At 70.6% G+C, this 110519-nt stretch carries 114 protein-coding genes and 1 riboswitch (1 of these 115 running past the window's edge); of the genes, 48 read left to right on the top strand and 66 right to left on the bottom strand.

The window, feature by feature from the left end; all coding sequences use genetic code 11:
- The first annotated feature begins 8 nt into the window (after positions 1-8).
- The 3 genes from FHX82_RS09850 to FHX82_RS09860 are packed head-to-tail and all read left to right on the top strand — an operon-like array spanning position 9 to position 2997.
- On the top strand, positions 9-785 hold the full coding sequence (locus tag FHX82_RS09850; RefSeq protein WP_145939194.1) for a glutaminyl-peptide cyclotransferase: 777 nt from the start codon (positions 9-11) through the stop codon (positions 783-785).
- A 41-nt stretch (positions 786-826) separates the two neighbouring features.
- On the top strand, positions 827-2485 hold the full coding sequence (locus FHX82_RS09855; RefSeq protein WP_145939193.1) for an MFS transporter: 1659 nt from the start codon (positions 827-829) through the stop codon (positions 2483-2485).
- A gap of 14 nt (positions 2486-2499) precedes the next feature.
- Entirely contained in the window at positions 2500-2997 is a 498-nt protein-coding gene (locus FHX82_RS09860) for a DUF2771 family protein (protein ID WP_145939192.1), read from the top strand.
- A 197-nt stretch (positions 2998-3194) separates the two neighbouring features.
- Here the strand turns inward: FHX82_RS09860 and FHX82_RS09865 are convergent, their stop codons facing one another.
- Positions 3195-3581, bottom strand: coding sequence for a cold-shock protein (locus FHX82_RS09865; protein ID WP_145939197.1), 387 nt, complete (start codon positions 3579-3581; stop codon positions 3195-3197).
- 150 nt (positions 3582-3731) lie between these two features.
- Here FHX82_RS09865 and FHX82_RS09870 point away from each other — a divergent pair, with 150 nt between their 5' ends.
- Entirely contained in the window at positions 3732-3953 is a 222-nt protein-coding gene (locus tag FHX82_RS09870; protein ID WP_145939191.1) for a hypothetical protein, read from the top strand.
- On the opposite strand, the gene FHX82_RS09875 is transcribed toward FHX82_RS09870, so the two are convergent.
- Complete coding sequence (locus FHX82_RS09875) at positions 3919-4542, bottom strand: HAD family hydrolase (RefSeq protein WP_145939190.1); 624 nt, start codon at positions 4540-4542, stop codon at positions 3919-3921. The genes FHX82_RS09870 and FHX82_RS09875 overlap by 35 nt on opposite strands.
- 80 nt (positions 4543-4622) lie before the next feature.
- Between FHX82_RS09875 and FHX82_RS09880 the strand changes: the two genes are divergently transcribed.
- Together FHX82_RS09880 and FHX82_RS09885 are read left to right on the top strand one after the other, a co-directional pair.
- Positions 4623-5225 (top strand): TetR/AcrR family transcriptional regulator, encoded by a 603-nt coding sequence (locus FHX82_RS09880; protein WP_145939189.1) that lies wholly within the window; start codon positions 4623-4625, stop codon positions 5223-5225.
- Positions 5222-6184, top strand: coding sequence for a R2-like ligand-binding oxidase (locus FHX82_RS09885; RefSeq protein ID WP_145939188.1), 963 nt, complete (start codon positions 5222-5224; stop codon positions 6182-6184). The genes FHX82_RS09880 and FHX82_RS09885 overlap by 4 nt, the downstream gene beginning before the upstream one ends.
- A 42-nt stretch (positions 6185-6226) precedes the next feature.
- Here the strand turns inward: FHX82_RS09885 and FHX82_RS09890 are convergent, their stop codons facing one another.
- Both FHX82_RS09890 and FHX82_RS09895 read right to left on the bottom strand, forming a co-directional pair.
- On the bottom strand, positions 6227-6637 hold the full coding sequence (locus FHX82_RS09890; RefSeq protein ID WP_145939187.1) for a VOC family protein: 411 nt from the start codon (positions 6635-6637) through the stop codon (positions 6227-6229).
- A gap of 57 nt (positions 6638-6694) precedes the next feature.
- On the bottom strand, positions 6695-8338 hold the full coding sequence (locus tag FHX82_RS09895) for an AMP-binding protein (protein ID WP_145939186.1): 1644 nt from the start codon (positions 8336-8338) through the stop codon (positions 6695-6697).
- Positions 8339-8396: 58 nt separating this feature from the next.
- On the opposite strand from FHX82_RS09895, the gene FHX82_RS09900 reads away from it, so the two are divergent.
- Both FHX82_RS09900 and FHX82_RS09905 read left to right on the top strand, forming a co-directional pair.
- Complete coding sequence (locus FHX82_RS09900; RefSeq protein WP_145939185.1) at positions 8397-9158, top strand: PhzF family protein; 762 nt, start codon at positions 8397-8399, stop codon at positions 9156-9158.
- Entirely contained in the window at positions 9158-9526 is a 369-nt protein-coding gene (locus FHX82_RS09905) for a YccF domain-containing protein (protein WP_145939184.1), read from the top strand. The genes FHX82_RS09900 and FHX82_RS09905 overlap by 1 nt, the downstream gene beginning before the upstream one ends.
- 599 nt (positions 9527-10125) lie before the next feature.
- Here FHX82_RS09905 and FHX82_RS09910 read toward each other — a convergent pair.
- Genes FHX82_RS09910 through FHX82_RS09940 form a run of 7 tightly spaced genes read right to left on the bottom strand, consistent with a single transcriptional unit; the run spans position 10126 to position 15352 of the window.
- The gene (locus FHX82_RS09910) at positions 10126-10926 is read right to left on the bottom strand and encodes a metallophosphoesterase (RefSeq protein WP_145937791.1); all 801 of its coding nucleotides are present in this window, start codon (positions 10924-10926) and stop codon (positions 10126-10128) included.
- A gap of 29 nt (positions 10927-10955) precedes the next feature.
- Positions 10956-11753, bottom strand: a complete 798-nt coding sequence (locus tag FHX82_RS09915) for an HAD-IIA family hydrolase (RefSeq protein ID WP_145937790.1) — start codon at positions 11751-11753, stop codon at positions 10956-10958.
- Between the two features lie 9 nt (positions 11754-11762).
- On the bottom strand, positions 11763-12863 hold the full coding sequence (locus FHX82_RS09920) for a sulfate/molybdate ABC transporter ATP-binding protein (RefSeq protein WP_145937789.1): 1101 nt from the start codon (positions 12861-12863) through the stop codon (positions 11763-11765).
- Positions 12863-13624, bottom strand: a complete 762-nt coding sequence (locus FHX82_RS09925) for an ABC transporter permease (protein ID WP_183176595.1) — start codon at positions 13622-13624, stop codon at positions 12863-12865. Before FHX82_RS09925 ends, FHX82_RS09920 begins: the two co-directional genes overlap by 1 nt.
- Before the next feature lie 25 nt (positions 13625-13649).
- Complete coding sequence (modA, locus tag FHX82_RS09930) at positions 13650-14435, bottom strand: molybdate ABC transporter substrate-binding protein (protein ID WP_145937787.1); 786 nt, start codon at positions 14433-14435, stop codon at positions 13650-13652.
- Positions 14432-14836, bottom strand: a complete 405-nt coding sequence (locus tag FHX82_RS09935; RefSeq protein ID WP_145937786.1) for a TOBE domain-containing protein — start codon at positions 14834-14836, stop codon at positions 14432-14434. The genes modA and FHX82_RS09935 overlap by 4 nt, the downstream gene beginning before the upstream one ends.
- Before the next feature lie 33 nt (positions 14837-14869).
- Positions 14870-15352, bottom strand: a complete 483-nt coding sequence (locus FHX82_RS09940; protein WP_183176536.1) for a MarR family winged helix-turn-helix transcriptional regulator — start codon at positions 15350-15352, stop codon at positions 14870-14872.
- A gap of 89 nt (positions 15353-15441) precedes the next feature.
- Between FHX82_RS09940 and moaA the strand changes: the two genes are divergently transcribed.
- The 3 genes from moaA (at position 15442) to FHX82_RS09955 (ending at position 17890) form a co-directional block, all read left to right on the top strand.
- Positions 15442-16503, top strand: a complete 1062-nt coding sequence (gene moaA / locus FHX82_RS09945; protein ID WP_145937785.1) for a GTP 3',8-cyclase MoaA — start codon at positions 15442-15444, stop codon at positions 16501-16503.
- 6 nt (positions 16504-16509) lie between these two features.
- Entirely contained in the window at positions 16510-16764 is a 255-nt protein-coding gene (locus FHX82_RS09950) for a MoaD/ThiS family protein (RefSeq protein WP_145937784.1), read from the top strand.
- Positions 16765-17242: 478 nt separating this feature from the next.
- Complete coding sequence (locus FHX82_RS09955; RefSeq protein ID WP_145937783.1) at positions 17243-17890, top strand: LysM peptidoglycan-binding domain-containing protein; 648 nt, start codon at positions 17243-17245, stop codon at positions 17888-17890.
- Positions 17891-18189: 299 nt separating this feature from the next.
- Here the strand turns inward: FHX82_RS09955 and FHX82_RS09960 are convergent, their stop codons facing one another.
- The 4 genes from FHX82_RS09960 to FHX82_RS09975 are packed head-to-tail and all read right to left on the bottom strand — an operon-like array spanning position 18190 to position 21344.
- On the bottom strand, positions 18190-19227 hold the full coding sequence (locus FHX82_RS09960) for a molybdenum cofactor biosynthesis protein MoaE (RefSeq protein WP_145937782.1): 1038 nt from the start codon (positions 19225-19227) through the stop codon (positions 18190-18192).
- Positions 19224-19694 (bottom strand): cyclic pyranopterin monophosphate synthase MoaC, encoded by a 471-nt coding sequence (gene moaC, locus FHX82_RS09965; RefSeq protein ID WP_145937781.1) that lies wholly within the window; start codon positions 19692-19694, stop codon positions 19224-19226. Before moaC ends, FHX82_RS09960 begins: the two co-directional genes overlap by 4 nt.
- Positions 19695-19751: 57 nt before the next feature.
- The gene (locus tag FHX82_RS09970; RefSeq protein WP_145937780.1) at positions 19752-21143 is read right to left on the bottom strand and encodes an NAD-dependent malic enzyme; all 1392 of its coding nucleotides are present in this window, start codon (positions 21141-21143) and stop codon (positions 19752-19754) included.
- 12 nt (positions 21144-21155) lie between these two features.
- Complete coding sequence (locus FHX82_RS09975; RefSeq protein WP_145937779.1) at positions 21156-21344, bottom strand: hypothetical protein; 189 nt, start codon at positions 21342-21344, stop codon at positions 21156-21158.
- 88 nt (positions 21345-21432) lie between these two features.
- Between FHX82_RS09975 and FHX82_RS09980 the strand changes: the two genes are divergently transcribed.
- Entirely contained in the window at positions 21433-23664 is a 2232-nt protein-coding gene (locus FHX82_RS09980) for a helicase-associated domain-containing protein (RefSeq protein WP_145937778.1), read from the top strand.
- 120 nt (positions 23665-23784) lie between these two features.
- Here the strand turns inward: FHX82_RS09980 and FHX82_RS36890 are convergent, their stop codons facing one another.
- The 6 genes from FHX82_RS36890 to FHX82_RS10010 all read right to left on the bottom strand — a co-directional run bounded on the left by FHX82_RS36890 (position 23785) and on the right by FHX82_RS10010 (position 30298).
- Positions 23785-25044 (bottom strand): DUF742 domain-containing protein, encoded by a 1260-nt coding sequence (locus FHX82_RS36890; RefSeq protein WP_229880409.1) that lies wholly within the window; start codon positions 25042-25044, stop codon positions 23785-23787.
- Positions 25045-25046: 2 nt separating this feature from the next.
- On the bottom strand, positions 25047-25469 hold the full coding sequence (locus FHX82_RS09990; RefSeq protein ID WP_145937777.1) for a roadblock/LC7 domain-containing protein: 423 nt from the start codon (positions 25467-25469) through the stop codon (positions 25047-25049).
- Positions 25470-25610: 141 nt separating this feature from the next.
- Complete coding sequence (locus tag FHX82_RS09995) at positions 25611-26219, bottom strand: GTP-binding protein (protein WP_145937776.1); 609 nt, start codon at positions 26217-26219, stop codon at positions 25611-25613.
- Positions 26200-26961 (bottom strand): DUF742 domain-containing protein, encoded by a 762-nt coding sequence (locus FHX82_RS10000; RefSeq protein ID WP_373308579.1) that lies wholly within the window; start codon positions 26959-26961, stop codon positions 26200-26202. Before FHX82_RS10000 ends, FHX82_RS09995 begins: the two co-directional genes overlap by 20 nt.
- Before the next feature lie 23 nt (positions 26962-26984).
- Complete coding sequence (locus tag FHX82_RS10005) at positions 26985-27437, bottom strand: roadblock/LC7 domain-containing protein (RefSeq protein WP_145937774.1); 453 nt, start codon at positions 27435-27437, stop codon at positions 26985-26987.
- Between the two features lie 2 nt (positions 27438-27439).
- Positions 27440-30298 (bottom strand): nitrate- and nitrite sensing domain-containing protein, encoded by a 2859-nt coding sequence (locus tag FHX82_RS10010; RefSeq protein WP_229880408.1) that lies wholly within the window; start codon positions 30296-30298, stop codon positions 27440-27442.
- Positions 30299-30563: 265 nt separating this feature from the next.
- Between FHX82_RS10010 and FHX82_RS10015 the strand changes: the two genes are divergently transcribed.
- Entirely contained in the window at positions 30564-31355 is a 792-nt protein-coding gene (locus tag FHX82_RS10015) for an ABC transporter ATP-binding protein (RefSeq protein WP_222425989.1), read from the top strand.
- Entirely contained in the window at positions 31356-32945 is a 1590-nt protein-coding gene (mdlC, locus tag FHX82_RS10020; RefSeq protein ID WP_145937771.1) for a benzoylformate decarboxylase, read from the top strand. It abuts the gene before it with no gap.
- A gap of 57 nt (positions 32946-33002) precedes the next feature.
- On the opposite strand, the gene FHX82_RS10025 is transcribed toward mdlC, so the two are convergent.
- The 4 genes from FHX82_RS10025 to FHX82_RS10040 all read right to left on the bottom strand — a co-directional run bounded on the left by FHX82_RS10025 (position 33003) and on the right by FHX82_RS10040 (position 38726).
- A complete protein-coding gene (locus FHX82_RS10025; RefSeq protein ID WP_145937770.1) occupies positions 33003-33779 on the bottom strand; it encodes an ABC transporter permease in 777 nt (258 codons plus the stop codon).
- Positions 33776-34540 (bottom strand): ABC transporter permease, encoded by a 765-nt coding sequence (locus tag FHX82_RS10030; RefSeq protein WP_145937769.1) that lies wholly within the window; start codon positions 34538-34540, stop codon positions 33776-33778. The genes FHX82_RS10025 and FHX82_RS10030 overlap by 4 nt, the downstream gene beginning before the upstream one ends.
- 15 nt (positions 34541-34555) lie before the next feature.
- Complete coding sequence (locus FHX82_RS10035) at positions 34556-35572, bottom strand: ABC transporter substrate-binding protein (RefSeq protein ID WP_183176537.1); 1017 nt, start codon at positions 35570-35572, stop codon at positions 34556-34558.
- Between the two features lie 685 nt (positions 35573-36257).
- Positions 36258-38726 (bottom strand): sensor histidine kinase, encoded by a 2469-nt coding sequence (locus tag FHX82_RS10040; RefSeq protein ID WP_145937767.1) that lies wholly within the window; start codon positions 38724-38726, stop codon positions 36258-36260.
- 197 nt (positions 38727-38923) lie between these two features.
- On the opposite strand from FHX82_RS10040, the gene FHX82_RS10045 reads away from it, so the two are divergent.
- Entirely contained in the window at positions 38924-39889 is a 966-nt protein-coding gene (locus FHX82_RS10045; RefSeq protein WP_145937766.1) for an ABC transporter substrate-binding protein, read from the top strand.
- Here FHX82_RS10045 and FHX82_RS10050 read toward each other — a convergent pair whose 3' ends face one another.
- On the bottom strand, positions 39890-40510 hold the full coding sequence (locus tag FHX82_RS10050) for a TetR/AcrR family transcriptional regulator (RefSeq protein ID WP_145937765.1): 621 nt from the start codon (positions 40508-40510) through the stop codon (positions 39890-39892). It abuts the gene before it with no gap.
- 65 nt (positions 40511-40575) lie between these two features.
- On the opposite strand from FHX82_RS10050, the gene FHX82_RS10055 reads away from it, so the two are divergent.
- Both FHX82_RS10055 and FHX82_RS10060 read left to right on the top strand, forming a co-directional pair.
- Positions 40576-41955 (top strand): FAD-dependent monooxygenase, encoded by a 1380-nt coding sequence (locus FHX82_RS10055; protein ID WP_145937764.1) that lies wholly within the window; start codon positions 40576-40578, stop codon positions 41953-41955.
- 8 nt (positions 41956-41963) lie between these two features.
- Positions 41964-43616 carry a DNA repair helicase XPB gene (locus FHX82_RS10060; protein ID WP_145937763.1) on the top strand — a complete coding sequence of 551 codons (1653 nt, stop codon included), beginning with the start codon at positions 41964-41966 and terminating at the stop codon, positions 43614-43616.
- On the opposite strand, the gene FHX82_RS10065 is transcribed toward FHX82_RS10060, so the two are convergent.
- The gene (locus tag FHX82_RS10065; protein WP_145937762.1) at positions 43607-44347 is read right to left on the bottom strand and encodes an alpha/beta fold hydrolase; all 741 of its coding nucleotides are present in this window, start codon (positions 44345-44347) and stop codon (positions 43607-43609) included. The genes FHX82_RS10060 and FHX82_RS10065 overlap by 10 nt on opposite strands.
- A gap of 56 nt (positions 44348-44403) precedes the next feature.
- Here FHX82_RS10065 and FHX82_RS10070 point away from each other — a divergent pair, with 56 nt between their 5' ends.
- On the top strand, positions 44404-44823 hold the full coding sequence (locus FHX82_RS10070; protein ID WP_145937761.1) for a MarR family winged helix-turn-helix transcriptional regulator: 420 nt from the start codon (positions 44404-44406) through the stop codon (positions 44821-44823).
- Here FHX82_RS10070 and FHX82_RS10075 read toward each other — a convergent pair.
- Positions 44808-45527, bottom strand: coding sequence for an arginase family protein (locus tag FHX82_RS10075; RefSeq protein ID WP_145937760.1), 720 nt, complete (start codon positions 45525-45527; stop codon positions 44808-44810). The two genes, FHX82_RS10070 and FHX82_RS10075, sit on opposite strands and share 16 nt — an antisense overlap.
- A 69-nt stretch (positions 45528-45596) precedes the next feature.
- Here FHX82_RS10075 and FHX82_RS10080 point away from each other — a divergent pair, with 69 nt between their 5' ends.
- The 3 genes from FHX82_RS10080 to FHX82_RS10090 all read left to right on the top strand — a co-directional run bounded on the left by FHX82_RS10080 (position 45597) and on the right by FHX82_RS10090 (position 47800).
- Positions 45597-46181 (top strand): hypothetical protein, encoded by a 585-nt coding sequence (locus tag FHX82_RS10080; protein WP_145937759.1) that lies wholly within the window; start codon positions 45597-45599, stop codon positions 46179-46181.
- 40 nt (positions 46182-46221) lie between these two features.
- Positions 46222-46980, top strand: coding sequence for a DUF4253 domain-containing protein (locus tag FHX82_RS10085; RefSeq protein WP_145937758.1), 759 nt, complete (start codon positions 46222-46224; stop codon positions 46978-46980).
- 61 nt (positions 46981-47041) lie between these two features.
- On the top strand, positions 47042-47800 hold the full coding sequence (locus tag FHX82_RS10090; RefSeq protein WP_373308591.1) for a DUF72 domain-containing protein: 759 nt from the start codon (positions 47042-47044) through the stop codon (positions 47798-47800).
- Between the two features lie 176 nt (positions 47801-47976).
- Here FHX82_RS10090 and FHX82_RS10095 read toward each other — a convergent pair whose 3' ends face one another.
- Positions 47977-48549 carry a type 1 glutamine amidotransferase domain-containing protein gene (locus FHX82_RS10095; protein ID WP_145937756.1) on the bottom strand — a complete coding sequence of 191 codons (573 nt, stop codon included), beginning with the start codon at positions 48547-48549 and terminating at the stop codon, positions 47977-47979.
- A gap of 168 nt (positions 48550-48717) precedes the next feature.
- Between FHX82_RS10095 and FHX82_RS10100 the strand changes: the two genes are divergently transcribed.
- From FHX82_RS10100 to FHX82_RS10110, 3 genes are read left to right on the top strand one after another with little or no spacing between them, the layout of a single operon-like run.
- Positions 48718-49530: a MurR/RpiR family transcriptional regulator gene (locus FHX82_RS10100; protein ID WP_183176538.1), complete on the top strand. Its 813-nt coding sequence runs from the start codon at positions 48718-48720 to the stop codon at positions 49528-49530.
- Between the two features lie 10 nt (positions 49531-49540).
- A complete protein-coding gene (locus tag FHX82_RS10105; RefSeq protein WP_145937754.1) occupies positions 49541-50833 on the top strand; it encodes an MFS transporter in 1293 nt (430 codons plus the stop codon).
- Positions 50830-51975: a M20 family metallopeptidase gene (locus FHX82_RS10110; RefSeq protein ID WP_229880407.1), complete on the top strand. Its 1146-nt coding sequence runs from the start codon at positions 50830-50832 to the stop codon at positions 51973-51975. The genes FHX82_RS10105 and FHX82_RS10110 overlap by 4 nt, the downstream gene beginning before the upstream one ends.
- Here FHX82_RS10110 and FHX82_RS10115 read toward each other — a convergent pair.
- Entirely contained in the window at positions 51972-52931 is a 960-nt protein-coding gene (locus FHX82_RS10115; RefSeq protein WP_145937753.1) for a zinc-dependent alcohol dehydrogenase, read from the bottom strand. The two genes, FHX82_RS10110 and FHX82_RS10115, sit on opposite strands and share 4 nt — an antisense overlap.
- 74 nt (positions 52932-53005) lie before the next feature.
- Here FHX82_RS10115 and FHX82_RS10120 point away from each other — a divergent pair, with 74 nt between their 5' ends.
- Positions 53006-53944 (top strand): o-succinylbenzoate synthase, encoded by a 939-nt coding sequence (locus FHX82_RS10120; RefSeq protein ID WP_145937752.1) that lies wholly within the window; start codon positions 53006-53008, stop codon positions 53942-53944.
- A gap of 132 nt (positions 53945-54076) precedes the next feature.
- On the opposite strand, the gene FHX82_RS10125 is transcribed toward FHX82_RS10120, so the two are convergent.
- Positions 54077-55105 (bottom strand): IS110 family RNA-guided transposase, encoded by a 1029-nt coding sequence (locus tag FHX82_RS10125; RefSeq protein ID WP_145939377.1) that lies wholly within the window; start codon positions 55103-55105, stop codon positions 54077-54079.
- A 672-nt stretch (positions 55106-55777) separates the two neighbouring features.
- Entirely contained in the window at positions 55778-58144 is a 2367-nt protein-coding gene (locus FHX82_RS10130; RefSeq protein WP_145938265.1) for a xanthine dehydrogenase family protein molybdopterin-binding subunit, read from the bottom strand.
- Between the two features lie 127 nt (positions 58145-58271).
- Between FHX82_RS10130 and FHX82_RS10135 the strand changes: the two genes are divergently transcribed.
- Positions 58272-58484 (top strand): PspC domain-containing protein, encoded by a 213-nt coding sequence (locus FHX82_RS10135; RefSeq protein WP_145938264.1) that lies wholly within the window; start codon positions 58272-58274, stop codon positions 58482-58484.
- 156 nt (positions 58485-58640) lie between these two features.
- Here the strand turns inward: FHX82_RS10135 and groL are convergent, their stop codons facing one another.
- From groL to FHX82_RS10155, 4 genes are all read right to left on the bottom strand, one after another.
- The gene (gene groL / locus FHX82_RS10140; RefSeq protein ID WP_145938263.1) at positions 58641-60272 is read right to left on the bottom strand and encodes a chaperonin GroEL; all 1632 of its coding nucleotides are present in this window, start codon (positions 60270-60272) and stop codon (positions 58641-58643) included.
- Between the two features lie 219 nt (positions 60273-60491).
- The gene (locus tag FHX82_RS10145; protein WP_145938262.1) at positions 60492-61886 is read right to left on the bottom strand and encodes a serine/threonine-protein kinase; all 1395 of its coding nucleotides are present in this window, start codon (positions 61884-61886) and stop codon (positions 60492-60494) included.
- A gap of 23 nt (positions 61887-61909) precedes the next feature.
- Complete coding sequence (locus FHX82_RS10150) at positions 61910-62116, bottom strand: cold-shock protein (protein WP_144642812.1); 207 nt, start codon at positions 62114-62116, stop codon at positions 61910-61912.
- Positions 62117-62216: 100 nt separating this feature from the next.
- The gene (locus tag FHX82_RS10155; RefSeq protein WP_145938261.1) at positions 62217-62831 is read right to left on the bottom strand and encodes an AIM24 family protein; all 615 of its coding nucleotides are present in this window, start codon (positions 62829-62831) and stop codon (positions 62217-62219) included.
- A gap of 63 nt (positions 62832-62894) precedes the next feature.
- Here FHX82_RS10155 and moeA point away from each other — a divergent pair, with 63 nt between their 5' ends.
- Positions 62895-64106: a molybdopterin molybdotransferase MoeA gene (gene moeA, locus FHX82_RS10160; RefSeq protein ID WP_145938260.1), complete on the top strand. Its 1212-nt coding sequence runs from the start codon at positions 62895-62897 to the stop codon at positions 64104-64106.
- A gap of 11 nt (positions 64107-64117) precedes the next feature.
- Positions 64118-64393 carry a GlsB/YeaQ/YmgE family stress response membrane protein gene (locus FHX82_RS10165; RefSeq protein WP_145938259.1) on the top strand — a complete coding sequence of 92 codons (276 nt, stop codon included), beginning with the start codon at positions 64118-64120 and terminating at the stop codon, positions 64391-64393.
- A gap of 12 nt (positions 64394-64405) precedes the next feature.
- Here FHX82_RS10165 and FHX82_RS10170 read toward each other — a convergent pair whose 3' ends face one another.
- On the bottom strand, positions 64406-64576 hold the full coding sequence (locus tag FHX82_RS10170; protein WP_183176539.1) for a hypothetical protein: 171 nt from the start codon (positions 64574-64576) through the stop codon (positions 64406-64408).
- Positions 64577-64779: 203 nt separating this feature from the next.
- Between FHX82_RS10170 and FHX82_RS10175 the strand changes: the two genes are divergently transcribed.
- The 3 genes from FHX82_RS10175 to FHX82_RS10185 are packed head-to-tail and all read left to right on the top strand — an operon-like array spanning position 64780 to position 68676.
- On the top strand, positions 64780-65499 hold the full coding sequence (locus FHX82_RS10175; protein ID WP_145938258.1) for a phosphatidylserine decarboxylase: 720 nt from the start codon (positions 64780-64782) through the stop codon (positions 65497-65499).
- Between the two features lie 4 nt (positions 65500-65503).
- Positions 65504-66454 carry a CDP-diacylglycerol--serine O-phosphatidyltransferase gene (gene pssA, locus FHX82_RS10180; RefSeq protein WP_145938257.1) on the top strand — a complete coding sequence of 317 codons (951 nt, stop codon included), beginning with the start codon at positions 65504-65506 and terminating at the stop codon, positions 66452-66454.
- 26 nt (positions 66455-66480) lie between these two features.
- Positions 66481-68676 (top strand): AAA family ATPase, encoded by a 2196-nt coding sequence (locus tag FHX82_RS10185; RefSeq protein WP_145938256.1) that lies wholly within the window; start codon positions 66481-66483, stop codon positions 68674-68676.
- A 37-nt stretch (positions 68677-68713) separates the two neighbouring features.
- Here the strand turns inward: FHX82_RS10185 and FHX82_RS10190 are convergent, their stop codons facing one another.
- Positions 68714-69373 (bottom strand): LytR C-terminal domain-containing protein, encoded by a 660-nt coding sequence (locus FHX82_RS10190; RefSeq protein ID WP_145938255.1) that lies wholly within the window; start codon positions 69371-69373, stop codon positions 68714-68716.
- On the bottom strand, positions 69370-69678 hold the full coding sequence (locus FHX82_RS10195; RefSeq protein ID WP_145938254.1) for a DUF3263 domain-containing protein: 309 nt from the start codon (positions 69676-69678) through the stop codon (positions 69370-69372). Before FHX82_RS10195 ends, FHX82_RS10190 begins: the two co-directional genes overlap by 4 nt.
- A 128-nt stretch (positions 69679-69806) precedes the next feature.
- Here FHX82_RS10195 and FHX82_RS10200 point away from each other — a divergent pair, with 128 nt between their 5' ends.
- Positions 69807-70364 (top strand): peptide deformylase, encoded by a 558-nt coding sequence (locus tag FHX82_RS10200; protein WP_145938253.1) that lies wholly within the window; start codon positions 69807-69809, stop codon positions 70362-70364.
- Positions 70365-70415: 51 nt separating this feature from the next.
- On the opposite strand, the gene FHX82_RS10205 is transcribed toward FHX82_RS10200, so the two are convergent.
- Entirely contained in the window at positions 70416-71030 is a 615-nt protein-coding gene (locus FHX82_RS10205) for an excalibur calcium-binding domain-containing protein (RefSeq protein ID WP_229881231.1), read from the bottom strand.
- A gap of 315 nt (positions 71031-71345) precedes the next feature.
- On the opposite strand from FHX82_RS10205, the gene FHX82_RS10210 reads away from it, so the two are divergent.
- Both FHX82_RS10210 and FHX82_RS10215 read left to right on the top strand, forming a co-directional pair.
- Positions 71346-72836, top strand: coding sequence for an exonuclease domain-containing protein (locus tag FHX82_RS10210; RefSeq protein ID WP_229881234.1), 1491 nt, complete (start codon positions 71346-71348; stop codon positions 72834-72836).
- Between the two features lie 71 nt (positions 72837-72907).
- Positions 72908-73822: a S1C family serine protease gene (locus tag FHX82_RS10215; RefSeq protein WP_145938251.1), complete on the top strand. Its 915-nt coding sequence runs from the start codon at positions 72908-72910 to the stop codon at positions 73820-73822.
- Here the strand turns inward: FHX82_RS10215 and FHX82_RS10220 are convergent.
- Positions 73819-74739 (bottom strand): NADP-dependent oxidoreductase, encoded by a 921-nt coding sequence (locus tag FHX82_RS10220; protein ID WP_145938250.1) that lies wholly within the window; start codon positions 74737-74739, stop codon positions 73819-73821. The genes FHX82_RS10215 and FHX82_RS10220 overlap by 4 nt on opposite strands.
- 206 nt (positions 74740-74945) lie before the next feature.
- Between FHX82_RS10220 and thiC the strand changes: the two genes are divergently transcribed.
- The 3 genes from thiC to thiD (FHX82_RS10235) are packed head-to-tail and all read left to right on the top strand — an operon-like array spanning position 74946 to position 78219.
- Positions 74946-76577 (top strand): phosphomethylpyrimidine synthase ThiC, encoded by a 1632-nt coding sequence (gene thiC, locus FHX82_RS10225; RefSeq protein ID WP_183176540.1) that lies wholly within the window; start codon positions 74946-74948, stop codon positions 76575-76577.
- Positions 76574-77392, top strand: a complete 819-nt coding sequence (thiD, locus tag FHX82_RS10230) for a bifunctional hydroxymethylpyrimidine kinase/phosphomethylpyrimidine kinase (protein ID WP_145938249.1) — start codon at positions 76574-76576, stop codon at positions 77390-77392. Before thiC ends, thiD (FHX82_RS10230) begins: the two co-directional genes overlap by 4 nt.
- Positions 77393-77397: 5 nt before the next feature.
- The gene (gene thiD, locus FHX82_RS10235; protein ID WP_145938248.1) at positions 77398-78219 is read left to right on the top strand and encodes a bifunctional hydroxymethylpyrimidine kinase/phosphomethylpyrimidine kinase; all 822 of its coding nucleotides are present in this window, start codon (positions 77398-77400) and stop codon (positions 78217-78219) included.
- Between the two features lie 120 nt (positions 78220-78339).
- Here the strand turns inward: thiD (FHX82_RS10235) and FHX82_RS10240 are convergent, their stop codons facing one another.
- The 4 genes from FHX82_RS10240 to thiO form a co-directional block, all read right to left on the bottom strand.
- Positions 78340-78771 carry a MarR family winged helix-turn-helix transcriptional regulator gene (locus FHX82_RS10240; RefSeq protein ID WP_145938270.1) on the bottom strand — a complete coding sequence of 144 codons (432 nt, stop codon included), beginning with the start codon at positions 78769-78771 and terminating at the stop codon, positions 78340-78342.
- A 99-nt stretch (positions 78772-78870) separates the two neighbouring features.
- Positions 78871-79632 (bottom strand): thiazole synthase, encoded by a 762-nt coding sequence (locus tag FHX82_RS10245; RefSeq protein ID WP_308431602.1) that lies wholly within the window; start codon positions 79630-79632, stop codon positions 78871-78873.
- 4 nt (positions 79633-79636) lie between these two features.
- Positions 79637-79837 carry a sulfur carrier protein ThiS gene (thiS, locus tag FHX82_RS10250; RefSeq protein ID WP_145938247.1) on the bottom strand — a complete coding sequence of 67 codons (201 nt, stop codon included), beginning with the start codon at positions 79835-79837 and terminating at the stop codon, positions 79637-79639.
- Positions 79838-80929: a glycine oxidase ThiO gene (gene thiO, locus FHX82_RS10255; protein ID WP_145938268.1), complete on the bottom strand. Its 1092-nt coding sequence runs from the start codon at positions 80927-80929 to the stop codon at positions 79838-79840.
- Positions 80918-81025: riboswitch (TPP riboswitch) on the bottom strand. (Overlaps the previous gene by 12 nt.)
- A gap of 30 nt (positions 81026-81055) precedes the next feature.
- Between thiO and thiE the strand changes: the two genes are divergently transcribed.
- A complete protein-coding gene (gene thiE / locus FHX82_RS10260) occupies positions 81056-81715 on the top strand; it encodes a thiamine phosphate synthase (protein WP_145938246.1) in 660 nt (219 codons plus the stop codon).
- 4 nt (positions 81716-81719) lie between these two features.
- Here thiE and FHX82_RS10265 read toward each other — a convergent pair whose 3' ends face one another.
- The 3 genes from FHX82_RS10265 to FHX82_RS10275 form a co-directional block, all read right to left on the bottom strand.
- Positions 81720-82568, bottom strand: a complete 849-nt coding sequence (locus tag FHX82_RS10265) for a hypothetical protein (protein ID WP_183176541.1) — start codon at positions 82566-82568, stop codon at positions 81720-81722.
- 167 nt (positions 82569-82735) lie between these two features.
- Entirely contained in the window at positions 82736-84145 is a 1410-nt protein-coding gene (locus FHX82_RS10270; protein WP_145938267.1) for an MFS transporter, read from the bottom strand.
- A gap of 62 nt (positions 84146-84207) precedes the next feature.
- Positions 84208-84936: a GntR family transcriptional regulator gene (locus tag FHX82_RS10275; RefSeq protein ID WP_145938245.1), complete on the bottom strand. Its 729-nt coding sequence runs from the start codon at positions 84934-84936 to the stop codon at positions 84208-84210.
- Between the two features lie 200 nt (positions 84937-85136).
- Here FHX82_RS10275 and FHX82_RS10280 point away from each other — a divergent pair, with 200 nt between their 5' ends.
- A complete protein-coding gene (locus FHX82_RS10280) occupies positions 85137-86171 on the top strand; it encodes an SIS domain-containing protein (RefSeq protein WP_145938244.1) in 1035 nt (344 codons plus the stop codon).
- Positions 86168-87091 carry an N-acetylglucosamine kinase gene (locus FHX82_RS10285; RefSeq protein ID WP_145938243.1) on the top strand — a complete coding sequence of 308 codons (924 nt, stop codon included), beginning with the start codon at positions 86168-86170 and terminating at the stop codon, positions 87089-87091. The genes FHX82_RS10280 and FHX82_RS10285 overlap by 4 nt, the downstream gene beginning before the upstream one ends.
- Here the strand turns inward: FHX82_RS10285 and FHX82_RS10290 are convergent.
- A complete protein-coding gene (locus FHX82_RS10290) occupies positions 87069-87719 on the bottom strand; it encodes a DUF3159 domain-containing protein (protein ID WP_145938242.1) in 651 nt (216 codons plus the stop codon). The genes FHX82_RS10285 and FHX82_RS10290 overlap by 23 nt on opposite strands.
- 224 nt (positions 87720-87943) lie before the next feature.
- Here FHX82_RS10290 and FHX82_RS10295 point away from each other — a divergent pair, with 224 nt between their 5' ends.
- The 3 genes from FHX82_RS10295 (at position 87944) to FHX82_RS10305 (ending at position 90192) form a co-directional block, all read left to right on the top strand.
- Positions 87944-88750, top strand: a complete 807-nt coding sequence (locus tag FHX82_RS10295; protein ID WP_145938241.1) for an SGNH/GDSL hydrolase family protein — start codon at positions 87944-87946, stop codon at positions 88748-88750.
- 84 nt (positions 88751-88834) lie between these two features.
- A complete protein-coding gene (locus tag FHX82_RS10300; RefSeq protein WP_145938240.1) occupies positions 88835-89314 on the top strand; it encodes a DUF6932 family protein in 480 nt (159 codons plus the stop codon).
- Positions 89308-90192 carry a hypothetical protein gene (locus FHX82_RS10305; RefSeq protein ID WP_145938266.1) on the top strand — a complete coding sequence of 295 codons (885 nt, stop codon included), beginning with the start codon at positions 89308-89310 and terminating at the stop codon, positions 90190-90192. Before FHX82_RS10300 ends, FHX82_RS10305 begins: the two co-directional genes overlap by 7 nt.
- A 459-nt stretch (positions 90193-90651) precedes the next feature.
- Here FHX82_RS10305 and thpD read toward each other — a convergent pair whose 3' ends face one another.
- The 9 genes from thpD to FHX82_RS10350 all read right to left on the bottom strand — a co-directional run bounded on the left by thpD (position 90652) and on the right by FHX82_RS10350 (position 97594).
- The gene (gene thpD / locus FHX82_RS10310) at positions 90652-91545 is read right to left on the bottom strand and encodes an ectoine hydroxylase (protein WP_145939353.1); all 894 of its coding nucleotides are present in this window, start codon (positions 91543-91545) and stop codon (positions 90652-90654) included.
- A 56-nt stretch (positions 91546-91601) separates the two neighbouring features.
- Positions 91602-91994 carry an ectoine synthase gene (locus tag FHX82_RS10315; protein WP_145939351.1) on the bottom strand — a complete coding sequence of 131 codons (393 nt, stop codon included), beginning with the start codon at positions 91992-91994 and terminating at the stop codon, positions 91602-91604.
- Between the two features lie 14 nt (positions 91995-92008).
- Entirely contained in the window at positions 92009-93262 is a 1254-nt protein-coding gene (gene ectB / locus FHX82_RS10320) for a diaminobutyrate--2-oxoglutarate transaminase (RefSeq protein ID WP_145939350.1), read from the bottom strand.
- A 51-nt stretch (positions 93263-93313) separates the two neighbouring features.
- On the bottom strand, positions 93314-93814 hold the full coding sequence (gene ectA / locus FHX82_RS10325; protein ID WP_145939349.1) for a diaminobutyrate acetyltransferase: 501 nt from the start codon (positions 93812-93814) through the stop codon (positions 93314-93316).
- A gap of 227 nt (positions 93815-94041) precedes the next feature.
- Positions 94042-94785 (bottom strand): Abi-alpha family protein, encoded by a 744-nt coding sequence (locus FHX82_RS10330; protein ID WP_222426013.1) that lies wholly within the window; start codon positions 94783-94785, stop codon positions 94042-94044.
- 23 nt (positions 94786-94808) lie between these two features.
- Positions 94809-95216 (bottom strand): LapA family protein, encoded by a 408-nt coding sequence (locus FHX82_RS10335; protein ID WP_183176542.1) that lies wholly within the window; start codon positions 95214-95216, stop codon positions 94809-94811.
- 7 nt (positions 95217-95223) lie between these two features.
- The gene (locus FHX82_RS10340) at positions 95224-96030 is read right to left on the bottom strand and encodes a class I SAM-dependent methyltransferase (protein ID WP_145937525.1); all 807 of its coding nucleotides are present in this window, start codon (positions 96028-96030) and stop codon (positions 95224-95226) included.
- On the bottom strand, positions 96027-96635 hold the full coding sequence (locus FHX82_RS10345) for an alpha/beta hydrolase (protein ID WP_145937526.1): 609 nt from the start codon (positions 96633-96635) through the stop codon (positions 96027-96029). The genes FHX82_RS10340 and FHX82_RS10345 overlap by 4 nt, the downstream gene beginning before the upstream one ends.
- Positions 96632-97594, bottom strand: coding sequence for a ring-cleaving dioxygenase (locus FHX82_RS10350; protein WP_145937527.1), 963 nt, complete (start codon positions 97592-97594; stop codon positions 96632-96634). The genes FHX82_RS10345 and FHX82_RS10350 overlap by 4 nt, the downstream gene beginning before the upstream one ends.
- Before the next feature lie 94 nt (positions 97595-97688).
- Here FHX82_RS10350 and FHX82_RS10355 point away from each other — a divergent pair, with 94 nt between their 5' ends.
- Positions 97689-98132 carry a MarR family winged helix-turn-helix transcriptional regulator gene (locus FHX82_RS10355; RefSeq protein WP_229881236.1) on the top strand — a complete coding sequence of 148 codons (444 nt, stop codon included), beginning with the start codon at positions 97689-97691 and terminating at the stop codon, positions 98130-98132.
- Here the strand turns inward: FHX82_RS10355 and FHX82_RS10360 are convergent.
- Genes FHX82_RS10360 through boxC form a run of 5 tightly spaced genes read right to left on the bottom strand, consistent with a single transcriptional unit; the run spans position 98109 to position 103985 of the window.
- The gene (locus tag FHX82_RS10360) at positions 98109-98519 is read right to left on the bottom strand and encodes a RidA family protein (RefSeq protein ID WP_145937529.1); all 411 of its coding nucleotides are present in this window, start codon (positions 98517-98519) and stop codon (positions 98109-98111) included. The two genes, FHX82_RS10355 and FHX82_RS10360, sit on opposite strands and share 24 nt — an antisense overlap.
- 18 nt (positions 98520-98537) lie before the next feature.
- Positions 98538-99395 (bottom strand): amidohydrolase family protein, encoded by an 858-nt coding sequence (locus tag FHX82_RS10365; protein WP_145937530.1) that lies wholly within the window; start codon positions 99393-99395, stop codon positions 98538-98540.
- Entirely contained in the window at positions 99392-100954 is a 1563-nt protein-coding gene (locus FHX82_RS10370) for a benzoate-CoA ligase family protein (RefSeq protein ID WP_145937531.1), read from the bottom strand. The genes FHX82_RS10365 and FHX82_RS10370 overlap by 4 nt, the downstream gene beginning before the upstream one ends.
- Before the next feature lie 10 nt (positions 100955-100964).
- A complete protein-coding gene (gene boxB / locus FHX82_RS10375; protein WP_145937532.1) occupies positions 100965-102383 on the bottom strand; it encodes a benzoyl-CoA 2,3-epoxidase subunit BoxB in 1419 nt (472 codons plus the stop codon).
- Between the two features lie 3 nt (positions 102384-102386).
- Positions 102387-103985: a 2,3-epoxybenzoyl-CoA dihydrolase gene (gene boxC, locus FHX82_RS10380; RefSeq protein WP_145937533.1), complete on the bottom strand. Its 1599-nt coding sequence runs from the start codon at positions 103983-103985 to the stop codon at positions 102387-102389.
- Positions 103986-104059: 74 nt separating this feature from the next.
- Between boxC and ilvD the strand changes: the two genes are divergently transcribed.
- Positions 104060-105727, top strand: a complete 1668-nt coding sequence (gene ilvD / locus FHX82_RS10385; RefSeq protein ID WP_145937534.1) for a dihydroxy-acid dehydratase — start codon at positions 104060-104062, stop codon at positions 105725-105727.
- 242 nt (positions 105728-105969) lie between these two features.
- Here ilvD and FHX82_RS10390 read toward each other — a convergent pair whose 3' ends face one another.
- Complete coding sequence (locus tag FHX82_RS10390; RefSeq protein ID WP_145937535.1) at positions 105970-106458, bottom strand: hypothetical protein; 489 nt, start codon at positions 106456-106458, stop codon at positions 105970-105972.
- A gap of 93 nt (positions 106459-106551) precedes the next feature.
- On the opposite strand from FHX82_RS10390, the gene FHX82_RS10395 reads away from it, so the two are divergent.
- From FHX82_RS10395 to FHX82_RS10400, 3 genes are all read left to right on the top strand, one after another.
- Positions 106552-106959 (top strand): CoA-binding protein, encoded by a 408-nt coding sequence (locus tag FHX82_RS10395; RefSeq protein WP_145937536.1) that lies wholly within the window; start codon positions 106552-106554, stop codon positions 106957-106959.
- A gap of 113 nt (positions 106960-107072) precedes the next feature.
- Positions 107073-107606, top strand: coding sequence for a hypothetical protein (locus tag FHX82_RS36895; protein ID WP_229881239.1), 534 nt, complete (start codon positions 107073-107075; stop codon positions 107604-107606).
- Positions 107603-109468 carry an arabinofuranosyltransferase gene (locus FHX82_RS10400; protein ID WP_260172073.1) on the top strand — a complete coding sequence of 622 codons (1866 nt, stop codon included), beginning with the start codon at positions 107603-107605 and terminating at the stop codon, positions 109466-109468. The genes FHX82_RS36895 and FHX82_RS10400 overlap by 4 nt, the downstream gene beginning before the upstream one ends.
- A 9-nt stretch (positions 109469-109477) precedes the next feature.
- Here FHX82_RS10400 and FHX82_RS10405 read toward each other — a convergent pair whose 3' ends face one another.
- On the bottom strand, positions 109478-110452 hold the full coding sequence (locus FHX82_RS10405) for a glycoside hydrolase family 25 protein (RefSeq protein WP_145937538.1): 975 nt from the start codon (positions 110450-110452) through the stop codon (positions 109478-109480).
- 24 nt (positions 110453-110476) lie between these two features.
- On the bottom strand, positions 110477-110519 hold the final stretch of the coding sequence (locus FHX82_RS10410) for a TlpA family protein disulfide reductase (RefSeq protein WP_229881242.1). The gene runs 521 nt beyond the window's last position; only the last 43 of its 564 coding nucleotides appear in the window; its start codon lies off the right edge, out of view; the stop codon is at positions 110477-110479.

Consider the following 110519-nt stretch of genomic DNA (forward strand, 5'->3'; position numbering starts at 1 on the left):
GGTAAGGCGTGCGCATCCTGGTCTCGTTCTCACTGGCGCTGGTCGCCTCGCTGGCGGCGTGCGCGGCGAGCGCTCCGCACGCGAACGACTCCGTTCCGCGACTGCGGGTGCAGGTCCTCTCGACGCTGCCGCACGACACGACCGCGTTCACCGAGGGGCTGGAACTCGACGGCAGCACGCTGTACGAGGGCACGGGCCTGGTCGGCCGGTCCGAGGTGCGGGCCGGTCAGCCCGGTGCCGCGCCGACCGTGCGGGCCGACCTGCCGTCCCCGTTCTTCGGTGAGGGCGTCACGGTCGTCGGCTCGACACTGTGGCAGCTGACCTGGCAGAACGGGGTCGCGATCGAGCGGGACGCGCGCACCCTCGCCGAGCTGCGCCAGGTGCCGTACCAGGGCGAGGGCTGGGGGCTGTGCCACCAGCAGGACCGGCTGGTGATGAGCAACGGCTCGGACCAGCTGACCTTCCGCGATCCGGCGAGCTTCGCCGTACTCGGCGCCGTCACCGTGCACTCGGGGAACCAGACGTTCGACCAGCTCAACGAGCTCGAATGCGTGGGCGGCACGGTGTACGCCAACGTCTGGCAGACCGACACGATCCTGCGGATCGACCCCGCGGACGGCGCCGTCACGGGCATGATCGACGCGTCCGGCCTGCTCACGGACGCGCAGCGGCAGAACGCCGACGTGCTCAACGGCATCGCCGCGGTGCCGGGCACCGACGAGTTCCTGGTCACGGGCAAGCTGTGGCCGACGCTGTTCCGGGTGAAATTCGTCGGAACCTCCTGATCGACGGGCCTTCCGGCCTGGTCATGAGGCAAGATTGACCCGTGGGGCGCAAACGGAAGTGGACGCCGGACCCGGGTTCCGGCCAGAGCTGGCGCCCGTCCACGTACACCCGTCCCACGCCGACGGAGGAAGTGCCTCCCAGCTCCTTCCGCACGTCGCCGATCCCGCCCCGCGGCGCGCGGCCGTACCCGCCGCGCCCGAGCGAACCGCCACGGCGCGAGCCGCCGCCGCGACGCACGGAACCGCTGTACGAGCACTACGACACCGACGGCTATCCGCCCCGCGGCGCCAAGCCCGAGGAGCCGGCGCAGGCCAACCGCAGCGAGGCCGCGGCCGGTACGTTGCCCCGGATTCCGAAGAAGATCACCGTGACGCGGGTCGCGGCCCTGCGCAGCCGCGAGCTCGGCGGACGCGCGGTCGGCGCCTTCCAACGCGCGGCGAAGGCCGACGGCGCGGACAAGTCCGGGCTCACGGCGCTGATGTACGCGGTGATGCTCAACTACGCCAGCGACGCCGCGATGGCGGTCGCGCTGGCCAACACGTTGTTCTTCGCCGCCACCAGCGGCGAGAGCAAGGGCAAGGTCGCGCTGTACCTGCTCATCACCATCGCCCCGTTCGCGCTGGTCGCCCCGGTGATCGGGCCCGCGCTGGACCGCATCCAGCGCGGGCGCAGGCTCGCGATGTGCGTGTCCTCGCTGGGCCAGGGCCTGATGGCCGCGATCATGGCGCTGCACTTCGACGACTGGGGCCTGTACCCGGCGGCGCTCGGGATGATGGTGCTGTCGAAGTCGTTCACGGTGCTCAAGTCCGCGGTCACGCCCCGGGTCGTGCCGCGCGGGGTGACGCTGTCGAAGACCAACGCCCGGCTCACCGTGTTCGGCCTCGCCGCGGGCGGCGTGTTCGGCGCGGTCGCGAGCGGCGTCAACTCGATGCTCGGCTCGGCGGGCGCGCTGTGGTTCACCGCGCTGATCTGCGTCGCGGCGGCGGTGCAGTCGATGCGGATCCCGTCGTGGGTCGAGGCGACCGCGGGCGAGGTGCCCACGTCCCTCACCGCGCGGCCGGGCAGGAAGAAGCGGCAGCCGCTCGGCCAGGACGTCGTGGTGGCGTTGTGGGGCAACGGCACCGTGCGCGTGCTCACCGGGTTCCTGATGATGTTCGCGGCGTTCGCGGTGAAGGCGCACGCCGAGGCCGGCGGGCAGAGCCCGTTCACCCAGCTGCTGCTGCTCGGGATCATCGGCGCGGCCGCCGGGGTCGGTGGTTTCGTCGGCAACGCGCTCGGCTCGCGGCTGCAGTTCGGGCATCCGACGCAGGTGGTGCTGGGCAGCGTGGCGGCCACGCTCGCGTCGACCGTGCTCGCCGCCGTGTTCGCCGGGATCGCGACGGCCGCGGTGGTCGGCCTGGTCGGCTCCACCGCCAGCGCGCTGGCCAAGATCAGCCTCGACGCGGCGATCCAGGCCGACCTGCCGGAGGAGTCGCGCGCGTCGGCGTTCGGCCGCTCGGAGACGGTGCTGCAGCTGGCGTGGTGCTTCGGCGGCGCGGTCGGCCTGCTGCTGCCGCCCACGTACTGGGTCGGTTTCCTGGTGGTGTCGGCGTTGCTCGCGATCGGCGGGACGCAGACGTTCCTGGTGCGCCGGGGCTCGACGCTCCTGCCGTTCCTCGGCGGGAAACGGCCCCAGCGACCGGCCCGCACGCCCGCCTAATTAGGGTTTCACCCATGCGGCGTAGTCGGATTCTCGGTCTCCTGGCGGCTGGTGCCCTGGCACTCACGGGATGCTCGGCCACGGTCGGCCCGCCGGAGGTCACGTTCTACGGCGACGGCCACACGGTCAACACCGGCCCCGCGGTCCACTGCGACACGCTCGTGCGCAACTGTGACAAGCACCCCGAGGACATCGCCACGCTCAAGGTGCGCAAGGGCATGCCGGTGCAGATCTCGGTGCCGTCGGAGCTTTCCGACACCCCGTGGCTGGTCAACGTCCAGTACGCCGACGCGAGCGGGAACCTGCAGGTCAAGCAGCAGTTCTTCGCGCCGGGCAGCACGCTCGCCTACACGGCCACGCCGGGCGGCGCGGGCAACCAGCTCGTGGTGGTGGAAGTCCAGCAGATCGGCGCGGCGTACGCGGCCGACGAGGCGGGGAACCCGATCCTCGACGAGAACGGGAATCCCCAGCTCGTCGCCCGCGCCTACTGGTCGCTCCAGATCAAACCGTAATGACACAGACCCCGGCCTGCGTAGCGGTGCCGGTAGCGGAACCTGAGGCGGCCCCTCGCTCCGGGATCGCCTCCTCATGACCGCCAGGTCACCACGGAGGCGCTGTCCTCGCGAGGAACCACCTCAGAACCCGCGGCGGTGCGAGTTGCTTGCCCACAGCAAGCGGCTCCGCCACTTCCAAAAGCCAGATCGAATCCTTACGGGTCCAGGTCCCGGGCCACGGCGCGCATGACCTCCGCGATCCGCTTGATGTTCTTGCGGTCCGGGTAGCGGCCGCGGCGCAGGTCGGGCTGCACCTTCATCTCGATGAGCTTGATCATGTCCTCGACCAGGCCGTGCAGCTCCTCCGCGGGGCGGCGCCGCGCCTCGGCCACCGACGGCAGCGAGTCGATCAGCCGCACCGACAGCGCCTGCGGGCCGCGCCGGCCCTCGGCGACCCCGAACTCGAGTCGCTGGCCGGCCTTGAGTGCCTCCACCCCCGCAGGTAGCGCGGCCTTGCGGATGTAGACGTCCTCGCCACCGTCCTGGGTGACGAAACCGAAGCCCTTCTCCGCGTCGTACCACTTGACCTTGCCGGTCGGCACTGCTCTCACCCGTTCCTTCGCTCTGCCAAGTCAAGATCGTCTGCCCCCGCACGACGAACGCGCCCCGGGGCGTACCCAGGACGCGTGCCGTCCAGCCTATCCCGCTGGGCGCCGTGGGGAGAAGTAGATAGCTCGTTCTAACCTCTACCCATGAACGACGTGGCGAACAGCCAGCAGCGCAAACCGTGGCTCATGCGTGTGGGAATCGGGGTGTTCGCCCTGGGCGTACTGGCCGTGCTGGTGGTGTTCGTGCTGTTCGCCGCCGGGCTCAAGGACCTGCCCCTGTGGCTGAGCCTCGTCGCCGGCGTCGCGACCCCGCTCGGGATCGTGCTCGGGCTCATCGCGCTGGTTCGGGAACACCGAAAGAGCTGAACCACGCCGGGAACTCCGCCAGCGAGTCGAAGATGACCTCGGCGCCCGCGGCGGCCAGTTCCTCCCGGCTGCACGGGCCCGTGGTGACGGCGATCGGCACCACCCCGGCGGCGAGCGCGCCCCGCACGTCGCCGAGGTGATCACCGGCGTACGCCTTCGCCCCGTGTTCGCGCAGCGCCACGGCCTTGCCCGCCGCCCACAGCTCGCCGACCAGGACGTCGACCTCGAAGCCGAGCGCCTTGATGTGCTTGTCGGCGTTGGGCCCGTACTTGCCGGTGACCACGATGGTTCGGCCACCGGCGCGGCGCACCGCTTCGAGCGCGGCGTGGGCTCCCGGCAGCGCGACGGTCTCGGGGATGACGATCTCCGGGTACAGCTCGCGGAAGCGCGCGACCAGCTCCGGAATCCGCTCCGGGGGCGCGCCGAAGTCGCGCAGCACCATGTCCAGCGGCGGGCCGAGGTGGCTCGCGAAGTGCTCACCGTCGAGCGGTAGCCCCGCCTCCTCGCCGAGCGCGTTCATCACCGAGACCATGCCCGGCCTCGGGTCGATGAGTGTCATGTCCAGGTCGAAGCCGACGGTGATTCCCACACCTTCACCGTACGGGTTTACACGTCGGCCGTTCGGGTCAAGTTGATTGACATTTTTGGTGGCTGTGTCAAGCTGCTGACGTGTCGGACATCACCTCCTCCTTCGCCGAACGCACGAGGGCCTCACTCCGGGAGACCCTCCTCGACGCCGCGACCGCCCTGCTCGCCGAACACGGCCACGCCGGGCTGCGCATGGCGGACGTGGCCGCGGTCGCGGGGGTGAGCCGGCAGACCGTCTACAACGAGTTCGGCAACAAGACGGCGCTGGTCGAGGCCGTCGCGTTGCGCACCACCGCCGAGTTCCTGGAGGGCATCCGCCACCGGTTCGACACCGCGCCGGACCTGCTCACCGGGGTGCACCGCGCGGTTGTGTACACGATCGAGCACGGCCGCGAGAACAAGCTGGTCGCCGCCGCACTGGGCACGCAGACCGGTGAGGACCTGCTGCCACTGCTCACCACGAAGGGCGAGCCGGTGCTGTCCGCCGCGACGGAACTGGCCGCCACCCGCTACCTGGAGTTCCTGCCCCAGCTCGGCGAGCCGACCGCACGGCTGCTCGCCGAGACCGTCACGCGGCTGGCGCTGAGCCACCTCGTGCTGCCCACGCACCCCGCCGCCGAGGCAGCGGACATGGTGTGCGCCGCGCTCGCCCCGCATTTGTCCACAATGGAGTGTGAGAAATGACCGATACGCTGTCCCCGAACCGCACCGGATTCGCCTCGCTGCGTCGTGGCGGGCTGAACTGGGACTCGTTCCCGCTGCGGCTGTTCGTCAAGGGCAACAAGAAGTTCTGGAACCCGGCCGACATCGACTTCTCGCAGGACCGCGCCGACTGGGAGGCACTGACCGACGAAGAGCGCCGCTCCGCGACGTACCTGTGCGCGCAGTTCGTCGCCGGCGAGGAGGCGGTGACCGAGGACATCCAGCCGTTCATGAAGGCCATGGCCACCGAGGGCCGGTTCGGCGACGAGATGTACCTGAGCCAGTTCTGCTTCGAGGAGGCCAAGCACACCGAGGTCTTCCGCCGGTGGATGGACGCGGTGGGGCTCACCGACGACCTGACGCCGTTCGTGTCGGAGAACCCGCACTACCGCAAGCTCTTCTACGAGGAGCTGCCCGAGTCGCTCGGCCTGCTGGCCAGCGATCCCAGCCCGCTCAACCAGATCCGTGCGAGCGTCACCTACAACCACGTGGTCGAGGGCAGTCTCGCGCTCACCGGGTACTACGCGTGGCAGAAGATGTGCGCGACCCGCGGCATCCTGCCGGGCATGCAGCGGCTGGTGAAGCACATCGGGGACGACGAGCGCAGGCACATGGCGTGGGGCACGTTCACGTGCCGCCGTCACATCGCCGCCGACGACTCGCTGTGGGACGCGGTGCAGCAGCGCATGGGCGAGCTGCTGCCGCACGCGCTGGGCATGATCCAGTGGGTCAACGAGCAGTTCGAGGAGCCGCGGCCGTTCGACAACGACCCGCAGGAGTTCATCGAGTACGCCGCCGACCGCGCGCAGCGGCGGCTCGGGGCGATCGAGTCCGCGCGGGGCGTTCCGGTCGCGCAGATCGACCTGGACTACTCGCCGGAGCAGCTGGAGGAGACGTTCGGCGAGGAGGACGCCAAGGCGTTCGCCGAGGCGGTCGGCTGAGTCCCCGGGGCGCCCGCAACGGCGCGGGCGCCCCGGTCCCGGCTACGCCTGCTGGCCGATGTCCACCAGCCACTGGACGCCGAAGCGGTCGATGCAGGCGCCGAACTCGTCGCCCCACATCTGCTTCTCCAGCTTGGTGAGTACCGTCGCGCCATCGGACAGCTTCGCCCAGTAACCGCGGAGCTTGTCCGCCTCGTCACCACTGAGCGACACCGTCATCGTGTTGCCGCGCTGGTACTCGACGTTCGGCGGCAGGTCCCCGGCCATGAGGGTGAGCCCGCCGTCGGTCTCCAGCTGGCCGTGCATGATCTTGTCGGCCAGCGCCGCGTCCGGGGCGCCGAACTCCCCGAAGGTGTTCAGCTTCAAGGTGCCGCCGAGCACCTCGTGGTAGAACTCCATCGCCTCCCGCGCGTTGCCGTCGAAGTTCAGGTACGGGTTGAGTCGGACTGTCATCGGAACCTCCTGGGTCGTTGCTCCGGCAGACCCGCGGCGAGCCGGAAACTCATCGCTTCACGCGTGCCGCGCCGCGGCGGCCTTCTCCAGGCCCAGCAGGTGCACCGCCTGCTCGCGCATCTCGACCTTGCGGATCTTCCCGGTGACGGTCATCGGGAACTCGTCGACGACGTGCACGTAACGCGGAATCTTGTAGTGGGCCAGCTTTCCGCTGCAGAACTCGCGCACCGACTCCGCGGTCAGCGGCGTGGCGCCCTCGCGCATCCGGATCCACGCCATCAGCTCCTCGCCGTAGCGCTCGTCCGGCACGCCGATCACCTGCGCGTCGAGGACGTCCGGGTGCGTGTAGAGGAACTCCTCGATCTCACGCGGGTACACGTTCTCGCCGCCGCGGATCACCATGTCCTTGATGCGGCCGGTGATGTTGAGGTAGCCCTCGTCGTCCATCACCGCGAGGTCACCGGTGTGCATCCAGCGCGCCCTGTCGATCGCTTCGGCCGTCTTGTCCGGCTGCTCCCAGTACCCGAGCATCACCGAGTACCCCCGCGTGCACAGCTCGCCGGGCTCGCCGCGCGGCACGGTCAGGCCCGTCTCCGGGTCGACGACCTTGACCTCCAGGTGCGGCCCCACGCGCCCGACCGTCGAGACGCGGCGCTCGATGGAGTCGTCCGCGCGGGTCTGCGTGGACACCGGGGACGTCTCGGTCATGCCGTAGCAGATCGAGACCTCCGCCATGCCCATCCGATCGATGACCTGCTTCATCACCTCGACCGGGCAGGGCGAGCCCGCCATGATCCCGGTGCGCAGGCTGGACAGGTCGTAGGACTCGAAGTCCGGCTGGGCCAGCTCGGCGATGAACATCGTCGGCACGCCGTACAGCGACGTGCACCGCTCCGCCTGCACCGCCTCCAGCGTGGCCTTCGGGTCGAACGCCGGCGCGGGGATCACCATGCACGCACCGTGGCTCGTCGCCGCGAGGTTGCCCATCACCATGCCGAAGCAGTGGTAGAAGGGGACGGGGAGGCAGATGCGGTCGGCCTCGGTGTAGTTGCACAGCTCGCCGACGAAGAAGCCGTTGTTGAGGATGTTGTGGTGACTCAACGTGGCTCCCTTGGGGAAGCCCGTGGTGCCCGAGGTGTACTGGATGTTGATCGGGTCGTCGGCGGCCAGCGGGATGTTCTCCAGCGCGGCGCGGTCGGCGTGCTTTCCGTTGTCCAGCAAGGAGTTCCACAGGTCACCGCCGATGAGGGCGACGTGCTCCAGCCGTCCGCAGCGGGGCCGGACCTCCTCGATCATGCCCGCGTAGTCGGAGGTCTTGAACTTCTCGGCGGCGACGAGCAGGCGGATCCCGGCCTGGTTGAGCACGAACTCCAGTTCGTGCGAGCGGTAGGCGGGGTTGATGTTGACGAGGATCGCGCCGACCTTCGCGGTGGCGTACTGCGTGATCGTCCACTCCGCACAGTTCGGCGACCAGATGCCGACACGGTCTCCCTTGCCGATGCCCAGCTCCAGCAGCCCCAGCGCGAGCGCGTCGACCTCGGCGGCCAGTTCGGCGTACGTCCAGCGGCGGCCGGTGGCGGCGTCGACGAGCGCGTCCCGTTCACCGAAAGCCTGCACTGTGCGGTCGAAGTTGTCACCGATGGTGTCGCCCAGCAGCGGGACGTCGGACGTACCCGAGGAGTAGCTCGGCACGGCAGGCATGGTTCGCCTCCTGGCATTTTCGTCAACGTTGACTCCGGCCCGAGTCTAAGGTGGGAACATGCGCCTGTACATCGTCGACGCGTTCACCGATCGTGCGTTCTCCGGCAACCCCGCGGGGGTCGTGTTGCTGGACGAACCGGCCGAACCCGGCTGGATGCAGTCCGTGGCCGCGGAGCTGAAGCACGCGGAGACAGCGTTCGTGGAAGTCTCGGGTGAGGGGCCGAAGACGTTGCGCTGGTTCACGCCGACGGTCGAGGTCGACCTGTGCGGGCACGCGACTCTCGCGACCGGTCACGTGCTGGGCGGGTCGCAGGTGTTCTCCACCCGCAGCGGTGAGCTGCGCACGACGGCCGAGGACGGCTGGGTGCGCATGGACTTCCCCGCGGACCCGCCGCACGCCACGGCGGACGAGGTCGTGCCCGCGCTGCCCGGTGTGACGGTTCGCGAGGTCCTGCGCGGTAAGTGGGACATCCTGGTGCTGGTGAACGACGCGGCGGAGGTGCGTTCGCTGGAGCCGGACCTGGACGTGATCGCGGGCTGGGACGCCCGGTGCGTCGTGGTCACCGCGCCCGGCGACAGGCCCGGGGTCGACTTCGTGAGCCGCGTGTTCGGCCCGGCGGTGGGCGTGCCGGAAGACCCGGTGACGGGCTCGGCGCACTGCGCGCTGGCGCCGTACTGGGCGGAGCGCCTCGGCAGGGACCAGCTGGTCGGCGAACAGGCCTCCGCCCGCGGCGGCTTGGTGCGGGTGGCGTTGCAGGGCGAGCGGGTGCAGCTGGCGGGCCAGGCGGTCACCACGGTCCGAGGGGAGCTGCTCGTCTGATGAGGTTGCTGCTGAACATCATCTGGCTGGTGTTGGCCGGTTTCTGGATGGCGCTGGCATATGTTCTGGCGGGGATCATCTGTTGTGTGTTGATCGTGACCATCCCGTTCGGCATAGCGTCATTTCGCATCGCGAACTACGCGCTGTGGCCCTTCGGAAGGACGATCGTCGACCACTCCGGAACAGCATCGGTGGTGGGAAACGTGGTGTGGCTCGTGTTCGCGGGATGGTGGCTGGCACTGGGGCATCTCGTCACCGGAATCGCCCTGTGCGTGACGATCATCGGAATCCCGTTGGGGCTGGCGAACTTCAAGCTGATCCCGGTTTCGCTGGTGCCACTGGGGAAGGAAATCGTCCCAGCGCCGTAAGGCGGTTTGAAGAAACCCCGAGAGTTGGGTGATCATCCCGTCGCCTGAACTCGCGGCATCACTTTGAGCCAGGCCCGCAACGTGCGCCGGAACCGGCGGCCGAAAGACCAAAGCTTGCGGGTCTGGCTCAAAGTGATATGCACAAACCGCAGGCGACGGGGTGATCACTCAACTCGACCACCCACCCGAGGTGAGATCCCTTTGGGCCCCATCATCCTGGAGCCTGCCCGCCGGCGAGGCATTCTTTTGTCTTTCGTCCCGCAGTCCCAGCGTGGTCACCAGCTGTGGGCCGGGCGTGGCCGCCCTCCAATGCCCGGCCCACCCCCGCCCCTCGCCTTTGAGGGTTCGACGGTCGACTCGCCGCCTCAAGGGCGCCTTCGGCGTCGCTGCGCGATCGCTGCGCGACCCTTGACCCGGCGAGCCAACCGCCAAGTGCAGCTGGGGACGAGGGGCGGGGGAGATCCGGGCGGTGGTCCTTGCCGCTCGCGTTCGCGTCGCGGGGTCGCCATCGGGGATCAGGGACGGGGGAGGCCGGGCGTGTGCCGGGCGGGTTTCGTCGGCGGGTGACTGTGGCGAAGGTGGGCGGGGTAAAAGCCCTGTCAGTCTTCTGGTTCCCACGGTAGGGGGACTACCAGGCAGGGGCCGCCTGCGAACAGGCCGCCGTCGATGCCCAAGGCTTTTCCGCCTGCGTACAGGAACGGGGCCTCGATCTGCGTCGGGTGGATGCCCAGCTGGTCGGCGATCACGCTGTGGCCGTGCACGATGCGCTCGCCGCCCAGTTGGGTCAGCAGCTGCTGTGCCACCTCGGCGCCGTTCGGGCCCCGGAAGGCGTAGCGCGTCGTCATCCGGCGCCACACGTCCCACCAGGCAGCCAGGTCGTTGCCCGCCAGGATTTCCTGCACGCTCTCGTTGATCTCGTCCTCGGTGTCGCCCCAGTCGAGGTACTCCAGGGTGTCCGAGTGCATCAGCAGGTGCACCCCGGCGTGCGCGACGACCGGGCGCGTCGAGAGCCACTCGATGTGGTCGTCCGTGAGCGCGTCCTGGTCCGAGAGCATCCCGCCATTGATCTGCCAGCTGCGGGCGAAGCTACGCGGACCGAAGTCGGACGGGACCTCCGTGTCGCCGAAGTGGTACATCCCCAGCAGCAGGATCTCGTGGTTCCCCAGCAGCGCCTGCACCGAACCACCGGCCTCCGCCGCCTGCTCCTGCAACCTCATGACCAGGTCGATCGCCCCGATGCCGTCCGGCCCTCTGTCCACGAAGTCGCCCAGGAACCACAGGTGCGCGTCCCCGCCACACCAGTCGTCGTGCTCGTCGACCAGCTTGTTGTCGCGCAGGGCGTCGGCCAGTTCGTCCCGGTGCCCGTGCACGTCACCTACGGCATAAGTCGGGACATCCACCCTTCGACCATAAGCCCTGTTCAGTCCCGCTACCCGCCCAGCCCACCGCTGAACGGGTCCTGGGTGCGCCCGACCAGGGCGGCGATGGAATCGACGACCATCGTCGGCCGGTACGGGTAGCGCTCCGCCGACTCCTTCGTCGAAATGCCGGTAAGCACCAGCACCGTCTGCAACCCGGCCTCGATGCCCGAGTGCACGTCGGTGTCCATCCGGTCCCCGATCATGATCGTGCTCTCCGAGTGCGCCCCCAGCGAACGCAGCGCCGAACGCATCATCAGCGGGTTCGGCTTGCCCACGTAGTACGGCGAACGCCCGGTCGCCTTCTCGATCAGCGCCGCGATGGAACCCGTCGCGGGCAGCAGGCCCTCCAGGCTCGGGCCGGTCGCGTCCGGGTTCGTCGCGATGAACTTCGCGCCGCCCTCGATCAGGCGGATCGCCTTGGTGATCGCCGTGAAGCTGTACGTGCGCGTCTCCCCGAGCACGACGTAGTCCGGGTCGCGGTCGGTCAGCACGTAGCCCGCTTCGTGCAGCGCCGTGGTCAGGCCCGCTTCGCCGATCACGAACGCCGAGCCGTTCGGGCGCTGGCTGTCGAGGAACTTCGCCGTCGCCAGCGCGGACGTCCAGATGCGGTCCTCCGGCACGTCGAGACCGGTGTTCAGCAGTCGCGCCCGCAGGTCACGCGGGGTGTAGATGGAGTTGTTCGTGAGCACCAGGAAGGGCGTGTCGTGAGCGCGCAGCTCCGCGAGGAACTCGTCGGCGCCCGGGACGAGGTGCTCCTCGTGCACCAGCACGCCGTCCATGTCCGTCAGATACGTCCACTGGGTCATATCCCGAGATTAGCCGTGACGCGAAGCGTCTCCGTTGAGGGCGGTGGTGGGCGAGGGGCTGGCGTTAGCGGGATAGACGGTCACGGTCGTGGCTTTGATCGACAGGCGCACGGCCACCCCGGGTTCGAGCGCCAGGTCCGCCACGGCAGCCGGAGTGAGGTCCGCCGCCAATCCCCCATCCGTGCGCAACCGGATCACCGGACCGTGTGGTTCGAGTGCGGTCACGGTGGCCGCGATCGTGTTCCGCGGGCTGCCCGGATGCCCGTCGTCAGGTGGGTACACCGCGACGGCGCTCGGCTCGAACACCGCCACCGCGGGCTCGCCCAAGGCGGCATCCTCGGCGAGCATCCCCGCGACGAACCGCCCGTCGTCCGCCCGCAGCCCGCCCTCGGCCGCACGCCCCGGAATCAGGTTCAGCCCCGCGATCCGCGCCGTGAACGCCGTGCGCGGAGCCGCCAGCACCTCACGCGTCGGCCCCCGCTCGACGACCTGCCCCCGCGACAGCACCAGCACGTGGTCGGACAACGCGAGGGCGTCGAGCGGGTCGTGGGTGACCAGGACCGTCGCCCCGATCCGGTGCTCGCCGAGCACGCGCCGCAGCAGCCCGCGGATCGCGGGCGCGGCGTCGACGTCCAGCGCGGCGAGCGGCTCGTCGAGCAGCAGGAGGTCCGGGTTCCCGGCGAGCGCCCGCGCCACGGCGACCCGCTGCGCCTGCCCGCCGGACAGTTGCGCGGGCTTGCGCCGCGCGAACTCCGTCGCGTCGACCTCGGCCAGCCAGCGGCGCGCGATCTCCCGCGACTCCGCCCGCCCGGCGCCCTTCGAACGCGGCGAGAAAGCCACGTTGTCCAGCACGGACAGGTGCGGGAACAGCAGCGGATCCTGGGACAACAGACCCACCGAGCGCAGATAGGGCGGCACGCCGTGCAGCTCACGCTCGCCGAGCCGGATCGACGCCCGGTCCGGCCGCAACAGCCCGGACAGGCTGCCGAGCAGGCTCGACTTGCCGGACCCGTTCGGCCCGAGGATCGCCAGCACCGTCCCGTCCGGCACCTCGAAGTCCACCGCGAGCCGGAAGTCCCCGCGGCTCAGCTCGATCTCCGCCCGCAGCACTACGCCCGGCCCTCCAGCGCCCGCGGCCGGGCCACGACGATCACGACCAGCGCCACCACCACCAGCAGCAACGCCACCGCGACGGCACTGTCTATATCGGACTCCGCCTGCGTGTAGACCTCCAGCGGCAGCGTCCGGGTCACGCCCTGGAGGCTGCCCGCGAAGGTGATCGTCGCCCCGAACTCCCCCAGCGCGCGGGCGAAGCTGAGCACCGCACCCGAACCGAGCGCGGGCAGCAGCAGCGGCAGGGTGACCCGCCGGAACACCGTCCACGGCTTGGCGCCCAGCGTCGCGCCGATCTGCTCGTACGAATCGCCCGCGTTGCGCAGCGCGCCCTCCAGGCTCACCACGAGGAACGGCATCGCCACGAAGATCTGCGCGATCACCACCGCGGTGGTGGTGAACGGCACGGTCACGCCGAGGGTGACGTCGAGCAGGTACCCGAGGAAGCCCTTCCGCCCGAGCAGGTACAGCAGCGCGAGGCCGCCGACCACCGGCGGCAGCACCAGCGGCAGCAGCACCACGGCCCGCAGCACCCGGATGCCGGGCACCCGCGTCCGCGCGAGCACCACCGCCAGCGGCACCCCGAGCAACACGCAACCCACGGTGGACAGCGCGGCGGTCTCGACCGACAACCGCAACGCCGCGAGCGCGGACTCGGAGACGATCAGCGACGGCAGCCGGGTCAGGTCCGACCGGACCAGCAGCCCGACCACCGGCAGGACGACCAGCGCCAGAGCCAGTCCCGCGGGCACCCACAGAGCCCGCGGAACCGGCGCCCTGGTGCTACTTGGCCGGCGTGCCAAAGCCGACCTTGGTCAGCTCCTGCTGACCCTGCGCCCCCAGCACGAACTGCTCGAACTCCTGCGCGAGCTGAGCCTGGGGTGCGTTCTTGACCACCGCGATCGGGTAGTTGTTGACCGCCTGCGCCGACTCGGGGAAGTCGACCTGCGCGACCTTGCCGTTCGCCGTGTTCGCATCGGTCACGTAGACCAGCCCGGCGTCGGCGTCGCCGGACTCGACCTTCGTCAGCACCTGCTTGACGTCCTGCTCCTCGCTGACCGGCTTGAGCGTGACGCCGGTGCTCTTCTCCACCTTCTGCGTTGCCGAGCCGCACGGCACCTGCGTCGCGCACACGACGACCTTCAGCCCGCCCTGCGTCAGGTCGCCGAACGCCTTGAGCCCCTTCGGGTTCCCCGGCGCCACGGCGATGGTCAGCTTGTTGGTGGCGAAGACCGTCGGGGAGCCGTCGATCACGCCGCCCTGCACGGCCTTGTCCATGTTGGCCTGGTCGGCGGAGGCGAACACGTCCGCCTTGGCGCCGTTGTCCAGCTGCTGCACCAGTGACGACGAGCCGGCGAAGTTGTACGTCACCGTCACGCCGGGGTGCGCCGCCTCGAACTCGGTCTTGAGGGCGTTGAAGGACTCGGTCAGCGAGGCGGCCGCGAACACCGTCAGCGTCCTCGGTCCGGGGGCACTGCTACTACTGCCGCCGCTGCCGCTGTCCGATCCCGAGCCGCAGCCCGTGATCACCAGCGCGACACCGGCCAAAGTGGCCAATACCTTCTTCACCGCTCTCCTCCAGGAGTCTCCACGACGACCGTTGTCGCCTTGACCACCGCCACCGCGAGGACCCCGGGCCGCAACCCGAGCTCGCGCACCGCTTCGGCGCTCATCAGCGAAACCACCCGGTGCGGTCCGCACTGGAGCTCGACCTGCGCCATCACCTTGTCGACGGTGACCTCGGTGACGAGCCCGACGAACCGGTTGCGGGCCGAGCGGCCCACGTCGGACGGGTCCACCGGGCCGTTCGCCTGCTCGCGGGCGAACGCGGCGAGCTCCGCGCCGTCGACGACCTTCCGGCCGACCGCGTCCACACTGGAACCGAGCTGCCCGGCGCGTACCCAGCGGCGAATCGTGTCGTCGCTCACACCCAGCAGTGCGGCAGCCTCAGAAAACCGAAAATGCGGCATGCCCGCGACATTATCCCCGGGGTTGCGGAAAAGCTATGCGCTTTCGTCCTCACCGAGCACATCGGCGCGGATCAACCGCAACATCTCACGTTCGTAACGTTCCACGACCTCCCGCTCGGCCGGGGAGAACTTCTCCAGCACCTCGCGGGTGACGTCCAGGGCGGAATCGAACAGCGGCCGCAGCTTGTCCTCGTCGAGGGGCAGGATCTCGACGAGGACCTTGCGCCGGTCCTGGGTGTCGCGCACGCGGCGGACGAACCCGGCCCGCTCCAGCCTGTCGATCACACCGGTGACCGCACCCGTCGAAAGGCCGGTGAGCTGCGCTATCCGCCCCGCGGTCAGCGGACCGTCCGCGCGCGAAGCGAGGTCGAGCGCCTTGTGATCGGTGCCCGACAGGCCCAGCCGCTCGGCGATCTGGGCGTGCCGCAGGACCGCGAGGGTGCTGCTCTCCCGGCCGATTTCGCCGAACCGCGCGAGGACCTCCGGGGGCACCGGGTACCGCCGCTCGGCTGCCATCGCCGCTTCCTCCCGGCCGTGAAAATCCTGGTTGTCCCCCATATTCTAGTGATCCTCCTGCTACGGCTGATCGGGTTAGGCTGGGTGCGATGAGTGCGGTGAATCTCGGTCTACCCCGACTGCGGGGCCCACACGGCGTGTCTCGGCCAAGGCCGGACAACCCAGCCCTCGTCGACACTTTCGGCCGGGTGGCCACCGACCTGCGGGTGTCGCTGACCGACCGCTGCAACCTGCGCTGTACTTACTGCATGCCCGCCGAGGGCCTGCCCTGGCTGCCCGGCGAGGACGTCCTGACGGACGAAGAACTGTTGCGGCTGCTGCGAATCGCGGTCGAACGCCTGGGTGTCACCGACATCCGCCTCACCGGTGGCGAGCCGATGCTGCGCCCGGGGCTGGAGGACCTCGTCGCGCAGGTCGCCGCGCTGCGGCCGCGGCCCCGGCTTTCCATGACCACCAACGGAATCGGCCTCGCGAAGCGCGCGGAGAAGCTCGTCGCGGCGGGGCTGGACCGGATCAACGTCTCCCTCGACACGGTCGACCCGGAGACGTTCCGCGCAATCACCCGGCGCGACAGGCTGTCGCACGTCCTGGACGGCCTCGAAGCGGCGCGCGCCGCCGGGCTCGACCCGGTGAAGGTCAACGCGGTGCTGCTGCGCGGGGTCAACGAGCACGAAGCGGTGCCCCTGCTGCGGTTCTGCCTCGAACACGGCTACCACCTGCGGTTCATCGAGCAGATGCCGCTGGACGCCCAGCACGGCTGGAACCGCGCCGACATGGTGACCGCGGAGGAGATCCTCGGCCTGCTGCGGGCGGAGTTCTCCCTCACGCCGAGCCCCGGTGAGCGCGGCGGCGCCCCGGCGGAGCGGTGGCTGGTCGACGGCGGGCCCGGCGACGTGGGCGTGATCGCGTCGGTGACCAGGCCGTTCTGCGCCGCGTGCGAGCGCACCCGGCTGACCGCGGACGGCGCGGTGCGCTCGTGCCTGTTCAGCAACGACGAGACGGACCTGCGGGGCCTGCTGCGGGCGGGGCTCGACGACGAAGCGGTGGCCGACGCGTGGCGCCTGACCATGTGGGGCAAGCTGGCGGGCCACGAGATCAACGACGCCGGGTTCGCGCAGCCGATCCGGCCGATGAGCGCGATCGGGGGCTGAGACCTCTTGACGAAGGTGCTGGTGCGGTACTTCGCGTCCGCACGGGCGGCCTCGGGCGTGGAGCAGGAGACGCTCCAGCTGCCCGTGGGCGCGTCCGTGTCCGAGGCGCTGGGGGTCCTGCGCGAGAGGCATCCGGAGAAGCTGCCGCGCGTCCTGGAGGCCGCCAGCTTCCTGCTCGACGGGATCGCCGTCCGGGACCGCTCCCGGCCGCTGCCCGATGGGGCGGAGCTCGACGTCCTCCCGCCCTTCGCCGGGGGTTGACCGCAGCTTTGCCGGCCGTTTTCCGAAGCCCACGAACGGCCCAGTCGTGCCCAAACGACGTGATGCAGACCTCACGATCAGTGAAATATCTCGGGCAGGAAACGAGACGGTAACGGCTCGCTGAGCAGGAGAAACACTAGGATCGCGGTAGGTTGCGTGCCGTTACTGTGATGTAGGTCACGTACCGAATAATTTCCGATCACGCTCGCCGTTACGTACCGTCGCTTTTCGGCTGGCCCCGACCGGCCAAGCAAGACCGGGATTCCGAAGCGCCAAACCCTGTCCGGCGGAATCCCGGAACAACAAACCCCGAGCGAAAGAAGCTTCCGGACAGGGACGGAGGGAGCCTGGACCACGCGACGCGTGGGCCGGGCCGGCTGACCGGATCCCGCCGGAAAGCCACGGGCCCGCGAGGGTCCGCCCCGCAAGACGGCCCGCGAGGGCCGCCTCGACGGCGCGGAAGCCCGAGATAGATCGAATGTCCTACCGAGGCAAGCACCGCAAGATGTCCCCCGCCGCTCGCAACATCGCCCGCGTCGCTGTCGCGGGTATCGCGGTTGGCACCCCGTTGGCGATCGCCGCGACCCCCGCGCAGGCCGCCAGCGTGAACTGGGACGCCATCGCGCAGTGCGAGAGCGGTGGCAACTGGAACACCAACACCGGCAACGGCTTCTACGGCGGTCTGCAGTTCACGCAGAGCACCTGGAAGGCCTACGGCGGCACCGGCAGCCCGCAGAACGCGTCGCGTGAGCAGCAGATCGCGGTCGCGGAGCGGGTCCTTCAGGGCCAGGGCATCGGCGCGTGGCCGGTGTGCGGCAAGAAGGCCGGCTCCACGGCGAGCTACAAGTCGAAGAGCAGCAGCACGTCGACCCAGCAGAAGAAGAGCACCACGTCGACCACCAAGAAGGCCGCCCCGGCGCCCAAGCAGGTGGAGACGCAGGCCGCGACCGCGGTGCCGTCGTCCAACCCGAACGGTGACTACACCGTGGTGGCCGGCGACACGCTCTCGAAGATCGCCCAGCAGTTCAACGTCCAGGGTGGCTACGAGAAGCTCCAGGAGCTGAACAAGCAGTACATCCCGAACCCGAACCTGATCCTGGTCGGCCAGAAGATCGCCACCAAGTGACCTGCTAGAAGGCCACTCACGGCGCGATCGGTCGTCGGACTTCGTGCTGAGGTCCCGATGAGCAACCGAGGGCCCCACCGCTATCCCCCGTGCGGTGGGGCCCTCGGGCATTTCTGAGGTACTTCTCCGGGGCCTGCGTTGGCCGGTGGTCGACGAGCGGCTCCTGCCAGACGGCCTCTCAGGGGCTCGGCGGCGGCACGACCGTCACGGCGGATCCGCGAATTGCGGCCTGAGAGGCGCTCTCGCTGGAGAACTCGCCCCCGGAGTCACGGAACCGCCACCGCGACGTCTGGAAGGCGCTACGGGGAATTCACCCACTCGTCGGTTCCGTCGGCGAAGTGCTGGTGCTTCCAGACCGGCAGCTGGGCCTTCACCTCGTCGACCAGCTCGGCACACGTCACGAAAGCCTCGGCCCGGTGTTCGGCTGCCACGGCGCACGCCAGGGCGACGTCACCGATGGCGAGAGCACCCAAACGGTGACTCACAGCTACCGCCCGGACTCCGGGGCGCCTGGCCGACACCTCGGCCACCACCCGCGCGAGCACGTCCCCGGCGCTCGGGTGCCCCTCGTAGAACAACGTCTCCACCGACTTGCCGCCGTCGTGGTTGCGGACCACCCCGCCGAAGGTCACGACCGCCCCCGCCGCGGGGTCGTCCACCAGCTCGGCGTGGGCCTCCACCGAAAGCGGCTGCTCTGTCACCTGTGCGAGCGCGATCCGCGGGTGGGCCACGTGACTCTCCGCCACCTGCCCGGTTGCGGCCGCATCCGCAGCCACCTGCCCGGTCGCCACGCCCCCAGCCGCCCTCGCCGCCAGCGCACCCGCTGCCGATCGGGGTGCCTCCTCGACCTGGGCGGGCGGCCGTGGATGGTCGCCACCGGCGAGTTGGTCCAGTGCGTGGTCCAGCACGCCCTCCAGGACGCCGAGGCCGTCCTTCACCCCACCGCGTGAACCGGGCAGGTTGACCACCAGCGTGCGGCCCGCGACACCTGCCACGCCGCGCGACAGGACCGCCGTCGGGACCTTCGGCAGGCCCGCGTTCCGGACCGCGTCCGCCAGGCCCGGCAGCTCGTGGTCCAGCACGGCGAGCGTCTCGTCCGGCGTGCGGTCCGTCGGCGAGATACCCGTGCCACCCGTCGTGACCACGAGATCCACGCCGTCCCGCAGACTCTCCCGCAACGCCTGCCCGACGGGCTCACCATCGGGCACGACGACCGGCGAAGGCACGGCGAACGACCGAGCCGTCAGCCATTCGACGAGCACCGGGCCCGTCTTGTCCTCGTAGACCCCCGAAGCCGCGCGGTTCGACGCGACGATCACCCGTGCCGTGCGTTTCATGGCCGCTCCCAGGTCCCGGTCTTGCCGCCGTCCTTGCGCTCCAGCCGCACTGCGTCCAGCACGGCGGCGGGATCCACGGCCTTGATCATGTCGTGCACCGTGAGCCCGGCGACCGCGACCGCGGTGAGGGCCTCCATCTCGACGCCCGTCCGATCGGTGGTCTTCGCCGTCGCCTGGATACCGATCTCGGCCGCACCCAGCGTGAACTCGACCTTCACCCCGGACAGCGCGATCTGGTGGCACAACGGAATCAGCTCGGGCACCTTCTTCGCGGCCATGATCCCCGCGATCCGGGCCGTCGCCAGCGCATCACCCTTGGGCAGGCCGTTCGAGGACAGCAGCTGCACCACCTCGGCGGTGGTCCGCACCACGCCGGTGGCGATCGCCGTCCGGAACGTGGCCTCCTTGCCGGAAACGTCGACCATCCGCGCCGCACCGGAGGAGTCCACGTGGCTCAGTTCACTCACGTGCCCAAGGCTAGTCCGGAGGGCCCGCCACGACGGCCGACCCTCCGGACTCGCGAACTACGCGATCGGGCTGCGGCGCGCGGCGTTCTTCACGGCCTCCGCCACAGCGGGCGCGACGGCCGAGTCGAACACGCTCGGCACGATGAACGACGCGTTCAGCCGGTCGTCCACCACGTCCGCGATCGCGTTCGCCGCCGCGATCAGCATGTCGTCGTCGATGTCACGCGCCTGGGCGTCGAGCAGACCGCGGAAGACACCGGGGAACGCCAGCACGTTGTTGATCTGGTTCGGGTAGTCGCTGCGGCCCGTCGCCACCACGGCGGCGTGCTTCTGCGCCTCGAGCGGGTCGATCTCCGGATCCGGGTTCGCCAGCGCGAACACCACCGGGTCCTTCGCCATCGTGGCGACCTGCTCCGCCCCGAACAGGTTCGGCGCCGACACCCCGATGAACACGTCCGCGCCGACGAGCGCGTCGTGCAGGCTGCCGGAGACGTTGTCCTTGTTGGTGGTCTCCGCCAGGTGCCGCAGGTTGTCGTCGAGGTTCGCGCGGCCCGAGTGGACGATGCCGTCGATGTCGGCGGCGATGATGTCGGCCGGCTTCTTGTGCTGCAGCAGGCGGATGATCGCCGAACCCGCGGCGCCCGCGCCGCTGACGACGATCTTGCAGTCCTGGATGTCCTTGTCCACCACGCGCAACGCGTTGCGCAGCGCGGCGACCACCACGATCGCGGTGCCGTGCTGGTCGTCGTGGAACACCGGGATGTCCAGCTGCTCGCGCAGGCGCTTCTCGATCTCGAAACAGCGCGGCGCGGCGATGTCTTCGAGGTTGATCCCCGCGTACACCGGCGCCAGCGCCTTCACGATCTTGATGATCTCCTCGGTGTCCTGGGTGTCCAGGCACACCGGCCACGCGTCGACGTCGGCGAACTTCTTGAACAGCGCCGCCTTGCCCTCCATCACCGGCAGCGCGGCCTCCGGGCCGATGTTGCCGAGGCCCAGCACGGCCGAGCCGTCGGTGACCACGGCGACGGTGTTCCGCTTGATCGTCAGCCGCCGGGCGTCGGCGGGGTTCGCGGCGATCGCCTGGCAGACGCGCGCGACGCCGGGGGTGTAGGCGCGGGACAGGTCGTCACGGTTGCGCAGCTGCACCTTGGGACTGACCGAAAGCTTGCCACCGAGGTGCATCAGGAAGGTGCGGTCGGAAACCTTGCGCACCCGCACGCCCTCGATGGAGTCGAGCTCCTTGGTGACGTCCTCCACGTGGTCGGCGTTGGAGACGTTCGCGGTGATGTCGACCACGATCGCGTCCGAGCGCGACTCGACGACGTCGAACGCGGTGAGCACGCCGCCCACCCGGCCGACGGCGGTCGTGAGGTCGCCCGCGGCGCTCGCCGACGGCGGAGCCTCGACGCGGACGGTGATCGAATAACCGGGGCCGGGAACCGGCACTGTCGTTACCCCTTACTTGTTGATCTCGGTCTCCGGGTGCACGTAGGGCACCGTGTCCAGCGGGAACGTCACGTCACCGTAGGGCGAAAGCGCGCCCTGGCGGTCCGACGCGAGCTCGGACACCGGGTGCTCACCCTCGGGCACCTGGGGCCAGCTCGGGTCGATCCGGCCGGCCTTCTTGTTGTTGTCACCTTTGGCCACGTCGTCCTCCCGTTGCCTCGCCTGTGAGGTCTTCAGTTTGCCTCAACACGGGCGGTACCCGGTGGCCAGGGCGGTATCCTGACCTGTGATGCCCGCGACCTCTCTGGCGGACTGGCTGCGTTCCGCGTCCGACGACGAGCTGGCCGCTCTCCTGCAGGCCAGACGCGACCTGGCCACGCCTCCGCCCTCCGACAGCACCGTCCTCGCCACCCGTGCGGGTACGGCCGGTTCCACCGCTCGGGCGATAGAGGACCTCGACACGTTCACCCTCGCGGTGCTCGACGCGCTGCTCGTCGCGGACGCCGACACCGAGGCCGTTCCCGTGGCCCGGATCGAGGCGCTGCTCGGCGCCGATCCCGGCCCGGCGCTGCGGCGGTTGCGCGAGCGCGCGGTCGTGTGGGGCGACGACGACGCCCTGCGGGTGGTGCCCGTGGTCCGCGAGATCGTCGGGCCGTTCCCGGCCGGGCTCGGCGCTTCGGTGCCGGAACTGGCCGATGTGGACCTCGCCGACCTGGCGGAGGACGAACGCAGCGTGCTCGCCGCCCTCGCGGCCGGCCCGCCGATCGGGCGAAGCCGCGACGCCCGTACGGAGGTTCCGCTCGACGAGGCGAAGACGCCCGTCCAACGGCTGCTCGCGCGTGGTCTGCTCCTGCGGCGGGACGCGGAGACCGTCGAGCTGCCCCGCGAGGTCGCTCTGGCGTTGCGCGGCGGGCATTCGTGCTCGCCCGGCGCGTTGCACGAGCCCGAGCTGCCGACGAACCCGCACCAGCAGTCCACAGTGGACGAGGTGGCGGCCGGTGAGGCCGCGGAGTTCCTGCGGCACATGGAATCCCTGCTCAACGCCTGGTCCGAGCAGCCGCCGCCGGTGCTCAAGTCCGGCGGGCTCGGCGTTCGCGAGCTACGCAAGGCGGCGCGTGAGCTGGAGGTCGACGACGCGCGGGTGACGCTGCTCGCCGAGCTGGCCGTCGGCGCCGGGCTCGTCGCCGACAGTGGCAGCGCGGCACCTGAATGGGTACCGACGACGCTCACCGATTCGTGGCTCGCGTCCGCTCCCGCGCAGCGGTGGCTCATCCTCGCCCAGGCATGGCTGGAGCTGCCGCGGCTGCCCGGCCTCGCCGGTCAGCGCGACGCCAGGGACAAGGCGATGGCGCCGCTGTCGGACGACCTGCGGCGCCCGTTGGCGCCGGTCACGCGGCGGCGGGTGTTGCAGGCGCTGGCGGAACTGCCGTCGGGCGCGGGGGTGAAGAGCGCCGAGGAGCTGGTCGCGGTGCTGGCGTGGCGCGCGCCCCGGCGGGGCGGGCGGCTGCGGGACGAGACGGTGCGCTGGACCATGGCGGAGGCGGCGACGCTGGGGGTGATCGCGCTCGGTGCGCTGACCACGGCGACGGCCGCACTGCTGGACGACGACCGGGCGGCCGCGCTGTCCGCGATGGACCGCGCGATGCCCGAGCCGGTCGCTCAAGTGCTGGTACAGGCCGACCTCACGGTCGTCGCGCCGGGGCCGCTGGAGCCCGAGCTGGCGGCGGAGATCAAGACGGTCGCGGACGTCGAGTCGGCCGGGCACGCCACGGTGTACCGGATCACGGAGCAGACCGTGCGGCGGGCGCTCGACGCGGGCAAGACGGCGGACGAGCTGCACGCGCTGTTCCGCGAGCGGTCCGCGACGCCGGTGCCGCAGTCGCTGACCTACCTGATCGACGACGTGGCGCGGCGGCACGGCCGGTTGCGCGGCGGTGCGGCGGCGGCGTTCCTGCGGTGCGACGACGAGGTGCTGATCGCCGAGGTGCTCGGCAACCCGGTCGCGGAGGAGTACGAGCTGCGCCGCATCGCGCCGACGGTGCTGGTCAGCCCGGTCCCGCTGGCGGAGCTGCTGGACGGCCTGCGGGCGGCGGGTTTCGCGCCGGCGGCGGAGGGGCCGGACGGGCGGGTGCTGGACCTGCGGCCGAGCGGGCGGCGGATCCCGCCGCGCAACCGCAACGCGCGGCGCGTGCTGCCGGAGCCGGGCGGGGTGAGCCCGGAGCAGGTGGCGCAGGTGATCGCACACCTGAGGGCGGGCGACCGGGCGGCCACCAGGCGGCGCGGAGCGGAGGTGCGGCTCCCCGGTGGAGGCGGCGGCTCGGACACCTCGGCGACGATGGCGTTGCTGGCGCGCGCAACCCGCGAGCGGCGCGAGGTGTGGATCGGTTTCGTGGACTCCCACGGAACGGCGAGCCAGCGGATCGTGACCCCGGCACACGTCGGCGGCGGGATCCTGCACAGCACCGATGACGAGCGGTATCCGTTGCACCGCATCACTTCCGCCGCGCTGGTGGAGGATTGACGGGGGGCCGGAAAGCGCTTTCTGGAGGTTTCGCGGACCGGGAAGATCGGACTCGACGGCCGCCGGGGTCAGCCTGGCTGCGGGGCCCGGACGCGCGGTAACGAGCGGAGTCCGCGGGGCTCAGAGTGAGCGGAGTCCTTCGAGGACGCGGGCCATGAACTCGCGCGACGAGCGGTCCCCGAAGGACAGGCCCGGCTGGTGCAGTACCACCAGTTCGAGGTTGTCCATGTCGCTGACCAGCACCTTCACCACGTTCAGGGGCAGGTACAGGAACGCGGCGATCTCCGCGATCGAGCGGGGTTCCACGCACAGGTCGCAGATCCGGCGGTGCTGCACGGAGGTCGCGCCCTGGTGGCGGAGGCCGCGGTCGCTCGTGGAGACCAGAGTTTCCAGCGCCAGTTCGTAGTCGGGACGGGTGCGGCCCCTGGTGTGCGCGTACGGGCGCATCATCGTGCGGGGGCGGACGGCCGTCGGGGCCGCGCCGACGCCCACGGGTACCGGGGTCCATTCGGGTTCGCCCGGCCATTCGCGTTCCGGTTCCGGCTGCCACGGCCCGGCGGCGCCGTTTTCGGCCGGCCAGTCGTGCTCGGCCTCGGTCGGCCACGCGTTTTCCTCGGGCTCGGCGGGCCAGGCGCCTTCGGGGCTGCGCTCACCCGGCCAGGCCTCGACTCCCTGCGGCTCCACCGGCTGGGCCACGCGGCGCCGACGACGGGGTTGCGCCGGCAGGACCGCCGGGGCACCCGACTCGGCGGGCGAGAACGCGCCATGCCGCCGACCCGCAGGCTCGTCCAACTCCGCCGCGGGGAACTCGGCCTGCACCGGCAGCGCATGCTCACCGGGCGGAAAGCCGCGGCGACGACGCACGTAAGCAGGCTCATCCGAAACCGGAACCTCACCCTGCACCGGCAGCGCGTGCTCACCGGACCCGGCGGCCGGGAACTCGGCCTGCACCGGCAACGCGTGCTCGCCCGACGGACGCCCTCGGCGCCGACGTACGTAAGCGGGCTCCACTGGCAACCCGGGCGAAACCTCCCGGCGTCGCTGGCGGCCGGGCTCCGGCACGGCGTGCTCACCGCCGCCGTACTCCTCCGGCGGCGGAACCTCCCGGCGCCGCCGGCGGCCCGGCACCGGCGCGACCGCCTCGCGGCCCTCCGGGGGCACCGCCGGGATCAGGGTCGTCGCCTGGTCCGCGTCCACCTGCGCCTGCGGCGGACGGGCCCGCCGCGACCGGCTCTTCGCCTGCACCGAACGCACCCGCATCAGTACCGTCGCCCTGTCCAGGGTGAACCTGGCGGGCGAGTCGAGCTCCTCGCGGTCGACACCCTGGTGCAGGGCGTCCCACGCGTCGGAACCTTCGGGGGGTTTCGGGAGGTCTTTCATCGCTACCCGCGCACACCACCCTGGAGCTGCATCCGCAGCTCGGGCGTCATCTGCTGCCCGACCCGGTCGACCAGCAGCGTCATCTCGTACGCGACCGTGCCGATGTCGCAGTTCGGCGAGGCGAGCACGGCCAGGCTGGACCCGTCGCTGATGGACATCAGGAACAGGTACCCGCGCTCCATCTCGACCACCGTCTGGTTGACGTTGCCCGCCTCGAAGCACCGTGCGGCACCGAAAGTGAGACTGACGAGACCGGAGGCGACGGCGGACAGCTGGTCGGCTCTGTCCTTCGGCAGACCGTCCGAAGCGGACAGCAGCAACCCGTCCGCCGAGACGACGACAGCGTGCGCCGCGCCGGGGACTCTGCGCACGAAGTCCGTGATCAGCCAGCCGAAGCTGCCGGTCTGAAAAGCCGGGGCGCTCACTGCTACCTCCTCGCCGTCCCCTCCAGGTCACGAATGAATCCCTGCCAGGGTATTCCCCCCGGGCCCCTTGTCGACCCGTGAGGACGGGTGGTTCCCATCTTCACCCCAACGGCCGTACCCGGAACGTGACCGGGCAAACACTCAGCCGGGCTGGAGCGCGCTGTCCCTCGCGATCGCGTGCTCGACCACCGAGATCAGAACCTGCTTCGCCGACTCGCGCTCCCGCGCGTCGCACACGATGATCGGCACGTGGTCGCCGATCGTGAGCGCGTGCCGGACGTCCTCGATCTGGTGGTGCAGCAGCCGGTCGAAGCAGTTGATCGCCACGACGTAGGGCAGGTTCCGGTTCTCGAAGAAGTCGATCGACGGGAACGCGTCGGCCAGCCGCCGCGTGTCGACCAGCACGACGGCGCCGATCGCGCCCAGCGCCAGGTCGTCCCACATGAACCAGAACCGGTGCTGCCCCGGCGTGCCGAACACGTACAGGACCAGGTCGGAGTCCAGCGACAGCCGGCCGAAGTCCATCGCGACGGTGGTGGTGACCTTGTTCGGGGTCGCCGACACGTCGTCGACCGAGAGGCTCGCCTCCGTCATCTGCGCCTCGGTGGTGAGCGGGTCGATCTCGGACACCGCACCGACCAGGGTGGTCTTGCCCGCGCCGAAGCCGCCGGCCACCACGATCTTGGCCGACTGCGTCGGCCCGTTGGCCGCCGACGTGTTCGCGTCGGAGTCAAATTCTCCGAAGCCCACTGAGCACCCTCTCCATGAATTCGATACTGGGACGATCGCCGACCGCGGCGGTCGCGGTGTGCACCAGGACGAGACCGAGTCCGGCCACGTCGCCGATGAGGACCCGTACGACGCCGAGCGGCAATCGTAGGTAGGCGGCCACCTCGGCCACCGACCGAGTGTCCAGGCACAGCCCGCAGATGGACCGGTGCTCGGGAACCCGGACCCGGTCGAGTGAACGGCCGCGCTCGCTGGTGGACACCAGGGCCTCGATGGCGAGGTCGTAGGTCGGCCTGGTCCGGCCACCGGTCCGGAAGTACGGCCGGACCAGGCCGGACGTCTCGGACGGGGTGGCCGCCGGGCCGGGGGGCACCGCCGGCATCGACGGCAGGCTGGGGTGGCTGGACGGGCCGGGGTAGCTCGCCGGCCCCGGGCCGGGGGCGACGGGCGGGTAGGCACTGAACTCCCCGCTCGGCGGCCCGCCGTCGGGCCTGCCGCCGAACAGTTCCGCACCAGGACCGGACAGCAGCCGGTCGCCGAAGTCCGTCATCCTTGGATCACCACCGTAGCCGGGGTACGAGGGCGGGCCGCCGGGGTCGTCCTCCCCGGCACCCGTCCGGCGCTGCTGCCAGGCTCGGTCCACCCGGGCCCGGAACCGCGTCCAGTCGTCATCGGGCGCGCTCCGTGGTTCCTCGGGGTCCGAGCCGGAGTCCATTCTGCCCATCCGGTTCCCGTCCAAGTCCGTCGATCGACCCGCGTCCACTGCCGTTCCTCAATGCCCGCGCGTCACCCGCGCACGGCGCCCTGCAGCTGTGCCCGCAGTTCCGGCGTCAGCTGCTGTCCCACCCGGTCGACCAGGAGGGTCATTTCATACACCACCAGCCCGATGTCGCTGTCCGGGGAGCCCAGCACCGCCAGGCAAGAACCGTCCGACACCGACATCAGGAAGAGGAAGCCGTTGGCCATCTCGACCACGGTCTGCGCGACCGGGCCGCCCTCGAACACCTTCGCCGCGCCGCGGGCGAGGCTGGTCAGCCCGGAGGCGACCGCCGCCAGCTGGTCGGCCCTGTCCTTGGGCAGGCCGCGCGAAGCGGCCAGCATGAGCCCGTCCGCGGAAACCACCACGGCGTGCGCGGCCCCGGGCACGCGGTGCACGAAGTCCGTGATGAGCCAGGCGAAACCGTTAGGCCCGCTCTGCGGCTTGGCGCCTCCCGGTTGCAGCGAACCCGCGCGTGTCACTGTCACTCCTCACTGCCGTACTGGGGCGGGGTTGCGTCCCCGCCGGTCACCGAAACGCTCTCGCCGGGCCGCTCCCGGAGGGCGTGCCGGCCAGACCGGTAACCCTGCTGGAAGCTCACCATACGGTCCCGTGCGGCGGTGGCGGAGCGCGTGATCGCGCTCGCGCCGGGCCTGCCGGACGTGGTGTCGGTGAAGGCGGCACCGCTCGGTTCACTCCCGGTCACCGAGCCTGGCATCAGGTACGCGTTGGGCACCCGCTTGGGCAGCCCCGCGGTGGTCACTTCCTCACCCTTGGGCTCCAGCAGCGACTGCGCGCGCTGCCAGCCCTCGTCGGCCGCGCTGCGCCAGTCGTGCTCGGGTTCGGCCGCCACTTCGGCCGGAGCCGGTTCCTGCGCGGCCGGCTCCTCGAGATTCCCCGTCATCGGCTGCTCGGACGCCTCCTCCCCGCGGGTGTCCTGGTTCTCTTCGCCTTCCTGCGTGAACCACCGGGACACCACGGACTGGTAGATCGGCAGCCGCTTGGTCGGCACGTCGTCTTCGAGCACGCCGCTCTGCTGGGTGGGCGGGTCGGCGGGCGCCGGTGGCTCGGGTTCGGCCACCGGGACGTACTGCGGCTGCCGCTTCGGCAGCTCCAGCGGAGTGAACCTGTTGCCGTTGACGCGGTTGGCGGGCGCCGGGCCCGCCGTGCCGCCCCGGCTCATGAACGCCGCGCTGGACGAGCCCGCGACGAGGTCGTCGAGGCTGATCGGCTGCGCGAGCGGGGTGAGCCCGGCGGAGGTCTGCTCGGTGGGCGCCGACTCCGGGCGCGGGCGCTGCGCGGGCACCGACGGGATGTCCGGCAGCGACGTCTCCAGCTGCGACGGCGGCGGGGCCGGCGCTTCGGCGACGATCGGGCCGAGCAGCTCGGGAGGCACCACGACGCGGGCGATGACGCCGCCCTCGATGTCCTCGTTCTCCCGCACCCGGACCTCGATGCCGTGCCGCTGCGCCAGCCGCGCCACCACGTAGAGGCCCATTCGGCGGGTCACCGACACGTCCAGGTCCGGCGGGTCGGCCAGGCGCTGGTTCGCCTCGTTGATCTGCTCGTCCGACATCCCGACACCGCGGTCGGTGATCTGGATGGCGAGCGCCTTGCGCCGCGTGACGACCGCCCGCACGCTCACCTTCGTCTCCGGCTCGGAGAAGTAGGTCGCGTTGTCGAGCAGCTCGGCGAGCAGGTGCACGAGGTCGTGCACGCTCAGCCCGCGCACCGCGACCTCGGGGATGATGCCGACCTCGACGCGGGCGTACTGCTCGATCTCGGACACGGCGGCGCCGATGACGTCGGCGGCCGGCACCGGCTTGGGCACCGACTTCGCCAGGCCCGCGCCGGAGAGCACCAGGAGGCTTTCACCGTTGCGGCGCAACCGGGTGGCGAGGTGGTCGAGCTCGAACAGGCTCGCGAGGTGGTCCGGGTCCTGCTCGTCGGCCTCCAGCCGGTCGATCACCCCGAGCTGGCGTTCCACCAGCCGCTGCGAACGCCGGGACAGGTTCACGAAGATGCCGTTGACGTTCTCACGCAACAGCGCCTGCTCGGCGGCCATCTTGACGGCCTGCTCGTGCACCTCGTCGAACGAGCGGGCGAGCTCGCCGATCTCCTCGCGGGTGGTGATGGGCACCGGTTCGACGGCCTTCGCCGCCGCCGCCATCGGTTCCGGGTCCTCGAGGATCCGGGTCACCGTCTGCGGCAGCTTGCTGTAGGCGATCTCCAGCGCGCTGGTCCGCAGGACGCGGATCGGCTTGAGCATCACGCGGGCGACGAGGAAGGTCAGCAGCAGCGCGGCGGCCAGTGCGGCGAGCACGATCGCGATGTCCCGCCACGCGGCCGCGTTCGCGGAGCTGGCGAGCGAAGCGGACTGGGCGCGGAAATCGTTCAGCAGATCGGTTTCCAGCGTCCGCATCTTGTTCAGCGTCGCGGTGCTGTCCGTCGCGAGCGTGTTCCGGTCGATGCCCGGCGGCGCGTCCGCGGCGGCCCTGGTGAGGGCGACCGAGGCGAGCTGCTGCCTGCCGTCGACGTCGGGACCGCTGACCACGTCGTTGAACAGCTGCAGCTGCGCGGGCGTCGCGTCGGCGCGGAACAGCGCCAGCGACGCGTCCGCGCTCGCCTGCGCCGCTCTGGTCTGGTCCAGTAGGACCGTGTTGAACCCGTTGCGCAGCACGGCCATTTCGAGCGCGGCGTCCTGGCGCGCGGAGGACTCCTTGGCCTCGCTGATCGCCTGGACCGTGTTGCCCTGCCGCAGCAGGTCGCGGTCGTTCACCGTCGCGGTGACCTCGCGGCCCAGCTGCACGAGCGAGTCGAGGATCGAGGTGTAGGTCTCGAACGCGGCCTGCTCGGAGTAGGGCGGCGTGTTCACCGTCGTACGCAGCGCGGGCAGCGTGTCCAGCCGCTGCAACCCTTGGTCGTAGCGCTGGCGGCTGTTCGCGTCGTCGATCTCGACGTTCGACGCCTCGTCGCGCAGGTCCGACACCGTGGAGTCGACCTGGCGGATCTGGGCGTTGAGCGCGGTCTGCAGGTCGACGTCACCGGGGGTGACGATCTTCGCGACCGCGAGCATCCGCTCCGCCTGCAGCTGGTGCACGACCTCGGTCAGCTTTCCGGCCAGCTCCACCTGGGCAGTGGTCTGGTCCAGCAGGTTCGCCTGCTGCAGTTCGTCGTAGGCGCGCAGACCACCCAGCGCGAGCGCGGTCACCGTCGGAATCGCGAGGACCAGCGCCAGCTTGGAGCGCAGTTTCCAGTTCCGAAGGCTCAGGCGTGACCCGCTCTGGCGCGCAGTCTGCTGCGCAGGAGTCCCGGTTACGACCGGGGCGTCTTCTTTTGGCACCGCTGTACCACCGTCAATTCCCGCCAGCTGTGGGCCCGTAGCTCTAGTGCAGGTGCAGAGGGTAGCGGTAAGCGGATGAAGATGTAACCCTTCCTGAGCAAAGGCAAACAAGCACATCTCGGCGAGCGGCGCTGACCTGATACAACTTCCCCGAGTTGTACGGGGTTAAACCACTCTCCGTATACGTACCAGTACTTAATTCCCGAATCGGGTGATCTACCTCACCGGTGCGGCCAGGTACCCCAGAACACGAGGAGACAGTCCAGTGCCCACGATGCTCGAGGTTCGCGGTCTCAGTCACCGCTACGACGGGCGTGAGGCCCACCTGGCGGTGAACGACCTGTCGTTCACCGTCGAAGCCGGCGAGCTGGCCTGCATCGTCGGCCCGTCCGGCTGCGGCAAGTCCACCCTGCTGCGTTGCATCGCGGGCCTCGTCAAGGCGTCCGAGGGCACCGTGCGGCTGCACGGCGACGAGGTCGTGGGCGTGCCCGCGGACCTCGCCGTGGTGTTCCAGGACTACAGCCGCTCGCTGTTCCCGTGGCTCAGCGTCGCGGGGAACGTCGAATTTCCCTTGAAGTCAACGAAGATTGCCCGTGATGACAGGCGCCGCCGGGTCGAGGAGGCGCTGGAGTGGGTCGGGCTCTCCGGGGCCCGCCGCAAGTACCCGTGGCAGCTGTCCGGCGGAATGCAGCAGCGGGTTTCCATCGCACGGGCGCTCGCGAGCCGCCCCGCGCTGCTCCTGATGGACGAGCCGTTCGCCTCCGTCGACGCGCAGACCCGCTTCGAGCTGGAGGACCTGACGCGCCGCGTGCAGCGCGAGCACGGCAGCACCGTGCTGCTGGTGACCCACGACATCGACGAGAGCGTGTACCTCGGGGACCGCGTGCTCGTCCTGTCGAAGTCCCCCGCGTCGATCGTCGCCGACCTGCCCGTCTCGCTGCCCGCCGAGCGGGACCAGATCACCACCCGTGAGTCCGGCGAGTTCGTGAAGCTGCGCGGTGAGGTCGCGCGGCTGCTGCAGAACCCGCGGGAGCTCGCGCACGAAAGGAACGCGTAAATGGCCGAGCAGACAGTCCGTGACGTCGTCCGGAACCTCATGCGGGAGTGGGAGATCACCACGGTCTTCGGCAACCCGGGCACCACCGAGGTGCCGTTCCTTGCCGACTGGCCCGACGACTTCCGCTACGTGCTGGGGCTGCACGAGACAGCGGTGCTCGCGATGGCCGACGCCTACGCGCAGTTCACCGAGCGGCCCGCGATCGTCAGCCTGCACTCGGCCGGCGGGCTCGGGCACGCGCTGGGCAGCCTGGTCACCGCGTACCAGAACCGCGCGCCGCTCATCGTCATCGCGGGCCAGCAGGAGCGGTCGATGCTGCCGTACGACCCGTTCCTGAGCGCGGTCGACGCGGCCCAGTTCCCGAAGCCGTGGGTGAAGTGGAGCCTGGAACCCACCGAGGCCGCCGCCGTGCCCGCCGCGTTCGCGCGGGCCTACCAGGTGGCCACCCAGCCGCCGTACGGCCCGGTGTTCCTGTCCATCCCGGCCGACGACTGGCTGCAGCCCGCGGAACCGCTGCCCGCCATGCCGCGCGTGCGTGGCTACGGGCCGGACCCGGACGCGATCGCCGAGGTGGCCGCGGCGCTCAACGCCGCGAGCCGTCCCGCCCTCGTGCTCGGCGCCGCGGTCGACATCGACAACGCCGTGCCCGACGCGATCGCGCTCGCCGAGGCGACCCGTGCCGCGGTGTACACCGCCCCGTTCGCCGCGCGCAGCCCGTTCCCCGAGGACCACCCGCAGTTCGCCGGCCACCTCAAGCCCGCCAAGCGGAAGGTGCACGAGGCGCTGGCCGCGTACGACCTGGTCGTGGTGATCGGCGCGCCCGCGTTCACCTACCACGTGCCGAGTAAAGGCGAGATGCCCGCGCTGCCGCCGTTGTTCCTGCTGAACGACGACCCGCAGGTGCTCGCCCGCACGCCGCACGCCACGGCGGTCATGGCGACGCCCAGGGCGGCCATCAGGTCCCTCACGGCGCGGGTCGAGACTCCTGAGACGCGCGAGGCGCCCGCGCCGCGGCAGCGGCGCGCCAAGCCCGCGGAACCGGCGGCCGGTGAGCTGATGACCGCCGCGTACGTCTACGACGCGCTGACCGGCATCCTGCCGTCCGGGGTGCTCGTGGTCGAGGAGGCGCCGAGCCTGCGCCCGGACATCCAGGAGCACCTGCCGATCACCGCGCGCGGCGGCGGTTTCCTCACCATGGCCAGCGGCGTGCTCGGCTACGGCCTGCCCGCCGCGGTCGGCGCCAAGATGGCGCAGCCCGGCAGGCCCGTGGTCGCGGTGCTCGGTGACGGCTCCAGCATGTACGGCATCCAGGCACTGTGGACGGCCGCGCAGGAGCACGTCGCCGCGGTGTTCGTCATCCTCGACAACCGCGAGTACGGCGCCGTGCGGGAGCACGCCGAAAGCAGCGTCGGCGGCAAGGTGCCCGGGCAGGACCTCGGCGGCCTCGACTTCTGCGGTCTCGCGCGCAGCATGGGCTGCGACGCGGTGCTGGTCGAGCGCCCGGACGAGCTCGAACCCGCCGTCACCGGCGCGCTCGCGTCAGGCGCGCCGACGCTGGTGCACGTGCGCATCCAATCCGGCGCGCAGTAGGCACAGATATATAAGGAGAAGGCCGGCGGCCCCCAGCGCGGGGTCACCGGCCTTTTCTCACGCTCCTTCCGGCTGGAACCCCGGGTGCCAGGCCAGCGCCCGCCGCTCCAGAGTGGACAGCAGCAGGTTCGCCACGTAACCGAGGACGCTCACCAGCACGATCCACGCCCACATCACGGGCAGCACGAAGTTGCCCTGCGACGTGATCAGCTGGTAGCCGATGCCGTTGGTGCTGCCACCCATCAGCTCGGACACGACCATCAGGATGATCGACAGCGACAGCGCCAGCCGCAGCCCGGCGAACACCTTGGGCAACGCCGTCGGCAGCACCACGCCGAAGACCCAGTTCCGCCGCGAGATGTTGAACGCCCGCGCCGTCTCCGTCTTCACCTCGTCCACGGCCCGCGCGCCGTCGATCGTGTTCAGCAGGATCGGCCAGACCGCGCCGAAGATCACGGTGATGATCTCCATCTTGGGCCCGATCCCGAACGCGACCAGGAAGACCGGCACCAGCAGCGTGGCGGGCACCGACCGGGCGAAGAAGAACACCGGCGACACGTAGTCCGTGGCCTTCTCCGAACGGCCGAGCGCTATCCCGACGGGGATCCCGACGGCGACCGCGATCGCGAAGCCGGCGAGCAGCCTGCCGAGGCTGGGCAGGATGTCGTCGGTGAACGAACCGGAGAACCAGGTGTCCCCCGCCGCGGACACGATGTCCGACGGCGGGGGGAAGTACGGGTTGCCGGCCGCGCTCGCGATGAGCTGCCACACCGCGACGAACGCCAGGAACACGACCCAGCGCCTGCCGAAGTCGAACCACCGCCTGCGCTTCACACCGCACCTCCCGCCTCGGCCCAGCCGATCCAGCGCCGCTGACCGCTCAGCAGCGCCTGGTTGACCAGGTAGCCGACCAGCCCGAGGAACACGACGCCCGCCAGGACCATGTCCATCCGGCCCGCGTTGGTGCCCCAGAGGTAGACGAACTGCCCGACGCCGACCGTGCCGCCCGCGAGGTACTCGGTGCTGACCAGCACCACCAGCGAGATCGACGCCGAAAGGCGCACGCCGGTCAGCGTGAACGGCGCGATGCTGGGCAGCAGCACGGCGAACAGCCTGCGGACCGGCGGGGTCCGCAGCGCCCTCGTGGTCTCCAGCAGCTGCCGGTCGATCTCGCCCATGGCGTAGATCGTGTTGAACAGCACCGGCCACACCGACGCGAACGCGGCCAGCGCGATCTTCGTCTGCGCACCGCTGCCGAGCAGCATGATCACCAGCGGGATCAACGCGACCGCGGGCAGCGGCCGCAGGAACTCCACCACCGGGCTGAGACTCAGCCGCAGCCACCGGATGCTGCCGAGCAGCACGCCCAGCGGCACCGCGATCACCACGGCGATCCCCAGCGCGATGAACCACGACAACACGGTGGAGACCGCGTCGGGAAGGAAGCGGGCGTCGGTGAACAACCCGAAGAAACGGGCCAGCACGGTCGACGGCGGTGGGACCACGTCCGCCGGCAGCAGGCCGATCCGGACGATCACCTCCCACAGCACGAGGAAACCGACCAGGCCGACCAGCCTGCGCAACGCGGTCCGCACGTTCGTCCTCTCTGCTCAGACCTGCGGGGTGGGCACCATCAGGGTGCTCGCGTCCAGCTGCGCCGTCAGCCCACCGTAGTTCTGCATGAGCGTCACGACCCGCTGCAGCTGGCTCGCGCTCACCGAGGTCGGGAAGGTGTCGATGTTCAGCAGCGACGCGGTGTCCTTGTCGACGCCGGTCAGGTCGGGCAGCACCTCCAGCAGCTTCGACCGGTCCGCCGCGGCGGTCTGCGCGGGCACCATGGCCTTCTGGAACGCGGCCACGGTCTTCGGGTTCTTCTGGATGAACGAATCGAGCGCGACGAAGCCGGCGGAGGTGATGTTGGCGGTCGAACCGGTGACGATCTTCAGCACCGGCTGCACGCCGTGCTGCCGCTCGGCCTGCGTGATGTAGGGCTCGAGCTCGACACCCGCGTCGATCTGGCCGCTGGCCAGTGCCGCCGGGATGTCCGGGAACTTCACCGTCTGGAACTTGACCTGGTTCGGGTCGACGTCGTGGTCCTTCAGCGTCGCGCGCAGCAGCACCTCGGCGATCGAGCCGGACTGGTGGATCGAGACCTTCTTGCCGATCAGGTCCTTGGGCTCCTTGATGCCGGTCTCCGGCTTCGCGATCACCACCAGGCTGTTCTCACCCAGCTGGTCGACGTCGACCACGACCTTCGCCTGCAGCGTCTTCTGCGCGATGGCCTGGTAGAAGGAGACGTAGTTGGTGACGGCGAAGTCCAGTTCCCCGTTGAGCAGCGCCGGGTAGGCGGCGGGACCGGAGGCGAACATCTTGGCCGTCACCTCGAGGCCCTGCTGCTTGAAGTAGCCGTACTTCTCGGCCAGCTTCTCGGAGACACCCTGCTGGCCGGTGAGGATGCCGACGGTCAGCTTGGTCTTCTCCAGCCCACCGGAGTTGCTCCCCGAGGACGAGTCGCTGGATCCGCTCGATCCGTTCAGCGCGCTGCAGCCCGCGGAGGCGGCCAGCGGCGCGGCGACGGTGGCGCCGAGAGCGAACCGGAGGAACCGGCGGCGAGTGGCGTTACTCACGTTCAAAGTCATTTACGACGCTCCTGACGCGGCGTATCGATAAGCGAGATTTTGACTACCGCCCGTGATTTGGGCGGCAGCCATCCTTCAAACCAATGGGTGATACCCCCGACGAGATCGAACCCGCGCGCAACCTATCGCAAGAATGGTTACTGCAACAGTGCGGTTTGATCATGATCCGGTATACCGGAGAGGTACGGGTGAGTAAGTTCCGGGAAGCGACCGAAGTCCGTTGCCATCGGACAGCTGTCCGTTCACGTGCTGCTCACCGCGACGAGTCGTCGTGAGGTCCAGACCACACCGGTCGCCACGGCGTCATCTTCGCCGCCTGATCGTTCGGAGGCAAAAGCACTCACCCAAATGGGGGGCTACCTTCGACCCAAATTCGGCGAACGGCCCGGAATCGGTACGGCGTTCGGCCTATTAGCCGTTGTGCAGATCACACTCGCCCTCCACCCACACATCCGGCGAGCACGTATTTGCAAAAGGCAAAAAGGCGACTAACGCTGCGGAAATGGTCTCACAGCCCCACCGGTGACGCTTCTCGGAAGTGACAGTATCTGAGGCACTGTCACACCGGGGCGGGAAGCCTGTGAATCGGAATCGTGACCGGCGCTGTGACCGGACGACCGCCACTGCGCCGGGCTGCCGCCCGGCGCACGGAGAGCACCGGTCGGCGCAGCCGCTACTCGGCCGGCTCGTCCTCGCCGTGCCGGACGCTCGCGCGGGCTTCACGGGCCCGGTTGAAGCCGTCCTGCAGACGCGCCATCCGGCCCCGCACCGCCTCCGGGTCGAGGCGCAGCGTCGGCGGGTCGACGTCGGGCCGGGCGTGCCGCGCGCCGTTCAACCGCTCCGCGATCGGGCCGCCGGACTCCTCCTCCGGCCACTCGGGCTCGCCTGCCGGGGCGACCGGCGGGTGCTCCCCCGTGTAGAACCACTGCGAGAGCACCGCCTGATAGGCGGGCAACCGCTCGGTCGGCTCGTCGTCCTCCAGGTAGTAGCGCTCGCGCTGGTCGTCGTCCTCCGACGGCCAGTCCGGACCGCCCTGCTCGCCCTCCACGGGCACGCGCGGCGCGGGCTCGGGGATCGCCGGCAACGCCAGCAACTCCTCCACCGGCTCGGGTTCGGCCACCGGCTCCGGCGCCTCCACGGCGGCCCGCGGCGCGAGCGGCCGCGGCTGCGCCACCACGAGCGCCGCGGGCACCACGACCGTCGCCACCAGGCCACCGCCGTCGGCCGAGCGCAGGCGCACCCGGATGTCGTGGCGCGCCGCCAGCGAGGCGACCACGTACAGCCCCATCCGCCGCGACACCTCGACGTCCACGTCCGGCGGGTTCGCCAGCCGCGCGTTGGCGCGCTGGATCTCCGGCTCCGGCATGCCCGCGCCGGAGTCGGTTATGTGCACCTGCCACGCCCCGTCGTCGCCGACCTCGCTCACCACGGTGACCGTCGTGTCCGGCGGCGAGTACAGCGTCGCGTTCTCCAGCAGCTCCGAGATCACGTGCACCAGGTCGCTGCACGCCTCGCCGCGCACGGCGAGGTCCGGCGCCGCCGTCAGCTCGATGCGCTGGTAGTGCTCCACTTCGGACAGTGCGGCGCCGATGATCTCCTCCGCCATCACCGGCTCGGTGCGGTCGTCGCCGAGGTCGTGCCCGGACAGCACCAGCAGGTTCTCGCTGTTGCGGCGCATCCGGGTGGCGAGGTGGTCCAGTTCGAACAGCCCCCCGAGGGTCTCCGGGTCCTGCTCGTGGGCCTCCATCCGGTCGAGCACGGCGAGCTGCCGCTCGACGAGGTCCTGCGAGCGCCGCGAGAGGTTGACGAACATCGCGTTCACGTTCTCCCGCAGCAGCGCCTGCTCACCGGCGAGCCGCACCGCCTCGCCGTGCACCGCGTCGAACGCGCGCGCCACCTGGCCGAGCTCCTCGCGGCTGAACACCGGCACCGGGTCGACGCCGCGGCGGCGCACCGCGCCCTCCGGATGCGGGTCGGCGAGGATGTTCTCCACCGCCTCGGGCAGCCGGTGCTCGGCGACCTCCAGCGCGGTGCGGCGCAGCGCGCGCAGCGGTCGCAGCAGCGAGCGGGCGATGACCACCGCGAGCACCACGCACAGCAGCAGCACGCCCAGCACGACACCGGCGTTGGTGATCGCGGAGCGGCGGGCGTCCGCGGCCAGCGAGTCGATCTTGGACTGCGTCTCGGCCTGTAGCGCCTGCTGTACCTGGTAGGCGAGGTTGATCGTGTAGGTGGCCGAGGTGTCCCACTGCTGCGGGTCGAGCCCGGACAGGTTCTGCCCGGCCTCGGCGCGGGTGATGGCGGACTCGACCATGTCGTTGCCGGTGTCGACGATCAGTCCGATCACCGTGTCGTCGTACATGCGCTGCTCGGCCGGGTCGGCGAACTTCCGGAAGTCGCTGCGGGCCGCGTTCAGCTCCGCGTCCGCCCCGAGCAGGGCCCGCAGTTCGTCGGTGGACAGCCGGTTCTCCTGCAGCGCCTCCGCGAGCAGCGCGCGCTTGACCGACATCTGGTCCTTGACCCGGGCCAGTGCGCTGGCCGCGAGCCGCAGCCGTGACAGTTCCGGATCGCTGATGTCGGCCACTGCCTGGTCGGACAGGTCGAGGATGCCGGAGACCAGCTCGCTGTAGGAGCGGAGCGTGGCGTCGGCGGGCAGGTTCGAGTGCTCGGTGGCGAACCGCAGCCCGGTGAGCACGTTCAGCCGCGCGATCGTGGCCTGCAGCTCGGTGGCGCCCGAGTCGGAGAGCTTGTCCCGGTCGGCGTCGAACTGCTTGCTGACCGTGCCCACCGCGGTGTCCACCTTCGCGCGCTGGTCCCGCAGGTCGGTCAGGTCGCCCCGGCGGCCGGTGGCGACGAACCGGACGCTCAGGTCCCGCTCGCGCTGCAGCTGGTGGACGACGTCGTTGAGGCCGGAGTCGACGCGCCCGTGCGCGGACAGCTCCGCGAGCTCCTCGGCGTGCACCAGATCCTGGCGAACGTTCAGCCCGACCAGCGCCAGCACGGTGATCGCCGGGATGGTGAGCACGGCGATCAGCTTCGTGCGCAGCTTCCAGTTGCGCAGCCGCCACCGGCCGCCGGCCCGGATCTCCGGCCGCCGCTCCGGCGCGCCGCCGCTACCGGGGCGCTTGCGCGGACGGGCCATCGACTTCCTTCGTTAGCTGCCTGGTCGAATACACACCGTTACCGGCACTGGGCCGCTAACCTACTAGAGAGGAACTGGTTCGGAGGACGAACTCAGCGGCTCTCTACTGTCGGTGCGATCCGTCGGCGATGGTATTGGGCCTGCATCCTAAGCTCCACTCCCGACCGAAAAATTCCTTCGCCCGGCAGGGGGGTCGAATGCGGGGAGTAGCGATCTTGCTGGTCGCCGTCCTCGGGCTGCTCGCCGGGTGTGACGGAACCGGAGGTGGCGGCCAGGCGGCGCAGGGCGCCGGGCTGGAGCGCTCGGAACTGCGCGTGGCCGTGGGCAACCCCATCGACACGGCGCCGCTGCGCATGGCCGTCGCGGACGGCTCCTTCACCCGCGCCGGGCTGCACGTGGACCTCGTCGAGGAGACCGACCAGCTGGCCGGCATCACCGAACTGATGTCCGGAAAGGTCGATGTGGCGTTCGCCACGGACGTCGCCCTGTTCACCGCCGCCGCGCACGGCACCCCCCTCCAGCTCCAGGGTGAGGCGTACACCTCCGCGCCCTACACGATGGCGCTGGTGACGCTGCCCGGCTCGACCTACACCGACCTGGCGAGCCGGAAGTCCCCGAAGATCGCCGTCAACCAGGACAACGACCTGGGCGCGCTGGCGGCACGCTCGATGTTCGCGACGGCGGGCGGCGACCCGGCGAAGATCAAGTTCGTCCAGCGGTCCTATGCGGACATGCCGGCCGCACTGCGGGACGGCTCGGCCGACGCGGCGCTGATGATCGAGCCGTACCTCACGAAGGCCCAGCAGGACCTGGGCGCGCGTGTGCTGGCGGACTCGTCACGGGGCGCGACGAAGGACTTCCCCGTCTCGGCCTACGCGGCCGCGGGCCTCTTCGCCCAGGCGAACGTCCACACGCTCGCCGCGTTCCGGCGAGTGCTGGCCGACGCGCAACAGCGCGCGGCGGACCAGTCCGTGGTGCGCGAGGCGCTGCCCCGGCTCGCCGGGATCGACGACACGACGGCCGCACTCATCTCGCTCGGGCAGTACCCGACGTCGCTGAGCGGCGTCCGGCTGCAGCGCGTGGCCGACCTGATGCACAGCAGCGGCATGCTGGCCGACCGGCTGGACGTGCCTTCGCTGCTGCCGCCGGACGACAGCCGGTAGCTACCGCATGCCGGCGCTGCCCAGCCCGTCCACCAGCAGCCCGAACGCCTGCTCGGCGGCCTCGACCGCGGCCGGATAGGCGTCGTCCGCGCTCGTGCCGCCGGCGATCCGGGCGTTGTTGCCCAGCGCGAGCCACCAGCGCACGTTCGTGAGCTGATCGGCCGCGAGCGACGCGACGAGCGGCGAGACGGCGGCCTTCTCCAGCAGTGCGTCCGCCAGCGCCCGGTTGCCCGCGCGGTGGAACTCGATCATGCGGTTCATCAACGCGGGCGTGTCCTGGATCAGGCGGTAGAGCGCGAGCACCGCGGGCAGCTCGCAGAGGCCGGTGATCGGGTCGCGTTCACGCAACCGTTCCAGGAAGTGCGCCCGCAGCGCGCTCACCGGCGGCTCGGGCCGCTCCCGCACCACTCGCGCGGCCTCGGTCTCGTGGTCGGCGAGGCGCTGGATGACCAGGTCCTCCTTCGCCGGGAAGTACGCGAACAGCGTGCGCCGCGACACTTCCGCCGCCTCGGCGACCTGCGTGATCGAGACCTGGTCGAACCCGTGCTCCAGGAACAGCGCGATCGCCGCGTCCGAGATCGCTTTGCGCGTCCGCAGCTTCTTGCGCTCCCGAAGGTTCATGGACACAGGTTAGCACTCGGTGCTACTTTGCACTTAGTCTACTTTTGCACTCAGAGGAGCGAACGATGGACGTACTGATCGCGGGGGCCGGGCCTACTGGGCTGACGCTCGCCCACGAGCTGGCGCGGGCGGGGGTGGACGTGACCGTTGTCGAGCGGCTGACCACACGGCTGGAGCAGATGAAGGGCGGCACGATCCAGCCCCGCACGGCCGAGCTGCTGGACCAGCGCGGCCTGCTGGACCCGATGCTGGCCCGCGCGCTGCCGCGCAACGTCGAAGGCGGCCACTTCGGGCTGCTGCCGGTGCCGCTGGACGCGAGACCTTGGCACACCAGGTATCCGGTGCCGATCTCCGTTCCACAGTGGATGGTCGAGGAGGAGCTGGAGCGCGCGGCGGGCGTGCCGGTCCTGCGCGGGCACGAGGTCACTGCCGTGGAGCAGGACGAGGACGGCGTCACGGTGACGGCGAACGGGCGGCGTCTGCGCGCCCGGTACCTCGTGGCCTGCGACGGCGCGCACAGCACCGTCCGCAAGCTGCTCGGCGTGCCGTTCCCCGGCCGCCCCGGCACGTACCGGGCGGTGCTCACGGACATCCGGCTCGCCTCGGCGTCCGACCTCGTGCCGAAGGAAGCGGGACACATCAGCAAGCTCACCCGCGAAGGCGGCGGGTACTGGGGCATGCTCGTGCCGATCGGGGAGCTGAAGTACCGGTTCACGTTCGGCCGCAAGGGCGACACGGCGGAGGACGAGGTCCAGCAGGCCCTCACCGCGATCTACGGCGACCAGACGCGGCTCGCCGAGGTGCTCACCAGCTCGCGGTTCAGCGACTCCACGCGCCAGCTGGAGCAGTACCGCCACGGCCGCGTGCTGTTCGCCGGGGACGCCGCACACATCCACCCGCCGCTCGGCGGGCAGGGCCTCAACCTGGGGGTGCAGGACGCGCTGAACCTGGGCTGGAAGCTGGCCGCGAAGCTCGCCGGTCGCGTCGACCTGCTGGACACCTACCAGGACGAACGGCACCCACCCGCCGCCAGGGTGCTGCACCACACCGCGGCCCAGCGCGTGCTCGCCAACCCGAACCCGGACCCCGACGTGCTGGCGCTGCGCGAGATCTTCACCGACCTGCTGCGCCTGCCGGACACCAACCGCCACCTCGCCGGGATGATGTCCGGGCTGGACGCGCCCGGCCGCGTGCCGGACCTCGACCTCGTCACCGCCGACGGCCCGGTCCGGCTCGCCGAACTGCTGCGCTCGGGCCGCGGTCTCCTGCTCGACTTCGGCGAGCACGACTGGCCCGAAGGCTGGGCGGACCGGGTCGACGTGGTGCGCGTCAAGGGCGAGTCGGACGCCGACGCGATGCTGCTGCGACCCGACGGAGTGGTGTGCTGGTCGGGTGACGGAGCGGTCACCGACGCGCTGACCCGGTGGTTCGGGCACGCCGTATAAAGGAAGGCGTGACAGATGGCCCGCTGATCGTTCAGTCCGACAAGACCGTGCTGCTCGAGGTCGACCACGGGCAGGCCGACGACGCCCGGATCGCGATCGCGCCGTTCGCGGAGCTGGAGCGGGCGCCGGAGCACGTGCACACCTACCGCATCACGCCGCTCGCGCTGTGGAACGCGCGCGCCGCCGGGCACGACGCCGAGCAGGTGGTGCACGCACTCACCACCTACTCGCGCTTCCCGGTGCCGCAGCCGCTGCTGATCGACATCGTCGACACGATGGGCCGCTTCGGCAGGCTGCAGATCACCAACCACCCCGCGCACGGGCTCGTGATGAGCACGACCGACCGCGCGGTGCTGGAAGAGGTGCTGCGCAACAAGAAGATCAGCCCGATGCTCGGCGCGCGCGTCGACGACGACACGGTGCTGGTGCACCCGTCCGAGCGCGGGCGGCTCAAGCAGGCGCTGCTGAAGGTCGGCTGGCCCGCCGAGGACCTCGCGGGTTACGTCGACGGCGAGGCGCACCCGATCTCCCTGGCGGAGGAGGGCTGGCACCTGCGCGACTACCAGCGCGGCGCCGCCGAGGCGTTCTGGGCGGGCGGGTCCGGCGTGGTGGTCCTGCCGTGTGGCGCGGGCAAGACGCTGGTGGGCGCGGCGGCGATGGCGAAGGCCGAGGCCACCACGCTCATCCTGGTCACCAACACCGTCGCGGGGAGGCAGTGGAAGCGCGAACTGGTGGCGCGCACGTCGCTCACCGAGGACGAGATCGGCGAGTACTCCGGGGAGAAGAAGGAGATCCGGCCGGTCACGATCGCCACGTACCAGGTGGTCACCCGCAAGACCAAGGGCGAGTACCGCCACCTGGAGCTGTTCGACACGCGTGACTGGGGCCTGGTGATCTACGACGAGGTGCACCTGCTGCCCGCGCCGGTGTTCCGGATGACGGCCGACCTGCAGTCCCGCCGCCGCCTCGGGCTCACCGCGACGCTGGTGCGCGAGGACGGCCGCGAGGGCGACGTGTTCTCGCTGATCGGCCCGAAGCGCTACGACGTGCCGTGGCGGGACATCGAGGCGCAGGGCTGGATCGCGCCGGCGGAGTGCACCGAGGTGCGCGTGACGCTGACGGACAACGAGCGGCTGGTGTACGCGACGGCCGAGCCGGAGGAGAAGTACAAGCTCGCCTCCACCGCGCACACCAAGACCGCCGTCATCAAGTCCATTTTGGACAAGCATCCCGGTGAGCCGACGCTGGTGATCGGCGCCTATCTCGACCAGCTGGAGGAGCTGGGCGCCGAGCTGAGCGCGCCGGTGATCCAGGGCTCCACGCGCAACAAGGAGCGCGAGGAGCTGTTCGACAAGTTCCGCCGCGGCGAGCTGAACCGGCTCGTGGTGTCGAAGGTCGCGAACTTCTCGATCGACCTGCCGGAGGCGTCGGTCGCGATCCAGGTCTCGGGCACGTTCGGCTCGCGGCAGGAGGAGGCGCAGCGGCTGGGCCGCCTGCTCCGCCCCAAGGGGGACGGGCGGCAGGCGCACTTCTACTCGGTGGTCGCCCGCGACACGCTCGACGCCGAGTACGCCGCGCACCGGCAGCGCTTCCTCGCCGAGCAGGGCTACGCGTACACGATCCGCGACGCGGACGCGTACCTCTCCGACGACTACAGCTGAGCCGCGAACTCCCAGACAGCGTCCAGCGCGAGGTCGGGGGTTTCCAGCTGCGGCAGGTGACCGGTGCCTTCGAGGGGCCGGTAGGTCGCCGTCGGGATGGCTTCCGCGAAGGCGCGCCCGTAGTCGGGGTCGACCATCCGGTCGCTCTGGCCCCACAGCACGAGCGTGGGCACCGTGACGGCGGCGAGCCGGCCGGCGAGCGTCGGGTCTTCCATGCCCTTCCCGGCGTACACCGCGAGCGTCTCGCGGTTGGCGGCCATGGCGGCCTTCTGCGCGTCGGTGAACGTCGACGGATCGATCCGGAAGCGGTCCGGTTCGTGGTACGACAGCTCCGCGACCTCGGGGAGGGTGAGCGAGAAGAAGTCCGCGATCGGATGCCCCGGCACGGTGATGCCCACGCCGTTCATGATCACGACGCCCGCGACGCGCGGGCTGTTCAGCAGGGCCATCTCGGCGGCGATCCAACCGCCGAGCGAGTTGCCGACGACCGTGACGTCGGTCAGGTCCTGCTCTTCCAGCAGGTCGGCGTACAGCTGGGCGAGCGCCTGTGCGTCAGCGATGTCGTCCGGCCGCGGCGTGCCGTTGAACCCGGGGTGCGTGGGCACGAGGACGCGAGCGGGGCGCCGCTCGGCGAGGTGGGCGCCGAAGGACGCGACCGACACCGGGCCGGCGCCGCCGTGCAGGAGGAGGAAGGGCCGTCCGGAACCGAAGTCTTCGAAGTGAGGAGTCATATCAGGAACCTTATCTAAGGATACTTAGATAAGCAACATGAGTTAAGGTGCTCCACATGGCTCGTTCGCTCTCGGAAGTCGGCCTGCTGGTCAAGCGGGTCCAGCACCGGCATCACCGCGCGTTCACCGCCGCGCTCGCCGACCTCGGGGTCTCGCTGGTGCAGTGGGACACGCTGCGCCATCTGCACCGGCATCCCGACGCGTCGCTGCACGACCTGGCCCAGCTGACGTTCCAGACCGACCAGGCGTTCGGCACGCTCGCCACCCGGATGGTCGCCCGCGGGCTGATCGAGCGCGTGCCCGGACCGGGCCGCGCCGTGCGCCACCGCATCACGGAGAAGGGCCAGACGGTGCGCGCCGAAGGGCAGAAACGCGCGAACGCCGTGCTGAAGCGGTCCTTCGCCGGGCTGAACCCGGAGCAGGTCGACCAGCTGGGCGAGTTGCTGGAGCTTGTCCTCTCTCAGCCGGTGGACTGAGTCAGCTCGGCCAGCAACCGCGAGCGGTTCTCCTCGTCCTGCCCCGGTTCCCACGGGCACGCGATGTGCAGGGCCACCACCTGACCGCTGTCGAGCACGCGCCGGACGGCGGCCACCACTTCGGCCCGGCTCGGGCCGTCCGGCGCCGGGTACCACAGGCCAGGCAGCTCGGCGCCGTCGATCACGTCGAGGTCCACGTGCAGCACGACCGGCTCGTCCGGCGGCCCGACCTCCGTGACCGGCACCCGGCGGATGGCGGCGGTCGACAGGTACTCGGCCTCGGCCGGGTCGAGGTCCCGCGCGTCCACCAGCGTCACGCGTTCCTCGGCGAGCGGCGGGTCGAGCGCCAGCGGCCCGGCGCCCAGCGCGAACCGCAACGCCATGCCGCCCACGTAACCCGAGGTGGAGCTGGCCAGGGTGTGCACGTCGCCGTGCGCGTCGAACCACACGAGCCCCGGGTCGTGGCCCGCCTGCCGCGCGCCACGCAGGACCGCGAGCGCCACCAGGCAGTCCCCGGAGACCAGCGCGGGCCGCTCGCCCTCGCGGATCCGCAGCCACGTCTCGGTCGCGACGCCGTCGTGCAGCGCGGCGACCCGCTCCCAGAAAGCGCCTTCCGGCAGCGACGGCAGGATCGCCGACGCGCGTAACGGGAGGGCGTCGTCCGGGAGTCGCTGGTCCTGGTGGAACGGCACGAGCACCGCCATCCCCGCAGGCTAGACCCGCGACCGCGAATCCGACGCATGATTTTCGGCCCGGGGTGGAATTCCCAAGCCGTGACCGAACACCTGCGGCACCGGTTCCCGACGTCGGCCCTGCTGCCGCGGTACGTGACCGCGTTGGTCGCCGCGTGCGTCGCCGCGGTGATCAGCGGGCTGGGCAGCGCCCATTTCGTCGACGCGGACGGCCTGCAGCGCGCCATCCCCGCGCTGCTGGTCGCCGCCGTCGTCGCACTGGCGGTGCTCGCGGCCGGCGCGGGACTCGTGGCCCGGCGCTCGGACCGCGAGACGGTCGAACGGATGGCGAAGCACCTCCTCTGGGTGATCTTCGCGCTCGCCGCACTGCCCGGGCTGGCGTGGTTCGCGCTCTGGCTCTCCGACGGCAGCGCGCAGGCACTGTACGGCCTGGCGGCCGTCGTGCTCGGCGGGCTGCCCCTGCTCGCCGCCTTCCGCAAACCCGCCGCCGTGCCCCTGACCACGGGTTTCTGCGCGCTCGTCGGTCTCGCGGCGATCCTGTCGTGGCACTGGCTGTTCCTGCTGCTGCCGATCTCGGCGGCCGTCACGGGCGGCTGGCTGCTGGTCCTCGCGCTCCTCGGGTACGCCCGTCGGCGAGCGCCCGAAAATGTCGTACCCTCGAACTAGTGTTCGACGCGTTGGTGAAACCTGACCGCGAGGGGTACTGATGACCACCGCCGCTTCCTTCGAGACGCTGCCGGGGCTGGAGCTGCCGCCGGGCCGCTGGCACGGCCCGATCTGGCTGTCCGACCAGCCGCTGACCGAGCCCGGCCGCTTCCGCGACTGCATCGGCGCGTTCGAGCGCACCGGGCTGTGGCCCGTGCTCGTGCCGCACGACGAGCGGTTCGCGGCCAACGGCGAGGACTGGGTCGACGACCGGGGCCGGCTGGCGCCCGCGACTCACCGCATCGACGCGGTGGACGTGGCCGAGACGTTGTCGCGCTGGTGGGATCCGTTCTGCTGCGCCGCCGGCACGGGGTGCCTGCGCCCGTTCGGCGCCGAATTCCCCGGTCTGGCACGGAAGTCGCAGCTGCGCGTGGACCCGTACGCCGAGGCGGGCAACACGGGCTCGATCCTCGCGCGCCGCGGCACGTACCGGCTCGGGCTGGTGGCCGTCGAGCGGCCCGCGGACGTGCCCGCCGCGCTGGGCTGGACGGGCATGATCAAGTCGACCGACCAGGTGGCGGCCGTGTCGGCGGTACTGCGCAGCTGGGAGGACCGCTTCGGGGCGACGTTGATCGTGCTGGGCTTCGACGAGCTGGAGCTGTCGGTGGCGGCCCCGCCGCGGCTGCAGAGCCGGGCGGTCGTGGTGGCGGCCGAGCACCGCGCGTTCTCGGTGCGGAGCTTCTCCGGGCAGCCGGGCAACCTGCGCGAGTACGCGGCGGGTCTCGTGCACCGGCGGCACTGGCGGTTCTCGTGGGACTGAGGAGGCAGCGATCGAGCTGAGGATCGGGACGTCGGGCTGGCGGTATCCGCCGTGGCGGGGCATCTTCTACCCGAAGGGCCTCGTGCAGCGGCGCGAGCTGGAGTACCTCTCGCGACAGATGAACTCGGCCGAGATCAACGGGTCGTTCTACTCGCTGCAGCGGCCGGAGCGGTACCGCGCGTGGGTCGAGCAGACGCCGGACGGTTTCGTGTTCGCCGTGAAGGGTGGCCGCTACATCACGCACATGAAACAGCTGCGCGACGTGGAGGTGCCGCTCGCCAACTTCTTCGCCTCGGGCGTGCTGGCGCTGGGGGAAAAGCTCGGCCCGATCCTGTGGCAGCTGCCGCCCCGGCTGGTCTTCGACGCCGAGCGGTTGAGGGCGTTCTTCGACCTGCTCCCGCGCACCACACAGGCCGCGGCCGAGCTGGCGAAGAAGCACGACGACAAGCTGAAGGGGGAGCCGCACACCGATTCCGGTCCGGAGCGGCCGCTGAGGTACGCGCTGGAGGTCCGGCATCCGAGCTTCCGGTCGCCGGAGTTCTTCGATCTGTTGCGCGGCAACGGAATCGCGTCGGTCGTGGCCGACTCGGCGGGCACGTGGATCACCCTGGAGGAGGTGACGGCGGACTTCGTGTACGTCCGTCTGCACGGCGACGAGGAGCTGTACGCGAGCGGCTACAGCGAGCAGGCGTTGCAGCGGTGGGCGGAGAAGATCCGCAAGTGGCAGGACGGAAAACGCGACGCCTACGTCTACTTCGACAACGACATCAAGGTGAAGGCCCCCGGCGACGCGATCAGGCTGGCCGAGATCCTGAGCTGAAGACGGTACGGCCACCGCGACTTCCCGAGGTCACGGTGGCCGTACCGGCAGACAGCCCGAGGCGAAACCGCCACCCGCCCCCGTCCACCCGGCGACAGGGCACCCGAGGACAGACCCCGAGCCTGCTGTGCTGAGGCGCCCTGGCGGCCGGATGGTGCGAGCGGCGGCTTCTCGTCTCAGGCGCTCTTGGCCTGGGCGCGGTGCTTGCCCTCGGCGATCTCCTCGACGAGCTTGCCGCAGAAGGCGGGCAGGTCGTCCGGCTTGCGGCTGGTCACGAAGCCACTGTCCACCACGACCTCTTCGTCAACCCAGTTCGCACCCGCGTTGCGCAGGTCGGTCTGCAGGCTGGGCCACGACGTCATCCGCCGCCCGCGCACCACGTCGGCCTCGATGAGGGTCCACGGCGCGTGGCAGATCGCGGCGACCGGCTTCTGCTTCTGGAAGAACCCGGCCACGAACCGCACGGCGTTCTCGTCCGTGCGCAGGAAGTCGGGGTTCGCCACGCCGCCCGGCAGCACCAGGCCGTCGTAGTCGTCGGGTGACACGTCGGTCACCACCTTGTCCACCGGGAAGGTGTCGGCCTTGTCGAGGTGGTTGAAGGCCTGGATCTGGCCGCTGCTGATCGACACCAGCTCCGGCTGCCCGCCGGCCTGCTGCACGGCCTTCCACGGCTCGGTCAGCTCGACCTGCTCGGTGCCTTCGGGCGCCACCAAGAACGCGACGCGCTTACCGGCGAGTTCGTTCGCCACCGCCGTACTCCTTCCGTCGTCGAGTCCCTGTACGCGGATCGCATACCCGCTGCTCCGGAAGCGCGAAACATGGGCTCGGCTTTACCAGTCCGAAACGAACCACCCCTTGCCATTTGGAAGTTTGATTGCAAACATCACGGTCATTGCAATCGATCTTACGGAGCTGGCATGCTGGCCGAGCTGATCCGCGAGCACGCGGCGAACCTGTCGAGGACCGACCGCGTCATCGCCGAACACCTCCTGGAGCACCAGGACGAGCTGCCGTTCCTGCGCGCCGCCGAGATCGCCGAACGGCTCGGCGTCAGCGCCGCCAGCATCACGCGCTTCGCGCAGCGGCTGGGCTTCGACGGCTATCCGCGCCTGCAGGACTCGGTGCGCCTCGAACTGCGGACCGCGCTCACCCCGCCCACGCTGCCTGACCAGGGCGAAGGCCGTTTCGGCCCGCTGTGGGACCGGGAGCTGAAGAACCTCGAAGAGCTGCGGCGCCTGCCCGAGGACCTGCTCGACGGCGCCGCCCGCATGATCGCCGACGCGCGGAACGTCTGGGTCGTCGGCGGTCGCGCGTCGCAGGCGCCGGCGGAGATGCTCGCCTACTCCCTCGGCCGCGTCCGCGACCGCGTCCGTTCGCTGCGTTCCGACACGTTGCACGAGCCGGAAGCCCTGCTCGACCTCGGTCCCGGTGACCTGCTCGTCGCGCTCAGCTTCCGCCGTTACAGCTCCAGCACCGCGCGGATCGGACGGCTGTTCGCCGACCGGGACGTGCCGATCCTGCTGGTCACCGACGACGGCCACCCCTCGCTCGCGAGCCTCGCGAAGCTCGTCCTGCGCGTGTCGGGCAAGTCGCTCGCCGCGCTGCCGTCGATGACCGCCGTCACCAGCCTCTCCCTCGCGCTGACGCTCGGCGTCGTCGCGTACTGCGGGACCGACCGCCTCGAAGCCGGCGAACGGCTCGGCCGCGAGCTGCACGCCTTCGAAGACTGAAAGGGACGCCATGACCGAGATCCGGGAAGCACCGCCGGGTGCGCACCGCATGACGCAGGCGCAGCGGCGGGCGGTGTTCGCCGGTGCCATCGGCAACGCCGTCGAGTGGGTCGACTGGGCCGTGTACTCGACCTTCGCGTCGGTGTTCGGCAGCCAGTTCTTCCCCTCCGGCAACGAAACCGCCGCGCTGCTGTCGACGCTCGTGGTGTTCGCGGTCGGGTTCCTCATGCGCCCGCTCGGCGCCGCCGTGCTCGGCAGCTACGGCGACCGACACGGCCGCAAGAAGGCCATGACGCTGACGATCGGCCTCATGGCGGGCGCGGCGCTGGTCATCGCGGTCTGCCCGAGTTACTCGAAGATCGGCATCACCGCGCCGCTCGTGCTGCTGCTGGCCCGGCTCGTGCAGGGCTTCTCCGCGGGTGGCGAGTTCGGTACCTCGTCGGCGTTCCTGGTCGAGTCTGCGGCGCCCGGCAGGCGGGCGTTCGCCGGTTCGTGGCAACAGGTTTCGGTCGGCGCGGGCACGCTCATCGCGTCACTGCTGGGCACGATCCTGACGTCCACACTGGACAGTGTGGCGCTCCAGACCTGGGGCTGGCGCATCGCCTTCGCGGTCGGCGGGCTGCTCGGCCTGGTCGGGTTGTGGCTGCGGGTGTCGGTGCACGAGACCGAGTCGTTCACGAACGTCGCGCCCGAGCGCAGGCGCAACCCGCTGAAGAGCATGCTGCGTGACCACCCCCGCGCCGCGCTGCGGGTCGCGGGCATCACGATCGCGGGCACGCTCACCTACTACCTGTGGGTGAGCTACCTGCCGTCGTACGCCCACGTCACCACGGGCATCCCGCTGAAGACCGCCCTGCTGGCCAACACCATCGGGCTCGCGGTGTTCCTCGTGCTGCTGCCGTTCGGCGGCCTGCTGTCGGACCGGATCGGCCGCAAGCCGACGCTGCTGGCGTTCGCGATCGGGTTCGCCGTGCTGGGCTGGCCGCTGCTGACCCTGCTGAGCAACGGGTTCTGGAGCGTGTTCTTCGTCGAACTGGTCGGGCTCGTGCTCATCGTCGGCTACTCCGCGAACTGCGCGGTGGTCATGGCCGAGCAGTTCCCGCCCGAGGTGCGCACCACCGGCATCGCCCTGCCCTACGCGCTGGCCGTCGCGATCTTCGGCGGCACCGCGCCCTACGTCACCACCTGGATGAGCACCTCCGGCCACCGCGACCTGGTCTGGGTCTACGTGGTCGCCGCCGCGCTGATCGGCGTGCTCGTGTACGCCACGATGCCGGAAACGAAGGGAAAGGAACTGCAGTGACCGACCCGAAAGCGTTGCTGGACTGGGTGACCGAGCACCGCGAGGACCTGCTGTCCGACCTGCGGACGTACGTGGAGCTCGAATCTCCCAGCGGCGACAAGGAGTCTCTGAACACCACGTTGGCGTGGCTGGGTTCCTGGCTCGAAGAGCGCCTCGGCGAGCCGGAGCGGGTCTCACGCGTCGACGGCGGCGTGCACGGCGACATCGAGGTGCGCGACTACCCCGGCACCGGCGACCGGCCCGTGCTGCTGCTGTGCCACTACGACACCGTCTGGCCACTGGGCACGCTCGCCGAGATCCCGTTCCGGATCGACGGCGACCGCGGCACCGGGCCCGGGATCTTCGACATGAAGTCCGGCCTGGTGCACGCGGTGTGGGCGCTCAAGGCGCTTGACGCCGCCGGGCTGCCGCGGCCGCGGATCCGCTTGCTGCTCAACGGAGACGAGGAGATCGGCAGCCTCGCCTCGCGGCCCGTCATAGAGGCGGAGGCGCGGGACGCGGCCGCCGCGCTGGTGTTCGAGGCCAGCGCGGACGGTGCGATCAAGACCGCCCGCAAGGGGGTCGGCATCTTCCGCGTGGACGCCACGGGCGTCGAGGCGCATGCGGGGCTGGACCCGGAGAAGGGCTGCAGCGCGATCGACGAGATCGCCCGCGTCGTGCTGACCCTGCACGGGCTGACCGACCTTTCGCGTGGCACGTCGGTCAACGTCGGGATCATCGAAGGCGGCACCGGCACGAACGTCGCCGCCGGTCGCGCGAGCGCGCGGATCGACGTGCGGGTGGCGAGCCAGGAGGAGGTCGGGCGCATCGACCGCGCGTTCGCGGAGCTGCGGCCGCACGACCCGCGCGCGACGCTCACCGTGTCCGGCGGCTGGAACCGGCCGGTCATGGAGCGCACGCCCACCACGGTCGCCCTGTACGAGCGGGCGCGGGACATCGCGGCCGAACTCGGCATCCAGCTCGACGAAATCTCCGTCGGCGGCGCCAGCGACGGGAACTTCGTTGCGGCGCTGGGCATTCCGGTGCTGGACGGCTTCGGCGCCGTCGGCGACGGCGCGCACGCCCGGCACGAGCACATCAGCGTGCGGGGCATGCTGGAACGCACGGCGCTCGCCGCGGCGACGCTGACCGCGTTGGCCTAGAAGGAGATCCAGGACTTTCCCGCGACCGTCCTCACGGAGGCGAACGCCTCGGCGGCCTCCGTGAGGTCGAAGCGCGCTTGGAGCACCTTGCCGGGCGAGATCGTGCCGCGGCCGAGGGCGTCGATGGTGTCGGCGAAGTCGTTCGGGTGGTCGTAGATCAGCGAGCCGCGCAGGGTGAGCTGCCGGTAGACGAGGTCCGCGCTGGACAGTTCCAGCGGCCGCTCGCTGATGCCGACGAGCAGCACCGTGCCGCCGGGCGCCACCCGGTCCAGTCCGGTGCGCAGGGCCTGCGGGACCCCGGAGGTCTCGAACAGGAAGTCGTAGCCGTCGCCGTCGCCGGCCTCGGCGCCGAGCGAGCGCGCCAGCTCGACGCGGCCCTCGTGCGGCTCCTGCACCACGGCGTGCGCGCCCAGCTCGTGCAGCGCCAGGCACAGCAGCAGCCCCTGGGAACCGGCGCCCACGACCAGGCAGCGGTCGCCCGGCGCCACCCCGGACCGGCGGATGGCGGAGCGCGCGACCGTCAGCGCCTCCGTGCACACCAGGTCTTCGAGGGCGACGGTCTCGGCCGCCGGCCAGGCGAACTCGGCCGGCACGGCGACGTATTCGGCGAGCAGCCCGGGGTGGTTCATGCCCACGATCACCCGGTTGGGGCAGGCGGAGGTGAACCCGGCGCGGCACTGGGCGCACCGGCCGCAGCAGTAGTTGGGCTCGATGGCCACGGGCTGCCCGACCTGCCGGTTCTCGACCTCGGCACCGACCGCGACGATCTCCCCGGCGCCCTCGTGCCCCATCAGCCAAGGCGCTGTCACGGGCCGGCTGCCGGTGTAGACCGCTACGTCCGACCCGCAGAGCCCGAGCCCGCGCATCCGCACGAGCACCTCGCGCGGTCCGCAGTCCGGCTCGGGAACGTCCACCACCCGCAACCGCTCGGGCTCGGTGAGCACGACGGCCCTCATCCGATCACCTCCACCACTCCATCGTAGAGCTAATTAACCAAAAGGTCCATTAGGAGGGCTGGGATGATGGGAGCATGAGCTTTGTCTACGCCATTCCCCTGCACAACCGCTTCCGCGGCATCACGGTCCGGGAGGGCGTGTTGTTGCGAGGAGCGGCGGGCTGGGGCGAGTTCTGCCCGTTCGCGGACTATTCGGACACGGAGAGCGCGCCCTGGCTGGCGTCGGCGTTGGAGGCGAGCGAGGTCGGCTGGCCGGAGCCGGTGCGGGACCGGATCGAGGTGAACACCACGGTGCCGGTCGTCTCCCCGGAGCGGGCGTACGAGCTGGTGACGGCGTCCGGTTGCCGCACGGCGAAGGTCAAGGTGGCAGACCCCCGTTCGTCCCTTGTGGACGATTGCGACCGGGTCGCGGCGGTCCGTGACGCCCTGGGTCCGGCAGGCGCGATCCGGGTGGATGCGAACACGGCGTGGGACGTGGACACGGCGGTGAAGTCGATCCGTGAGCTGAACCGCGCCGCGGGCGGTCTGGAGTACGTGGAGCAACCGTGTCCGTCCATTGAGGACCTGGCGGCGGTACGCCTCTGCGTAGACGTGCGGATCGCGGCGGACGAGTCGATCCGCAGGGCAGAGGACCCACTGAAGGTGGCAGTAGCCGAAGCAGCCGACGTGGCAGTGATCAAGGTAGCCCCGCTAGGCGGCGTACGTCGGGCATTGGAAGTCGCCGAAGCGTGCGGCCTACCATGCGTGGTTTCGTCAGCGGTGGAAACCAGCGTAGGCCTAGCCGCCGGACTGGCCTTGGCCGGGGCATTGCCGACCTTGGACTTCGCCTGCGGCCTGGGCACAAGATCCCTACTAACCGGCGACGTGACAACGGACGAACTGTCCCCAAAGGACGGTTACCTCCCAGTCCCAAGAACAGCACCGGAACCAAACACCGCAGAAAAATTCGCAGCAAGCCAAGAAACAACGGAACACTGGCAAGCACGCCTCACACGCGTCCAACACCACCTATAAAACAGAAGACAGCAACAAACGACGCCCGGCACACGCCCGGACCTCCCCCGTCCCCGATCCCCAGCTGCCTTAGCGGTTGGCTCGCCGTGTCAAGGGTCGCGCAGCGATCGCGAAGCGACGCCGAAGAAGCTTCTATGTCAAGTGGTGGTGGTCGGTTTGTAGTGCGTGGTAGATGACGTTGGTGAGGTGGCGTTTGAGGGCGCGGATGGCGGCTTTTTTGGTGGCGTGGGGGTGTTGCTGGGTCCAGCGGTCTCGGAATTGCTGGGCGGGTGGGTGGTGGATGAGCTGGATGAGGGCGATGCGGTGCAGGCAGGTGTTGAGTTGCCGGTTCCCGCCGCGGTTGAGCCGGTATTGGGGTGTGTTGGAGGACCAGACCGGGATGGGTGCGGTGCCGGTGTGCATGGCGAACGCGGCGGGGCTGCGGAAACGGGTGATGTCGGCGACTTCCCCGATCAGTTTGGCCGCGGCGAGGACGTTGATTCCCACGATCGCCATCAGGGTGGGTGCGATCGGGGTGACCAGCTCGCTCAGGCGTCGCTCGAGTATCAGGATCTGCTCGGTCAGCCGGGTGATGTCGGCCAGCAGGTCCAAGGCGATGTCGCGGCGGACACTGGCGGGCAGGGCCGCAACCATCCCGGTGAGGGCGTGCTGGCGGCGGCGCCCGGTCAGTGTCCGCGTCCCCTCGTCCAGCCCGGGTGCCAGGTCATGCAGGTGCCAGCGCAGCCGGCAGATCGCGGCGGTGCGGGCCGCCACCACCGTCTCCCGCCGGTCGATCAGCAACCGCAGGTCCAACGCGACCTGATCCAACCTCGCCGCAGGCAAACGCGGTTCACGCAGCGCGGCCCGGGCGATCGCGAGCGCGTCGATCGGGTCGGACTTGCCCCGGGTGCGGGCACTGGCCCGGCACGCGACCATCAGCTTGGGCGGTACCCACACCACCGCCGACCCCATCCCGATCAGCGTGCGCACCAGACGACCCGCCACCGCACGCCCGTCTTCCACCGCCCACCGCCGCTGCCCGAACCGCCCGGCCCACACCCACAACCGCAACACCCCGGCCTCGTCAGCCGCCACCGTCACCTGACCGAGCTTGCGACCCACCTCGTCCACCGCGACCGCGGTATGGGTGTGCTTGTGCGGATCAATCCCAATGACCACCATGGTTCTCGCGTGTCCTTCCACTCCAGGGCAGGCATGCACCCCGGGCCAGGCTGGACGGACACACCTCAGTCGAGTTGATGGATGGCGTCTCGTCCACGCTTCTATCAAGTCACGCCCAGCCGGCCCGGGACCCCGGCCACGCTGGACAATTCTTCGCCAAGCCAACCACCAACACGCAGGTGACAGCGCCCTTGAGAGTCACCACGCAACCGAGGACCAGACCCTAACCGCCACACGACGGCACCAACACCCCACCACTGAGGCGCCCTTGACGCGGTGAGCCAACCGTTAAACGATCAGGGGGATGGGGCGGGGGTGGCCGGGCGGAACGAGGGCGCCCAGCGCCCGGTCAAGTTCCTGCTCTACCGGACCACGGCGGGCTTTTCGCGCGACAGCGCGGCTTTAAAGATGAAAAGAATGCCTCGCCGGCGGGCAGGCTCCAGGATGATGGGCCCCAAGGGATCTCACCTTGGCGAGGTGGTCGAGTTGAGTGATCATCCCGTCGCCTGCGGTTTGTGCATATCACTTTGAGCCAGACCCGCAAGCTTTGGTCTTTCGGCCGCCGGTTCCGGCGCATGTTGCGGGCCTGGCTCAAAGTGATCCCCCGCTTTCAGGCGACGGGATGATCACCCAACTCTCGGGGTTCCTGTGCAAAACCCTTGGCTCACGCCATTACGCCACCGCTTCGTCCGCGTCCTCCGACTTCGCGCTCTCCCTCACCGGCAGCCCCTCGAACGCCGCCGGTGGCTCGCGCCATGGGTCCTCCGGGCTTCCTGCCTTCGCGGCCTGGATCGCCCGCCACACCCGTTGCGGGGTGGCCGGGATGTCGATGTGCCGCACGCCCAGGTGCTTCACCGCGTCGATCACCGCGTTCTGGACCGCCGGGGTGGAGCCGACCGTGGCGGACTCGCCGATTCCCTTGGCGCCCATCAGGTTCCTGGGCGTGGTGGTCTCCGTGTTGGCCACTTCCAGGTCCGGGACGTCCGCGGCGGACGGAACCAGATACTCGGCGAACGAGGCCGTCACCGGGTTGCCGTCCTCGTCGAACGAGATCTGCTCCCACAGCGCCTGCGAGATGCCCTGCACCGCCCCACCATGCTGTTGCCCGCGAACCAGCAGTGGGTTCAGCACGCGCCCGCAGTCGTCGACTGCTACGTGGCGCAACGGTTTCACGTAGCCGGTCTCGGTGTCGACCTCGACGACGGACACGTGCGCACCGAACGGGAACGTCGCGCCGTCAGGCTTGAAGTCCGTTTCCTCCACTAAGGGACGGCCGTCGTCATGCGCGGCGGTTGCCACGTCGGCCCACGTGATCGTCGCGGTCGGGACGCCGCGCACGCCGAGGGTGCCGTCGTCGGTCAGCACCACGTCCTCGACCGCCGCTTCGAGCTTCGTCGCCGCCAGCTCCTTCGCCCGCCGCAGCACGAGGTCCGACGCCTGGCGCACCGCGCTTCCGCCCAGCTGCAACGAACGTGAGCCACCCGTGCCACCACCACGCGGCACGGTCGCGGTGTCCGACTGGACGAACTTGACCCGCTCCAACGGCAACCCGAGCGCGTCCGCGACGATCATCGAGAACGCCGTCGGGTGGCCCTGCCCGTGCCCGGACGTGCCGACCTTGATCGTCGCCCCGCCCTCGGTGTCGATCTCGACCGACGCGAACTCGCCCGCGCCGCCACCGGTGATCTCGACGTACGCCGCCACACCGATGCCCAGCAGCACCGTCTCCCCGGCCTCGATCCGCCGCGCCTGCTCGGCCCGCAGGTCCTCGTACCCGGCCAGCCGCAACGCCTCCCGCAGCGGCAGGTCGTAGTCACCGCTGTCGTAGCTCGCGCCGGTCAACGTGGTGTACGGGAACTGTTCGGGCTTCAGGAAGTTCCGGCGCCGCAGCTCCGCTGGGTCGAGGTCCAGCTCGGCGGCGGCGAGGTCCATCAACCGCTCCAGCATGGCCGCCGCCTCGGGCCTGCCCGCCCCGCGGAACGCACCCACCGGCGTGGTGTTGGTGAGCGCCGCGATGCCGGCGTAGCTGATCTTCGGGATGTCGTAGACGCCCTGCGCCATCGTGCGCGTCGGGCCCAGCGCCAGCGCGCCGCCGAACCCGCCGTACGCGCCCGCGTCACCGATCACGCGACAACGCAGGCCGACGATCTTGCCGTCGGAGCGCAGCCCCAGCTCCCCGTACTGCACCTGCGCGCGGCCGTGCGGCATCGACTGCAGGTTCTCCGAGCGGGTCTCGGCCCAGCGCACCGGCCTGCCGAGCCGCCGGGACGCCTCGATCACCACCGCGTGCTCGGCCGTCGCCCCCGCCTTGCCGCCGAAACCACCGCCGACGTGCGGCGCCACGACGCGGATCCGCTCCACCGGCCAGCCGAACATCTTGCTCACGCCGTTCCGGAAACCGTGCGGCATCTGGGTGGAGACGTAGATGGTGGCATCGAATTCGTCGTCCCCTGGCAGGACGGCGATCGCGTTGCCCTCCATCGGCGCGACGGCCAGGCGCTGATTCTCGATGCGGGCCCGCACCACGACCTCCGCCTCGGCGAACACGTCGTCGTCCGCGTCCCGGTTGCCCGCCGCGATGTTGGTGCCCAGCTCCGGGAACTGCGTCGGCGCGTCGGGAGCAAGCGCTTCCTCGGGGTCGATCGCGGCGGGCAACGGCTCGTAGTCGACGTCGACCAGCTCCATCGCGTCCACCGCCGCGGTCGGCGACTCGGCCACGACCGCCACCACCGGCTCGCCCACGAACCGCACCCGGTCGCTCGCCAGCGGGTGCCGCGCGCAGTGCGGGTTCAGCTCGATGAACGGCACCAGCGGGGGCAGGCCCAGGTCCTCGGCCGTGTAGACGGCGACGACGCCCGGCGCCTTCGCGGCCTCGGTGGTGTCAATGGCGGTGATGAGGGCGTGCGCGAACGGCGAGCGCACGAACGCCATGTGCAGCGCACCCTCGATCGGCAGGTTACCCACGTAGCTACCGCGGCCACGCAACAGTTCCGGGTCCTCGACCCGGCGCACCTCGGTCCCCAGCAAAGATCCCGGCATGTCCCGACTCTATAGCGGGAATCGCCCCCTGCCCACGTGGAGTGACTCCAGCTCAGGGGCGTGAATCCGGGTCGGGTCAGGGCCGTGCCCCGATGTTTTCGCGGGTCACCCGGCCCACGATGGACGCATGACGAACAACGTGAACACCATCAAGAAGCTTCGCCGCTCCACCTCGGACCGCATGGTCTCCGGCGTCTGCGGCGGCTGGGCCGACTACCTCGGCGTGGACGTGTCGATCCTGCGGATCGCGATGGTCGCGGCGGCCGTCTTCACCGGCGGCGCCGCGGCCATCGTCTACGCCGCGTGCTGGTTCCTCACTCCGGAGGACAGCGAAGAGTGACGTGGCAAGTCGGGACGACCACGCCGAGGGGTCCAGGGGGCTTGCCCCCTGGCGGGGGTCTGGGGGTTCGACCCCCAGGAGAAACGGGAAGAGAAGAAAAGGCGAAGCGCCCCCCTGCGCGAGCAGGGGGGCGCTTCTTCTCGAACGAGCGGACTGTCAGAAGTCCATGCCGCCCATGCCACCCGACGGGTCGCCGGCCGGAGCGGCCGCGGCCTTCTCCGGCTTGTCAGCGACGACAGCCTCGGTGGTCAGGAACAGCGCCGCGATCGAAGCGGCGTTCTGCAGCGCGGAGCGGGTCACCTTGGCCGGGTCGATGACGCCGGCGGAGACCAGGTCCTCGTACTCGCCGGTCGCGGCGTTGAGGCCGTGACCCTCGGGCAGGCCCTTGACCTTCTCGGCCACGACGCCGCCCTCGAGGCCGGCGTTCACGGCGATCTGCTTGAGCGGAGCCTCGACCGCCACCTTGACGATGTTGGCACCGGTCGCCTCGTCACCGGTCAGGCGCAGGCCCTCGAACGCGGCCTTGGACGCCTGCAGCAGAGCCACGCCACCACCGGCGACGATGCCCTCCTCGACGGCGGCCTTGGCGTTGCGCACCGCGTCCTCGATGCGGTGCTTGCGCTCCTTGAGCTCGACCTCGGTCGCGGCACCGGCCTTGATGACGGCCACGCCGCCGGCCAGCTTCGCGAGCCGCTCCTGCAGCTTCTCACGGTCGTAGTCCGAGTCCGAGTTCTCGATCTCGGCGCGGATCTGGTTGACGCGACCCTGGATCTGGTCGGCGTCACCGGCACCCTCGACGATGGTCGTCTCGTCCTTGGTGATGACGGCCTTGCGAGCGCGGCCCAGCAGGTTCAGGTCCGCGTTCTCCAGCTTGAGGCCCACGTCCTCGCTGATGACCTGGCCACCGGTCAGGATCGCGATGTCCTGCAGGATGGCCTTGCGGCGGTCACCGAAGCCCGGGGCCTTGACGGCGACGGACTTGAAGGTGCCGCGGATCTTGTTGACGACCAGCGTGGCCAGGGCCTCGCCCTCGACGTCCTCGGCGATGATCAGCAGCGGCTTGCCCGACTGCATGACCTTCTCCAGGATCGGGAGCATGTCCTTGACGTTGGAGATCTTCGAGCCGAACAGGAGGACGTACGGGTCCTCCAGGACGGCTTCCTGACGCTCCGCGTCGGTGACGAAGTAACCCGAGATGTAGCCCTTGTCGAAGCGCATACCCTCGGTGAGCTCGAGCTCCAGGCCGAAGGTGTTCGACTCCTCGACGGTGACGACGCCTTCCTTGCCGACCTTGTCCAGCGCCTCGGCGATCAGCTCACCGATGGTGCGGTCCGCGGCCGAGATCGAGGCGGTGGCAGCGATCTGCTCCTTGGTCTCGACCTCCTTGGCGGCCTTGTGCAGCTGCTCGACGACGGCCTCGACGGCGGTCTCGATGCCACGCTTGAGGCTGATCGGGTCGGCACCCGCAGCCACGTTGCGCAGACCCTCGCGCACGAGCGCCTGGGCAAGCACGGTGGCGGTGGTGGTGCCGTCACCCGCGACGTCGTCGGTCTTCTTGGCGACTTCCTTGACGAGCTCGGCCCCGATCTTCTCCCACGGGTCCTCGAGCTCGATCTCCTTCGCGATGGAGACGCCATCGTTGGTGATGGTCGGCGCGCCCCACTTCTTTTCGAGCACGACGTTGCGGCCGCGGGGGCCCAGCGTCACCTTGACGGCTTCGGCGAGGGTGTTGAGCCCGCGCTCGAGACCACGGCGGGCGTCCTCGTCGAACGCGATCAGTTTGGCCATTGCGGTGTTGTCCTCCGGTATTGGGCGCTGCGTGGCCAGTCCTGGTTTGCTGCCAGCAGCAGGACACGTCCTTCGGCCAGGCTCGGTGCCCGCGACGGACGACCATTCCCCGGGACCCCGGGGCCGGCCTCACCGTCCCGACCTCTGTCTGGCACTCGACGGTGCCGAGTGCCAATGTCGTGTTTAGCACTCTCCCCCCGAGAGTGCAAGAACCGCTGCTCAGGCCGAGGGACGGATGGAGATCGTGGCGGGTGGCCGGGCGCCCGAGGACGGCCCAGCGGTGGCCCCACCGGTCGGTCCGACCGGGATGTCCGGCGCGGTGGTCTCCGGCGTCCCGCCGCCCCCGTTCCCGGCCAGGAGGACGGCCGTGACCACCCCGGCGGCCACGACGAGCGCGCCGAGCAGCAGCCACAGCCACAGGAGGCTCTTCTTCTTTGCGGGTTGCTGCTGCGGATAGCCGTAGGGGTTGCCGAAGGGAGGCGTGGAGTACCCGGACGAGTGACCCCCGTAGCCCGGCTGCTGCTGTGGATAGGGCTGTGGATACTGGGGCGGCTGCTGGGGATGCTGCTGTCCCCAGGCGGGCTGCTGCCCGTAACCGGACGGGTGATCGGCCTGCCGCGGCCACTGCTCGGTCGGCCGCGCCCATCCGCCCTGCTGCTGCCACTGCTGCGGAGACTGCTGAGGCTGCTGACCCGGGTGCGGCTGCTGCTGGGTCGGCTGCTCGCCGAACGGATCGGGCTGCTGTCGCTGCGGCTGCCCGTCGCCCTGCGCCGCGGGCCCGAGCGCCTTGCGCGCGGCCGCGATCAGCTCACCGCAGCTGTCGAACCGGTCCGCGGGGTTCTTCGCCATGCCCCGCCGGATGACGTCGTCGACCGACGGCGGCAGCGACGCCACCCGCGACACCGCGGGCGGCTCGCCCGCCAGATGCCCCTTGATGACCGTCGGCACGTCGCCGGTGAACGGCGGGCCGCCGGTGAGGCACGCGTAGAGCACACAGGCGAGCGCGTACTGGTCCGTCCGGCCGTCGAGCGGCTCGCCGCGCAGGTGCTCCGGCGCGGCGTACGTCGGCGACCCGAGGAAGTCACCGCCCCGCGTGCGGTGCCCCGTCGCGCCCCGGCGGGTCAGCCCGAAGTCGGCGACGTACACGTGCTCGCGCGCCGACTCGCGACTCGTCACCAGCACGTTGGCCGGTTTGACGTCGAGGTGGACCAGGCCGCGGCTGTGCAGGCTGTCCAACGCGTCCGCGACCTGGTCCAGCAGGCGCAGCGCGCGGGCGGGCGACATCGGCCCCGCCGAGATCAGGCTCGCCAGGTCCGCACCGTCCACCAGCCGCATGGCGATGTAGTGCATGCCGTCGATCTCGCCGAAGTCGTACAGGGGAACGACGTTGGCGTGGTCGATGGCCGAGGTGTTGCGTGCCTCGTCGACGAACCGCTCGCGGAACTCGGCGTCGGCACCGAGGTGCTCACCGATCACCTTCAAGGCGACCTTGCGCCCGAGCCGGACGTCAGTCGCCCTGTACATGACACTCATGCCGCCCTTGCCGAGCACTCCGTCTATGCGGTAGTTGCCCAGCCGGCGACCGGTGAGGTCCCCCGAGACATCGCCTGTCACACAGCGCAGCCTAGCGCCAGTGCTCAGGACAGTTTGCGAACGTCCGCCGCCTGGCTCCGGCCGTCCCGACCGGCCTGAATCTCGAACTCGACCTTGTCCCCTTCGTCGAGGGTACGGAATCCGTCGGACTGGATCGCCGAATAATGCACAAATACGTCAGGGCCTTCGGGCGATGCGATGAACCCGTAGCCTTTTTCGGAATTGAACCACTTGACCGTGCCGACTGCCACGGCGTCCTCCTTGCCACCAAAGAACACTGGGACCGTGCCGAACCGGTGTCCCAAGATGGCGATCACGCTACCGGAATAATGGGCGTGAGCAATGGGCAATTCACCGAGATTTACGAGCCTGCACCAGAACGGTCCCCGGCCCGGCGAAGTCGAGCGCGAGCCCCTCGCCCGTCCGGATCGACTGCGGACCCGACGGATCGACCGCGCGCAGGCGGCACTGGACCGCGTCCGGATACGCCAGCAGGTACGGCGGCCGGACGGTGATCAGCTCCCCCGCCTCGATCTTCAACGCGTCCACCGGGCCCGCGCACGCGAGCACGAGCGGCCCGGTTCCGCTGTAGTGCTCCAGGAAACCGTTGTCACCGCCGAAGAGCGCCTGCAGCGGCTGCCACCCGGGGTCGACGCGGATGGTGGCGGGCCGCGCGAGGAACGCCTGGCGGTGGACGTTCCAGCCGGACCGCCCGTCCATCTCCAGCGGGTAGACGTCGCCGGGGCCGGCGGGCGCGAGGTCGAGCCAGCCGCCCTCCTTGGGCGCGGTGAACACGGATGGCTGGCCCTTGCCGTGGGCGCGCAGCCCGCCGCGGGACTGCTGCACCTCGGTGATGCCGAAGCTGCTGGCGAGCAGGGTGTCGGGCACGGCCTGCACCGCCTCGCCGGGCGCGAGGCTGATCCGCGCCACGCCGAACGCGGGCGTGTGCCGTGTGTGGACCTGCACCGAACCTCCCCCGAAGGCTGATCGAAACGGGGTGAGTGTCGCACGCGGCGCCGGACGGGCAGGATGGTTCCCGTGGTTTCCGTCGACGAATACCGTGCCGAGATCCGCTCGCTGCTGGGTACGGCCCCCGCCGTGGCGCTGCCGTTGCTCGACTGCGCGGGGCTGGTGCTGGCCGAGGACGTGCTCGCGGGGGTTTCCCTGCCGCCGTTCGACAACTCCGCGATGGACGGGTACGCGGTGCGCGCGGCCGACGTCGCCGGGGCGAGCGCGGACAGCCCGGTGGAGCTGCCCGTGGGCGAGGACATCCCGGCAGGCCGCATCGATGTGCCCGACCTGCCGCCCGGTACTGCCCACCGGATCATGACGGGCGCCCCGCTGCCGCCGGGTGCGGACAGCGTGGTGATGGTCGAGCGCACCGACGGCGGCGTCGAGCGCGTGCGCGTCTTCGAGCCGGTCGCGCCGGGCACGCATCTGCGCCGCGTCGGCGAGGACGTCGCCAAGGGCACGGTGGCGCTGACGGCGGGCACGGTGCTCGGCCCGGCGCAGCTGGGTCTCGCGTCCGCGGTGGGGCTGGCCGAGCTGAACGTGTACCGGCCGCTGCGGGTGCTGGTGGTGTCGACGGGCACGGAGCTCGTGGTCCCGCCGCAACCGCTGGAGCACGGGCAGATCTACGAGTCCAACAGCATCACGCTCGCCGCCGGGATCCGCGCGCTGGGCTGCGAGGTCGAGACCGCCATCAGCACCGACGACGTGGGCCTGTTCCGAGACGCCATCGAACCGCGGGTCGGCGAGTTCGACCTCGTCGTCACGTCGGGCGGAGTGAGCGCGGGCGCGTACGAGGTGGTCAAGGACGCGCTGACCGGGCTGGGCGTGACGTTCAAGAAGGTCGCGATGCAGCCGGGCGGACCACAGGGCAACGGCCGGTGGAACGGGGTGCCCGTGGTGACGCTGCCCGGCAACCCGGTGAGCGTGCTGGTGTCGTTCGAGGTGTTCCTGCGCCCGGCGCTGCTGGCCGCGCTCGGCCACCGCGACATCGACCGCCACCGGGTGCGCGCGCGGCTGACGGAGGGCCTGAAGTCCCCGTCCGGTCGGCGTCAGTTCCGCCGCGGCTACTACTGGCAGCGCGAAGGCCAGGTGACCGGCGAGGTCGGCCCGCGCGGGGGCCCCGGCTCGCACCTGCTCGCGGCGTTCACGCAGGCCAACTGCCTGATCGTGCTGCCGGAGGACGTCACCGAGGCGCCCGAGGGCACCGAGGTCGACGTGCTCCTCCTTTAGAGTGAGGCACTGTGGGCTTCTTCTCGTGGATCATCTTCGGGGCGCTGGCGGGCTGGGCGGCGAACCTCGTCATCGGCGGCCGGGAGCGGCGTCGGCAGGGCTGCGTGGTCAGCGTGCTGGTCGGGGTGGTCGGCGCGGCGCTCGGCGGCCTGCTCTACCGGCTCGTGACCGGGCACGAGAAGTCGTTCGAATTCGACTTCCCGAGCTTCGGCGTGGCCGTGCTCGGCTCGGTGGTGCTGCTCGGCGTCCTGCGGCTGGTGCTGGGCCTGCGTAATCGCGGGAAGTAGTCTACCCTTCACTCACCGTGTCGGCGCTTCGTCGGGGGAAGCGTCGGCACGGCCATTGCGCACGATCGACACCGCGGTCGCCAGATCCACCAGAGTGGGGATCGGCACGCTCGCAATGTCCCGTCGCCAGCGCTCGAACAGCTCGGCAAGACGCCCTTCGGGCGAAAAGTCGGGCGCTGTCATGACGGGTCCTCTCTGCTCTTACTACGTTCTGCATCGGCCGAGCTGACTTTGTGTTAACACGCCGCACGTGGATGGGTTCCCCCTCACAGCCGGGCCCGCCCACGCCGAGCGGTAGCGTGGTTACCCGGACCGGCGAAACGCCACGCCGGAGCCGTCCCGGTCGATACCGATCGGTGACCTTTTCAGCTACCTCCGGGAAAGTGATGAGCCCCAAGACGCCGGAGCAGGCGGGCAACCCCGTTGCCCACGCCCTGCAGCTGGCCCGCGAGACCCTCCCCCCGATGCACCCCGCGGGACGCCCGTTCGTGGCCGGTGGCATCGCCGCCACCCTGCTGCTGCGCAGGTTGTCGAAGCCACTCGGGCTCGTCGGCGGCCTGGCCACGCTGGCCACGGCGGCCTTCTTCCGCGAGCCGAAGCGCGTGCCGCCGACCCGCGGCGGGCTGGCGCTCGCGTCGGCCGACGGCATCGTGTCGCTCATCGAGGAGGCCACGCCGCCGCCCGAGCTGGGCCTGCCCGCCGAGCCGCGGATGCGCGTGAGCGTCTTCCTGTCGGTGTTCGACGTGCACGTCCAGCGCGCGCCCGCGACCGGTGTCGTCGAGCGCGTCGCGTACCGGCCCGGCAAGTTCCTGTCCGCCGACCTGGACAAGGCCAGCGACGACAACGAACGGAACTCCGTGCTGGTGCGGACCGTGGACGGGCACGAGCTCGTCGTGGTCCAGATCGCGGGACTCGTGGCCCGCCGCATCTTGTGCGAGATCGCCGAAGGCGACAAACTCGCGGCCGGCGACACGTACGGCTTGATCCGCTTCGGCTCCCGCGTGGACCTCTACCTGCCCCCCGGCAGCCGGGTCCTGGTCAGCAAGGGCCAGCGCACGATCGGCGGCGAGACGCCGATCGCCGAGCTTCCCCAGGGGAAGGACTGAGGGCATGGTCCGGGTGGTGACCCCGAGCGTCCGGCTGCTGCCGAACGCCATCACGGTGCTCGCGCTGTGCGCGGGCCTGTCGGCGGTGCAGTTCGCGCTGAGCCACAACTACGTGCTGGCGATCGGCGCGATCGGCGTGGCCGCGGTGCTGGACAGCCTCGACGGCCGGATCGCCCGTCTGCTCGACGCGACGTCGAAGATGGGCGCGGAGCTGGACTCGCTGTCCGACGCGATCTCGTTCGGCGTCGCCCCCGCGCTCGTGCTCTACATCTGGCACACCGACACCGAGCGCATCGGCTGGGTCACGTCGCTGGTGTTCGCGGTGTGCATCGTGCTGCGGCTGGCCCGGTTCAACACGCTGCTCGAAGTCGAGAAACCGCCTTACGCGAACGAGTTCTTCGTCGGCGTGCCCGCGCCGGCAGGCGGTCTGCTGGTGCTGCTGCCACTGGTGCTGGTGCTGGAGTACGGCGACGGCTGGTGGTCCGCCCGGCCCGTGGTGTGGGTGTGGACGGTCGGCATCGCGTTGCTGCTGATCAGCCGCATCCCGACGTTGTCGCTGAAGACGGTGAAGGCCCCGGCGAAGGCCGTCGCGCCGCTGCTGGTGGGCGTGGGCCTGCTGGCCGCGGCGATCATCCAGTACCCCCTGATCGCGCTGGCGGTGGCGCTGCTGCTGTACCTCGCGCACATCCCGTACTCGGTCCGCCGCTACCACTGGCTGGCGAACCACCCGGAGGCGTGGCACGTGCCGTTGCGGGAGCGCCGGGCCATCCGCCGCGCCCGCAGCACCCGCCGGCTGCGGCTGCGCCGCCCGACGCTCGCCGGGGCCGCCCGGCTGTCGCGCCTGCCCCGCAACCAGCCGGAGCACGTGGTGCGCGTGCGGACGTTCCCGCCGGACGGCGAGGACCGCAACCGCAGGCGCAGCTGGCGCCGGATGGGCCTGCGCCGCAACCGCTGACGCCGGCGCGCCCTTAAGGTGGGCACGTGAGCGAGCCCGAGATCACCCTGACCCTGCGGCACACCCCGTCCGCGCTGGACATCCGCCGCGGTGTGGTCCGGCTGCACCCGGAGGTGCTCGACGCGCTCGGGCTGCGCGCGTGGGACGCCGTGCACCTCACCGGCGCCCGCCGCACGGCCGCGCTCGCCGCACCCGCCGACGGCGCCGGCACGCCGGGCGTGGTGCTGGTGGACGACGTGACGATGTCCAACCTCGGCGTCACGGAAGGCGCTGAGGTGGTGGTCGCCCCGGCCGGGGTGTCCGCCGCGCGCAGCGTCACGGTCGCGGGTTCGCGGCTGGCCAGCGCGTCGGTCTCGCCGAACACCCTGCGGCTCGCGTTGATCGGGAAGGTGGTCACGGTCGGGGACGCCGTGTCCCTGCTGCCGCAGGACCTCGCGCCCCCGCCGGGCGCGGACGTGGCGTCGGTGCGCGGGCAGCTGTCCCGCGCGATCGGTGCCACGTGGACCAGCGAGCTGCTCACGGTCACCGCGACGGAACCGGTCGGAGCGGTCGCCGTGGGGCAGTCGACGGTGGTGAGCTGGCGCGACGGCACCCGCCCTGTGTCCACAGTGGAGACTCCTGCGCCCGCTCCCGTTGTCGCTCCGGAGGAGGAAGTCGCGACGATCCCGGTGACGGACCTCATCGGCGCGCAGGCGCAGGCCCGGACGCTGGCGGAGTGGTTCGACCTCGCGTTCCACCGGCCGGAGCTGCTCGCGCGGCTCGGCGCGACGGCCCAGCTCGGGGTGCTCCTGTCGGGCGCCGAGGGGGTCGGGAAGGCGACGTTGGTGCGGTCGGTCGCCGCGGCGGAGGACGTGCGGGTGCTCTGCCTCGCCGCGCCCAGCATCGCTGTGCTGGAGCCGAACGCCGCTGTCACGGCGCTGCGCGAGACGATCGCGAAGGCGCCGGCGGACGGCCCGGCGGTGCTGCTGCTCACCGATGTCGACGCGCTGCTGCCCGTGGCCAACCAGCCCCCGGTGGCGACGATCGTGCTGGACGAGTTGCGCACGGCGTTGACGAAGCCGAACTTCGCGGTGGTCGCGACGACGGCGCGGCCGGAGTCGTGTGATCCGCGGCTGCGCAACCCCGACCTGTTGGACCGCGAGCTGGCGATCCCGTTGCCGGACGCGAAGGTCCGCACCGAGTTGTTGCGCCTGCTGTTGCGGGACGTTCCGGTCGAGTCCGGTGTGGACTGTGGTGCACTGGCGGAGAAAACGCCGGGGTTCGTGGCGGCGGACCTGATCGCCCTCCGCCGGGATGCCGCGTTGCGAGCGGCGCTGCGTCAGCGTGAGGCCGAGGAGCCCCGGATCGCGCAACAGGATTTGCTCGACGCGCTGGCCACGGTCCGGCCGATTTCGATGTCCACTTCGGACAGCCTTGCGACGGGCGGGTTGAGCCTGGAGGACGTCGGCGACATGGCCGAGGTGAAGCAGTCGCTGACCGAGGCCGTGCTGTGGCCGTTGCGCTACCCGGATTCGTTCGCCCGACTGGGGGTCGCGCCGCCGCGTGGGGTGTTGCTGTACGGGCCGCCTGGCGGTGGCAAGACTTTCCTGGTGCGGGCGCTGGCGGGCACGGGTGCGTTGAACGTGTTCGCCGTCAAGGGCGCCGAGTTGCTGGACAAGTGGGTCGGCGAGTCGGAGCGGGCGGTGCGGGAGCTGTTCCGCCGGGCCGCGGACGCCGCCCCGGCGTTGATCTTCCTGGACGAGGTGGACGCGCTCGCGCCGCGGCGTGGTCAGTCGAGTGATTCCGGGGTGTCGGACCGCGTGGTCGCGGCGCTGCTGACGGAGCTGGACGGTGTCGAGCCGATGCGGGACGTGGTGGTGCTGGGTGCCACCAACCGGCCGGAGCTGGTGGATCCGGCGCTACTGCGTCCGGGCCGCCTGGAGCGCCTGGTGTACGTACCACCGCCGGACGCACAGGCCCGCGCGGACATCCTCCGCGCGACGGCGCGCAACACGCCACTGGCGTCCGATGTGGACCTGGCCGAGGTGGCCGCCGGTCTGGACGGGTACTCGGCCGCGGACTGCGCGGGGCTCATCAGGGAGGCCGCACTGACGGCGATGCGCGAATCCCTGGAGGCGACGGAGGTCACCGCGGAGCACCTGCGAAAGGCACGGTCCGTGGTGCGACCTTCGTTGGATCCGGCACAGCTGGCCGCCCTGGAAGCCTACGCCCGGCGGGAGTAAGCGCTTCCAACCTTCGTCCACAAGGGACTGAAAGCGCTTACGAGCCCTTCGCTCGCAGACCCTGGTAGTCCTTCGTCAGGATGACGATCACGCCAGGGGTCGCGTTCTGGATACCCTCGAAGCGGGGCTCCGCCTTCATTCCGAACCACTCGGCGAGCGCCTTCGCGGCGGTCTCCTCATCCGTGCCGGGCGTGTAGTACGCCGTGCTGGTCGGGATGATGCCGTACGGGTAGGGCGCCTCCTCGACGACGTTCCAGCCCGCCGCCCGGAAGTCGGCACCCGCGCGGGCGGCGAGGCCCTGGATGGTGCTGTTGTTGTAGACCCGGACCGGCACCCACTTCGCGTCGGCCTGGTCGGCGGGCACCCCGCCCTGGCCGTTCTGCGGACCGGTCGGCGCGCCCGGCTGGCCGGTGCCCGGAGCACCACCAGGCGGCACAGCCGTCCCGGCCGGCGGGGGTGTGCTCGTGCCCGGCGGCGGCACCGTGCTGCTGGGCGGCACCGAAGACGACGGGCTGCTCGGCGCCGCACTGCTGGCGGACGTACCCGGCGGCGTCGTCACGGGCGGCTCGGCCGTGTTGTTGCCGTTACCGCCCGTGACGGCGGTGACGATGCCAATGATGGCGGCGATGGCCGCGATCCCGAGGAGCGCGACGCCCGCGAGGCGCATCGGCCGGGACAGTCCCTGCAGGAAGTTCATCGTCCCTCAATCCCCAGTCGCCGGGCGACCCGCTTGCGCTGCCGCGTGGTGCGGACCTTGCGCAGCCGCTTCACCAGCATGGGATCGGCCTGCAGGGCTTCGGGCTTCTCGAGCAACTGGTTGAGCAGCTGGTAGTACCGTGTCGACGAGAGGCCGAACTTCTCGCGGATCGCCTCCTCCTTGGCCCCCGCGTAGCGCCACCACTGGCGCTCGAAGGCCAGGATGGCGACCTCGCGCTCGGACAGGCCGGCAGGGGGATCGGGCGGGGACGGCCGCCCGTCGGCCATCGACTCCGCGGCGTCCATCTGACTCCTCAAAATCGCCGAAGAACACGGTTGTCGTTCCGCGGCGCCATTGAACCACGGGGACACCCCGCGGGCGCGGGATCACGGCCCGGCGCGTCACGGTGCACGGATGGGTACGATCGCTCTTCGTGACGATTCACCCCATCCGCATCGCCGGTGACCCCGTGCTGCACCACCCCACGCGCGAGGTGGAGAAGTTCGACGACGAGCTGCGCACGCTGACCGAGGACATGTTCGAGACGATGTACGCCGCCGAAGGGGTGGGCCTCGCGGCCAACCAGATCGGCGTCGACCTGCGGGTGTTCGTCTACGACTGCAACGACGACGAGGGCGTCCAGCACAAGGGCCTGGTGGTGAACCCGAAGCTGGAGACGTCCGAGATCCCCGAGACGATGCCCGACCCCGACGACGACTGGGAGGGCTGCCTGTCCGCGCCCGGCGAGTCGTACCCGACGGGCCGCGCGAAGTGGGCCAAGGTGACCGGCTTCGACCTCGACGGCAACCCGATCGAGGTGGAGGGCACGGGGTACTTCGCTCGCTGTCTGCAGCACGAGACCGACCACCTGGATGGCTACATCTACCTCGATCGGCTGATCGGGCGCCACGCCCGTGACGCGAAGCGCATGCTCAAGCGCAACAAGTGGGGAGTGCCGGGGCTGTCCTGGCTGCCGCCGAAGGAACCGTGAGCCGCTGACGGCCTTTCGCGGCCGCGAAGGCGGCGGAAGGGCTATGACCTGCTACTCGCAGGCCACTCCGTCGTTGTCGCGGTCCAGCTTCGAGCTGTAGCCGGGCTCGCCGCGGTACAGGGGGGCCGCGTGGGCCGCTCTCGCTGCCGCGCAGTTCGGGTAGTACGGGGCCGAACCGCTGTCGCTCTCGTCCTCGGTCGGTGCCGGGGCGGGTTCGGCCTCCGTGGTGGTCACCTTTGGCTTGGCCGGCGCGGGCGCAGGCGCCGGAGCGGGGTGGTCGATGTCGCCGGCGCACGGCGGCGCCCACAGCCCCACCGCGGCCGCGTGTGCCTGGGCCTCGGCGGTCCGCAGCGCCGAAACCGCGGCGTCGGCGGCCCGGACGTACCCCGTCTGCAGCGCGCGCGTCGCATAGTCACTGCCGTCCGCCAGCGCGAGCGACGCGGTGAGGTCGGTCGCGGTCGCGGTCAGGGACGTCAAGGTCACCCGCTGGTTCAACAACTGCGTCGTGGCCCACGCCACGGACTCCGGCGCGAAACAACCGGACGCCGCCGGCGCCTTCACGCCCAGTACCTGCACCGTCTTCCGCGCTCCCCGCGGATCGGTCACCTCGACCGTCGCCGCGTTGACGACGCTGACCACCGTGTAGACGTCCGGCGGAGGCGCCACAGAAGTGCTCGTCCGCGTCGATGTCGGCGTCGGCGAAGCGGGAGCCGCGGCCTGCTGCCGCACCGGCGGAGGTGACTGCGCACCGAAGATCGCACCCAGCAAGAAAAACACCGCCAGCACGCCCAGTGTGATCAACAACCAACGCGGCGGGCGAGACGGAACGGGGGCGGCAGAAGTCATGACTGTCCTCTGATTTCGGGCGCCGGACATGGCGTACTGCCGTTTTCTCGGAAATCGCGGCCACGGCGTTACAACCGCGGCCGGAAAAACGATGCACCTTCCGGCAACACACGCTTCCCGGACAGGAGACAGGCCGTGCCCGAAGTCGTCGACGTGCTCCAACTCTCCCGCGACGGCCGGTCCGCGGTGGACGGCTTGGAGTTCACCGCCATCGATTTCGAGACCACCGCGTTGCATCCCGGGCACATCATCGAACTGGCCGCGGTCCGCACCACCGCCGACGGAACCGTGCTCGGAGAACTCAGCACGCTCGTGAACCCTGGCCCCGGAATCCCTTCCGGCCCCGTGCGGGTTCATGGAATCACGCGCCGGGAATTGGATTCGGCGCCGACCCTGCCCGAAGCCTTCGCGTTTTTCGCCGACCTGTTCTCGGGCAGCGTGCTCGTCGCGCACAACCTCGCCTTCGAAGCCCGTTTCCTGCGCCGCGAGCTGGAACGGTACGGGCTACGGCTCGGCGCCCTGCCCGGCGTCTGCACGCTGACCACGGCCCGCTCCACGCTCCAGCTGCCGAACTACCGCCTCGCCACGGTGTCGAGCTCGCTCGGTCTCACGGACTTCTCCGCGCACACCGCCCTCGGCGACGCCCGCGCCTGCGCTCAGGTCGTCACCACCCTGGTGCGGGCACACGGTTTGCGCCTGAACGAACAACCCGTGTTCGCGCCGTTGCCGAGACTGCCGAAGACCCGTGCTCTCACGCCCCGGCAGGTTCCCACGATGAGTCCTGTGTGGACAGCCGAGCTGCCGGAACGCATTGCGGTGACAACCACTTCCGCCGATCCGGTGCTCGAAGAGGCGTACCTGGAGCTGCTCGGCAACGCGCTGGCGGACCGGCACATCTCGGCCGACGAGGGCGCCGCGCTCACCCGGCTCGCGGCCGAAGCCGGGTTGACCCGCGAGGACCTGCACCGCATCCACACCGGCTTCGTACAGGGCATGCAGGCCGTCGCGGAAGCCGACGGGATCCTGACCACCGAGGAGGTCGCCGACCTCAGGACCGTCGCCGCCGCGCTCGACGTGCCCGATCTCGTCGCGGAACTGCGGCCGACCGAGCAGGCCGAGCGGCCCACGCGGGTACTCGTGCTCGGGCGGGGCGCCGATGCCGACGAACTCCGCGCGGCCGTTCTCATGCAGGGGCTGCAGCTGGCCAAGAACCTGACCGCTTCGGTGACGCACCTGGTGGCCTGCCCGGACGTACCCGCGTCGGAAACCCGGCTGCGACGGGCGGCGGAGCTGCGGGTTCCGGTCCTCGACAGCCGCACCGCCCGCGCGCGCCTCGGCCTCGCGGAGCCCGCGGCGCCGGTGCCACCGCCGCGCGTGCCGGTGCCCGCCACGGCGCAGATGCCCGCCACGCCAGCGCCGCCCGCCGTCCCGGCTCCGCGGCAGGGACCCGCGGTGTGGGGTGGGCGGGTGGTCACGGCGCTCGGCCTGGTGCTCGTCTTCGTGGCGGCGGTCGCCGAGTTCGGTGGGGCGCCGCTGTCGGCCGGGCTCATGTTCTTCGTGCTCGGCACCGGGATCGCGATCGGCGGCTGGTACCTGGGCGAACGCTGGCGGGTTCGCTCCTCGTGAACGAACCGCACGACCACCCGAGGCGGGCGCACACTGGGGTGTAACGGTGTAATCCCGAGAAGGTGGTCGTGATGGAAGACTCCGACGTCCTCGACGCCTATTCGCGCACGGTCAGCACCGTCGCCGCCGAGGTGACGCCGCACGTGGCCAGCCTGCGGCTCGGGCGCGGCGGCGGTTCGGGCGTCGTCTTCGCCGCTGACGGGTACCTGATCACCAACGCGCACGTGGTCGGGCGTGACCGCAGCGGGGTGGCGACGTTCTCCGACGGCACCGAGCAGGACTTCCGGGTCATCGGTGCGGATCCGCTGTCCGACCTGGCCGTCGTCCGCGTCGCCGAGTCGCCACCGGCCGCCCGGCTGGGTGACGCCGACAAGCTCGTCGTGGGACAGCTGGTGGTGGCCGTCGGGAGTCCGCTCGGGCTCGCCGGTTCCGTCACCGCCGGGGTGGTCAGCGCGCTCGGCCGGTCCCTGCCCGTGCGCACGGCACGCGCGGGACGTGTGATCGAGAACGTGATCCAGACCGACGCGGCACTCAATCCGGGTAATTCGGGCGGCGCACTCGCCGACTCCAGCGGGCGCGTCGTCGGCGTGAACACCGCCGTCGCGGGAATCGGGCTCGGCATGGCGGTGCCCATCAACGAGACCACCCGCCGCATCGTCGACACGCTGCTGGTCGAGGGCAAGGTGCGGCGCGCGTACCTCGGGCTGGTCGGCGTGCCCGCGCCGCTGCCCGACGACCTCGCCGAGCACACCGGCCAGCGGGCGGGGCTGCGCGTGGTCGAAGTCGTCCAGGGCGGCCCGGCCGCGCGGGCCGGGCTGCGACCCGGCGACCTCGTGCTCACCGTCGGGCGTGCCCGCGTCGCCGATGCACAGGACATCCAGCGGCAGCTGTTCGCCGAGGTCATCGGCACCCGGCTGCCCGTGACGGTCCTGCGCAACGGCGCGATGGTCGACGTCGTCGCGGCGCCGACGGAGCTGCCGGGCTAGACGGTCAGCACGACCTTGCCGCGGACGTGGCCCTCCTGGCTCAGCTTCCACGCCTGCGCCGCCTCGGCGAGCGGGAACGTGCGGTCGACGTGCACGTTCACCTTGCCGTCGTCGATCAGGCGGGCCAGGTCGGCCAGCTCGGCGGAGTCCGGGCGCACCCAGACCCAGTGCCCGCCCTTCCCGTCGGCCTCCGGGTTGGCGATCGACGCCACTCGTTCGGGCTGCACGTCGAGACCCAGCGACACGTCCACCGCGTCCCCGCCGACGAAGTCCACCGCCGCGTCCACCCCGTCGGGTGCGAGCGCGCGGACGCGGTCCGCCAGGCCGTCGCCGTAAGTGACGGGCTCCGCGCCCAGCGAGCGCAGGTACTCGTGGTTGCGCTCACTCGCCGTGGCGATCACGCGAGCGCCGAACGCGATGGCGAGCTGCACGCCGAACGAACCGACGCCACCCGCGGCGTTGTGGATCAGTACGGTGTCCCCCGCGCCGACCCCGACCCGCTTCAGCGACCGGTACGCGGTCTGGCCCGCGAGCGGGACGCCCGCGGCCTGCGCCCAGTCGAGTGACCGCGGCTTCTTCGCGAGCATCCGGACGCTGGCGGTCACCAGCTCCGCGTACGCGCCCTGCTGCACCCAGTCCTTGCGCACGTAGCCGAACACCTCGTCGCCGACCGAGAACTCGGGCGCGTCCGGGCCCACCTGCTCGACGACGCCGGCCACGTCCCAGCCCGGCACGAGCGGGAAGTGGACCTCCATCATCCCGTCCAGCCCGCCGGAGGCGAGCTTCCAGTCCACGGGGTTCACGGCCGCCGCGCGCACCCGGACGAGCACCTCGGCGGGGCCCACCTTCGGGGTCGGCAGGTCGATCAACGCGAGGTCGTCGGCGGAGCCGTACTGCTGCAGTGCGATTGCCTTCATGCACAACGCAACGGGCAGGGCTGAACGGGTTATTCCGGGGGTCACCCTTGAGGTCTGTGTGCGCTCGTGGCATGGTCGGAGGCACAACAGCAAACGCGGGAGCTCGCGCCTTGGCGGGCTGAGAGGGTGGCTGGTGTCCGTTCGGACCCGGTGCCGCCGACCGCCGAACCTGACCGGGTAATGCCGGCGTAGGAAGTGAGTCTGCCTTGACGACGCTTGAGAACAACGCGCCCGTGGCCGTCACCACCGGCCCCATCACCGGTTCGCGGAAAGTGTTCCACGCCACTGAATCCGGGCTGCGCGTACCGGCGCGGCGGATCGAACTGTCCAATGGGGACCATTTCGACGTCTACGACACTTCGGGCCCGTACACCGATCCCGACGCGGTCATCGACGTCCACACCGGACTGAGCCCGCTGCGCGCCGGGTGGTCGCAGGAGCACAACACCCAGCTGGGCTGGGCGAAAGCCGGGGTGATCACGCGTGAGATGGAGTTCGTCGCGGCGCGGGAGCGCGTGAGCCCGGAGTTCGTCCGGGACGAGGTGGCGCGCGGGCGGGCGGTGATTCCGGTCAACCGCAGGCATCCCGAGAGCGAACCCATGATCATCGGCAAGAACTTCCTGGTGAAGGTCAACGCGAACATGGGCAACTCGGCCGTCTGGTCTTCGGTCGAGGAGGAGGTCGACAAGATGGTGTGGGCGACCCGGTGGGGCGCCGATACGATCATGGACCTGTCGACGGGGAAGCGCATTCATGAGACACGCGAGTGGATCCTGCGCAACTCGCCGGTGCCCGTCGGCACCGTGCCGATTTACCAGGCGCTGGAAAAGGTCGACGGGGAGCCGGAAAAGCTGTCGTGGGAGGTCTACCGCGACACGGTGATCGAGCAGTGCGAGCAGGGCGTGGACTACATGACCGTGCACGCCGGTGTGCTGCTGCGGTACGTACCGCTGACCGCGAACCGCGTCACCGGCATCGTCTCGCGCGGCGGGTCGATCATGGCCGCGTGGTGCCTCGCGCACCACCAGGAGTCGTTCCTGTACACGCATTTCGAGGAGCTCTGCGAGATCCTCCGGCAGTACGACGTCACGTTCTCCCTCGGCGACGGCCTGCGTCCCGGCTCCATCGCGGACGCCAATGACAGGGCGCAGTTCGCCGAACTGGAGACGCTCGGTGAGCTGACGCACATCGCCCGTGAGCACGACGTGCAGGTGATGATCGAGGGCCCCGGGCACGTGCCGATGCACAAGATCAAGGAGAACGTGGAGCTCGAAGAACGGCTCTGCGGCGAGGCTCCATTCTACACCCTCGGTCCACTTGCGACGGACATCGCGCCGGGCTACGACCACATCACGTCCGCGATCGGCGCGGCGCAGATCGGCTGGTACGGCACGGCGATGTTGTGCTACGTGACGCCGAAGGAGCACCTGGGCCTGCCCAACCGCGACGACGTGAAGACCGGCGTGATCACGTACAAGATCGCCGCGCACGCCGCCGACCTGGCCAAGGGCCACCCGTACGCGCAGGCGTGGGACGACGAGCTGTCCAAGGCGCGCTTCGAGTTCCGCTGGAACGACCAGTTCAACCTGGCGCTCGACCCCGACACCGCCCGCTCGTTCCACGACGAAACCCTGCCGGCGGAACCGGCGAAGACGGCGCACTTCTGCTCGATGTGCGGCCCGAAGTTCTGCTCGATGCGCATCACGCAGGACGTCCGCAAGTACGCGGAGGAACACGGATTGTCCACTGTGGATGCCATCGAAGCCGGAATGCGCGAGAAGTCGTCGGAGTTCGGCGAGCACGGCAACCAGGTCTACCTGCCGGTCGTGGAGCGATGACGGAAACCCCGAAGACGGCTCTCACCATCGCCGGGTCGGACTCCGGCGGTGGCGCGGGCATCCAGGCCGATCTGCGCACGTTCTTCGCCTGCGGGGTGCACGGGATGACCGCGATCACGGCGGTCACCGTGCAGAACTCCCTGGGCGTGCAGGGTTTCACCGAGATCCCGCCCGACGTGGTCACCGCGCAGATCAGGGCGGTGGCCGGTGACATGGGCGTGGACGCGGCGAAGACCGGGATGCTCGCCACGGCCGAGATCATCGAAGCGGTGGCGGAGACACTGGACAAGGTCCACATCGGACGGTCGTTCGACGTGCCGTTCGTGGTGGACCCGGTCGCCGCGTCGATGACGGGCGATTCGCTGCTGCGGGACGAGGCGCTGGAAGCGATCCGCTCGCAACTGTTCCCGCGTGCCACGCTGGTCACCCCGAACCTGGACGAGGTGCGGTTGCTCACCGGCGTCGAGGTGACCGACAGGGCGAGCCAGCGGCACGCGGCGGACGCGCTGCTGGAGCTGGGCCCGCAGTGGGTGCTCGTCAAGGGCGGGCACCTCTACACCGATCCGGAGTGCGTGGACCTGCTGTCGGACGGGGTGCAGCACGTCGAACTGCCCGGTCCGCGTTATGACACGAAGCACACGCACGGCGGCGGGGACACGCTGGCGTCGGCGATCACCGCGTCGCTGGCGCAGGACCTGGGCGTGCCGGACGCGGTCGCGGAGGGCAAGCGGTTCATCGAACGGTCGGTCGCGGACGCCTATCCGCTCGGCGCGGGTGTCGGCCCGGTGTCCCCCTTCTGGCGGCTGCGACACTAGGAGGCATGGGTGTTCCTAGTGCGCTGACGATCGCGGGCTCCGACTCCGGCGGTGCGGCCGGCTTGCAGGCCGACCTGAGGACGTTCCTGACCTGCGGTGTGCATGGTTTGGTGGCGGTCACGGCGGTGACGGTGCAGAACACCCTGGGCGTGCACGATCGGGCTGACATCCCGCCGCACATCGTGGCCGGACAGATCGAAGCGGTCGCGGCGGACATGGGCGTGAACGCGGCGAAGACGGGCATGCTGGCGTCGGCGTCGATCATCGAGGCGGTCGCGGAGGCGTGCGACCGAGCGAACATCGGCCGGGACCAGGAGGTCCCGTTCGTGGTGGATCCAGTGGCCGCGTCGATGCACGGCCACCCCCTGTTCGACGACGCGGGCCTGACAGCGCTACGCGACCTGCTCCTCCCGCGGGCGACGGTGCTCACGCCGAACCTGGACGAGGTGCGCCTGCTGACGGGCCTGACCGTGACGGGCCGGGAGGACATGCACGAGGCAGCGGTCGCCCTGCACGGTCTGGGCCCACGGTATGTCCTGGTGAAGAGCGGCCACCTGACACAGGACCCGGAATGCGTGGACGTGCTGTACGACGGTGAGACATTCGTGGAACTCCCAGGTCCACGCATCGCCACGCCACACACCCACGGCGCAGGCGACTCCATGGCGAGCGCACTGACGGCAGCCCTGGCAAGGGGAATGACAGTGCAAGAGGCAGCGCAGTTCGGAAAGTGGTTCGTCAGCAAGGCGGTGGAAAACGCCTACCCCATGGGCGCAAAAGTAGGCCCAGTATCAGCCTTCTGGCGCCTAGCACCAGAAAACAGATAGCCGGACACCAAAAACGCCCGGCACACGCCCGGACCTCCCCCGTCCCCGATCCCCAGCTGCTAAACGATCAAGGGGATGGGGCGGGGGTGGCCGGGCAGACGAGGGCGCCCAGCGCCCGGTCTAGTCCTCCTCCGACAGCAATGCCTCCATCGCCACCAGCCCCGCCGCCAGGTCGCGCTGCAGCTCCTCCGGCAGGCGGTCGATGCGCTTGTTCAGCTCGTGTACCCGGGTGGACCGGACGCCCGACAGCAGGCGCTCCCCGTCCTCCGTGGCGGTCGCCAGCCAGGCCCTGCGGTCGATCGGGTCGGGTTCGCGGCGTGCGTAGCCCGATTCCACGAGCGAGGCGACGATGCGGGACATGGTCGCCGCGGCGACGCCTTCCTTCACCGCCAGGTCACCGAGCCGCATCGGGCCCTGCGCGGCCAGTGTGGCCAGCGCCGAGATCGATCCGTGCCCCGGCCCGGGCGTGCCGGCCTGCCGCAGCGATCGGGACAGCCTGCCCACCGCCAGGAACAACCGCCCGGCGACGTCTTCGGTCGTCGACGTGTCCACCTCGCGCTCCTTCTGCTCGCTGTCCGCAAAGAGTGCGGACAACGATACGTTGCCTCCTCGCGGCGGCAAGGTGAACACCTGAAGCGCAACGAACCCGAGTCAGCGGGCCGGTGAGGACGCCTGCGCCCAGAACCGCTGGGGGATACGGCCGGCGCCCCGGGCCAGGCGGCCCGCGACGACGGCCGAACGCATCGCGTACGCCATCCGTTCGGGGTCCTGCGCCCTGGTCACGGCCGTCGACAGCAGCACCGCGTCACAGCCCAGCTCCATCGCGAGCGCCGCGTCCGAGGCCGTGCCGATGCCCGCGTCCAGCACGATCGGCACCCCGGCGCGGGACACGATCAGCTCGATGTTGTGCGGGTTCCGGATGCCCAGCCCGGTGCCGATGGGCGCGCCGAGCGGCATGACCGCCGCGCAGCCCGCCTCCTCCAGCCGCAGCGCCAGCACCGGGTCGTCGTTCGTGTACGCGAAGACCGTGAACCCATCCGCGACCAGGCGTTCGGCGGCGTCGAGGGTCTCGACGGGGTCCGGCAGCAGGGTCCGGTCGTCGGCGTGGACCTCCAGCTTCACCAGGTCCGTCTCCAGCGCCTCCCGCGCCAGCTGCGCCGTCAGCACCGCCTCGGCCGCGCTGCGGCAACCCGCGGTGTTCGGCAGCAGCCGGATGCCCAGCCGCCGCACCAGCTCCAGCACACCGGAACCGCCCTCGGAGTCCGCGCGACGCATGGCCACCGTCGTCAGCTCGGTGCCCGACGCGACGAGCGCGCGTTCCAGCACGGCGAGGTTCGCCGCGCCGCCGGTCCCGATGATCAGCCGCGAGCCGAGCTTGTGCTCACCGATGACCAGCTCGTCGCCTTCCAGCATCCCGTCACCCACCTTGCACCGCCGTCAGGATCTCCAGCCGCGCCCCGGCGGGCACGACCACCTCGGCCCAGTCCCCGCGCCGGACGACCTCGCCGTCCAGCGCCACGGCGATGCCCTGCGGCGCCGCGCCGAGCGCTTCGACCAGCCCGGCGACCGTGGTGCCCTCCGGGAAGGCCCGCCACTCGCCGTTGACCTGTACTTCCATCTACTTCTCTCCCAGCCGGTGTGGATTCGCCGCCTCGACGTGCGGGGGCGGCGCCGTGCCGTCGAGCAGCGCGACGATCGCGTCCGCGGTAACGGGCGCCATCAGCAGCCCGTTGCGGTGGTGGCCCGTCGCCGCGAAGAGGCCGTCCCCGAGTTCGCCGACGAACGGCACGGTGTCGGCGCTCGCCGCCCGCAGGCCCGCCGCGCACTCGACCAGCTCGTACTCGTCGATGCTCGGGAAGATCCGTTCCGCGCCTTCCAGCAGCTCACGTACGCCACGGGCGCTGACAGTCTCGTCGAATCCGGCCTCGTACTGCGTCGCGCCCAGCACCAACTCCCCGTCCGCGCGCGGCACCAGGTACACCGGCCGCCCCTCGACGACGGCACGCACCGTGCGCGACGGCGGCGGCAGGCTCGTGCGGCGCGCCCGCAACCGCAGGATTTCGCCCTTGAGCGGGCGCACCGCGAGCGCCGGGTGCAGCCGTCCGCTGCGCGCCCCCGCGGCGATCACCACCACGTCGCACGGAACCTCGCCGGCCAGGGTGCGCACCCGGCCCGGCTCGATGCCCGTGGCCTCGTCGTCGACGAACTTCACGCCCCGCCGCACACCCGCGGCGTGCAGCGCCCGCAACAGCTTGCGGTTGTCGACAGCCAGGTCACCCGGCACGAGCAGCGCCCGCACGGCGTTCACGCCCGGTTCGAGCGCCCGCAGCTGCCTGCCCGTGACGGACTCGACCGCACGCCCGACCGACGCGAGGTACTCGGCGAGCACACCCAGCTGGTCGGCGTCACCGCGGTCGAGGGCGGCCACGACAGTGCCTGCCATGGACAGACCAGGGTCACCGCCGTCTGCGGTCAGCTCCGCGGCGAACGACGGCCAGCGCCGCAGGGACTCCTCGCCCAGGTGCAGCCCCGCCTCCTCGCCGGGCCACGCCTCGGTGACCGGCGCGAGCATTCCGCCCGCGACCCACGACGCCCCGCGCCCCGGCGCCGGGTCGACCACCGTGACGTCGTGCCCTGCGGCCGCGGCCCGCCAGGCCACGGAAAGACCGATGACTCCGCCGCCGATCACGGCTACTCGTTCCACAGAAATCACGCTCCCTGCGCCGGCATGATCCGGATCAGGTTCCACGGTCGGAGCGGCCCAGCTCCCTCTCAGCCCGTGCCCCGGGCTCCCGTGCGGACCCCTCCACGGTACCTCTCGGCTACCGTGGCGACCATGCCAGGGCTCAGCGGGGACCAGATCAGGAAGCGGCTCGACGAGGCACGGCTCTACCTGTGCACCGACGCCCGCGCCGAGCGCGGTGACCTCGCCGAGTTCGCCGACGCGGCGCTCGCCGGCGGCGTCGACATCATCCAGCTCCGGGACAAGACCAGCGGCGCGCCGCTGGAGGCGAAGCAGGAGCTGGCGGCGCTGGAGGTGCTCGCGGAAGCGTGCGCGCGGCACGGCGCGCTGCTCGCGGTGAACGACCGGGCCGACGTGGCGCTCGCCGTGGACGCCGACGTGCTGCACCTGGGCCAGGACGACCTGCCGGTGCCCGTGGCCCGGCGCATTCTCGGGGACGGCCCGGTGATCGGGCGCTCCACGCACTCGGTCGAGCAGGCCCGGGCGGCGGAAGCCGAGCCGGGCGTGGACTACTTCTGCACCGGCCCCTGCTGGCCGACGCCGACCAAGCCCGGCCGGCCCGCGCCCGGCCTGGACCTGGTGCGTGCGATGACCGGGGCGCGGCGGCCGTGGTTCGCCATCGGCGGCATCGACGACGAGCGCCTGCCCGAGGTGCTCGACGCAGGCGCTTCGCGCGTCGTGGTGGTCCGCGCCATCACCGAGGCCGACGACCCGCGGGCCGCCGCGCGGCGGCTGGCCGACCGACTGCGCTGACCCCTCAGCCGCTGGTCGGCGCGGCGCTCTGCGTCGGGCTCGCCGACTCCGTCGGCTCCGCGCTGCTCTGCGACTGCGTCTGCTGAGGCGTGGCCGTCGCGGTCTGCGACTGCTGGCTCTCCTCGGTGGTCGAGGTGGCCGTCGAACGTGGGTGCGACGTCTGCGTCCTGGTGACCGTCGTGGTCTCGTCCGTGGTGGTCGGCGTGCTGCCCTTGTTCCCGCCGACGACCTGGCTGAACGTGGTGCCCGAGCCGCCCGACGCGGCGTGCCCGGTCAGCGCCTCGAAGCCCGTCAGAGCCAGCATCCCGATCAGGAAGGCCGCGACGCTGGTGCCGACGATGAGCGTCCAGCGGTTCTTCCACCACGGCTTCTTCGCGGGCGTCTCCGGCGTCGCCAGCAGCGTCGTCGGCGCACCAGGCGCTCCGGGGCCGCCGGGCGCTCCGGGCATCCCCGGCTTCGGGATGTAGACCGTGCGCTCGCCGCCCATCGACTGGCCCGCGCCCGCCCGCGGGAGGTAGCGCGTCGCGGCCGTCGCGTTGGCCTGCTGCGGCTGCACCAGCGGGTTCGCCGGCGCCGGTGGCGGCGGTTCGACGAACCGCGTCTCCTGCCGCAGCCGCGTGTCGCTGAGCGCCAGCATCTCGGCCGTCTTGCGCGCGGCCTCCTTGGTGCGCCGCAGCGACCGCAGGTACACCTCGCTGCCGATCGTGGTGATGACGCTGGCGATGCCCGCGCCGGCGACCGTGCCACCCACGCCGAGCGTCGAGCCCAGGAACGCGGCCGTGACCGCGGCCAGCGCCGAAGCGACTATCTGTGCCGGTTTGAGTCCGGTCTTCTGTTCCTTCTCCTCGGCCATGATTCCGATCTGCTCGCAGTTGCCCCCACCGTGACCCCATGGTGTTCAACGTGTTAGTCGATTGGAATGCTCCCCGTGTTAGCAGCTTCGTGAGCAGCGACACGGGGTACCGTCCATTGTGGACACGACAGGGCTCACACGGTTCTCATACCCGCTATCGCCCGCGCTCACCCACGCAGTTGCGTCGGCGGCCCGTCCACCCCGCAGTGCAGGCACTTCCCAAGATCGGTTTTCCCTTGTGGCGCACCGTGTTCCGGCGCCAACACGGAGTTGCGGACGCCGAGTCCGAGCAGGCCACCGAGAACGGCGAGCGCCGCGCAGACGAGCATCGCCGTGCGCCAGCCCGCGGTGAGCACGGCCGGATCGGTGTACGCGCCGCCGGAAAGCCCGGCGACCGTGGGCAGGACGGCGATCGCGATGAGGTTGCCCGCCCGCGCGATCGCGTTGTTCACCCCGGAGGCCACCCCGGCGTGCTCGGCCGGCGCCGCGGCGAGCACGGTCGCCGTCACGGGCGCCACCACCGTGGCCAGCCCGAGCCCGAACACCACGACCGCGGGCAGCACCGCCCCGAGGTAGGACGCGCCGGGGCCGACCCGCGTCAGCAGGAGCATGCCCGCGGCCAGCAAGAACGGCCCCACGGCGAGCTGCACGCGCGGCCCGATCCGCTGGGCGAGCGCGCCGGACCGGGCCGACAGCAGCAGCATGATGACGGTGATGGGCAGCCCGGCGAGGCCCGCCGCCGTCGGCGCGTACCCGAGCGAGACCTGCAGCTGGAGCACGAGCAGCGTCATCACGCCACCGAGCGCCGCGTAGACGACGAACGTGAGCGCGTTGGCCACGGTGAACGTGCGTTCGGCGAACATCCGCGGCGGCACCAGTGGGATCGCCGCGCGCCGCTGCCGCAGGACGAACGCGGCGAGCCCCACGACCCCGAGCACGCCCGTGACCAGCACCAACGCGTCCCCGACCCCGCGAGCGGGAGCCTCGACGAGCGCCGCGGTGACGCCCGCGAGCCCGATCGCGCCCAGCACCGCCCCGGTGACGTCGAGCCGCCCGCCCGCCGTCTCGTCGCGGGACTCGGGCACGTACTTGCGGGCGAGCCAGACGCACGCGACGGCGACCGGCAGGTTGATCAGGAAACCCAGCCGCCACGACCAGACCTGCACGAGCACGCCGCCGACCAGCGGACCGGCCGCGGCCGCGAGCCCGCCCAGCCCGGACCACGAGCCGATCGCGCGCGAGCGGTCCTCCGGCACGAACGCCGACTGCAGGATCGCCAGCGACCCGGGCGTGAGCAGGGCGCCACCGACGCCCTGCAGCACCCGGGTCGCGACGAGCATCGGCGTGGACACCGCGACCCCGCACAGCACCGACGCCGCGCCGAACCACACCACGCCGATCGTGAACACCCGCCGCCTGCCGAAGCGGTCGCCGAGCGAGCCGGCGATCAGGATCAGCGACGCGAGTGCGAGCAGGTACCCGTCGAGGATCCACTGGAGACCGGCGACCGAGGCGTCGAGCTCCTCGCCGATCCGGGGCAGCGCGACGTTCACGATCGACCCGTCGAGCATCGCCATCCCCGAGCCGAGGATGGTCGTGGCGAGGACACCGCGCGCGGGCGCGGTGCCCCAGCGCACGGTCACGGGGTGGTGAGGGTGGTGACGAACTTGTACCGGTCACCCCGGTAGATGGAACGGACGAACTCGACGGGCTTGCCGTCCGACCCGAACGAGTGCCGCGACAGCAGCAGCACGGGCATCCCGACGTCGGCGCCGAGCAGCTCGGCCTCGACGGGACCCGCCAGCGACGTCTCGATGGTCTCCTCGGCCCGTTCCATCTGGACGCCGAACTGCTCGCGCAGGACCGCGTACAGCGAGCCACCACCGGAGATGTGCTTGCGCAGCCCGCGGAAGCGGGACAGCGGCAGGTGGGTGGTCTCGAGCGCCATCGGCTCGCCGTCGGCCAGCCGTAGCCGCCGCATGCGCAGGATCTTGGCGCCGCTGCGGATGCCGAGCAGCTTCGACATCTCCGGTTCGGACGGCAGCTCTTCGATCTCGATGAGCTTGGACGACGGCTCACGCCCCTGAGCCCGCATGTCCTCCGTGTACGACGACAGCTGCAGCCGCTGCGCGAGCTTCGGCTCGGCGGCGAACGTGCCCTTGCCCTGGACCCGGTGCAGGCGGCCCTCCGCGGTGAGGTCGGCCAGCGCCTGGCGCACGGTGGTGCGGGAGACCCCGAAGTCGGTCGCGAGGGCGCGCTCGGTGGGGATCGGCGAACCGGGCGGCAGGCTGTCGAGGAGATCGAGCAGGTGCTGTTTCAACGCCCAGTACTTCGGCTCGCGCTGACCGCGCGTGGGTGATTCCAACATGACCGACTCCCTCTTTGAACACGCGTCCCGGGCGCGAGAAGAAACTACCCTTTCGCCCCGCACCCGCACCCGGGTTATATTGGTCTAGACCTTAACGTGGTAATGCTGCGAAGATGCAGCAAAACCTACCGGATTCCGGCCCCGGTTCGCCCTGGCCACGCGGCGGAGACCGCGCGCACAATCGCAGGAGCACGAAAGGGATGACTATGACCAGCCCCGGACAGCACATGGCAGCAGAGATCGCGGAGCAACCCGCCGTGCTGGCCGGCCTGGTGGCCCGCCGCACGGAGTTCGCCGAGGTGGCACGGGTGGTCGCCCAGCGGCCGCCGCGGTTCGCGCTGCTGGCCGCACGCGGATCCAGCGATCACGCGGCGCTCTACGCGAAATACCTGATCGAGGTAATGCTCGGGCTTCCCGCGGGGCTGGTGTCCCCGTCGACCGTGACACTCTACGGCGCGCGTCCCGACCTGCGCGACGTGCTGCTCGTGTCGGTGAGCCAGAGCGGCGGCTCCCCCGACCTGCTGGAGTTCACCGACACCGCCCGTAAGCAGGGCGCGCTGACGGTCGCCGTCACCAACACCCCGTCCTCGCCCCTGCACCAGGCCGCCGAGCTGGCGGTGGACATCGGCGCCGGCACCGAGCAGGCGGTGGCGGCCACCAAGACGTACTCGGCCACGCTGCTGGCGCTGTACCTGCTCGTCGACGCCGCGCGCGGTGGCGACGGCTCGGCCGCGGCTGGGCTGGGCGAGCTGGCCGAGCAGGCGCTGAAGGCGCCGGTGCAGCGGGCGATCGACCGGTACCGCTTCGTCGACCGCATCATCACCACCGGCCGCGGTTACTCGTACGCGACGGCGCTGGAGTCGGCGCTGAAGCTCGCGGAGACCAGCTACCTCGCCGCCCGCGCGTACAGCGGTGCGGACCTGTTGCACGGCCCGGTCGCGGCGATCGACGGCGACACCGCGGTGCTCGCGATCACCGGCAGGGGCCGCGGCGGTTCGGCGATGCACGACGTGCTGAAAGCGGTTGCCGAGCGCGGCGCGGACGTGCTGGCGCTGGGTTCCGCGGCCAGCGAGGTGCCCGCCGCGGTGCGGGTCCCGGTGCCGGAGGTGGCCGAGGAGCTGGCGCCGGTGCTGGAGGTGCTGCCGGTGCAGCGGCTCGCACTGGGCCTGGCGCTGGCCCGCGGTGGCGACCCGGACAGCCCGCGCGGCCTGCTGAAGGTGACCAAGACGCGATGAGCTTCGTCCTCGGGGTGGACGCGGGCGGGACGTCCACCCGCGCGGTCGCGGTGGCCGCGGACGGAACGGTCCTGGGCACCGGCCGCTCCGGCGGCGGGAACCCGAACTCGCATCCCGTCGCGACGGCGGTGGCGCACCTGGCCGAGGCGGTCGGCGAGTGCCTGACGGGGCTGGACGTCCAGGACGCAAACGCTTGCGTGGTCGGTATGGCCGGTACCAGCAAGCTGACCGACCCCGCGGTGGCGGAGCTGTTCGAGGCGATGTGGCGGCGGTTGGGGCTGACCGGCGTGCAGGTGCGCACGGACCCCGAGGTCGCCTTCGCTTCGGCGACTTCCGCCGTCGACGGCACGGTGCTCGTCGCGGGCACGGGCTCGATCGCGGGCCGTATCCGCAAGCGGCGGCTGGTGTCCACCGTCGGCGGTTACGGCTGGCTGCTCGGCGACGAGGGGTCGGCGTTCTGGCTGGGCCGCGAGGCGGTGCGCACGACGCTCGAGGCGTTGAGCGGCACCGGTGAGCTGGGCGAACTGGCGCGCGCGGTGCTGGCCGAGGCAGGCGTGGAGGTGACCGATCGCGCCACGGCGTGGAAGCGGCTGATCACGGTCGCGAACGCCGAGGCGCCCATCCGGCTCGCCCGGTTCGCCCCGTTGGTCAGCGCGGCGCCCGACGCGGGTCCCATCCTCGACCGGGCCGCGGACCTGCTCGCGGACATGGCACGGGCGGCGCGGGAGCCGGGCGAGGACACGCCGGTGGTGCTGGTCGGCAGCGTGCTGAACGGCCCCGTCGGCGAGCGCGTGCGGGCCCGGCTGGCCGATCTGGAGGTCCTGACCAGCGACGACGGCGTGCTGGGCGCCGCGTGGCTCGCCGCCGTCGAGGCGTACGGCGAGCACGCCGCGCGGCCTACTCGTCCTCGGGTTCCTTGAGCCGCAGCCCCGGGTGGTCGTCGGGCAGGGTGCGGTAGAGCACCCAGCCGCTGACGGCGATGGTCAGCGCCTGCAACGGCCACGTCAGCACCGTGCGGGCCACGCCCAGCGCCACCAGCTGCCCCGCCCACCACAGCGGCAGGTAGACCGCCACGCGCAGCAGGTACTGGCACGACCACGTCAGGCTCGCCCGCGAGTACGCGCGCAGCAGGTCCGGGTCCCGCCGCCAGCGCGTCTTCTGCCCCAGCAGCAGCCCCACCACGACGCCCAGCAGCGGCCACCGCACCACCACGCTCGCCGCCCACAGCAGCGCGCTCGCCATGTTCGACAGCAGCTGGATCAGGAAGAAGTCCTGGGCGCGGCCGGTGTGCAGCGCGACCAGCGCCGCGATGATCACCGCCGCGAGGCTCACCACCACCGCCCGGGCCTTGTCGCCGCGCACCAGGCGGAACACGCCCACGACGACGGCCGTCGCGATCGCGGCCACCGAACCCCACGCGATCGAGTTGCCCGCGATCAGCCAGCCGAGTACGAAGGCCAGCGGCGGCAGGCTCGCGTCCACCGCACCCTTGCGCCCACCCAGCACGCTCGCCAGGGACTCCCGCTCACGCGTCGCTTGTGAGGTCACCCTTACATGCTGCCCGATAACTCCTGTTGGTGGAACATCCCGCGAGATCTTCCCCACACACCGTCTTCACATCCAGTAATAAAGAGGCGTGCATGGCCGACAAGGTAAGAGGATGTGACAGGTGGGAGAACCGACGGTGGCGTAGGTCGGGAACAGGGGTGCATCCTCGCGATGTTGCTCTGTGGGGGATTTGCGCGCAGGTGCGGGAGAGAGGGGATCGCAGCATGTACGGCTACGACAGCTACGTCGCTTTGGGTGACAGTTTCACCGAAGGACTCAACGACAGGCTCCCCGACGGCACCTTCCGCGGCTGGGCCGACCGGCTCGCCGAGATCCTCGCCGGTGACCGCCCCGGTTTCCAGTACGCCAACCTCGCGCTGCGCGGCAAGATGCTCGCCGAGATCGTCGAGGAGCAGGTGCCGATCGCGCTCGAACTCAAGCCCGACCTGGTGACCTTCTGCGGCGGCGGCAACGATGTCATCGTGCCCGGCACCGACGTGGACGAGATCTGCGCGCAAATCGACTCCGTGGTCGCGGCGCTACGCGGCGCGGGCATCGAGGTGCTGCTGTTCAACGGTCCCGATCCCAAGGCACTGTCGGTGGTGAGTGTGCTGCGCGGCAAGATCGCCATCTACAACACGAACCTGTGGGCGATCGCCGCCAGGTACGGCGCCCGTGTCGTCGACCTGTGGACCATGGACCCGCTGCGCGACCACCGGGCGTGGAGCGACGACCGGCTGCACTTCACGGCCGAGGGGCACCGCCGCATCGCGCTGCGGGCCGCGGAACTGCTGGGCGTGTCGGTGGCCGAGGACTGGCGCGAGCCCTGGCCCGCGCTGGACATCCCGCAGAACTGGATCACCTCCCGCCGGGCGGACGTCGCGTGGACCAAGACGCACCTGCTGCCGTGGATCCGCCGCCAGCTGCGTGGCGAGTCCATGGGCGACGGCCTGTCCCCGAAGCGCCCGCAGCTCACGCCGTTCGGAATCCAGTCGCTGGCCGTTGAGGAGCAGCACGCCCCCACGCCCTGAGACTGGCTTCACCCACTGCTAGCGCCAGCCCCTCCCCACCACCGCCCTCAACGGAGGCGCGAGCGCCGCTGCTAGTTTCTTGGCATGCCGCTCCCGCACTGGACCATGGAGGGCGTGCTCCCGCCAGGGCGGCTCCACGCCGATCTCGCCGACATCTACGAGCGCCTGGTGTTCGACGCGCCGCACCAGAACGAGCGCGAGATCCTGTTCAGCGCGCTGAACAGCTACCTGGGGGCGGTGGCCCGCATCATTCCGGCCGGGCGGGCGTGGGTCGGCGGCGCGTTCATCGTCCGCACCGAGCGCGTGCCGGTCGGGCTGGACGTGGTCCTCATGCCCGACGACTGGGGCAGCCTCAAGCGCATGACCGGCCCGGTCCGCGACTCGCTGTACGGGCTGCTCACGCTGCGCGGCGTGATCATCGGGCAGCCCGCCATGTACCTCGACCAGGTGCAGCCGGTGGGCGGCCTGCTCGACGGTTTCCTGTGCTTCCCCGGTGACGAGGAGACGTGGTTCAACACGTGGTCGGTGTCGGGTACCCGCGGCTTCCCCGAGGTGGTCTGGTGACGGAGTTCCGCAGGATCGCCGACGACATCCCCGGCGGCACCTGGCTCGACGACCTCGCCCGCGCGTCGGCGATGGCCGCGCACGCGAAGTTCGAGCGCACATCCCGCTCCCCGCTGCTGCGGGTGTCGATGCTGGGCTCGACCAACCTCGACGCGTACACGTTCTCCGACATCAGCCGCGCGCTGCAGGACGCCACGGCGAAGGTCGGGCACATCATCCGGAATCCGCAGGCCGAGGTCACCTACGTCCAGCCGACCGACCGCGACAAGGCGCCGCTCATCCAGCGCGGCCAGGCGGGCAACACGATCTTCTTCGGCTTCCCGGAGCCGGCGCTCGACGACGCGCTGATCCACGACGGGATCGAAAGCCTGTCCGAGCGCGCGGTGAAGGAGCTGTGCGACTTCCTGCCCGCGAACGGCTCCGACGACGGCGCACTGGACGCCGTGCTGCTGCAACGCGACACGGTGCGCAACGCGGTCAGCGACATCGTCAACGCGGTGGTCAAGAACGTCGGCATCGGCATCCAGCTGACCCCCACCTCGGGCGACGACGTGGCCCGCAGCATGACGCTGGACCAGGCGAAGGTGCTGCACAGCAGCCTGCGGGAGTCCCGCGAGGCGGTGGGGTACGAGACGGTCTCCGGGCGCCTGGACGGCGTCCGCACGCGGCGGCGGATCTTCTACCTGGAGCGCGAGTCCGGCGGGACCATCCAGGGCGCGGTCGCGCCGGACCTGCTGGGGCAGATCAAGGAGAACCTGGACCGCCCCGTGACCGCGCGGTTGAGGGTGGTCCGGACGACGACGATCGACGGCCGCCGAGGCCGCCCGGTGCACGAACTGCTGGAGATCACCCCCGAGGTGAACCTCTTCGACCAGTGAGGCACTGCTCCTCACCGTCGCACCCGGCACTCCCCACGCACCACCCCCCACCCTCGCCCCCGATCCCAAGCCGCCCTTACGGCCGGCGCGGCGGGTCAAGGGTCGCGCAGCGATCGCGAAGCGACGCCGCAGGCGCCCTTGACGCGTCGTGACGGCCGTTCACACTAAGAGATCGGGGGCGGGGGTGGGGAACGCAAGGAGGGCGCCCAGCGCCCGGCCCACAACCGCCACCACAAAACGAAACGGCCCCGTGCCACCAGTCCCGATCTGGTGGCGCGAGGCCGTTCCGGGATGAAACATTGTCAGCGGTCGTACAGGACTCACCCGAGCAAGGAGAACCCACACCACCGACGACAACCTTGGGCCGCTTCGGCGCCAGCCGAGTGCGGTGGCGACACCGTAACAGCCTGCTGTGGAGTCGCTACAACCGACCCACAGGTTCGCGGTGTGAGTTCCGACTCAGCGGGTGATCGGCGTGAAGTCCCGGCTGCCGATGAACGTCGGCCGGGGCTTGCTCGCCGCGAACGGTTCCACCAGTGCGTTCTCCACGCTGTTGAACACCAGGAAGATGTTCGAGCGCGGGAACGGCGTGATGTTGTTACCGGAGCCGTGCATGATGTTGGAGTCGAACCACAGCGCCGAGCCCGCCGGGCCGGTGAACTGGTCGATGCCGTACTCCGCCGCCAGCTTCGTGATGTCCTGCTGGCTCGGGACGCCGATCTCCTGCTCCTTGAGCGAGGACTTGTAGTAGTCCTCCGGAGTTTCCCCCACACACGGCACGAAGGTGCGCTGCGAACCCGGCATGACCATCAGACCGCCGTTGAACGGGTAGTTGTCGGTCAGTGCGATCGAACAGCTCACGGCACGCGGCCGGGGCATGCCGTCCTCGGCGTGCCACGTCTCGAAGTCCGAGTGCCAGTAGAACCCGGTCCCCTTGAAACCCGGCATGTAGTTCACCCGGCTCTGGTGGATGTAGACCTCCGAGCCGAGGATCTGCCGCGCCCGGTCCAGGATCCGCGGGTCACGGATCAGCTCGCTGATGAGCTCGCTGATCCGGTGCACCTCGAAGATCGACCGGACCTCGCCGCTCGCCTTCTCGGTGATCACCCGCTCGTCGGCCTTGAGCTCTTCGTCGCCGGACAACCGGACCAGTTCCTGCCAGTAGGTCTGCACCTCGGCGGGGGACAGCATCCCCTCGACGATGTGGAAACCCTTCGCGTCGTGCGACGCGAGCGTCGCGGCGTCGACCGGGCCGTCCGCCTCCGTTCCCCAGACCGTCGGATCGGTCCGGTCGAACGGCTGCGCGGTGCCCGTCACCCGCGTCGGGTACAGGTCCTCGACACCGGTGTCCATGGTGGTCAAGACGGTTCGCCTCCCTTGGCTTCCCCTTTTGTTCGTGCGGCGGGACGTCAGTCGTTCTCGGTGATCAGCGGGTACACGCCGTTCTCGTCGTGCACCTCACGGCCGGTGACCGGCGGGTTGAACACGCACACGGTCTTCATGTCGGTCTTCGGCCGGACCTGGTGCTTGTCGTGGTCGTTCAGCACGTAGATGGTGCCCGGCCGCAGCTGGTGCACCTCCCCGGTCGCCTTGTTCTCGACCTCGCCTTCGCCCTCGAAAACGAACACGGCCTCGATGTGGTTCGCGTACCAGAAGTCGTTCACGGTACCCGCGTAGAGGGTGGTTTCGTGGACCGAGAACCCGACCCCGTCCTTGGCGAGCAGGATGCGCTTGCTCCGCCAGTTCGGCTCCTTGATGTCGGCGTCGGTGTCGGTGATCTCGTCGAGGGTGCGGACGATCAAAACTTTCTCCCGTTCTACTTGCCCAGTACAGCCTTGACGGAGGCGTCGATGATCTCGAGGCCCTCGCCCACCTCGGCGTCGGTCAGCGTGAGCGGCGGCAGCATCTTGGCCACCTCGCCGTCCGGGCCGGAGGTCTCCATCAGCAGGCCGCGCTCGAACGCGGCCGCGCACACCTTCCCGGCGGTCTCCCCGTTCTCGAACTCGAGACCGCGGGCCAGGCCACGGCCCTTCGCCGTCAGGTTCGCCTCGGGGTACGCCTCGACGATGCCCTGCAGCGCCGCCCCGATCCGCTCGCCTTTGGCGCGCGTGGACTTCTCCAGCTCGTCGTCGGCCCAGTAGGTGCGCAGCGCCTCGGCGGCGGTGACGAACGCGGGGCTGATGCCGCGGAAGGTGCCGTTGTGCTCACCCGGCTCCCACACGTCGAGCTCGGGCTTGATCAGGGTCAGCGCCATCGGGAGGCCGTAGCCGCCGATGGACTTCGACAGGCACACCATGTCCGGCTTGATGCCGGCGTCCTCGAAGCTGAAGAACGGGCCGGTGCGGCCGCAGCCCATCTGCACGTCGTCGACGATGAGCAGGATGTTGTGCCGCTGGCACAGGTCGGACAGGCCACGCAGCCATTCCAGGCTCGCCGCGTTGATCCCGCCCTCGCCCTGCACGGTTTCCACGATCACCGCGGCGGGCTCGTTCAGACCACTGCCGGAGTCGTCGAGCAGGCGCTCGAAGTACAGGAAGTCCGGGTAGGCGCCGTCGAAGTAGTGGTCGTACGGCATGGGCGTGGCGTGCACCAGCGGGATACCGGCGCCGCTGCGCTTCATCGAGTTGCCGGTGACCGACAGCGCGCCCAGCGTCATGCCGTGGAAGGCGTTGGTGAAGTTGATGACCGACTCCTTGCCGGTCACCTTGCGCGCCAGCTTCAGCGCGGCCTCGACGGCGTTCGCCCCGCCAGGACCGGGGAAGATCAGCTTGTAGTCCAGCTCGCGCGGCTGGAGGATGTTCTGCTGGAAGGTCTCCAGCAGGTCCCGCTTGGCGACGGTGAACATGTCCAGCGCGTGGGTCACGCCGTCACGCGCGATGTAGTCCAGCAGCGCCTGCTTGAGGACCGGGTTGTTGTGCCCGTAGTTCAGCGCGCCCGCCCCGGCGAAGAAGTCGAGGTACGGGGTGCCGTCCTCGGCGTAGAGGCGGCTGCCGACGGCGCGGTCGAACACGACCGGCCAGCCGCGGCTGTAGCTGCGCACCTCGGACTCGAGTTTTTCGAAGATACTCATGCTTTTCCCACTCCCGGCTGCTGCTGCCTCATTCGATCCCGCATTCCCGCGCTATTGCGCGGAAAGCGGTCCGATTCGGTAGAGATCCTCTTGCTCGTGGCGTCCGCTGTCCGCCGGAAAGTCGGAGCTGGCGAACAGATCGGAGCGCTCCATCGGTGCGTTCCAGCGCTTCGCGAACGACGCGAACGTCCTTATCGATGCCTCGTTGTCCGGGGTCACGGTGGTCTCCAGGTAGCGGACCCCCTGTGCCACCAGACGCGTGAACAGCTCGTCCAGCAACGCCCCGGCCAGGCCACGCCCCCGCTGTGACGCGTCGACGGCCACCTGCCACACCAGCGCCGTGTCCGGCGCCGAAGGCCGACGGTACCCGATCACGAACCCGACCGCCTGACCGTCCACTTTGGCCACAACAGAGGTGTCGGCGAAATCCCGGCACCACAACAAATAGGCGTACGGCGTGTTGAGATCCAGCTTCTGCGAATCGCGTGCGATTCGCCACAGCGCAGCGCCGTCGGCCTTGGTCGGGAACTCGATCAAGTGCTTTCCGGACATGTCAAAACAAGCTAACAGAGAGTCTTAGCCCGTTCAGCGCAAGACGAACCGCGCACGCTGACTACCTGCAACAACCACGAAACACGTGTGACAATGCCAACACAAACGTATCTTTTGCGCAGGTGATGTGGTATGAGCCCAGCACAGAGCCGCCGCGGCACTTTGTTCACCCCGGACACCGGGTTAGCGCTGTAGCGCGAGGACTCGTTACACGGTAGTGGCAGGGGTCACGGAACGCGAGTCAGGGCCGCCGGATCGCACGCCGCCCAGAAGCGCGCGCCGAACCGGGACAGTCGCAGCGTGTGACGAACGAGCCTCGTCCGCCGGGCCCCGGCACGTGCCGCGCGGACCAGTTCGTCGGTGGCGAGCACCTCGTACTGCGGGTCCAGCTCCGGGTCCTCGGCGGTGAGGTCGACCAGCCCGAGCCCGGCGAGGCGGGTGAGGTAGCTGGGCACCTCGTCGGGCAGGGTCACGCCGGCGGCCGTGCCGACTGTCGAAGCGTTGCGCAGCAGGATGCGCTCGCCGCGAGCGACCACGTCGACGGCGGGGTAGGCGTCGCCGTCCGACAGCACGGTGAGGATGCGGGCCTCGTCCGGGGTCAGCTGGCGCAGGACGGTGGCGTAGAGGTACTCGCGCGCCCGCTCCTGGTCGAAGGTGACCGAGCGGTCCAGCAGCTCCTTCATCGCCGACCGCAGCGGTTCCGCCGCGGGCACGACCTCTCCGGCGGGCTCTCGCGAGGAGGCCGCGCTGAGCGCCACCACGTACGGGTCGTCGACCTCGTCCAGCCGCTTGCGCAGCTCGTTCAGCACCTGCCGCTCGACCTGGCGCAGGCTCTCGCCCGCGTTGCCGAGCCCGGGCAGCCGTCCGGCCAGCGACACGCCGGTGCGGGCGGCCCAGCCGGCCAGGCGTCCGGCGCGGCGCACCAGGCCGTCGTCCTCGGCTGCCACGACGGGAAGGTCTTCGCTGGTCACGCCCGGAATGCTAGTTCGGCCGGTCAGCGGAGCCCGCGGCTGGCCCGCTTGGTCGCCTTCCGCAGCTGCAGGATGCGCGCCGCGCCGATGAGCGCGACCAGCACCGCGCCCGCGATCGCCGAGAACAGCATCGCGACGGCCAGCGGGAGGCTGCCGCTCATGCCGAGGAAGTTGACGGTGGCGGTGGCCAGGTTCTGCAGGATGAAGATCAGCAGGAAGACGAGGATGACCAGCGCGACGATGACGGCCACCCAGGTGCCGCTGACCCGGGTCCGCTTGATCGGCGCGGGGCGCGGCGGGGCGACGGGGGTGGCCGGGGTATCGGGGGTGGCCGGCTCCCCGGGGCGTTCGACGGAGGCCGCCGGGTCCGGGCCTGCGATGCCCGGTTCGGGGCGAGCGGTGGTCGGCTCGGGATCCTGCGCGGAGGTCATACCGGGATTATCGACCGATCGGCGGTGCCCCGCTGGTTCTTCCCGTCCGATCGGGTGACCAGACGAGTGTGCGGAGTCGCCGCTTCTCCAGCGGAGTGGCCTTCAGGACGGCAGCCAACTCGTCCGTGTGGTCCGGCCCCAGGCACAGGCGACGCCGGGTGAGCTCCACCAGCTCGTCGAACGGCATCGGCGACGCTTCCCTTTCCCAGCTCACCACCTCGGGTTCGACGCCCAGCTCGCGCACGGCGGCCACGGCGTCGTCGGCCGTCGGCCCGTCCGGGCGTTCGACGCCGTGGAAGTGCCGCCACAGCGGGTTCATCCGCGCCATGGGATGCCGCTCGGTCAGCTCCACGACCACGCGCCGGGCGTGGCGATTCAGCGCGGCGACGAAGGCCGGAAGGTCGCGGACGTTGTAGAGGACGTTCGCGCAGACCGCGACGTCGAACCCGCCGAGTCGCTCGTGCACGTCGGGCCAACGGCCCTCGACGGTCTCGTGCGGCAGGGACAACGCGGCGGCGCGTTCGGCGAACTCCGCGAGCAGCGCGGCGTCGGTGTCGACCGCCGTCACGCGAGTGAGCGCGGACGCGCACGGCAGGCTCGCGGCGCCCGCCCCGGCGCCGACGTCCAGAGCCGCACCGCCGGCCGCTCGCACCGCCTCGTGCGTCGGGGTGGCGGACTCGCCGAGCTGCCGGTCGACGCGCCGGACGAACATCGAACGGGCGGGCGCCCACGGCGATTCGGGCGCTCGGGCCAGGATTTCGCGCGGGATCGCCCACTCCGCGAGCTTCGTGGCCCAGCGCTCGACAGCGGTCATGCCTGCCGAGTCAACCAGGACTTCGCTTCCGACACCGCGTCCAGGGTGATCTGGTGCCCGCCGGGGTGGCGGTGCACGGTGACGTCCGCGCCGCGTTCCTTGAGCAGTGCGAGGAATTCCTCGTTCGACGGCAGCGGGGCCATCGGGTCCTGCAGGCCGTTGGAGAGGAAGACGCGGGTGCCGGTCAGGTCGTGCTGCGGCGGGTCGGGCACGGGCAGCATCGAGGCGAACAACGCGGCCTCGGTGAGCACGTCGGGCCGCAGGAGGGTGAGCGCCCCGGCGATGTTGGCGCCATTGGAGAAGCCGACGGCGACCAGCCTGCGGTCGGTGAGTCCGTAGCGTTTCCGGGCATCGCCGAGGAAGTCCGCGAGCTGGTTCGCCCGCGCGACAACGTCTTCGTAGTCGAAGACGCCCTCGCGCAGCCGGCGGAACCACCTGGCGGCGCCGTACTCGTTCACCGGACCCTGGGGCGCCAGCATCGGGGAACCGGGACTCAGCTCGCGGGCGAGCGGCATCAGGTCGCGTGGGCCGCCGCCGGTGCCGTGCAGCAGCAACAGCACCGGCGTGGCGTCCTCGCCCTCGACGAACTCGTGTTCGAGCGTCATGCCAGTTCCGGGTTGTTCTCGCTCGGCAGGTTGAGCTTCGGCAGGGTGTGCTCGATCTGCTCGCGGTTCGGCTCCAGCCACGGCGGCAGCTTGAGCGCGCGGCCCAGCTCCAGCAGCGGCTCGTCGATCGCGAAACCCGGCGCGTCGGTGGCCACTTCGAGCAGCGTGCCGCCCGGTTCGCGGAAGTAGATCGAGCGGAAGTACTGGCGGTCGAGGATCGAGGTGACGTTCACCCCGCGGTCCACCAGCTCCTCGCGCCACGACGCCTGGGTGTCCTCGTCCGGCGCCCGCCACGCGACGTGGTGCACGGTGCCCGCGGCGACCAGACCACGCGGCGCGTCCGGGGTGACCAGCACGTCGACCGTCGCGCCGGGGCCGCCGTTCCCGGCGGTGAAGCGCAGGCGGTTCGACTCCTGGCCGGCGAAGGACAGGCCCAGCTCGCGGAACATCTCGGCGGTGGCGTCCTCCTCGGCGACGGACAGGGTCACCGAGTGCAGACCGCGGATGGCGTGCTCGGCCGGGACGTCCGGGGTGTCCCACGGCTCGCGCGGGTCGCCCTGCGGGTGCGCGACGAGGGCCAGCTGCAGGCCGTCGGGATCGTCGAAGGTCAGCACGTCCTCGCCGTCGCGGGTGGTGATGCGGCCGGTGGTGATGCCGGCACCGGCGAGGTGGTCCTTCCACCACCCGATGGAGTTCGCGGGGACGGAGAACGACGTCGTGGTGGCCTGCCCGGTGCCGCGGCGGCCGCGCGGGGCGTCCTTCCAGGGGAAGAACGTCATGAGCGTGCCGGGCTTGCCGGACGCGTCGCCGTAGTAGAGGTGGTAGGTGCCCGGGTCGTCGAAGTTGACGGTGGTCTTCACCAGCCGCAGGCCGAGGGTGCGCAGGTAGAAGTCCGCGTTGCGCTGCGGGTCGCCGCCGATCGCGGTGACGTGGTGCAGGCCGCTGGTCTTGATGGACATCGGTCCTCCTTCGAGGGGCTCGTTGCCGAAGCTATCGCTGAAACATCTCGCGCGCAAGATATATTCCATGCAGATTCTTGCGTATACTGGGCGGGTGGCGGAGGACGACGAGATCGTGACGTGGTGGGGCCTGGTGATCGAGGGCTACGTCGCGACGCAGGAGAAGCTGATGGGCGAGATCGGCGAGCGGTTCGGGTTGGCGCCCGCCCAGTTCGACATCCTGCTGCGGCTCATCCGCACCCCCGGGTACCGGATGCCGATGACGCGGCTGGCCACCGAGGCGGCGCTGTCGAGCGGCGGTTTCACCAAGGTGGCGGACCGCCTGGTGGCGGCGGACCTGATAGTGCGCCGCCCGAGCCCCGACGACCGCCGGGTGACGTACGCGTGCCTGACCGACCACGGCCGCGAAGTGGCCGAGAAGGCACGCCGGGTGTGCGCGGAGATCCTCCGGCAGCGGGTGCTGGAGCCACTGGGCCCGGAGGCGTCGAAGGCCCTCGCGGAGGCGATGCGCAAGCTACGCGAGGTCAACGCGGACTAACCCCGTCCGCCGGTGGGCGTCGACCTCGATTTCGATCTTCATTCGCGGGTCCGCGAGACCGCAGACCTGCATCGTGGCGGCGGGGCGGACGGCCGCGAAGCGTTCACGCAGCACCGGCCAGCACGGTTCGAAGTCGGCGCGGTCCGGCAGCAGGTACCGCACGCGGACCACGTCCGCGAACGTGGCCCCCGCCTCGGTCAGCGCCGCTTCGATGTTGCGCAGGCACTGCGCCGCCTGCTCGACCACGTCGTCGGAAATGGTCATCGTCGCGTAGTCGAAGCCGGTGGTTCCGGACACGTGCACCCACTCGCCGTCGACCACGGCCCTGGCGTAGCCGATCTGCTCCTCGAAGGTGGAACCGCTGAGGATCGCGCGTCGCTCCGTCACGTGGGCAACGTTAACCCCTCAAACACCCAATCCCGGGAACAGCTTCGCCGCGTTGCCGGACAGGGCGTCCGACAGCACGGCGTCCGGCAGGCCCAGCGCGGCGAGCGCGCGGACGTTCGCCGCGGTGCCAGGGACGCCCGGCCAGTCCGTGCCGAACACGAACTTCCCCGCCAGGCGCACCAGGTCGAAGCGTGCGTAGTACTCCGGCAGCTTCTTCGGCGGCAACCCGGCCAGGTCGAGCCACACGTTGTCCTTCGCCAGCGCCAGGAACGCCGCCACGTCGTACCACCAGCCGCGGCCACCGTGCGCGAACACGAAGTTCACGCCGGGAAAGTCTTCCACCACATCGGACATCAGCTCGGGGTTGCCGAAACTCGTTCGTGCGCCGGGGAAACTGCTCGTGCCGGAATGGATGATCACCGGCACCCCGCGTTCCGCGCACACCTGGTACGCGGCGTACAACTCCTTCTCCGCGGGCGAAAACGCGCCGTGTACGGGGTGGATCTTCAACGCCACCGCGCCGAGGTCCAGCTGGCGCTCCACCTCCGCGGACACCGGGTGGTGCAGGTACGGGTTGACGTTCGCCACCAACCGGAACCGCTCCGGGTTGTGCTCGACGATCGGCAGCAGGTCCTCGATCGGCTGGATTCCCGTGGCGCGCGGGCTGTACTCGCAGAACAACAAGGCGCGATCCACGCCCTGCTCCGCCAGCAGACTGTCCAAAGCGGACGGTACCGGGTCGCCATTCGCGTCGTACGCCGCGCGCCAGTCGTGCGGGCCGGAGAACTTCTCCGCCCACTCCAGCCACGCGGGCTTCAACGTGCTGAGCCGGGGAACGTGGACGTGTGCGTCCACCACCACGTGGCCGTCGATCACGCGAGCGCCCCCGGGCGCAGCGCGTCGCGGACCTGCTCACGCAGCACGTTGCGGCGGATCTTGCCCGTCGCGGTCTTCGGCAGCTCGGCCACCTCGACCACCGCCCGCGGCCGCTTGAACGACGCGAGCCCCTCCCGGCAGAAGTCGATCAGCGCATCCGCCTCGACCACGCGGCCGACCGCCGGGACCACGCACGCCACCGGCTTGTCGATCCCGTCCTCGTCCGGCGCCGCCACCACGGCCGCCTCCGCCACATCGGGGTGCTGCAACAGTCTCTGCTCCACTTCGGCCGGAGACACCCAGATCCCGCCGGCCTTCAGCATGTCGTTGAACCGGCCCAGGCAAGTGTAGGTGCCGTCCGGGTTGCGCACGTAGCTGTCACCCGTCCGAAGCCACTCGCCCTGGAACACGCGCTTGCTCGTCTCGTACCGGCTCCAGTACCCGAACGCCGTCGACGGCCCGCGCACGTAAAGCTCACCCGGCTCGCCGACCGCCTCGACGGGCGCACCGAGCGGGTCCCGGATCTCGACCTCGTACCCGGGCACGGCCACGCCGGTGGTGCCGGGCACGACGGTGCCCGGCCGGTTGGACAGGAAGATGTGCAGCGCCTCGGTGGACCCGATGCCGTCGAGGATCTCCACGCCGAACCGGCTGCGGAACCGCTCGAACAACACGGCAGGCAACGGCTCCCCGGCGGAAACCGCTTGGCGCACCGAGGAAAACGTGTCATCCGGGATGCCGCTGGCGAGCAGTGCCGAGTAGAACGTGGGCACGCCGAAGAACAACGACGGCCGCTCCGCCCGCACCCGGTCGGCCACCAGCTGCGGCGTCGAACGGCCCGCTTCCAGCACCACGCTCGCCCCCACCGACAACGGGAAGAACGCCGAATTCCCGATGCCGTAGGCGAAGAACAGCTTGGCGACCGACAGGCACCGGTCGTCCGGCCGGATGCCGAGCACCTGCGTGCCATAGGTTTCGCACACCGCGCGGATGCTCGCGTGCCGGTGCATCGCACCCTTGGGCTCGCCCGTCGTGCCCGAGGTGTACAGCCACAGCGCGGGCGAGTCCTCCCAGGTCTCGAACGACAACACCGGGTCCGATGTAGACAATTCGGACCAGTCGAAAGCACGCAGCGAAGGGAAATCCGCCGCGTCAGCCCGGTCCAGCACCACCGTCGTGACCTCCGGCGCCGACTCCACCGCGACCTTGGCCGCCTCGGCGAACTCGCCGGACACGCACAGCACGCGCGCCCGCGAATCCGCCAGCACCTTGCCCAGCTCGGGCCCGGTGAACATCGTCGAGACGGGCACCGGAACCGCCCCCGCGTACATCGCGCCGAGGATGCCGGTGAGCAGCTCGACGCCGTCCACCATGCACAGCATCACGCGCTCCTCGGGCCGCACGCCGATCGCCGCCAGCCCTCCCGCGACGCGGTGCACGGCGTCGGCGAGCTCGCTGTACGTCAGCTTCCTGGCCGGGGTGAGCACGGCGGTGCGCGCGCCGTCACCGTTCCGGACGTGTCTGTCGAGCAGGTACTCCGCCGCGTTGAACCCCACCATGAGCTGCCCCTTAGAGGTACACGTACTCGTAGTCGAAGGGCTTGCCGTTGATCCCCTGGCGCGGCGGCGCGACCCAGCTCGCGATCTTCCCGCGCTCGTACACCGGCCGCATCAGCGACCGGACGAACGCGAGGTCCTCGTCCGTCGGCAGCCAGTGCTTCCGTCCGTCCTGCCAGGTCTGCTCGTCCACGATCGTCCCGTCCGGCGTGATGTGGTGGCCGGAGTTTATGCCGACGTGGCGGTTGAAACCAGGGTGCGGCAACGCGAACCGGAACGAGATCCCCGCGTCGTCGAGGATCCGGTTCCACCGTTTGATCCCCGACTCGCAGTCGGCGATGTACTCCCCGCGCAGGTCCAGGTTCAACAGCAGGATCCGCTGCATCTCCTCGGACTCCCACGTGCCGTCGTCGCGCGGTAACGGAAGCATCGCGGAGTCATCCAAGAGCTGGTGGTCGTCCTTGCGCCGCGTCTCCATCCAGCGGCCCTTGAGCCCGGCGGTGTAGTAGTTCGCCGCGTTGGTCGAGGTCTCACTGCCGAACAGGTCCAGCGACACGGTGTAGTGGAAGTTCAGGTACCGCTGGATCACGTCGAGCGGAATGCCGCCGTGCGACGCGATGTCCATCGTGTCGTGCTCGCGGATCAGCTCGGCGGAGCGCTGCACCACCCGGTCGACGCCGGTGGTGCCCACGAACATGTGGTGCGCCTCCTCCTTGAGCATGAACTCGCACGTGCGTGACAACGGGTCGAACGCGGACTCCTTGAGCGTGCCCAGCTGATACTTTCCGTCGCGGTCGGTGAAGTACGTGAACATGTAGAACGCCAGCCAGTCCGCGGTCTCCTCGTTGAACGCGCCGAGGATGCGTGGCGCGTCGGGGCTGCCGGAGTTGCGGTGCAGCAACGCTTCGGCTTCCTCGCGGCCTTCACGGCCGAAGTACGCGTGCAGCAGGTAGACCATCGCCCACAGGTGCCTGCCCTCCTCGACGTTGACCTGGAACAGGTTCCGCAGGTCGTACAGCGAGGGCGCGGTCAGGCCGAGGAGTTTCTGCTGCTCCACCGAGGCCGGTTCGGTGTCGCCCTGGATCACGATCAGCCGTTGCAGGTCCGCGCGGTACTCGCCCGGCACCTGCTGCCACACCGGCTCGCCCTTGTGCTGCCCGAAGGCGATGCGGCGGTCCGGGTCGCGTTCGGAGAGGAAGATGCCCCACCGGTAGTCGGGCACGTTGACGTGGTCGAAGTGCGCCCACCCCTCGCGGCCGACGCTGACCGCGGTGCGCAGGTAGACGCCCTGGGTTTCGAGCGTGGGCCCCATCTCGGCCCACCAGTTCATGAACTTCGGCTGCCAGCCCTCCAGCGCCCGCTGCAGCCGCCGGTCGTCGGCGAGGTCGACGTTGTTGGGGATCTTGCTGTCGTAGTCGATCTTCTCCGGCATCGTTCACACCCGCTTGCGGTCGAAGGTGGCCTGCTGCCCGGTGCCGTAGCGGCGCAGCGCGCCCTCGGGCCCGGAGGCGTTCGGTCTGGTGAAGATCCAGTTCTGCCAGGCGGTGAGCCGCCCGAAGATCTTGGTCTCGATGGTTTCCGGCCCGACGAACCGGTGGTTGGCCTCCATTCCGGTCAGCGCGTCGGGGGACAGCGCGGCGCGGCCCTCCAGCGCGAGGCGGATCTCGTCCTCCCAGTCGATGTCGTCGGGCGCGTCGGTGACCAGGCCCAGCTCCACGGCGTCGGCGGCGGTCAGCGGGCGTTCGCGCTCCCGTTTGAGCCAGTCGAGGTGCTCGGGCTCGCCGTAGAACCGGGATTCGAGCCGCGACAGCCCGTTGCCCATCGGGAAGGCGCCGAAGTTGGCCTCGGTGAGCACGATCGACGCGCGCTCTTCGCTGTCCTCGTCGTCGAGCGGAGGCCCGTCGAGCAGGTACTGCCGGTCGCACGCCAGCGCCAGCTCCAGCAGCAGGCCCGCGAAGCAGCTCCCGGGCTCAATGAGGGCGAACAGGCTGCGGCTGGTGACGTCGAGCCGCTTCAGCGTGCGCTTGTAGTAGTGCACGATCTCGTTCGACAGCCAGTCCCCCGCGCCGAGCACGCGCCGCTCGTGCGCCAGCACGGCCTCCGGGTCGCCCTCGGTGCGGAACACCCACGTGCCGCGCTCGGGCTCGTTGGTCCGCAGGCGCAGGATCAGGTCGTCGAGTTCGCGGGTCATGGCGAGCAGCCAGTCGTCGCCGCGCGGGCCGTGGACGGTGATCTCGACGGTGCCCTCGCCGAGCTTCGCCGTGACGTTCGGGTAGCGGATCTCGTCGTCGGTGACCGTCCGGTCGAGTGGTTCCAGCCGGATGCCCTCGCCACCGCGAGGGCGGGCCATCTCGCGGGCACGGGCCGCGACGACCTCCCGGAACTCCTGGCGCGGCACCAGCTCATCGACCAGCCGCCAGTCCACCGCGGTCTTCCCCTTGACGCCGTCCGGGCGGGTGGCGAAAACGTCCGCGCGGTCCTTGCGCACGCGGCGCTTGTCCGTCACGCGGGTGAGGCCGCCGGTGCCGGGCAGGACGCCGAGCAGCGGGACCTCCGGCAGCGCGACGGTCGAGGAGTTGTCGTCGACCAGCAGGATCTTCCCGCAGGCCAGCGCGATCTCGTAGCCGCCGCCGGCGCAGCTGCCGTTCACCGCGGCGAGGTAGACCTGCCCGGAGTTCTCGGTGGCGTCCTCGATGCCGTTGCGGGTCTCGTTGGTGAACTTGCAGAAGTTCACCTTCCACTCGTGCGAGGACGAGGCGAGCATCCGGATGTTCGCGCCCGCGCAGAACACCTTGTCCTTGGCGCTGGTGATGACCACGGCGCCGACCTCGGGGTGCTCGAAGCGCAGGCGCTGCACGGCGTCGTACAGCTCGATGTCGACGCCGAGGTCGTAGGAGTTGAGCTTGAGCTCGTAGCCTTCGACGAGCCCGCCGTGCTCGTCGACGTCGAGTTCGAGCCACGCGATCGGCGGCTCGACGCGCAGCTTCCAGTGCCGGTAGGAGCCGGGTTCCCGATCGAATGACACCATCGTCATGATTCGATTGTCTACACTTCCTCGCGCAACGTCAACGTTGTGTAGAGAGTGGATCTCCGGCCTATCGTGCTCCTATGGCCGACCTCAAGCCGCGATCCCGGGACGTGACCGATGGTCTGGAGCGCGCCGCCGCCCGCGGCATGCTCCGGGCAGTGGGCATGGGCGACGACGACTTCGCGAAACCCCAGGTGGGGATCGCGTCGTCGTGGAACGAGATCACGCCCTGCAACCTTTCGCTGCAACGGCTCGCGCAGGCGGGCAAACAGGGCGTGCACGCCGGCGGCGGGTTCCCGATGGAGTTCGGCACGATCTCCGTGTCCGACGGGATCTCCATGGGACACGAGGGGATGCACTACTCGCTGGTCTCGCGGGAGGTCATCGCCGACTCCGTCGAGACCGTGATGCAGGCCGAGCGGCTCGACGGCGCGCTGCTGCTCGCGGGCTGCGACAAGAGCCTGCCCGGGATGCTGATGGCCGCCGCCCGGCTCGACGTCGCGTCGGTGTTCCTCTACGCGGGCTCGATCCTGCCGGGCACGGTGGACGGCCGCGAAGTCACGATCATCGACGCGTTCGAGGCCGTCGGCGCGTGCGCGCGAGGGCTCATCTCGCGCGAGGAGGTCGACAAGATCGAGCGCGCCATCTGCCCCGGCGAGGGCGCGTGTGGCGGGATGTACACGGCGAACACGATGGCGTGCGCGGCCGAAGCGCTGGGCATGTCGCTGCCGGGGTCGGCGAGCCCGCCGTCGGTGGACCGGCGGCGCGACCGGTTCGCGCGTGAGAGCGGCGAAGCCGTGGTGGGCCTGCTCGCCGCGGGGCTGACGGCGCGGGACATTTTGACACGCGAGGCGTTCGAGAACGCGATCGCCGTGGTGATGGCGCTGGGCGGCTCGACGAACGCCGTGCTGCACCTGCTCGCGATCGCGCACGAGGCCGAGGTGGAGCTGACGCTCGACGACTTCACCCGCATCGGTGACCGCGTGCCGCACCTGGCGGACGTGAAGCCGTTCGGGCGGCACGTCATGACGGCGGTCGACCGCGTCGGCGGGGTGCCCGTGGTGATGAAGGCGCTGCTGGACGCGGGCCTGCTGCACGGCGACTGCGTGACGGTCACGGGGAAGACGCTGGCGGAGAACCTCGCCGAACTGGCCCCGCCGGAGCTGGACGGCGAGGTGCTGCGGAGGCTGGCCGACCCGATCCACCCGACGGGCGGCATCACGATCCTGCACGGGTCGCTCGCCCCCGAGGGCGCGGTGGTCAAGAGCGCCGGCTTCGACTCGTCGCGTTTCGAAGGCAGGGCAAGGGTTTTCGACGGCGAGAAGGCCGCGATGGACGCGCTCGGCACGCTCGAACCCGGCGACGTCGTGGTGATCCGCTACGAGGGTCCGCGGGGCGGGCCGGGGATGCGGGAAATGCTGGCGGTGACGGGCGCGATCAAGGGCGCCGGGCTGGGCAAGGACGTCCTGCTGCTGACCGACGGCCGGTTCTCCGGCGGCACGACGGGCCTGTGCATCGGCCACGTCGCCCCGGAGGCGGCGCACGGCGGTCCGATCGCGTTCGTGCGCGACGGCGACCCGATCGTGCTGGACATGGAAACGCGGACGCTCGACGTGCTGGTCGACCCGGCCGAGCTGGACCGGCGGCGCGAGGGGTGGACCGCACCCCCGGCCCCGCGCCGGACGGGCGTGCTGGCGAAGTACTCGGCGCTGGTGGGCTCCGCCGCCCAGGGCGCGGTCTGCTCATGACACCGCCCTGGCCGGAGAGGGGGCCCAGCCAGGGCGGTGGTTGTTGCGAATGTGCTTTTCGAAGCGGCGGAGCCGCTTGCCGCGGGCTGTCAGCTTGCGCCGCCGCGGGTTCTGAGGCGGCTTCTCGCGAGGACAGCTCGAACGTGGTGAACCGGCGTTCATGAGTTCGAGATCCCGGAGTGAGAAGCCGCCTCAGGTTCCGCTACCCGCACCGGCCAGCAAGCCGATCCAGCGAGACTTCCTTACAGACGACCGTCGCCGGAGGTGTAGGGGCCGCCCTGTTCCAGGTTGGGGCTGACGCGGGCCATGCGGCCCTCCTGCCCCGGCACCGGCTGCACCGTCGGTTCGGCCAGCTGGCGGTCCACCGGGGCGCGGCTCTCCACGACCCGGGTGTTGTAGTCCTCCACGGCCTGCTCCTCCCGCTGCCGGGCGAGCACGCTGATCGCGACACCGTGCGCCACCGCGATGATCAGCAGCGTCACCCCGAGCCGCCCGACGACGGACGGCAGCGAGCTGCCCCCGGGGAACGGGATGGTGGACAGCAGCGCCAGCGCCCCCAGCACCACCAGGTGGAACAGCACCGTGATGAGGCGGGTCATCGACGCTTCGGCCTCGGGGTTCCCCCGCGAGTTCTCCAGGTACCGCTTACCGCTGTGGTAGATGATCTGACCGTCGATCACGACCATCAGGATCCCCACCACCAGGTAAGCCACATAGGCGTTCGTGTCCACGACGGGCTCCTCTCCTACCGTCCGTGGACTACCCGCGACGCTGCGGCGCAAAACGCCCGGAATTCCCGCTCGACCTGCGGAGTTGTTCGTAGTATGGCGGACCTTGCCGAACGCGCCCTCGCCGCCGCGAACACCATCGCCGTGGTGGGGCTGAGCCGGAACCCCGCGAAGGCCGCGCACTCCGTGCCGGCGAACCTGCAGGCGGCGGGGTTCCGCGTGATCCCGGTCCACCCGTCCGCCGACGTGCTGCTGGGCGAGCGGGTCTACCGCTCGCTCGCCGACATCCCCGAGCCGGTCGACCTCGTCGACGTCTTCCGTCCCGCCACCGAGGCGCCGGAGATCGCGCGGCAGGCCGTCGCGATCGGCGCGAAGACGCTGTGGCTGCAGCAGGGCATCGTGTCGCCCGAGGCGCGGCGGATCGCGGAGGAAGCCGGGCTGACGTACGTCGAAGACCGGTGCACGGCGGTGGTCCGTGCGCTCGGGAGGATCACCAAGCGGTAGTCCGGCGTAAAACGCCCCCTCGGGCCCGAGGACTTTCGGCCCTCTTCGTGGTTACCCGCTATATGGCGCAATGTCACGAGGACCCCGAGCGGGCACGAGAAGGAGCGGACGCCGTGACCGTCGAGAACGCAGCACCCACGACCCTGCTGGACCAGTTCACGCCGCACTACGACTTCATGCTGCGGGAACACCTGCTCGTGCACGCCCGGCCCGAAGAGACCTACGAACGGTTCTCCGTGCTGCCGGAGGTCTTCGACTGGTCGTTCGGCGTGCCGGTGCCCCTGCGGCCGCACGAGTGCGCGCCCGGTTTCGACGAGATCCTCGCCAACGGCCGCTGGACGGAGCTGGGCAGGCGGCAGGACGAGGAGATCGTGCTCGGCACGGCGGGCCGGTTCTGGACCTCGTTCTCCGACTGGCAGCAGGTCAGCGCCCAGGAGTTCCCGACGTTCTCCCGTCCTCGTCGCGGTACGATCGCGATCGCTTTCGTCCACCGGCCGTACGGCGAGGAGCAGACCCTGGTGACCTTCGAGGCACGCGCGACCACCACCGACGCGGTCGCCTACCGCTGGGCCGACTGGTACTGGCACACGATCAAACCCACCGCGCGGCTCGTCATCCGCGAGGTCCTGCGGCAGGCCGCGAACTGACCGCGCAGGACGTCCGGCCGGCCCCGGCGCCGGCCGGTCCTCGGCTGCGCCCCGGCAGGTGGGCCGCGGAACTCGTACTCGGCGCGGTCTTCGCGGCCCTGCTCAGCCTCGTGCTGCAGGCGGCCGCGGGACGGCTGCACATCACTCCCGGCACGTACGTCCCGCAGGCACTGATGGTGCTCGCGAGCACCGTGCTCGTCGTGGTCGTCTTCGGGGTGCTGGCGTTCCGCCGCGACGCCCGGCTTCGTCCCTGGCTCCGGACGGGCGGGGCGTGGGCCGCGCTCAGTGCGCTCGCCACGCTGATGCTCGCGCTTCCGTTGCAGGCGACGCGCTACTACCTCTACGGCGCCTCGGTCGACAACCCGTTCCGGCTGCAGTACATGGAGCGGATGGCGTCCGGTCTCGGGCTCGCCGACATGAACTACGCCGACCTGCCGCCGTACTACCCCGCCGGCTGGTTCTGGCTCGGCGGCCGCTTCGCGAACGTCGTGGGCTTGGAAGGCTGGGCCGCGTACAAGCCGTACGCGATCACGTGGCTCGCGATCACGCCCGTGGTGGCGTTCGCGTTGTGGAGCCTCGTCGTGCGGCGCAGGCTCGCGCTGCTCGCCTCGGTCGCGACGATCTTCACCGGGTTCCTGTCGCAGGGGGTGGAGGAGCCGTACGCGTGGCCGACCTCGGCGTGGTTGCCGCCGGTCGCCGTGCTCGCCTGGAGCCTGCTGCGCAAGCGCGACGGCGTGCGGTTCTGGCCGTTGGCGGTCGTCGGCGGGTACCTCGGGATCGCGGCGGTCACGTACACGCTGAACTTCTTCTTCGGTGTCCTGGTGGTGGTCGCGCTCGCCGTGATCGCCGGACTCCTGGAGCGGCAGTGGGCCGCGGTCGTGCGGCGGGGGGCGGTGATCGCGGGCGTGGCGGCGCCGCTCGCGCTGGTCACGTGGGGCCCGTACCTGCTCGCGGGCGGGCTGGGGAAACCGAACATCGCGGCCCACCACCTGCCCGCGAAGTCGGTGTCGTTCCCGACGCCGTTCCTGCCGGGCAGCGTCTTCGGCGTGCTGTGCCTGGCGGGTCTGGTGTGGCTGCTGGTGCGGGCGCGCCAGGACCGGCTCGCGTTCCCGCTGCTCGCGATCACGGCGCTGGTGTACGTCTGGTTCGCGGCGTCGACGCTCGCCCTCGCCGCGCACACGACGCTGCTGGCGTTCCGGGTGATCGTGCCGCTGGACGTGACGCTCGCGGTGGCCGGGGTGTTCGCCGCGGTCGAACTGGTGCGCCGGGTGCCCGTTCCCGCGGTGGCACTGGTGGTCGCGTCGGGCGCGGCGGTCGTGCTCACGCAGACGGGCGTGTCCGACAGCGTTCGCGAGGGGCTGCAGGCCGCGGAGTCCGACTCGTACCCGACGGGTGTGAACGCGCGCGGGCAGCACAATCCCGACGAGGACAGGGCGTGGGCGGGGCAGTTGATCAGCGCGATCAACGACCTGTCCGGCAAGCCGCCGACGGACGAGATCGTGTTGTCCGCCAACGGGTATCTGTTGTCGTACCAGCCGTACTGGGGTTTCCAGCACACCAGCGAGCAGTACGCGAACCCGCTCGCGGACTACGACGAGCGCAACGCGGAGATCCGCCAATGGGCGACGTCCACGACCCCGGCCGAGCTGTTGTCCCGCCTCGACACGAACCCGAAGCCGCCGCCGAACGTGTTCGTGCTGCGCAACTCCGGAGGCGCACTGACGACCGGCGTGGTGACCGACGTCTTCCCCCGCACACCGGACATCCGTGTCGACGACGTGTCGTTCTCGCCGCAGGTCTTCGAGGCACCGGAGTTCGCACAACGAGTGGTCGGCCCGTTCACGGTGATCGTGCGCCGTTAGGCGAACTTCTCAGCCCACGTATGCGGTGAAGGCGTGGTCGGCGGTGTAGCGCAAGGAAACCCCGACCGGCTGACGGCCGTCGGGATGGCGGGGGATCGCGATCGGGCCCGGGCGGTCCGGGTCGAACACGTGGTCCTCGACCGTGCCCGAGCCCCAGCCGGCGTCCGGTACGTACTCGGCGTAGGGCGAGTTCGGGTCCGTCGGCATGACGTATGCGCACTGGTGCACCGTGACGCGCCGGCCGTACGCCGTGTACAGGTACCAGTAGAGGGGGCGGCCGGCGCACGGCAGGACGATGTGTTCGTCGGTACCGGCGGGGACGAGCATGGTGGTCTCCTCATCGTTGTTCGTCACGGGCGCGTCGCCGAGCACGGCGGCGAGCTCGTCGCGAGTGCCGCGGAAGGCGTCGGCGTCGAGGGGCGAGTAGCCCGCGATGCTGGCGGAGCTGGTGAACTGCAGGACGGCGACGTCGAGCCCGCCGTAGCCGTCCCAGTAACTGGCCGGGACCTTCGCCCACTGTTCGGCCAGGCTGCCGACGGCGGTGTCCGGGTAACGGCTCGACCACAGCGGCGGCAATCCGGCCAGTGACGGCGAGCCGAGCTGTTGCCAGTACCAGCGCGGCAGGTACAGCAGCGGCACGCGGTACCCCGCGACGCGGAGCCGGTCGACGAGCTGCCGCGTGAGCGCGACATCTCCCGAACCGGATTCGACATCCGGTATCACCGGCACGTCCCTTGGCACCACCTGGGCGACCCGGTCGACGTGCGCCTGTGCCGAGGAGTCCGACCGCTGGTACACGTAGGCGGCGGCGAGCATCCCGGCGGCGCGGGCTTCGGCGAGGTTGGCCGTGAAGGCGGAGTCGGTGATCGTCGCACCCTCGGTGGCCTTGAGGAACACGAACTCGCAGCCCTCGGCCCGCGCCTTGGCGAGGCTGAGCGCCGCGTTCTGGTAGTGGCTTATGTCCAGCCCGAACGTGATGGCCATGATCCCCACACGGGGGAACGATCATCACGGTTCAGCGGCGACCCGCTGTATTTCCGGCAGGACGTCG

The sequence above is a fragment of the Amycolatopsis bartoniae genome (assembly GCF_014191255.1).
GTDB lineage: Bacteria > Actinomycetota > Actinomycetes > Mycobacteriales > Pseudonocardiaceae > Amycolatopsis_E > Amycolatopsis_E bartoniae.

What these genes read in the sequence shown, in the direction of transcription:
- FHX82_RS09860 (WP_145939192.1), top strand. Translation starts at nt 2,500, where the DNA reads ATGCGGCGTAGTCGGATTCTCGGTCTCCTGGCGGCTGGTGCCCTGGCA.
- FHX82_RS09870 (WP_145939191.1), top strand. Translation starts at nt 3,732, where the DNA reads ATGAACGACGTGGCGAACAGCCAGCAGCGCAAACCGTGGCTCATGCGT.
- FHX82_RS09885 (WP_145939188.1), top strand. Translation starts at nt 5,222, where the DNA reads ATGACCGATACGCTGTCCCCGAACCGCACCGGATTCGCCTCGCTGCGT.
- FHX82_RS09890 (WP_145939187.1), bottom strand. Translation starts at nt 6,637, where the DNA reads ATGACAGTCCGACTCAACCCGTACCTGAACTTCGACGGCAACGCGCGG.
- FHX82_RS09895 (WP_145939186.1), bottom strand. Translation starts at nt 8,338, where the DNA reads ATGCCTGCCGTGCCGAGCTACTCCTCGGGTACGTCCGACGTCCCGCTG.
- FHX82_RS09900 (WP_145939185.1), top strand. Translation starts at nt 8,397, where the DNA reads ATGCGCCTGTACATCGTCGACGCGTTCACCGATCGTGCGTTCTCCGGC.
- FHX82_RS09905 (WP_145939184.1), top strand. Translation starts at nt 9,158, where the DNA reads ATGAGGTTGCTGCTGAACATCATCTGGCTGGTGTTGGCCGGTTTCTGG.
- FHX82_RS09915 (WP_145937790.1), bottom strand. Translation starts at nt 11,753, where the DNA reads ATGACCCAGTGGACGTATCTGACGGACATGGACGGCGTGCTGGTGCAC.
- FHX82_RS09935 (WP_145937786.1), bottom strand. Translation starts at nt 14,836, where the DNA reads ATGCCGCATTTTCGGTTTTCTGAGGCTGCCGCACTGCTGGGTGTGAGC.
- FHX82_RS09940 (WP_183176536.1), bottom strand. Translation starts at nt 15,352, where the DNA reads ATGGCAGCCGAGCGGCGGTACCCGGTGCCCCCGGAGGTCCTCGCGCGG.
- moaA (WP_145937785.1), top strand. Translation starts at nt 15,442, where the DNA reads ATGAGTGCGGTGAATCTCGGTCTACCCCGACTGCGGGGCCCACACGGC.
- FHX82_RS09955 (WP_145937783.1), top strand. Translation starts at nt 17,243, where the DNA reads ATGTCCTACCGAGGCAAGCACCGCAAGATGTCCCCCGCCGCTCGCAAC.
- FHX82_RS09960 (WP_145937782.1), bottom strand. Translation starts at nt 19,227, where the DNA reads ATGAAACGCACGGCACGGGTGATCGTCGCGTCGAACCGCGCGGCTTCG.
- FHX82_RS09980 (WP_145937778.1), top strand. Translation starts at nt 21,433, where the DNA reads ATGCCCGCGACCTCTCTGGCGGACTGGCTGCGTTCCGCGTCCGACGAC.
- FHX82_RS36890 (WP_229880409.1), bottom strand. Translation starts at nt 25,044, where the DNA reads ATGAAAGACCTCCCGAAACCCCCCGAAGGTTCCGACGCGTGGGACGCC.
- mdlC (WP_145937771.1), top strand. Translation starts at nt 31,356, where the DNA reads ATGGCCGAGCAGACAGTCCGTGACGTCGTCCGGAACCTCATGCGGGAG.
- FHX82_RS10040 (WP_145937767.1), bottom strand. Translation starts at nt 38,726, where the DNA reads ATGGCCCGTCCGCGCAAGCGCCCCGGTAGCGGCGGCGCGCCGGAGCGG.
- FHX82_RS10045 (WP_145937766.1), top strand. Translation starts at nt 38,924, where the DNA reads ATGCGGGGAGTAGCGATCTTGCTGGTCGCCGTCCTCGGGCTGCTCGCC.
- FHX82_RS10050 (WP_145937765.1), bottom strand. Translation starts at nt 40,510, where the DNA reads ATGAACCTTCGGGAGCGCAAGAAGCTGCGGACGCGCAAAGCGATCTCG.
- FHX82_RS10055 (WP_145937764.1), top strand. Translation starts at nt 40,576, where the DNA reads ATGGACGTACTGATCGCGGGGGCCGGGCCTACTGGGCTGACGCTCGCC.
- FHX82_RS10065 (WP_145937762.1), bottom strand. Translation starts at nt 44,347, where the DNA reads ATGACTCCTCACTTCGAAGACTTCGGTTCCGGACGGCCCTTCCTCCTC.
- FHX82_RS10070 (WP_145937761.1), top strand. Translation starts at nt 44,404, where the DNA reads ATGGCTCGTTCGCTCTCGGAAGTCGGCCTGCTGGTCAAGCGGGTCCAG.
- FHX82_RS10075 (WP_145937760.1), bottom strand. Translation starts at nt 45,527, where the DNA reads ATGGCGGTGCTCGTGCCGTTCCACCAGGACCAGCGACTCCCGGACGAC.
- FHX82_RS10085 (WP_145937758.1), top strand. Translation starts at nt 46,222, where the DNA reads ATGACCACCGCCGCTTCCTTCGAGACGCTGCCGGGGCTGGAGCTGCCG.
- FHX82_RS10100 (WP_183176538.1), top strand. Translation starts at nt 48,718, where the DNA reads ATGCTGGCCGAGCTGATCCGCGAGCACGCGGCGAACCTGTCGAGGACC.
- FHX82_RS10105 (WP_145937754.1), top strand. Translation starts at nt 49,541, where the DNA reads ATGACCGAGATCCGGGAAGCACCGCCGGGTGCGCACCGCATGACGCAG.
- FHX82_RS10115 (WP_145937753.1), bottom strand. Translation starts at nt 52,931, where the DNA reads ATGAGGGCCGTCGTGCTCACCGAGCCCGAGCGGTTGCGGGTGGTGGAC.
- FHX82_RS10120 (WP_145937752.1), top strand. Translation starts at nt 53,006, where the DNA reads ATGAGCTTTGTCTACGCCATTCCCCTGCACAACCGCTTCCGCGGCATC.
- FHX82_RS10125 (WP_145939377.1), bottom strand. Translation starts at nt 55,105, where the DNA reads ATGGTGGTCATTGGGATTGATCCGCACAAGCACACCCATACCGCGGTC.
- FHX82_RS10130 (WP_145938265.1), bottom strand. Translation starts at nt 58,144, where the DNA reads ATGCCGGGATCTTTGCTGGGGACCGAGGTGCGCCGGGTCGAGGACCCG.
- FHX82_RS10135 (WP_145938264.1), top strand. Translation starts at nt 58,272, where the DNA reads ATGACGAACAACGTGAACACCATCAAGAAGCTTCGCCGCTCCACCTCG.
- groL (WP_145938263.1), bottom strand. Translation starts at nt 60,272, where the DNA reads ATGGCCAAACTGATCGCGTTCGACGAGGACGCCCGCCGTGGTCTCGAG.
- moeA (WP_145938260.1), top strand. Translation starts at nt 62,895, where the DNA reads ATGGTTCCCGTGGTTTCCGTCGACGAATACCGTGCCGAGATCCGCTCG.
- FHX82_RS10170 (WP_183176539.1), bottom strand. Translation starts at nt 64,576, where the DNA reads ATGACAGCGCCCGACTTTTCGCCCGAAGGGCGTCTTGCCGAGCTGTTC.
- FHX82_RS10175 (WP_145938258.1), top strand. Translation starts at nt 64,780, where the DNA reads ATGAGCCCCAAGACGCCGGAGCAGGCGGGCAACCCCGTTGCCCACGCC.
- pssA (WP_145938257.1), top strand. Translation starts at nt 65,504, where the DNA reads ATGGTCCGGGTGGTGACCCCGAGCGTCCGGCTGCTGCCGAACGCCATC.
- FHX82_RS10190 (WP_145938255.1), bottom strand. Translation starts at nt 69,373, where the DNA reads ATGAACTTCCTGCAGGGACTGTCCCGGCCGATGCGCCTCGCGGGCGTC.
- FHX82_RS10195 (WP_145938254.1), bottom strand. Translation starts at nt 69,678, where the DNA reads ATGGACGCCGCGGAGTCGATGGCCGACGGGCGGCCGTCCCCGCCCGAT.
- FHX82_RS10215 (WP_145938251.1), top strand. Translation starts at nt 72,908, where the DNA reads ATGGAAGACTCCGACGTCCTCGACGCCTATTCGCGCACGGTCAGCACC.
- FHX82_RS10220 (WP_145938250.1), bottom strand. Translation starts at nt 74,739, where the DNA reads ATGAAGGCAATCGCACTGCAGCAGTACGGCTCCGCCGACGACCTCGCG.
- thiD (WP_145938249.1), top strand. Translation starts at nt 76,574, where the DNA reads ATGACGGAAACCCCGAAGACGGCTCTCACCATCGCCGGGTCGGACTCC.
- thiD (WP_145938248.1), top strand. Translation starts at nt 77,398, where the DNA reads ATGGGTGTTCCTAGTGCGCTGACGATCGCGGGCTCCGACTCCGGCGGT.
- FHX82_RS10245 (WP_308431602.1), bottom strand. Translation starts at nt 79,632, where the DNA reads ATGCTGGAAGGCGACGAGCTGGTCATCGGTGAGCACAAGCTCGGCTCG.
- thiS (WP_145938247.1), bottom strand. Translation starts at nt 79,837, where the DNA reads ATGGAAGTACAGGTCAACGGCGAGTGGCGGGCCTTCCCGGAGGGCACC.
- thiE (WP_145938246.1), top strand. Translation starts at nt 81,056, where the DNA reads ATGCCAGGGCTCAGCGGGGACCAGATCAGGAAGCGGCTCGACGAGGCA.
- FHX82_RS10265 (WP_183176541.1), bottom strand. Translation starts at nt 82,568, where the DNA reads ATGGCCGAGGAGAAGGAACAGAAGACCGGACTCAAACCGGCACAGATA.
- FHX82_RS10270 (WP_145938267.1), bottom strand. Translation starts at nt 84,145, where the DNA reads ATGGCGATGCTCGACGGGTCGATCGTGAACGTCGCGCTGCCCCGGATC.
- FHX82_RS10275 (WP_145938245.1), bottom strand. Translation starts at nt 84,936, where the DNA reads ATGTTGGAATCACCCACGCGCGGTCAGCGCGAGCCGAAGTACTGGGCG.
- FHX82_RS10280 (WP_145938244.1), top strand. Translation starts at nt 85,137, where the DNA reads ATGACTATGACCAGCCCCGGACAGCACATGGCAGCAGAGATCGCGGAG.
- FHX82_RS10285 (WP_145938243.1), top strand. Translation starts at nt 86,168, where the DNA reads ATGAGCTTCGTCCTCGGGGTGGACGCGGGCGGGACGTCCACCCGCGCG.
- FHX82_RS10295 (WP_145938241.1), top strand. Translation starts at nt 87,944, where the DNA reads ATGTACGGCTACGACAGCTACGTCGCTTTGGGTGACAGTTTCACCGAA.
- FHX82_RS10300 (WP_145938240.1), top strand. Translation starts at nt 88,835, where the DNA reads ATGCCGCTCCCGCACTGGACCATGGAGGGCGTGCTCCCGCCAGGGCGG.
- thpD (WP_145939353.1), bottom strand. Translation starts at nt 91,545, where the DNA reads ATGGACACCGGTGTCGAGGACCTGTACCCGACGCGGGTGACGGGCACC.
- ectB (WP_145939350.1), bottom strand. Translation starts at nt 93,262, where the DNA reads ATGAGTATCTTCGAAAAACTCGAGTCCGAGGTGCGCAGCTACAGCCGC.
- ectA (WP_145939349.1), bottom strand. Translation starts at nt 93,814, where the DNA reads ATGTCCGGAAAGCACTTGATCGAGTTCCCGACCAAGGCCGACGGCGCT.
- FHX82_RS10335 (WP_183176542.1), bottom strand. Translation starts at nt 95,216, where the DNA reads ATGACCTCCGCGCAGGATCCCGAGCCGACCACCGCTCGCCCCGAACCG.
- FHX82_RS10340 (WP_145937525.1), bottom strand. Translation starts at nt 96,030, where the DNA reads ATGACCGCTGTCGAGCGCTGGGCCACGAAGCTCGCGGAGTGGGCGATC.
- FHX82_RS10345 (WP_145937526.1), bottom strand. Translation starts at nt 96,635, where the DNA reads ATGACGCTCGAACACGAGTTCGTCGAGGGCGAGGACGCCACGCCGGTG.
- FHX82_RS10350 (WP_145937527.1), bottom strand. Translation starts at nt 97,594, where the DNA reads ATGTCCATCAAGACCAGCGGCCTGCACCACGTCACCGCGATCGGCGGC.
- FHX82_RS10370 (WP_145937531.1), bottom strand. Translation starts at nt 100,954, where the DNA reads ATGGTGGGGTTCAACGCGGCGGAGTACCTGCTCGACAGACACGTCCGG.
- boxB (WP_145937532.1), bottom strand. Translation starts at nt 102,383, where the DNA reads ATGCCGGAGAAGATCGACTACGACAGCAAGATCCCCAACAACGTCGAC.
- boxC (WP_145937533.1), bottom strand. Translation starts at nt 103,985, where the DNA reads ATGACGATGGTGTCATTCGATCGGGAACCCGGCTCCTACCGGCACTGG.
- ilvD (WP_145937534.1), top strand. Translation starts at nt 104,060, where the DNA reads ATGGCCGACCTCAAGCCGCGATCCCGGGACGTGACCGATGGTCTGGAG.
- FHX82_RS10395 (WP_145937536.1), top strand. Translation starts at nt 106,552, where the DNA reads ATGGCGGACCTTGCCGAACGCGCCCTCGCCGCCGCGAACACCATCGCC.
- FHX82_RS10405 (WP_145937538.1), bottom strand. Translation starts at nt 110,452, where the DNA reads ATGGCCATCACGTTCGGGCTGGACATAAGCCACTACCAGAACGCGGCG.